The sequence below is a fragment of the Rhodococcus wratislaviensis genome, assembly GCF_041228765.1.
Classification (GTDB): Bacteria; Actinomycetota; Actinomycetes; order Mycobacteriales; family Mycobacteriaceae; genus Rhodococcus_F; species Rhodococcus_F wratislaviensis.
The window spans coordinates 4896275-5011617 of sequence record NZ_CP150488.1 but is presented as its reverse complement, the minus strand read 5'-3'; the positions used below and the strand labels follow the sequence as shown (position 1 = coordinate 5011617).

Genomic DNA, 115343 nt, shown 5'->3' with positions numbered 1-115343 from the left:
TGCGCTCCGCCACCCGGACGGCACCGTCGTACATTCCGATCGCGGCAGCCAGTTCCGTTCCGGAATCTTCGTAGAATTGCTGACCTGCAATGGTTTACAAGGATCAATGGGGAAGGTTGGGGCATGTGGTGACAATGCCGCGATGGAATCGTTCTTCGCGTTGCTGCAACGCAACGTCCTCGACCGGCGCCACTGGAGCAGCCGTGCGGAACTACGGTTGGCGATCGTCGAGTGGATTGAGAAGACCTACCACCGGCGTCGCCGGCAACGCGGTCTCGGTCGACTGACACCCGTCGAATATGAGACGCTCCATCAGACCGCACACGCGGCCTGAAACTGCACACCCCGTGTGTCAACCAGGGTGGGGGCAGTCCCGAACGCCTGGTCGGAGCAGGACATCGAACTGTTCGCCGAACGGCTGCGCGAACCGGCCCGCTCCGACGCGGCGTCCGCTCTCTACCGCTGCTTCATCGTGCGCGAGGCCGCGCGGATCATGACCGGCACGTACAGGCACTGCCGGCTCAGCACCCCCACCCGGTCGCTCATCGGCGCCGACGACCCCATCGTGCGCCCGGAGTTCCTCGGCGGATTCGAGGAGCACACCGACGACTTCGGTGTCGAGTTCATCGACGGCGCCGCACACTTCCTCGTCGACGAGACGCCGGATGTAGTACTCGGACGCGCCCTCGAATTCTTCGCGCCGCCGGGTCCGTGTCACGACGCGGCGACAGGCACCTGACGCACCGGATCGATGCTTCCCGGACGTTCGACCTCGCCGAGGGCGAATCCCACGCCGCGCACGGTGTGGACGACGTACGGCGATCCGACGGCCACCAGCTTCCGCCGCAGCGAGCAGACATAGGCATTGAGGACGTTCGTCTTCGATTCGACCGTCACACCCCACACCATGAGCATGAGGTCGCGGCGGGTGACGACTCGGCCGACATTCTGGGCGAGCACGGTGAAGAGAACGTATTCAGTCCTGGTCAGGGTGGTGCACAGCCCGTCGCGGTCGGGTTCGTGAGGCACCTCGCACAGGCAGACGTCCGGTGCGCCGGCGGGTGCCTGTGCGGGCCTCTCGGGTTTCACCCGACGGAGGATCGCGCGGAGCCGGGCGACGAGCTCGTCCGCCCCGACCGGCATCTCCATCACGTCGTCGGCGCCCGCCTCGAGGAGGTCGCTGCGACGGTTGCCGGAACGGAAGGTGCCGATCACCACGACGGCGAGCGCGAATCGCATCGCTTTCAACGCCCGCACCGTGGCGCCGGCGTCGAGGTGTGGCGATCGCGCGTCGACGATCACCACGTCGGGGGGTTCGATCCGCGACCGCACCGGTTCCGCATACGTCCTCGTGACGAAGAATCCCGCATCCCGGAGGCGATCGACGAGGGATCTCTCCACGTCGGCGTCGATCAGCAGGACACGCGGGCGAGCGATGGCCGGGCTCGACACAGAGTTCATGCGGGTTCCTCCTGTTTTCGAGCCTCGCGTTGGTGTGCCAGCTAGATCAACCGGGGGCTGAGATCAAGTTCCCACGCCGCAGTTGATGACGATATCGAGTGAAACTCCCCTATCGTTACCGAGGAGACCACAGCATCACCCGATCGGGAGGTCGTTGTATGTCCCAACTCCAGCACCTCGCACTGCACGGTGACGCAGTCGCATACCGGATGAGCGGTGAGGGAGAGGCACTGCTGCTCGTCCACGGGATGGCGGGAAGTTCCGCGACGTGGCGTGCGATTCTCCCGCAGTTGGCGCAGCGATACCGGGTCCTGGCACCGGATCTGCCCGGCCACGGTGATTCCGCAAAGCCTCGGGGCGACTACTCGCTGGGCGCGTTCGCCGCGTGGCTGCGCGACCTACTGCACGAACTGGGAATCGAACGTGTAACCGTGATCGGTCAGTCCCTCGGCGGCGGGGTGGCGATGCAGTTCAGCTATCAGCATCCCGAATTGTGCGACCGACTGGTGCTCATCGGCAGTGGCGGACTCGGACCGGACGTGAACTGGACCCTGCGGCTGCTGGCGGCGCCCGGATCCGAGTTCCTCCTGCCATTGGTGGCGCCCGCCGCGGTTCGTGACGCCGGCAACAAAGTCCGCGGCTGGCTGGCGGCGGTCGGGATCCGGTCGGTACGGGGCGACGAGATGTGGAACGCCTACGCGTCACTGTCGGATTCGGACACCCGGCAGGCGTTTCTGCGGACCCTCCGCGCGGTCGTCGACCATCGGGGGCAGGCGGTGAGCGCGCTGAGCCGGCTGTACCTGAACGAGGGGCTCCCGACGCAACTGATCTGGGGCGATTCCGACGGCATCATCCCGGTTGCGCACGGATATGCGGCGCACGAGGCGATTCCCGGGAGCCGACTCGCCGTCCTCGACGGTGTCGGGCACTATCCCCACCTCGAGGATCCCGCCGCGGTGGTCGACATCATCGACGACTTCGTCTCCACGACGCCGGCGCGAACCTGAGCGATCGGTTCTCGTCGGCGCTCGCGCGGCGTCCGGTGACGAGGATGTAGACGCTGATCAGGAGCACCCAGGCCGGGAACGCCAACGTCGACCACAGGCTGAAGTCGACGATCACCAGCAGAGCCAGGGCCAGCAGATACGTGGTCACGACGAGCCATCGCGGCATCAGGCCGGTCCGCAGCCAGATCGTCCCCAGCGAGATCATGAACACCGCGGCCATGCGCAGCGCGTACACGTGGTTGATCTGCAGCATGATCTCGCGGCCGAAGTAGACGATCTCGTCCGCCGAGCTGCCCGAGTGGCGGGCGATGGCGAGTACGCCGCCCGCCACCCCCATCGAGACGAAACCCATAGCGAGAAACAGCAATCCGCTGCCGAGGAACACTGTCGCGAAGAATCGGTCCTCGAGTTCGCCGAGACGGTCGCGGATGACGCCGATGAACCAGAGGAAAGCAATCCCCGCGAACGGAGCAAGCAGCAGGGCCGTCTTGATTCGCGTCTCTCCGCTCCCCACCCAGGGGGTTTCGTCGAACGGGTCCGCCGGCAGCGCGGTCCGCAGGAGAACGAGGCTCGTTGCGAACAGGACGGCGAAGACGATCCCTGCGACGGCCGCCGAGCGTGGCGTTCTCAGCCGGCGGAACTCCCTCGTGCGCTGCGTTTCGGCCATGTGTCGATCCTCGCTCGAGTAGCGATCGGGAGTTACCGATTCGCGTCAACCGGCGAACACCCGCCGGTCGGTTTCCCGCTGGGCGGAACGCCGCATGGCGTGCCGCATCCTCGAGAACTGTGATGTCAATTACACATTCACGAGACTTCGACCACCGAATGTGACCACCCACCCCTACCGCCCGGCTCGGGCCCGCCGCAGCGCCGCGGCACCGCCACGAGTTCCCGTGCAGGTATTCGAAAGGACCCGATGATGGTCACCCATGCGCCACACGGCGGATCGGCTCATTCGCGGCAGCAGGACGCGACTACCGAGCGATGGACACCCCGCCTGATCTTCTCGCTCGCCTCGATCGTGTTGCTGCTGGAGATGCTCGCGGTCAGCTACATGATGATCTCGATCGCGTTGCCGCAGATCGTCACCCACTACCAGACGACGCAGGGTGCGTGGTTGCTGACGTCGTTCCTGCTGGTGGGAGCGATCACCTGCCCGCTGATCGGCAAGCTCGCGGACACGCACGGCAAACGCAAGCTTCTGCTGACGGCCGTGGGCCTGTCGGCGCTCGGGTCGCTGATCTCGGCGATCGCACCGACGTACGCGGTGCTGATCGCCGGCCGCGCACTCACCGGACTGCTCGTGCCCTGCCTGTTCCTGAGCTACTCGCTCATCCGCGACGTCTTTCCCGCCCGGACGGTGGCGCTGGCGGTCAGTATCGCCACGAGCGGCATGGGACTCATCGCGATCCCCGCACCCTTCTTCACCGGCTGGCTGATCGACAATTTCGGCTTCCGGAGCATCTTCTGGTTCTTCCTCGCCGGTCTGGTGATCCTCAGTGTCCTGATCCGGGCGACCACCGGTGAATCGACCGTGCGTCTGCGTTCCCGCATCGACCTGATCGGCGCGGCGCTCCTCGGCGCCGGACTCGCGGGAATCCTCGTCGGGGTGAGCTTCGGGCCCTCGTGGGGCTGGACGTCGGGGTCGACGATCGGATTCATCGCCGGCGGTGTGGCCCTGCTGGTGGCGTGGATCGTGTCCGCCCGGCTGCTCGCGGACCCGCTGATCGACATCCGGTTCTTCGGTAAGCGGCCGGTGTTCCTGACGGCGCTCGGCGCAGGATTCTGCTACGGCACGTCCTCGGTGTTCACGATCATGCTCCCGATGATGTGCATGACCCCGGCGATACTGGGTCTCGGCTACGGATTCGGTATCAGCGCAGAGGGATTCGCGATCTTCCAGGCACCGTTGGGTGGCGCCGTGGTGATCGGCGGGCTGATCGTCGGAACACTGGTGCCCCGGAACGTCCGCCCGCGGGTCCTGATGGTCGTGGGCATGCTCGTGATGGCCGCCGCCTGCCTGCTCACGGCGATGATCCACGACGACAAGGCGCTCCTGATCGGCTTCGCCGCACTCCTCGGCGTGGGAATGGGCATGGGGTACGCCTCCATCCCCAACCTGCTCATCGCCGCGGTGCCGCCGCAATTGCAGGCGACGACGGCGAGCATGGTGGCGGTGTTCCAGAGCATCCTGCCCGCCATCCTCCCGGTGATCGCCTTCTCCGTGTTGAACTCGCACATCGCGACCGTCATGCAGGGTGCGGTCTTCTACACGGACACCGGCATCACGATCGCGTTCGTGATCGGCGCGGTCTCGGCACTGCTGGGCGCTGTCGTGGCCTTCGCGTTGCCCCGCCGGATGTCGCAGCTCAGCGCACCCGGTTCGGCGGTCGCGGCCGAACCGGACGGGGCCGTCGTCCTCGCCCACTGAGCCGCCGGTCACGCACCGTCGTCGCCGCGACTGCCCGAGGGTCGCGGCGGCGACGGTCCTCAGCGATTTCACAGCGCGCGTGTGTCACGATCGGCGGTCGTCCCGTCCCTGGGCTCGTCGTCGTGAGGAGGCGCTGATGCGGGTGATCCCGCTGACCGAGGCGCAACATGCCATCTGGTTCGCACAGCAGCTCACTCCCGAGATTCCTTACGTGATCGCCCAGTACGTGGACCTGCGTGGTCCGGTACGCCTGGACCTGCTGACCGAGGCGTCCGCACGAGCCGTCCACGAACTGGGATCGTTCACCGTCAGGGATGTGGACGGTCGGCCTCACCAGGTTTTCGGCGCCGGAACGCCGGAGCGGGTGCCGGTGGTCGATCTGCGCGACGAACACGATCCTGTCGACGCCGCCGAGCGGTGGATGCGGAAGGACTGCATCGCCCCCGTCGACATGTACGGCGAGTCACTTGTCCTGTCGACGATTCTTCAGGTGGGCGACGAGCGCGCCTACTGGTACTCGCGTGCCCATCACATCGCGATGGACGGTTATGCGGCGATGATGCTGATGCGCCGCACGGCCGAACTGTACGTGGCGGGAATCGACGGAGACCGACCCCCGCAGTTCCGGGCCGTCGATCCGGGACGGATCGCGGCGGACGACGCGGACTATCGGTCCTCGCCCCGCTTCGAACGCGACCGCGCCTACTGGCGGGAGCAGGTATGCGACCTGCCACCGACGGTCAGCCTCAGCGGACGCACCCCGAACGCCGGCGCCTCGGTGCTGGTGGCGCGCGGCCGCGCGGACCGCAACAGCGACCTCCTGCGTCCCACCGATGGCGGGAACGCGCACAGCCCGACCGTCGTGGTGGTTGCGGCGTTCGCCGCGTACCTCGCCCGCATGACCGGCACCGACGACGTGGTCCTGTCACTTCCGGTGTCCGCCAGGACGTCTGCGCGGCTGCGCGGCACCGGCGGTTCGGTGTCGAACGTCCTCCCCCTGCTTCTGCGCGGGGTCGGCACCGGCACGGTGCGGGAGGCGGTGCGGGCGGCCCGAACGGCCTTGACGGGGGCGCTGCGTCATCAGCGGTACCGCCGCGAGGACATCGGCAAGGACCTCGCCTCTGCCGGAACGGGTCTCACCCACTTCGGTCCGGTCCTCAACCTGATGCTGTTCAAGCGGGAGATCACTCTCGGCCCGGTCAGCGGGCGCGTGCAGGTGCTGACGACCGGTCCGACCGCCGATCTGGCGGTCAACATCTATCCGGGAGCACCCGGCTCGGTTCCGCGCATCGATGTCGAGGCGAATCCCGCGCTGTACGACGAAGCCGAGGTCGCCGGGCACCACCGACGGTTCACCCTGTTCCTCACGCGATTCCACGCCGCCACCGGCACGGAGCGGCTGGTCGCCGAACTCGACGTGTTCCACGACGCCGAACGGGAGGCGTTCGCCCCGGCCTCCGGACTGCCGGATTCGGAACCGGTGACGCTGGATCGGATTCTCGCGGCGAACGTCGTCTCCCGCCCCGACGGAGTCGCGGTCCGGGACAGAGGTCGGGTGGTGACCTACCGCGAACTCGACGAGGCCGCCGACCGGTGGGCGCGCGTACTGACCGGTCACGGCGTCGGACCCGAGGACCTGGTGGCGGTGTCGATTCCGCGGTCGTACGAATCGGTGCTGGCCTTGTGGGCGGTGGCCAGGACCGGCGCGGCGTATGTGCCCGTCGATCCGACCCACCCCACCGACCGGATCGCATACACCCTCGGCGATTCCGGTGCGGCGCTGGGTCTCACCGTCCGCTCGGCGCGCGATCATCTGCCCGCCGCCATCCGCTGGCTGAGCATCGACGACGGTGACGACCACCCGCCGACCGCGGAACACTGCCGTCCCGTGCATCTCGGGCACCCCGCCTACGTGATCTACACCTCCGGCTCCACCGGGGTCCCGAAAGGGGTCGTGGTCACACACGACGGTCTCGCCAACCTCGCCCAGGAGATTCGGGACAAGTACGCGGTCGCAGCGGATTCGCGCGTGCTGCATTTCGCGTCGCCCAGCTTCGACACCGCACTGGTCGAGGTGCTCGCGGCGTGCGTCGGCGGCGCCACCCTGGTGATCGCACCCACCGACGTGTACGGCGGGGCTGACCTGCACGAACTGCTGCGCGCCGAACGCATCACACATCTGCTGTCGACTCCGTCTGCGTTGGCGACCGTGGACCCCGACGGACTCGACTCCCTGGAACTGGTCCTCGTCGGAGGCGAGGTGTGCCCGCAGGACCTCGCGGATCGGTGGGCGGTCGGCCGGACTATGCGGAATGCGTACGGACCCACCGAAACCACGTGCAGCGTCACCCTCACCCACCCCCTCGACCCGGGCGGACGGGTGACGATCGGGTCGCTGATGCGCGGTGTGCGGGCGACGGTCTGCGATCCCCGGCTGGGCCCCCTCCCACCGGGAGCTGTCGGCGAGCTGTATCTCGCGACGCCGGCGCTCGCACGCGGCTACCACCGACGACCGGGACTGACCGCGACACGGTTCGTCGCGGACCCGTCCGGCAAGCCGGGCTCCCGCATGTTCCGTACCGGGGATCGGGTCCGCTGGACGAACTCCGCGACCCTCGACTTCGTCGAACGGGCCGACGATCAGGTGAAGGTCCGCGGATTCCGCATCGAGCTCGGCGAGATCGATGCCGCGCTGCGCAGGAACCCGGACATCGACTTCGCCACCACGATCGTGCACCGCACCCCGGCAGGCGACCCGGTTCTGGTCTCCTACATCGTGGTACGACCCGAGGCGCAGACCACACCGGAATCGGCGAGACGCGACCTCGCGCAGTTCCTGCCGGACTACATGGTTCCCGGGTCGATCACGGTGCTGGACGCGGTGCCCCTCACACCGACGAAGAAGCTGGACCGCGATGCGCTCCCCGCCCCCGACTTCGGGACGACGACCACCCCTCGGCGCGATCCGGGAACGAGGACCGAACGCACGGTCGCCGCCGTGTTCGGCCGACTGCTCGGTGTTCCCTCCGTCGCGGCGGGTGATTCTTTCTTCGATCTCGGCGGAGATTCGCTGTCCGCCACGAGGGTGGTCGCGACACTGAACGCGGAACTCGACACGACTGTCGGTGTGCGTGAGCTGTTCGAGACCCCGACGGTGTCCGGGCTGGCGGAGCGGATCGACGACCGGGACTTTCCCGGATCCGGCACGGTGCGCTCGGCGGGTATCGCCGCCACCGTCGTGCCCGGCCGGGTGCCGCTGTCACCGTCCCAGCAGTTCATCGACCGCGCAGCCACCACCCCGCCGCTCTACAGCATTCCGTTCACGGTGCGGGTGACGGGGGCGGTGGACGTCGACGCGCTGCGCTCGGCTGTCGCGGACGTCCTGGGTCGCCATGAAGCATTGCGCACCGTCTTCCCGGACTCGGCGTCGGGGCCGTATCAGCGTCTGTTGTCCGTCGACGAGGCACTGCCCGATCTCGCGCCGACCCCCGTCGGACCCGAGCAGGTCGGTCACCATGTGGACCGGGTGCTGACGACGCCCTTCGACGTCCGGTCGGAGCCGCCGCTGCGTGCCCGGCTCTTCGCGCTGGGTGCACGCGACCACCTTCTCGCGTGCGTCCTCCACCACATCGCCGCGGACGGCTGGTCGCTGGCGCTGGTGGCCCGCGATCTGGTCTCCGCCTATGTCAGCCGGTCCTCGGGTGCGTGCCCGGACTGGGAGTCGCCCCGGGTGACGTACCCGCAGTACAGCGTGTGGCACCGTCAGGTCCTGGGCGCGGAGGACGAGCCGGGAAGCGTCGCGATGCGGCAGCTCGCGTACTGGATCGAGGAACTGTCGGGGCTGCCCGGCGAGGTGGGGCTGCCCCTCGACCGCCGCCGGCCGGATCACTGGACGTACGGCGCCGGGCGCGCGACGTTCCGGATCGACGAGAACACCCACCACACGCTGGCGTCGCTCGCGCACCGCCATCACGCCACCGTGTTCACCGCACTGAGGTCGGCGGTGGCGATCCTGCTCGCGCGACTGAGCGGGGACATCGACATCGCCGTCGGAACTCCGGTCGCCGGTCGGAACGACCCGGAACTCGACGACGTCGTGGGAATGTTCGTCAACACCGTCGTCCTGCGGACCCGGGTCGACCCCGGATGCACCCTCGAGGACGTGATCCGCGGTTCCCACGACGTCGAGTTGCGTGCCTTCGCACACGCGGATGTGCAGTTCGAGCGAGTCGTCGAGGTGATCGACCCGCCCCGGTCCTCGTCCCTGCACCCGTTCTTCCAGGTCGCGCTGTCGTTGAACAACTTCACTCCGGCGACGCTGGACGTCGACGGACTGCGCTTCGACATCACCCCCCGGCCCCTCGACGTAGCGAAATGCGACCTCCACTTTCATTTCACCGAACGCCACGACTCCGCCGGGCGGCCGGCCGGAATCGACGGCGAACTCGTGTATGCCACCGACCTCTTCGACGGGTCCACCGCCACCTCCTTCGTCGACGCCCTACTGGCGGTCATCGGAGACGATCACGGTGCGTGAGCAACACTGAACCGTATGGACCGGAATCTGCTCGACCCGAGGTCGTGGAACGTGCGCGCCCGGTCCGCGGCGGCTGCCGCGCTGGTGGTCACGATCTGCCTCGTCCTCGCGGGCGCAGCACTGCTCCTGGTGCTGTACCGGACACTCGAACATTCGGCGCGCGACGCCGCGGACGCCCGCGCACGGCAGATCGTCGAGCAACTCCGGGCCGCGGCACCCGGGGATCTCGACAGCTCGCTGTTCGCGACCGACGGCCAGGTCGGCACCATCCAGGTCTTCGACTCGGTCGGTACCGTCGTGGCCGCCTCTCCCGGCGCCGACAGCCTCCTCGTTGCGTTCGAGCCGGTGCCGCCCGGCGAGTCGCGTTATCTGGGCAACATCGATCTGGGCGGCGAGCCCGACTACTGGATCGTCGAGCGGGGTGCGCAGTCACCGCCGGGTCCCGCGACCGTCGTCGTCGGGGCGGACCGCGAACCCATCGAGGGCATCCTCGGCACGGTGGCCCTTCTGATGGCGATCGGTGGTCCCGTCGTCGTCGCGATGGTGGCGGTGGCGAGCTATCGACTCGTCGGCGCGGCTCTACTGCCCGTCGAACGAATCCGGGCGCGGGTGGCCGCCATCTCCACGGACCGACTCGACGAACGCGTCCCGGTGCCGGACACCCAGGACGAAATCGCGCGGCTCGCCGAAACGATGAACAGCATGCTCGGCCGTCTCGAGTCCGGTCACCGCGCGCAGCAACGATTCGTCTCCGACGCGTCGCACGAACTGCGCAGCCCGCTCGCCACCATCACGGCCGCCCTGGAGTTGGCGCACACCCGGCCCGAACTGGTCGACACGTCGCTGGTCGACGAGTCGTTGCTGCCAGAGGCGCACCGCATGAACCACCTCCTCGCGGACCTACTGCTCCTCGCCCGGGCCGACGAGAACGGGCTCACCCACACGTCGGTGGACGTGGACGTCGACGACCTGATGTACGCGGAGAGTGCCCGAGTGCGCGACATCTCGCCGGAGTTGGTGGTGCAGAACACGATCGCGCCGGTCCGAGTGGTCGGCGACCCGCAGCAACTGGCGCGGATGGTGCGCAACCTCGTCGACAACGCGCGGCGTCACGCGCGCCGCGAAATCTGCCTGACCTGCCGGTCGTCGAACGACGGAGCGGTCCTCGAGGTCGCGGACGACGGGCCGGGGATCGCCCCACCCGACCGGCGGCGGATCTTCGAACGGTTCGTCCGCCTCGACACTCCCCGTACCCGCGACTCGGGTGGGGCGGGGCTGGGCCTGGCTATCGTAACCGAGATCGTGGCGACACATGGGGGCACGATCGACGTCACCGAAAGCAGCACGGGCGGAGCGCGATTCGTGATCACCCTCCCCGCGGACTGTGCCGGTCAGTCGTCTCCGGACTTCAGCCGGTAGCCGACCCCGCGGACGGTGTCGATGCTGTTCCTGCCGAACGGGGCATCCACCTTGCGACGCAGATAGCCGATGTACACCTCGACGATGTTGTCGTCGCCCTCGTAGTGGGTGTCCCACACCGACTGCAGGATCTCCTGCTTGGTGACGACCGACCCGGCGTTCCGCATCAGGAACTCCAGGACGCTGTATTCGCGGGGCGTCAGAGCGAGCGCGGTGCCGTCCCGGGCAACCCGATGCCGGGCGGGGTCCAGTTCCAGGCCGTCCGCCGTCAGGACAGGGGGACGCCGCGGTGCGCCGCGGCGGATCAGCGCCCGCAGCCGGGCCACCAGCACCACGAACGAGAACGGTTTGACCAGGTAGTCGTCGGCCCCGAGGTCGAACGCGTCCGCCAGGTCGTATTCGCCGTCCTTGGCCGACAACATGAGCACCGGAGTCCAGACTTCACGCCGCCGCAGGTCCCGCACGATGTCGTACCCGTGTTTCCCGGGCAGCATGATGTCGAGGACGACCACGTCGAAAGCGCCACCCAGCGCAGCCTCGAAACCCGATACACCGTCGTGCTGGACATCGACGACGAACCCTTCTGCCGTCAGCCCACGGCGCACCGTCTCGGCGAGACGCGTCTCGTCCTCGACCAGAAGAACTCGCATCAGCGTCTCCTCCCTGTGCCGCGCGACTTTCAGTACAACAGACCGTCGCAGGGTGAGCCACGCGCTCTCAGCGTTCCCACAGCGGGCCGTGACGACACTGGCCGGATGCCGCACACCTCTACCGCGCCCGCCGGGCTTCGTGTGGCCGTCCTGACGCTGATACTGGCCGTGCTCTGCGTGCAGGTCCACGACGGCGGCCCACTGACCGGTGCGGACGTGCCGGTGACGTCGTGGGTCGCCGGCCACCGCTCCGCCGCACTCGACCACGCGGCGCTCCTCGTCACCGACCTCGGCAGTCCCGTCGCCACCGTGGCCCTCGCCGTGATCTGCGGGATCGCGCTCGCGTGGCGTCGACGTTCCGGGATTCCTGCCGTCCTCGTCATCGGAACGGTCGGGGCCGCGCCCGCGCCGCGACCCTTGCTCGGCCGCCGGCACCGCCTCGTCCGGGTGTGTGGCGCGACCGTGATCGGCCGCGGGGTGGTGATCGTTGCCGCGACCCGGGTCTACCTCGGTGTCCACTGGCTCACCGACGTCGTCGCCGGCGCGATCCTCGGCGCCGTGTTCGTCACGGTCGGGGCCGCCGCGTACGAGCGTCTCCACACTCCGCTCGGCGCCCCCGCTCGATCGAAACCACTCCCGGCCGTCGGCCGAGTGGGAGGCTGAGGAGGGGGAACAGTTCTCTGGTTCGACCCGGACGACAGGAGACCACCATGCGACTGACCACACTCGGCGACCTTCCCGCACGCATCGCGACCGGGGGGTTCATCCTCCATACGGGGATTCAGAAATGGTCGGCGGACGAACAGACCGCCCAGGGCATTCACGGTATGGCGGCGGGAGCGTTCCCGTTCCTGAACGCGATTCCGCCGGAACGATTCATCAAGTTGCTCTCGGTCGCCGAGATAGGCACGGGCGCAGCGCTACTCGCTCCGTTCGTGCCGTCCGCCGTGGCCGGGGCGGCGCTCACCGGGTTCTCCGGGGGCCTCGTGGCCATGTACGCGCGGACGCCCGCTCTGCGTAACCCCGGCAGCATCTGGCCGAGCGAGAACGGCATCGCCGTCGCGAAGGACGTGTGGATGCTCGGCATCGGTCTGGGTTTCGTGCTCGACGGGTTGTCCCGTTCCCGTTCCCGCTGCCGCTGACTATCTGGCGGTGAATCCGGCGTCGACGGGAAGCGCGATGCCGGTGACGTACCGTGCCTGGTCGGACACCAGCCAGGCGATGGCGTTGCTGACGTCTTCCGCCTCGATCAGACCCACGTTCAGGAGGTTGCCCACGTCCGCGCCACTGGACGCGGGGGCGTCGGCGAACAGTGCGGCCACGGCGTCGTTCATCACCATCGGCGTGTTCGCACCCGCAGGATGCACCGAATTGACCCGGATGTCGTAGGGCGCCAGCCAGTGCGCCCACGTGCGGCGCCGGTGACGAATGCGACCTTGCCTTCGAGCGGAGCTTTCATGAGCGCGGACCTCTCAGTCGGTGATACGGCCGACGCCAGGGCGTCTCACAGATATCGACTCACGCGCGTCCGAGAACCCATCGCGGGCTACTGCTCGGGCACGACGCAGAAGTCGCTGTCGGAGAACCCCGAGGGCCGGACGCCGAGCGCCTGATTGAGACGTCCGCGGTGGTTCTCCCAGGCGATGGCCGCGGCGAGTTCGGTCAGTTGTGCCTCGGAGAACTCGGCGAGCAGCGAGCGCCGCAGTTCCTCGTCGATGTGGGCGGGTGTTCGGGTGATGGCCTCGGCGAACTCCAGCACCAGCTTCTCGGTGTCGTCGAATTCTGGGCTCTCACGGAATGTCGGGAGGGCGCGCAACTGCGCGTCACTCACACCGAGGGCGCGGCTGAACGCCGACCCGATGTCGAGGCAGTACTCGCAATTGGTCAGAGCGGCCGCCTTGATCTCGCCGAGCGCTTTGAGGCGGGGGTCGACCCTGGCGCTGGTCGCGAGCGCGAACTCGTGGAACCCGACGGCGGCGAGGAGCTGCGGTCGGCGGCGCAACCAGCGCAACAGGTCTGCCCGGTTGCGGCGGGCGGTGGGAAAGACGCGACGAAACGAGTCCATCTGACCGAGGACGCTCATGCTGTCGGTCTACACCCATCGCCGAGCCGGGACAACCCTGCGGCCATTCGCAATCGTGGTATCTCGGCGGCGGGAGTGTTCTACGTTCGGAGCAGAGGCCCACCGCACCCCGAGGAGCCGGCATGAAGGCTGTCATCTGCACCGAGACTCGCCTGGAGGTGGCTGACATCCCGGCTCCGATCCCGGCGAGGGGTCAGGTGCTGATCGATGTGTCCCGGTGCGGGATCTGCGGTTCGGACCTGCACGCCCGCGTGCACGCCGACGAGATGGCGGAATTGGCGGCCGAGACCGGCTACCGCGGCTTCATGCGTTCCCATCAGCGAGTCGTGCTCGGGCACGAGTTCAGTGGCACCGTTGCCGACTACGGGCCCGGCTGCCGGAAGCGGTGGCCGGTGGGTACCGCTGTGGTTGCGTTACCCATTGTCCGCACCGGGTCGGACATCCATCTGACGGGGCTGTCGGCCTCGGCGCCGGGCGGATACGCGGAGCAGGTGGTGGTGCAGGAGTCGATGACCCTGCCGGTGCCCAACGGGCTGTCGGCGGAGAGGGCCGCGCTGACCGAGCCGATGGCGGTGGCGTGGCACGCGGTGCGGAAGGGGGACGTAGGCAAGCGCCGGACCGCGATCGTCATCGGATGCGGCCCGATCGGTCTCGCGGTGATCAGCATGCTGAAGGCGTCCGGTGTCCGCACCGTGGTGGCCGCCGACTTCTCCACCCGCCGGCGGGAGCTCGCCCGGCATTGCGGTGCCGACGTCGTGGTCGACCCTGCCGCGGCGTCGCCCTGGACGTCGTATCCGCGACGACGGGAGACGACCTCGATCACGGAGGTACTCGCCCTCGGGCTGGACACCATGGAGAAGCTGCGTCGCATCCCGAGGCTCCCGTGGTGGCATGCCTTCGCCCTCGCCGACGCGGTGGGGGCGACACCGTCCGGGCCGGTCGTCTTCGAGTGTGTCGGCATGCCCGGAGTCATCGACGGCATACTGGCCGGGGCGCCGCTGCGGTCACGTGTCGTCGTGGTCGGGGTCTGCATGGAGACCGACGCCTTCCGGCCCGCACTGGCGATCAACAAGGAGATCGACCTGCGCTTCGCCGTCGCCTACGACCCCCGCGAGTTCCGCGACACGCTCCACATGCTCGCCGACGGAAAGGTCGATCCGTCGCCGCTGATCACCGGCACGGTCGGGCTGGCCGGTGTCGAATCGGCGTTCGCCGCGCTCGGTAGCCCCGAGCTGCACGCGAAGATCCTGATCGACCCCGAGAACACCACCGCCTCGCTGTGATTCGCCGACGACCATGACATCCCACCATCCGCGGCTCCAGTGGGCAGTGCCGGCGCTTCTCCTCGCGCTGATCTACGCCGCGTCGCTCACCGTGTACGGGTTGAGCAGTCGCACCGGCGACGACGGCGCACCGTTCGAGATCGGCCGCGACGAGGTGGTGGTCCTCGTGACGGCGAAATCGCTGCAGCCGACGACCGACCGGGTGCAGGCCGAGGTGACGATCACCGCCGGTGAGGATTTGCTCCACGCCAACGGTGACACGCTGAACCGGGACATCACTCTGCTGCTCATCCCGAGCACCAGTCACGAGGAGATCGTGTTCCGTGCGGGTGCCGCGGCCACGACGTTCGACACCGAGTTCATCGCCACCGGTAACGCGGCGTACTGGCCGTTCGACCGGTTCGAGGTGAACCCGATGGTGGTGGAGGCGTATCAGGGCCTCGGCGCCGATCGTGAACTGGTGCCCACGGCCCTGCTGCTGGACGGCCGGGTCGACGGGTGGAAGGCGCGCGCCGAAGAGGTGGCGGTCGACACGGACCTCTCCCGGAACGGCACCGGCGCCGCGCTGATGTTCGCGCGCACGGGCGGGAACCTGATCTACGCCGGAATCCTGCTGCTGATGATGACGATCCTGGCGGGGCTCGCCGCGTTCGTCGCGCTGCAGACGTTCCGGCGCAAGCGTGCCGTCAACACCGACATGCTGGGCTGGATGGCCGCGATGCTCTTCGCTGTGGTGCCGTTGCGCGGAATTCTGCCGGGAAGCCCGCCGATCGGGTCGTGGGTCGACATCGCGCTCACGGTGTGGGTGGTTTCCACACTCGTCGCGTCGCTGGCATTGTTCGTGTTCTGCTGGTGGCGGGACAGCGCAGCGCCCACCCGGCCCTGATTGCTATCAGTCGATGCTCTGCAGTTTCTTGCGGCGGCGGTAGTCTGCGGCTTTGATCCGGTTGCCGCACTCCGCCATTCCGCACCAGCGGCGCGAGAAGCCGCGGGAGAGATCGATGAACAGCCGGGTGCAGTCCGGGTTCGAGCACTCCTTCACCTTCGCCATCTCCGGGGAGCCGATCAGATCGATGGTGTCCCGGGCGAGGAGGCTCAGGGCGTTGCCGGGTGAGCCGGTGCTGGTGGTGTCGCCGTCGCGGGTGAGGGTGAGGGTGGGCAGCGGGCCTGCGGCGGTGGTGTTGAGGAGGCTGACCTCCGCTTCCGTCGCGAGGTGGCTGCTGCCGGTCAGCGCGGCACCGACGGCGCTGTAGATCGCCTCCCGGAGGTGCTGTGCGTCGTGGACGCTGTCGGCGGACGGCGGGTCCATCTCGTCGCAGAGGTTCGCCCCCGCCACCCACCGGCGCAGGTCGTCCGGATTCTCGAGTAGCTCGGTGCGCAGGGTGCGGCGCCACAGGATGGTGCCGGCGAAGTCCAGGCAATGCCGTCCACTCACATACACGAACTCGGTCACGTCACCATCTTGACAGGTGACGCGAACGAGTTCAAACTTCTTCCATGATTCCCGTCACCCCCTAGGGTGGTGACGACACCGCCGTCAGTTCGTCTCGGTGGCAGCGACGGGACTCATTCACACAGCGTTCTCACCAAAGGAGCCCGGATTCCATGTACGACGACGCGCGCGTCCCAGCGCCGACACGAGGGCCCGCCTCGCCGCCCCTGACCACCGCCACCATCGCCGGCCGGATGGAACGACTGCCCTGGTGTCGTGTCCAGCGAAACCTCTTCCTGGTGATTGCCACCGCCTGGTTCTTCGACTCGATCGACCTGGGCGCCATGACATTCCTACTGTCGCCGATCAGCCACCACTTCGCGCTCACCGCAGCACAGACAGGAGTGCTCGGCAGCGCAAGCTTCGCCGGAATGTTCTTCGGCGCCATCGGAGCCGGGGCCATCGCCGACCGATTCGGCCGTCAACGGGTCTTCAAATACAGCATCGTCGCCTGGGGCCTGGCAAGCATCGGACTCGCCCTGTCGTGGAACTTCGAGGCCCTGCTCACCTTCCGATTCCTGCTCGGCGTCGGTATGGGAGCGGAGTTCCCGGTGGCCGCGGCAATCCTCGCCGAATTCATGCCCTCGTCGAAGCGCGGGCGCTACGCCGCCCTGCTCGAAGGCGCCTGGCCGATCGGATTCATCACGGCCGGCGCCGTCTCCTACCTCCTGGTCGCGTCCACCTTCGGTTGGCGCGGATTCTTTCTCATGCAGGCGGCCCTGGCCGTGGTCGCACTGATCATTCGCCGCAACCTGCCGGAGTCACCCCGGTGGCAGGTCTCCCGGGGGCACACGGCCGCAGCGGAACGCACCCTGTCGTCCATCGAAAGCGCCGTCCGCGAGGCGACCGGCCGGCCGCTGCCCGAACCCGAGCCCGTGCGCGGCACGCACGGTGAGGACACCGAACGGGGCGGCTTCCGCGCACTCTTCCTTCCCGCGCACAAAGCGCGCACCCTGACGGTATGGGCGGTGTGGTTTTGCCTGATGACCGGCTACTACGGGCTGACGACCTGGATCGGCAAGCTCCTGACCGACAACGGCCTCGACGTCGCCAAGAGCATCGGGTTCGTCCTCGTCATGGCCCTGTGGGGAATCCCCGGATTCCTCTCGGCCGCATACCTGATCGAGCGGCTCGGACGGCGCTACTGCCTGGCCGGCTACACCATCGGCTCCGGTATCGCCGCCTTCTTCTACGGCCAGAGTTCGGGCACGTTCGAGCTGATCCTCGCCGGATCGTTCCTGCAGTTCTTCTTCTTCGGCATGTTCTCCTCGATCTTCGCCTACACCCCGGAACTGTTCCCCACCCGCAGTCGCGGCGCGGGGGTCGGCTCCGCCACCGCACTGGGCCGGCTGGGTTCGGTCTTCGGCCCCATCGCGGTCCCCTTCCTGCTCGGCTTCGGCGGCACCGGACTGGTCTTCTCCACCAGCGCGGTCCTGTTCGCGATCGGTGCGCTGATCGTGCTCACCCGCCTTCCCGAGACGAAAGACGCTGTCCTCGAACAGATCCACTGACCCGCACCGCATGTACACCACGACGAAAGCGAATCCCGTGAACACCGACGAATACCTGTACTTCCTCGACCGCGCCTTCGACGGCATGCTCGCCGTGCTCGGCGAACTCGGCGACGAGCGCGCCAATCAGGCAGCACCCTTCGACGGCGCGAACTCCCCCTGGGCCATCACCTACCACTGCACCGAGGTCGCCGACTACTGGATCGGACACCTGATCGGTGGCCGCGAGAGCAACCGTGACCGTGAGTCGGAGTTCACCGCCCGGGGAACCATCGCCGATCTCACCCGCACGGTCGCCGCACTGCGGTCGAGGCTGCAGAAGGACCTCGACGGATTCGACCCCGGTGCGCCGCTGACGAATACCCCACCGGCCGACTACGAGGGGCCGAGCCGCCAATTGACCCCGAACGGGGTTCTCCTCCACGTTCTCGAGGAGCTCGCCCAACATCACGGACAGGTCGAGGTTTCCCGCGACGCCCTGTCGACCATCCCGATGGAAGCAGCACTGTGACCACCTCGACGACACCCCACCCCCGGTACCCGGGATTCGACGACCTCGACCTCGGTGCGCTGTCCCGGCGCACCGGGGTGAAATGGGCGCGCGCCGTCGAGGCCGGGGCACTGCCGTCGTGGGTCGCCGACATGGACTTTCCCGTCGCCCCGGAGATCCGCGACGCGCTGAAGGACGTCATCGACCGCGGCGACCTCGGCTACCCGAACTGGTTGGGCGGCAGTCCCCTGCGTGCCGAGTTCGCCCGGCGGATGTCCGACCGCTACGGCTGGCAGGTCGACCCCGCCGACGTGCGGGAGCAGACCGATCTGATCCAGGCGCTCCAGCTGATCCTTCGCCTCGGCACCCGCCCCGGGGATGCGGTGGTCATTCAGACCCCGAACTACCCACCGTTCCTGGCGACGATCGAAACGATGGGGCGGCGCACCGTCGAATTCCCCTTCGTCGACACCGAGAACGGGTGGGTACTCGACTTCGACGAGTTCGAGCGGACCCTCGCGCAGAATCGTCCCAAGGTGCTCGTCCTCGTCAATCCGCACAACCCGACGGGTCGAGTGCACACGCGCGGCGAACTCGAGCGCATCGCCGAACTCGCCGAACGGTACGGCCTGCTGGTGATCAGCGACGAGATCCACGCCGAATTGATCTACGAACCGCACCGGCACATCCCGTTCGCGTCGATCAGCGACGACGCCGCATCCCGGACCGTGACGGTCACGTCCGCCGGGAAGGCCTTCAACCTTGCCGGTCTGCGCTGCGCGGTGCTGCACTACGGCCCCACGGACCTGTTGGCGGTCCGGGACAACGAACCCCCCGACCTCTACGGCGCGGTGTCGGTTCTCGGGGTCGTCGGCTCCCTCGCCGCATGGCAGCACGGGCAGGCGTGGCAGGACAGCCTCATCCGCGTCCTCGACCGCAATCGCACACGGGTCCACGACGTCCTGACCCGGGCGCTGCCCGAGGCCCGGCACCACCTGCCCGAGGCCACGTACCTCAGCTGGGTGAACGTCTCGGCCCTGCCGGTGGACGATCCGATCGACCGCATCCGCCGCGCCGGCCGCGTGCTCGTCGACGGCGGTACACCCTTCGGGAAGACCGGTGGCCGATTCATCCGAATCAACTTCGCCACCTCGGAGACCCTGCTCGACCGGGTCCTCTCCGGCATCACCGTCGCGCTCACCGGCGGGCACACGGACCCCGCCGCGCCGTTGACCGAACTCGACCCCTGCACTCTGACGTAAAGGACCGATGCACGTGACCACCGCCATTGCCACCACCCACGCGCCGTCCGCGGCGCATCTCTACAACCAGGGCATCCGGATCGGCGACCTGGTGTTCTGCAGCGGACAGCTGCCCCTGATCGCCGAATCGGGTGTGCTCGTCGGACCGAACGATCCCGGAGCCCAGACACGGCAGGTCTTCGCGAACGTGGCCGCGGTGCTCGCGGCGGCAGGCAGTTCCCTCGAGCACGTCGTCAAAGCGACGATCTTCCTCACGTCGATGGAGGATGTCGCCGCCGTCAATGCCGTCTACGCCGACACCTTCACCGGCACCAAACCCGCCCGCTCCTGCATCGCCGTGCGCGCACTCCCGCACCCGGATGCCCTCGTGGAGATCGAGGTGGTTGCCACGAGAGCGCCGAGTTCGGAATAGTCGAGGACATGGTGCGCCGGACCGGACGAGTGCTGCCGCCCTGGTATCTCGCCCACGTCAACAAGGTGATCGTGGGCCTGCATCGCCTGGGCGTTCCGATGCCGATGCCGGCGCTCACCGTCCCCGGCCGGAAGACGGGTGCGCTCCGGTCGACCCCCGTCTCACCGTACGAGGTGGACGGCCGGCGATACGTCGTCGCGGGATACGCCGAATCGGATTGGGCGAAGAACGCCCGGGCAGCCGGGCGTGGTGAGCTGGCTCGGGGGCGTCGTCGCGAGCGCGTCCGACTGGTCGCCCTGCCGGTGTCGGAGCGGGGCCGGATCCTCCGCGAGTTCCCGGCCCGGGTGCCGCACGGGGTCACCATGTTCCTCAAGGCCGGGACGGTCGCGAACTCCTCCCCGGAGGCGTTCGCGGCCGCCGCGGACCGGTGCGAGGTCTTCCGCATCGAACCGCTCGAGTGACGGGGTCACCGAACCTCGAGGGTGCCCACCATGTTCGGGTGATAGGTGCAGTGGAACGCGAAGGTGCCCGGTTGGCCGGGGACGGTGAACGTCGCGGTCGCACCCGGTTCGATCTCCACGTCGAACAGGTCGCCGGTGTCTGCGGTCACGGTGTGTTCGGCGGTGTCGTCGTTGCGGACGGTGACCTCTTCGCCCGGCGCGAACGTGCCGGGCAGGGTGTACTTGAAATCGGAGATCACGATCTCCTGCCCGCCCGGTTGACCCGCTCCCGCAGGCATGGACATCGGCATCGACATGGACATCGACGGCATGCCGGACATGGGATGGTCGCCGTGCTCCGATTCCGCCGAACCGGACGAGTCGTCACCGTCGCTTCCGCACGCGGCCAGCGCGAAGACGGCCAGCAGGATCGGCAGGACAAGTGTCAGAACGCGTTTCATGGTGGTCGCCTCCGGATGACGGTGGGAACGGATGCCCGACGCCCCGCTCCTCGCGGGAGTAGTACCCGTTTTCGCGGCAGACACCCCTCGCCGCGCCCGGCGACTCGTCAGCCGCCGTTCAGCGCTTCCTGCGACTCGAGGTTCGCCACCGGGGTGCGGAGAGAGGCGACGGCGTCCGCGTAGAGGGAGGACTTGATCTCACCGAGCGTGCGTCCGCGCGTCGCGACGAGTCCCTGCGCGTGTGCGACGGCCCTGGCGAGCACTTGCTGCTCGGGAGCGACCTCGTCGACGAACCCGAGTTCGCTCGCCGCGACGCCACCGTACCGGCGGCCGGTCACCAGGGCGGTGTGCACGGCCCGCGCGGGCAGGCGGGCCGCGAGCAGCGCGATGCTGCCCGGAGCGTAACTCGCCCCGATGGTGATGCCCGGCAGGCAGAAGTAGCCGCGGTCCTCGCGCATCACCCGGTGATCGTGGGCCGCCGCGAGGATGGCGCCGCCGCCGAAGGTGTGCCCGGTCAGCGCGGCCACGGTGGGCAGGGGAAAGGTGAGGATCCGTGCGAAGAGGGCCTGCACACGGTCGATGTAGGAGTTCAGCTTGTCGGTGTTGGCGACCACCCAGGCGGTGTCGAGGCCGGTGGAGTAGAACTTTCCCGGTCCCGTCGTCACCAGTGCGGCGGGGCCGTCGTGCCGCTCGATCTGATCGAGGAGGCCGTCGACGTTGTCGATCCAATCCGGGTGGAAGGCGTTCTCGCTGTCGGGTTCCCCCTCCTCGCCGAAGTACAGGACGAACACATCTCCCGAGCGTTCCACGTAAGGCATGCGGCGAGGCTACCCGGAGACGGGCATCTCGCGCCCCTCGAGCACACCCACGTCGGTGGGTGAAGTTTCAACTGTCGTGGGGCCGGGTATGTCGATCGTCAAACAGCTGAGGCGGTGGACGATGAAGAGTGGGACAGGCATTGCCGACACCCGCACCGTTCGGGACTACATCCACACGGTGGCCAGGAGCGTTCACGCCGATTCCATCGACTGGTGGGACACCGACGGCATCGAAGCCGTCCTCGTCCTGCCGCTCCGGTTGCACTATCTGCCAGGGCGCAACGCGGTGCTGGCGTGGAACCGGACCTTCGGCTGGTCGCTCGGCGTCGAAGGGCTGGGCCGCCGCAGTGTCATCGTCATCGACGGCCTCGGTGTCGGGCGGATGCCGTCGCCCGCCGTGTGCGCGGAACGTGCGGTGGAGCTGATCGACGACTATTGCCGTTCGACACCGGCGTTGCCGGGCGCGCAGGTCGCCGCGTCGACCACCGCGGATCGGTGCCCCCGCATCGGTCGGGACACCGCCGGCAGCGGGCGGCGGGACAGAGTCGTCAGGCGGCCGTGACCAGTGGCGCCGGGGGTCACGACGACAACGTGGCCCAACCGCATTCCCCCGCGGAGGAGCAGCCGATCATCGCCGCGGAGGAGGGCGCGGCGCGGATCAGCACGGCGGCGCATCCGCTCGGGAAGCCCGGACCGCGGTTCGATCGCCGGTCCCCGTTCTTCATCGGGATGGCCGGGGCCGCCGGTGTCGCCGTCACGTACGCCCTGATCGAGGTCGTTCTCGCGGCCCGCGGGGTGCTGGTCCTCATCGTCGTCGCCGCATTCCTCGCGATCGGCCTCGAACCCGCCGTGTCCTGGTTGGTACGGCACGGATTCCCCCGATGGGCTGCCGTCGCAACGGTTTTCGTTCTCGCGTTCGCCGTGCTGGCCGGGTTCCTGGCCGCGGCGATCCCACCGATGGTGACGCAGGGCGGCGCACTCGTGCACAACGCCCCGGACTACCTGGGACACCTCGAGCAGCGCTACCCGGTTCTCGGGGAACTCAGCACCCGCTTCCATCTGCAGGACGAACTGCGCCGGGCACTCGATGCGGGCAACGCGCCGATGGTCGTCGGCGGGCTCGTGGGTGCGGGCAAGATCGTGTTCAGCGCCATCAGCGGCACGGTGATCGTGGTCGTGCTCACCGCGTACTTCCTGGCCGACTTCGCGCACATCCGGTCGTCCCTGTATCGCCTGGCCCCGAACTCGCGGCGACCACGCACGATTCTGATCGGCGACGAAATCTTCGCGAAGGTCGGCGGATACGTGCTCGGGAACCTCCTGATCTCGCTGATCACCGCCGTCCTCACGTTCGTGTGGCTGGTGGCCTTCGACGTCCCCTACCCGCTGCTGCTGGCCGTCCTGGTCGCCGTGCTGGATCTGATTCCGGTGGTCGGATCCACCCTCGCCGGTGTCGTGGTGGCACTGGTCGCCCTCACCGTGTCCCTGCCCGTGTCACTGGCGACCATCGTCTTCTTCATCGCCCTCCGCCTGGTCGAGGACTATCTGCTCGTTCCCCGCATCATCGGCCGAACCGTCAAGGTGCCCCCGATGGTCACCGTCGTCGCCGTCCTCATCGGCGGCGCACTGCTGGGGATCGTCGGGGCGCTGCTCGCGATACCCGTCGCGGCCGCCGTTCTGCTCCTCGCCCGCGAGACGGTGTTTCCGCAGCTCGACCGCGGCTGAGCAGACGGGGCACGAAAACGGCCTTGCGGAAGAAGTTTCCGTGTTCTGCTTACCCTGGAGACGTGGGATGCGCCGGGGCATGCTCGGGGCCGTGTCCCGAGCATGAGAAAGAGGCGCTGGATGTCGGTGATGAGTCCCACCGAGGCGATGTTCGTGCTGTTCGAGACGCCGTCGCATCCTATGCACGTGGGTGCGCTCGAACTGTTCGAACCGCCGCGCGAGTCGGGGCCCGATCATGCCCGGGCCATGTTCGAGGCGCTGATCTCGCACGAGGGTGCGTCGGACACGTTCCGCCGGCGCGCCGTACGCCCGCTTCGCGGCGCCAGTTACCCCTGGTGGTCGTTCGACGACCGCATCGATCTCGGCTACCACGTCCGGCACACGGCGGTCCCGGGCCGGGGCCGCATGGAGGACCTGCTGTCGCTGGTGTCCCAGATGCACGGCATGCCGCTCGATCCGCAGCATCCGATGTGGGAGATGCACGTCATCGAGGGGCTCGCCGACGGACGGACGGCGGTGTTCTCGAAGATTCACCTGTCGCTGATGGACGGACCGGCCGGGCTGCGGCTCCTCCACCACGCCCTGTCCACCGACCCCGACGCCCGCGACTGCCCCGCACCGTGGACGCCCGGGGTCACCGGCACGTCGCGGCGGGAATCCGTGTTGCCCGTCGCCGTGGTCCGGGCCGGGGTGCGGGCCGCCACCAGCATCGTCGGGGTGTTGCCCGCGCTCGCGAAGGTCGCCTACGACGGCGTCCGCGAGCAGCACCTGACGCTTCCCCTGCAGTCACCGCCCACGATGCTCAACGTTCCGGTCGGCCGGGCCCGGAAACTGGCGGCACGGTCGTGGCCGATCCGGCGCCTGGTGTCGGTGGCCACCGCGGCCCGCACCACGATCAACGCGGTGGTGCTCGCGATGTGTTCGGGGGCCCTGCGCCGGTATCTCCTGGAGCAGTACGCGCTGCCCGAGGCGCCGTTGACGGCGATGCTGCCCGTGCCCCTCGACCTCGGCGGCACGATGATCGGACCGCGTGGCCGCGATCACGGCGTCGGCGCGATGGTCGTCGGCCTGGCCACCGACGAAGCGGATCCGGCGGCACGCCTCGCCCGCATCAGCGAATCGGTCGAGCACACCAACCGTGTGTTCGGCGCGTTGAGCCACACCCAGTTCCAGCTGATGAGCGCGCTGGCGATCAGCCCGATCCTGCTCGAGCCGGTCCGCCGGTTCGTCGACGACACTCCCCCGCCGTTCAACGTGATGATCTCGTACATGCCGGGCCCGTCGAGGCCGCGGTACTGGAACGGCGCCCGCCTCGACGCCGTGTATCCGGCGCCGACGGTCCTCGGCGGGCAGGCGCTCAGCATCACCCTCACCAGCCGATCCGGTCAGCTCGACGTCGGCGTGGTGGGCGATCGGCACGCCGTCCCGCATCTTCAGCGGATCATCACGCATCTGGAGACGTCGCTCAGCGATCTCGAGAACGCGGTCGCCGCGTCCGGCACCTGACCCTACCCGGCCGGCTGCCGCAGCGACGTGCGATTCTCCTCCCAGCATTGTGCGACGTGGTCGCCGACGAGGTCGTCGAACGCGAGGCAGGCCGCGGCCCCGAGCAAGATGTCGTCAGCCACTGCGGGCCGTGCCGCGACCAGTCCGCCGGCGAGGTCGCGGCAGACGATCTGTTCGTGCACGGAGTCGGCCTCCACGTGCTCGTCGAAGAATAGGGTGGCCGCCTTCCCGAATCCGAGTCGGCGCAGTCCGGCGGCGTATTTCTTGCTCGGCAACGCGGACGTGGTCTCCACCGCGCACAGGTGCCCCACCAGCGCGCCGACACGGCTGCGGTGCAGACCGAACAGGGACAGCGCGTTCAGGGACGCCAGCGTCACGGCGGGCACCGCGTCGATGTAGTGCGCGTAGTCGTCGGACAGCCCGAGTTCGCGCATCGTGGTGGCGAACAGCGCCGAATGCATCCGCTCGGGCCTGCCGCCGCCGTACTCGTCGGACTGCACCTCCACCAGCGCCGCTTTCGGAGCGCCCGCGAGCCGCGGAATGCCGAGCGTGTGCACGTCGGCCTCACGCAACTGGTTCAGGGAACGGTGGATCAGCAGTTCACGGAACTGGATGAGATCCGCATCGTGAGCCATGTGACCGGACAACCCCGGCGCCGTGCTGGGGGCGGTCATCGCCCACAGCGCCGCCACCACGTCGTCGGCGCCGGTCGGCGCGTCCGCCACGTCACGGATCGCGGCGTCGAACGGAACCTCGAGCGCCGACCGGGCGGCGATCAGGTCGCTGTTCCACTCCCACTCGTCGCCGACACCGGTGATCCCCTGCAGGTGCAGTTCGTAGAGAGCGGTCAGGCAGATCTGCGCGTCCTCGTCGAAGAGGAACGCCCGCGGACTGTCGCGCGCCGACGAGGCGAGCGAGCATGCCGCCGCCACGAACGGTTCGGCATCGGCGCCCTCTGCGCGCAGAATGGAGAACAGGAGATCGCTGACGGGACCGCGCGGCTGCGGAAAGGGCATGGACGTTCCCGATTGCGCCACCGTGTCCGACATCGACCGAGAGTGCAAGGTAGTCATATGAACTCCATTCCCAGTGCCGGGGCCGACGAATCCGACGTCACGATCACGGTCTGCCCCGATGGTCCACTCCTGGTGCGTGGTGCCGCGCGGATCCTCGACTCCGAAGGTAACTCGATCGGCAACGATCGGGCCACCGTGGCGCTGTGCCGGTGCGGTCGGACGAGCATCGCCCCCTTCTGCGACTCTTCGCACAAGAAGCGGCGGCGCCCGTAGGACCGTCCCCCATCAGTTCCACTTCCGATTCTGCGCACGGCGGCGCGCGATCACGAACGTCACGACGCCGACAAGGATCACGATGGCAATGATTTCCATGCCTACCGATTACCCAATCCGCGGAGAAGCTACGCCGGACCCCCGCTGTGCCGCCGGTTGCGACGGCGAGAAGCGCAGTGGGGCAACCGGAAACGCCGACAGTATGGTCTCGGCCGCGGTTTGCGGCGAGAAACCGCGCCACCGCCGTTGACACGATGGGGTAACGTCAGAGTCCTGCACGGTTGAGCCCCCAGCCGCAATGGACGGGCACGGTTCACGCGCCTTCTTTCGTGCCTGTCTCCTACGTCGCTCGACCGTGAGGAAACGACATGAAATCTGTTCTCAGTGCGCTGCCGACACGCTACGACCCAGCCGACAATTCGACGCTGTTCAGCTGGGCCGTCGAGCCCGAGCACGGGCGGCTCTCCGTCGTCAGTGCGCCCGGAGTCGGCGGGATCCTCGTCGTCCGGATCTCCGGTGACATCGACGTCACCACACTTCACACCTTCGGGAATCACCTCGACGAGGCGATCAACGAGCGGCTTCCGTTCGTGCTCGACCTGACGGACGTGCAGTTCTTCTGCGCGGCTGCCCTGCCGGTACTCGACACCATGGCCGCCCGCGCACGCAGGCTCACCGTGCCGTGGGCGGTGACCGGCAACAACGCTCTCCGCAGACCGTTGACGGCAATGAACATGGCTGCACAGATCCCCTTCCGTGCCGACCTCGAGGACGCCTTCCGGCTGGTCGCCGAAGGAATTCACCAGGGTGGGCGCTCGGCGTGAAGGACATTGTTCCGCACGGCACGTCCGACTTCGTGGTGGTCGCCAACCGGCTGCCCGTGGACATGGAGACACTCGACGACGGGACGACACGCTGGAAGCGCAGCCCCGGGGGCCTGGTCACAGCCCTGGAGCCGATCCTTCACGACCGGGAGCGCGGTTCCTGGGTGGGTTGGCCCGGTGTGCCCGACGCGAAGGTCGAACCGATCGTCTCCGGCGGCATCGACCTGTACCCGGTGGAGCTGAGCTCGGACGAGGTGTCGCGGTACTACGAAGGATTCTCGAACGCGACGCTGTGGCCGCTGTACCACGACGTGCTGGTGGCACCGGTCTTCGACCGGGACTGGTGGCACTCGTACCTGGACGTGAATCGCCACTTCGCCGAGGAGACGGCGCGCACCGCGGCCGAGGGCGCAACCGTGTGGGTGCAGGACTATCAGCTGCAGCTGGTGCCCCGTCTGCTGCGGGAGATGCGCCCCGACCTGACCATCGGGTTCTTCCTCCACATCCCCTTCCCGCCCGTGGAACTGTTCATGCAGTTGCCGTGGCGCAAGGAGATCGTGGAGGGGCTGCTCGGCGCCGACCTCATCGGCTTCCACCTGCCCGGCGGCGCCAACAATTTCCTGTTCCTGGCGCGCAGGCTGCTGGGACTCGACACCACCACCGCAGGCGTCGGCGTACGCAGCGCGCTCGGCAGGGTGACACTCGACGACCGGGTCGTGCGGGTCGGTGCGTTTCCGATTTCCGTCGACTCGCGGCAACTGGTCGAACAGGCCACCGATCCCGCCATCGTCGAACGGGCCGCCGAGATCCGCCGCGAGCTCGGGAACCCCCGGAAGATCCTCCTCGGAGTCGACCGACTCGACTACACGAAGGGCATCGACCTGCGGCTCTCGGCGCTCGGCGAACTCCTCGACGAGGGCCGCCTGGACCCGTCCGACACCGTGATGGTGCAGCTCGCCACCCCGAGCCGGGAACGCGTCGAGCACTACATGAAGATGCGCAGTTCCATCGAGGAGCAGGTCAGCCACATCAACGGTGATCACGGTCAGATCGGCCGGCCGGTCGTGCACTACCTCTATCAGCCGGTCGATCGCAGCGAGCTGATCGCGCTGTTCCTGGCCGCCGACGTCATGCTGGTCACCCCGATGCGGGACGGGATGAACCTCGTCGCGAAGGAATACGTCGCCTGCCGAGCGGATCTGGGTGGTGCGCTGGTGCTCAGCGAGTTCGCCGGTGCCGCCGCCGAACTCCGGGGCGCCTACCTGGTGAACCCGCACGACCTCGACGGAGTGAAGAACACGATCATGGCCGCGCTCGACCCGGAGCGGGAGCAGGGACGGCGACGCATGTCGCGGCTGCACCGTCAGGTGCTCGACCACGACGTGCACCGCTGGGCGCAGTCCTTCCTCGGCGCGCTGTCTCCGGTCGTGGACTGATCACACGGTCCCGGACCTGGGTTCACTCGGGATTCGTCGTCACCGATTCGACGATGCGGCGCGCCACCTCCGCCAACTTGATGTGCTCCTGCTGCGACTGCGCGACGAGGATCTCGAACGCCTGGTCCGCGGGCACGCCCCGCAGTGCCATCACGATCCCCTTGGCCTGTTCGATGACCGCACGGGACTTCATGGCCCGCGTGAGACCCGAGACCTCATTCCTGGCCAACTCCACGCTACGGGCGCTTCTCAGCAGACCCTCGATCGCGGTGGTGTAGACGAGCAGCACCACGGCGTCGAGTTCGCTGAAACCGTGATCCCCCTGCCCGTAGATGTTGAGGGTGCCGGCGAGGGCCTCGTCGACGGCGAGCGGCGCGGACAGGAAGCTGCGCATACCGGCCTGGTCGAGATTGTCCGCGACCGACGGCCAGCGGGCCGCGGCCTCCCCGAGCCGGGCCTTGACGACCTTCCGCGTTCCGGCGACACCGAAGTAGTCGCCGTCGATGGCCTGGAAGTTCTGAATGTCGATCTCACGGACCGCCTCGTCCGTGTACGCGACGGTCTCAACCTGCCCGTCGCGCAGCAGCGATATCCCGGCCATGTCGGCGTCGGCGATCGCGTCCACCACCTGATCGCAGACCCGCTGGAGCAGCAGGCTCATCTCCACCTGCGAACCGGAATTGCGGTTGAACTCGTCCAACGCGGTTGCCAAGGAGCCCAATTGGGCCGCGATCGTCGCGCTGTCGAGATCGGGGGACATCGACCCAGGGCGCTCACCCACAGTCTCGGCCATTCTCGGATACACCTCAAATTCCGGGTGTAACCGACAGGACACCCACTGAACGAACGCAGCAGTTGTCTCTACCGTCGAGAAGACTTTACTCGACCCCGGAACCGTCTTCGTCCACCGATCCCGTCCCGGACGGCGAGGCGGGAGATTCCCCGGTCAGCAAACTCAGCGCCGCCGCGGACGGCCGGAGGATGCTTCCGGCGCTCATCGACGAACCCCGGGTCAGACCGGTGTGGGAGGACACAGCATCCTCGAGGTTGCGGAGCCGTTCCTCCGCCCTCCGGCAGGCGGCGACATGAGCGTCGCGACTGTCGGCGAAGGCGAATTCGGCCCGGACCACGTCTGCCAGTGCCTCCACGAATGCGGCCGCACTCTCACGGATCTCCGGTTCGAGAGGGCCGAACGGAGGTTGCGGTGCCAGCGCCAGCGAGGTGGCGCGGACGATCTCCGTGCACTGGGGCCAGCCCTCGGACAGCGCCACGACCGCCCGTCCCCATGTCGTTCCGGCGGCGACCGGACCGGCGGCACGTCGCACGTTGGCGCGCGCGCTCTCTTCCGTCCAGGCCACGGCGTCCACGGCGTCGTCCAGTTGTACCCGCACGTCCGCCGACCGTTCGACCCAACGACCGGGCTGTCCACCGGTTCCCGGTTCTCGCAATTCCCGGGCGACGTCGCACAACAGCGCAGTGGCGGTCGACCCCAGCCCGGTCAGCGCGCGCTCCGACCGCCGCAGGTACAGCGGAGGCAACAGCAACGCATTCACGGCCACCCCGGTTCCGGCACCGAGGGCGATCGCCAGGATGCGGTCGCCGAGCATCGCCGGCTGATCGGAATCGCCGTACGTCACCATCAGCAGCGCGGTGACCGCCACCCACACCCCGCTGGAACCGAATCGGTGCCAACGGCCGAGTAGGAGACCTGTCAGCACCGCCACACCGACACCGACGGTGACCGAATCGAACAGGATTCCGACCACCGCGGCCAGCATCACCCCGAGCGAGACCGCCGCGAGTTGCTCACCGGCCACCCGCAGTGTTCGCGACACCGTGACCTCGATCATGAACACAGCCGCGTAGGGCGCGAGGAACGGTTGCGGCAGTCCGAGAAGGCGCTCGGCCAGAATCCACGCGAGTACGGCAGCTGTCGCAGCCTTCGCCGACTGCACCACCACCGTGTTTCGCTGACCGTCCCCCGCCCACGAGCACAGGCGTCGGAGCGCGGTGACGTGCAACAGTCCTCTCTCCCTTCGTGCGGCGACGAGTGCCGTGTGCCCGGCTCACCGCACCGTCAACCGATGCGGTTCGAACCCGGCACGTCCGGGTATGCCGGGCACTATGAACACCCACGTAACCGCAACCCACCTGCAGACACTCCTCGATTCGCCACTGCCGGACCCCGCCTTGATCCTGCAGAGCGGCACCCCCACCATCGTCGATTCGGGTGAACTGGGCGACGAGCATCAGTCCCTGGTCATCGTGACCCGGAACGAATTGCGCGAGCAGCTCCCGAAAGACCGCGACTGCTCGCAGAGCGATCTCGAGTTCCACGCCGCGTCGCTCGAATCGACCGTCTCCGGTTTGGGTGGCTGACCCGGGCGATCAGCCGCCGCCCAGCTGCTCCCGCAGTCCGGAGAGGGTGCGCGCCAGAATCCGCGAGACCTGCATCTGCGAGACGCCCACGCGCTGGGCGATTTCCGTCTGGGTCATCGATCCGAAGAACCGCAACATCAGCACGCGGCGTTCGAGCGGCGGAAGTTTCTCCAGCGCCGGCCGCACAGCAGCGTGACTTTCCACGTTCGCAAGCTCCGGATCCTCCTCGCCGAGAGTCTCGGCGAGTGGCAGGTCGTCGGGATCATCACCCATGGCCGCATCCATCGACAAGGTTTGGTAGGCGTTCTTCGCGAGCAGGCCCTCGGACACTTCCCGGACGTCGAGTTCGAGTTCTGCGGCGATCTCACTGGCCGAGGGCGACCGTCCCAGTTCCTGCGACAGCTCGTCGACGGCCTTGGTGATCAATGCGTGGAGTTCCTGCATGCGCCGCGGCACCCGCATCGACCAGCCGGTGTCGCGGAAATACCGACGAACCTCCCCCATGATCGTGGGCACCGCATACGACACGAAGTCGAAGCCGCGGTCCGGATCGAAGCGGTCGACGGCCTTGACCAGCCCGAGCCGGGCGACCTGCAGCAGATCCTCGTGCGCCTCGCCGCGCCCACCGAATCGGCGGGCGATGTGGTCGGCGAGCGGAAGGCAACGTGTGATGACTTCGTCGCGCAGCGCGGACGCCTCCCCCGACGACTCGTCCAAGGCTCGCAGGCGCGCAACCGTGGGCGCTACGTCCTTGTAGTCGTCTCTGCCGGGACGGTGCCGTTCGCTGCGTTCCGAAACCGGTGACACTAGATGGTGCCCCGGTATTTGACCAGTTCCACCGCCACGGTCCGTTCGACGGACCCGTTGCCGACGGGTCCCTCCGATACCGAAACCCCATTCATCAACGTCTCGAGCACGTGCCAGCCGAAGCTCTCCCGGTTGGGCACTCCGCCTCGGGTGAGGGGGGCACTGATCGTCACGTGCAACCCCGTCTCCGTGACGGCGAACGAACACGTCAGTTCGGCACTTCCCGGCGTCGCCGCGATCAGTTCCGAACACACCTCGTCCACGGCAAGTTTGATATCGGCCACGTCGTCGAGCGTGAAGTCTCCCAGAACGGCGAGAGTTTCCGCGACGGCGCGCACCACAGGCAACTGTTCGAACTCCGCCGCCACACGAAGCTCCACGGGCACACCGGATCTCGTTTTCATTCGTCTAACCTCGTCGACCTCGGCCATCTGCACTCCACGTCTGTGTCGTCGGTTTCTGCGACTCTCGGCAGCGTACCCAGCTGCCGCGACCCTCAACCCGGCGGCGAACGAAAGGCGTGCGTGCGCCCGAATGCGTCCCGACTTGCGGGTTCGACGATCTCGATTCGGTGGGCTCAGACGACCCGGACGTCGCGCGCCTGGTTGCCGGTCTCGGTGCGGCAGACGGCGAAGCTGACGCGCTGCCCTTCCTCGAGAATGCGGTGACCGTCTCCGGCGATTTCGGAGACGTGCACGAAGATGTCGTCGGATCCGTCCGCCGGGGCGAGGAAACCGAAACCCTGCTCGGCGTTGAACCATCGCACCGTGCCCGTGCCCGTGCGCAGTGCCGTCGACTGCCGGGCCGGCAGCGTGTGCCCGGCGCTCATCGTGCCGCCCTTCGATCGGCCAGGCTGTGGAGGGCTGCGCCGCCCCACAGGCTCGCGACGAGCAGAATCACAAGTAGAGCCACGTTGAGCATTGCTCCTCCTCCGCGTGCGCACGGTCGACCCCCTGGTCGAATCAGACCGAAACTAGTGCCTCTCGTTCGGGCGCGGGGCGATTCGGGCGGAGCGTTTGCACAATCGAGATCTGCCCACCCCAGCGCATCCGCGTCAGAGACCGCAGAAGATCTGATTTGCTCGCCATAGATTTTGTAGTACGGTCGAGTTGTCGGAACTTCAGCAATCAAGTCAAGAACGTTGTTCGACACGAACGCAGGTTGCGGCGAGGCAGGGTCCGGTGATTCGGGACTTCTCACCACGGGTACGCGGTGAGTTCATCCGGCGCCCAGTCTCCGCCCGGCAACCGAGGCGGGCACCTACCGCCTCGAAGTCCGTCGGCAGGTAGTAGCGAAAGAGAGGACCAGAATGTCGAAGTTCACCGTGCCAGGTCTTTCCGACGATCAGGGAGCGCGAGTCGCCGACATACTTCAGAAGCGGCTCAGCGCATACAACGATCTGCATCTGACGCTCAAGCACATTCACTGGAATGTGGTGGGTCCGAATTTCATCGGCGTGCACGAGATGATCGACCCGCAGGTCGAGCTGGTGCGTGGCTACGCGGACGCCGTCGCCGAACGCATCGCCGCGCTGGGGAAGTCGCCCGACGGCACCCCGGCCGCGATCGCCCGCGACCGCACCTGGGACGACTACTCGGTGAAGCGCGACACGGCGCAGGCGCACCTCGGCGCCCTCGACCTCGTCTACAGCGGTGTCGTCGAGGACAACCGCAAGGCGATCTCCGAGACGGGCGACCTGGACCCGATCACCGAGGACCTTCTCATCGGCCAGACCGGCGAACTCGAGAAGTTCCAGTGGTTCGTCCGCGCCCACCTCGAGAACTCCGGCGGCAGCCTCTCCAACGACGGCGCGCACTCCGAGAAGCAGGCCGCCGCGCAAGCGCGGTGAGCACTGTCCGATCTCCCGTCCACAACCGAAAGGTGACGAACATGGCTGAGAACAACAGCGGTCCGGCAGAGGCCGTCAAGGGCGTCGTCGAAGACGTCAAGGGTAAAGCGAAGGAAGCCGCGGGTGCGGTGTCCGGTCAGGACGATCTCACCCGCGAGGGCAAGGCGCAGCAGGACAAAGCCGCCGCTCAACGCGAGGCCGCCGCAAAGGAAGCCGAAGCGGAGAAGGCCCGAGGCAAGGCCGAAGCGCAGGAAGCCCGCCAGCGCGCCGAACAGTGAGACGGTGCGGGCCGGATCACGACCGGCCCGCACCGAGCGTCTCTTCTCCGAGTGGAATCGGCCATCGCCGGCAACCACTCTCCCTCGAAAGGACTGATACGTGCTAGGACTGGGAATTCTGGGCTGGATCATCATCGGCGGCCTCGCCGGATGGATCGGCAGCAAGATCATGAAGACCGACGCTCAGATGGGAATCATTCTCAACATCGTCGTCGGAATCGTCGGCGGCCTTCTCGGCGGCTTCATCCTCAGCCTCTTCGGCACCGACGTCGAAGGCGGCGGTCTCTGGTTCAGCTTCTTCACCTGCCTCCTCGGCGCGGTGATACTCCTGTTCCTGGTCAAGCTCGTGACCGGGCGAAGCACGGCCGGTCGACGCTAACCCCTGCACCACGGAGCCGGGCCTGTCCATCCCACGATGGGCAGGCCCGGTTCCGTCGCTCTCCCCGTATTCCACGCGAAATGGTGCCCTCGGGCCGGCAATGGGGTACTCGTGAGGGATGGACACTCGAGGACCGGCTCGGGACGATGCGAACTGGAACTTCCGCGCCCGGCACGAGACCGAGACTCAACGGCTCGACCGGAACTGGAACGGCCTTCTCCAGGAACTGCGTGTCGTACAGACGGGCGTGCAGTTACTCACCGGCTTCCTGTTGACATTGCCGTTCCAACAACGATTCGAGGACCTCACGGACAGCGAGGTTGCCATCTACCTGGCGACCGTCGCGCTGTCGGTGACGTCGACCATGCTCCTGGTGGCCCCCGCCGGCCTGCACCGCATGCTCTTCCGCCGGCACGCGCTGCCGGATCTCGTCTCCGCGTCGCATCGACTCGCGATATGCGGCATCGCCACCCTCGCGCTGGCGCTGATCGGTGTGGTGGCGTTGATCTTCAGCTTCGTCATCTCGCCCACTGCCGGAGCTGTCGCCGCCGCGGTGGCCCTGGCGATGTTCTGTGGACTCTGGGGCTTCGCTGCGATCCTGCAATCGCGACATCGCTCGACCCACAACAAAGGGGACGCCGCCAGCGAATCCGCCGATCGATGAGCCGGACGGCAGAGCATCCTGTTTCGCCCGGAACGCTCCCGGGTAGGCGGAGCGCAGACGAGGAAGGAGCACGGACATGACCGATATCCATCGCGCCGATGCCCCGCCGGCCCAACGGCCCGGCGCAGCACACGATCTCGACGAGCTGTCGACTGTCCAACTCGTCGAACGACTCACCGATCAGGTATCGGGACTCGTACGGACCGAGGTGACCCACGCCCTCACCGAAGTGAAAGACAGGGGAACGCGCTTCGGGATCGGAGCAGGCGTCTCCGGAGCGGGCGTGCTGCTCATGCTGTACGGATTCGGGGCCCTCGTCGCCACCGCAATTCTGGGACTGGCGACGGCACTAAATCCGTGGCTGGCCGCACTGATCGTGGCCGCCGTGCTGCTCGCCGTGGGCAGTGTCGTGGCGGCGGTCGGAGCCCGCCGCGCCAAGAACGCTCTGCCCCCCGTACCCGAGCGGACGGCGAACAGTGTTCGCGCCGACGTCGACACCGTCAAGGAAGGGCTTCGATGACCGAGCCACAGCCACAGCCACAGCCGGAACCTTCCGTCGCCGAACAGCGTGCCGCACTCGCATCCACAGTGGATGCGCTGCAGCGCAAAGTCGACGTACCCGCACGCGCGAAAGCCGGCGCGCGCCACGAACTCGACAAGGTCCGGCAGCAACCCCGCGGTGCCGTGGCCGCCGGACTCGTCTCCGCATTCGTCGCCGCCTACTTCGTCGTGCGACAACGTCGTCGGCGCAGCCACTGAAGGAGAGACCGATCATGACCAAAGACACTCACGGAGACGCCGACGAGCCCAAAGGTGGCCGTCCCGGTCCCACCGATCACGGCAAGGACGGCGGCATGGCCACGAGAGAGAACGCACCCGAGTTGGCGGAGGACTCCGCCGAGACCGAGACCGAGACCGACTGATGACACTCGGATCACCGCTCGAGCACAGGAGTATGCAGTGACGTATCAGCCGGACAATGGCCCCAGCCGCGAGTTGGACTCCGAGCACCACCCGCAGGACGACGCCCACACCATGCGCAATCACGCCGGTGAGGCGATCACCGACAGCCGGAACTGGCCGGGATACATCCTGATCGCCGCCGGAATCGCCGTGCTCGGATTGACGCTGGTCGCGGCCGGCTACGGATTCGAAGGCTGGGCGCTGATCGGTGGTATCGCCTGCGTCCTGTGCCTCGCCCTCGGCACAGCTCTCGTGCTCCTCGAACGGCGGCGCGTCAAGGCCCTCGAAGGCAAGGAACTGACCGATCAGGAAGGGCATTGACGGATCCGAAGGTGGACCTCCACCACTACCTCCAAACCGCCCGCGACGCTCTGCTGTGGAAGCTTGACGGGCTGTCCGAATACGACATCCGTCGACCGGTGACACCGACGGGTACGAACCTGCTGGGGCTGGTCAAACATCTGACGGGCGTCGAGATCGGCTATTTCGGTGCTACCTTCGGCCGATCCGTCGAATTCCCGCCGTGGGTGACCGACGACGCCGAAGACAACGTGGACATGTGGGCGACCGCCGACGAGTCACGCGAGTACATCGTCGGGCAGTACCGCACAGCGTGGGCGCACGCGGACGACACCATCCGGGCGCTGCCGCTCGACGCGCCCGGCCGGGTACCGCACTGGCCCGGTGACCGCCGCGACGTCACCCTGCACCGGATTCTCGTGCACGTGCTCGCCGAAACCCATCGGCACGCGGGGCACGCGGACATCGTCCGCGAACTCGTGGACGGGGCCGTCGGACTGCGGGCCGACAACACCAACTTGCCCGCAGAAGACCGGACGTGGTGGGAGAGCTACCGGACCCGCCTCGAGCGTGCGGCACGCGAAGCCGACCAGGGCTGATCGGGCGTCACCCGGCCGCGGGCTGAGGCGTCGTCGTGGTGACGACCGGCGTGGTGGTCGTCGGCGACTCCGATTCCGTGGTTGCAGAGGGTTCCGCCGCGGTGGTGGTCACCACCGATGCTTCCGAGACGGCCTGCGGCGCCGACGGCAGGGTCGTGGGTTCCGCCGCCACCTCCACAGCTGTCGTGGGCTCCGGTGAAGAGGTAGTCGTCGCGACCGTCGTCGTGGGTGCCGGCGAACTTGTCGTGGTCGCACTGACCGTGTTGCCCGCCAGTTGAGCCTTCTTCGCGCTGTCCGTGGTGGTGGGAGCGACCTGAGTCGCTTCCGTTTCCGTCGTCGAGGCGGCGGCGAGCTTCGCGGTCGACGGTTCCGCTGCGGCCGCGCGCGCCTCGCCCTTCTCCGCTTCCTGCGCCAGGTGCGTCAACCAGGCCGCAGCGTACTGGGCGGAGGTCAGCGGTTTTCCGCTGCCGGCGTTCGCATCACGCCAGTAGTCGAAGTGATGGCCGGTCCCCTCCCCCAGCGTCTGCTGATACGGGTCGCTCATCGCCACCTGGATCGTGTTCTGGTTGTCCGCGATGAACCCGATGATCTCGTTCCGCACCTTCGCGGGCAGATAGACCAGGTCGACCGCCTGATTCGACGAGATCGGACCAGCTGACGTGTCAGACTGCGCCGCAACGGCATCGGGCTTGTACGCCGGATCCGACACCTTGACCAGAACGTCGAGGAACGTCTCATCGGACTGCATCCAATTGTCTTGCGACTGGATGTCCGCGAATGCGGCGAGGGCGATCTGCCCGAGCACCACCGCGAGATCCTGTCCCGTCGCAGGGGTCAGTCCATCCTTCTGCAGCGAGTCGACGTTCAACTGCCGTCCCACGTTGATCGCGAGCTGCAGTAGCGCAATGTTCTCGGGTGCGGAGCAGGTCAGGTCGCCTTCCGAGCAGAACGAGGCCACCTTCCCGTCCAGTGCGCCGAAGCTGCCCGACGTGCCGGGCAATGCTCCCCGCCCGGACGTGCCCGACTGCGCCGACTGGTAGGCAAGGTCGAAGCCGTCGGGATTGCGGAATTCGTTCTCGGCGCCCGGAAATGGTCCTCCCCCGAGGTTGCGGCCGGCATCCGCCAGGATGACGACGCCGACCACGGACGCGGGATCGAGAATCTCGTACGCGCCGTCCTGGCCGTCCTGGTTTCCGACCTCCATCGCAACCCGCCGCGCCACGTCGGCGCCCTCGCTGTAGCCGACGATCGAGAACTTCGTGTCCGGGCACGACGCGTGAATCGAACGCATGACGGTTTCGGTGTTGTCGACTCCGGCATTCACGGCGTCCTCGTACGAATTCATGTTGGCCGGATACTCGATGTAGACCGCAGCATAGGACCCTCCGCCGACGGATTGCTGCGGCGCATTCACCACCTCGTCGATCCAGGGACTGCTGTAGTCGCTGGAGTACGACGCGGGAAGCCTCGTGCCATCGGGCGCCACGAGCATCCGGGTTCCCTCGCGTGGGGTGTCACCGCGGCCTGCGACGGCGATGCTGACCATGTCGTAGCACGCATCCGAGGCGGCCGCCGTCAACGCTGTCGCCGTCGTGGCCGGTGAACCCGGGTTAGACCACGGTGTAGCCAGTAGCGCCGCCAGTCCCAGCGCGCCGGGCGCGACCAGACTGCCTACGATCCTTCGTCGATGCGCGACCTTGCGTGCTGAAACGCGACGTTCCATGGTCTACCCCATCCGCTCGTAGCCCGTGTCGAACACCCGAGTAGGTGTCAACGCGTTAACAGACAAGTCGCACATTGCAGCAACGGTGTTACACCTCCGCCTCGGCAGACGCCGTCAGGAGGCACGCAATTGTGCGATCAGAACGCACTCGACCTCCGACTCCCGTGCCGGGGCCGGCAGCGGTGGCGCCGCCGAGCGGTAATGGTGGCCCGTCGGGGTGCCGAGATCGAGGAGATGGGTGCCGCCGGGGTTGTGTACCGGGCGGGCGGTCCAGCCGTCGCCTTCCTTCGCGTAGTTGCAGGCCTCGCACAGCCCGGACCCGCTGTGTACACTGGTTGTCCCCCGCTTCCGGCGTGAGCGGATGTGGTCATGATGGCGGATCGGCGCATCGCACCACGGAGATCTACACGTCTGATCCCGCAGATCGATCAGTGTCGCGAGACTTTTCGGGAATGTGCGCGACTGCGATTCCATCGCAGTCAGGGCTCCCGACCGAGGGCAGGCGTAAACCCTTCGTAGGGTGGCCTCGGCATCCGACCCCACCGCGTCCGCTACCAGTCGCCGCACGATCCCCGCCGACACCGGTCCGAACCCCTGCAACTGCGCGGCCTCGTGCCCACCGGCCAGGAGTGTCTCGTCCGAGAGCACGAGGTTCACCGCCACCGGCACACCCGACGCCACTGATGCTCCGGTGCCGCGGTCGAACAACAGGTCCACCATCAACTGATTGCGGGTGCGACCTCCACTGTTCCCGGTGGCGATCAGGCTGTCCGCATCCCCGCCGAGCGTGTCCTGCAAACACACCGCCTGCTCGACCGGCATCAGCACACTCAGACAGGCCATCGAATCCGGCGCCGGACGCGTCGTCACCCGACGCTCCGACACTGCCTTACGATGCCGCCGCACCACGGACGCGGCGTCGAGTTCCACCGCCAACGCTTTCGCTTGCGCGAGACCGAGATGCCGCCCGCCGCGGTTCGGGGATTCCCTGCGCGCTAACGCAATCTGCGACGCAATCCCGCGGCCCCAGTCCGCCCGCGGCAACCCCCGAGCCCTCCGATCCGCACGAATACTCGCTGTATCCCCGTCGGCGGAAACCTCTCGCAGCCGTGCCGCGAACACACGCAACTCGGCCAGATCCGCCGCAACTCCCCCAAGGTCATTCGAATATACGTTCGAGCAATAGCCATTGCCGCAACCGTGGCAATACCCGAACAGAAGACCCACATTCGATGCCGGCGACCCTCGGCTCACCAGCGGTCGTTACCGTTCTGGCAGAATTGGTCGGACGTCGCGAGACTTGCGACGCCGGTTCACGCCGCGTTGGTGCACCTCGGGAGGCGAATGATGCCGAATGATCCTTCGGAGACGACGCGTACCGGAGGCGACGGACCCAGTGCCGTCTTCGCGAAGCTGGCCGAGATGGTCTACAACGGCGACGACTTCGCTCAGGTCTACCAGGCCATCTGTGATGCTGCCGCCACACTGGTCCCCGGGTGTGCCCACGCCAGCCTCATGCTCAAGGAAAACGATCGGCACGTCACCGTGGCCGCGAGCGACGACATCGCAGCCCAGGTCGACTCGCTCGAACGAGCCGAGCAGGAAGGGCCCTGCCTCGATGCGATCGAGAACGACGCACCGCAGGTCGAGGCCGAGCTCGCCCATTCGACACAGTGGCCACGCCTTGCCCGTCGGGCTATTGCCGAAACCCCGGTCCGGGGCGCTGCCGGCTTCCGGCTCATGATCCGCGGACGCAAGGTCGGCGCACTCAATCTGTTCTCGGACAACCCCGGAGAATTCACCGACAAATCGATCGATCAGGCAATTCTGATCACGGCGTTCGCGGCGGTGACGCTGACAGCGCTCCACGAACATCAGGAAGCCCAGACGCTGCGCGAGGGCTTGGCCAGCAACCGCGAGATCGGAAAAGCGATCGGACTGTTGATGGCGTTCCACGACATCTCCGAAGGTAGGGCCTTCGATCTGCTGCGCAAGACGTCGCAGGACATGAACATCAAACTCACTGGTGTCGCACGCGAAGTCATCGCGCATCACAATTCGAAATTCGACTGACGCGACACGGCGCACGGGCAGGACCTCATCCGCGCCTGACTACGTTCGATCGGCGGTGGCAATCGGTTGATGCCCATCTGGTGTAGACGTAATGTTGATCGCGCGTGGTTGAGAACACAGCCGCAGATTGTCCGAAGGCCGCAGCAGTGCGCGGTGGGCAAATATTGTGTGCACTCCCACTGCGGCCTTGGTGCCGCTGCGTTCCTTTCCACCCGCAGCGCGCGGACACTCACAGATTGCACGCGATCGGAGGGTCATGAAACCATCACGCACGTCGTTCCACGTCACTCCCCTCACCGCACGGCCGACCGGGCACCGCACGCAGGACACGCTCGACCGTGGACTGCGGGTGGCCGTCGAATTCGCGCCGGACGCCGACGCCACTGTGGGACGAATCTCCGGAGACATCGATGTGCTCGCCGCCCCTTCCTTCGCGCTGGCCCTCGCGCACCTGACCGACGGGGGCTCCTCCTCACGCATCATCGTCGACATGACTGCTGTCGACTTCGTGGGAACCTCTGGATTGTCGATACTGTCCGAGTTTGCGGAATCTGCTAGGCGGCAACACATTACATGGGTTCTGGCGGGTAATCGAGCGGTGCTCCGGCCTGTCGAGGCTATCGGACTCGACGCGGTGATCCCCACGTGCCTCACGGTTCGCGACGCCTTCGACAGGGTGGGGAAAATCGCGCACAGCTGATCGGCATCGGCATGACCGGGAAGCGGCCGAATCGGGGGCATCCGAAGCAGACGTCGGGGACACCGCGCGTGCGCTTCTCGCCAAGGCCGGTCCAACATACGCGGCCGAGTCGCACGTGACCTTGAAGGACACCCCCGACGCGCCTTTTCCAACTGCTGATGATGTCACTGCTGCTGAGCGCGCGGATCGAGTCCACGACGAGTACGGCGGTGACCTGCGCCGACTTGCCCGCCTGCGAGTTCGACGGGATCGGCCCGGTGGGCGCCGACATCTTTCGCCGGAAACTACTCCGCTCGGACTGCCTTCGACTCGCGCTCGTCGTCCTCGCGGAACATTGCTTCGATGCGATTCTTGATCTCGACCGTGCTCATTGCGCCACGGGAAGGGGCGAAGCCGCGAGTGCGAGCAGAGGTGGACGTGGTGAAGGTGTTCATTGGAGTGCTTTCTGTCTTCTTCGCCGGCTCGTGCCGCGTGGTGGTCGAAGGGTGCGTCCGCGATGCGGACGGTCAGATCAGGAGCGCGGCGAGTGCTACGGCGGCGAGCACTGACACGGATGTGGCCACCGCGACGAGGACGGATCCCGTCACGACGACGGCAGGTGCGGTCGCGGTTGCAGCCGAGACAGAGGCGATGTACACGGTCGGACGCAAAGTGTGGCGACGCGGCTCCTCGGCGGAGGGCGGCGACATCGTGCACTGATCGTCCTGGTGCACCGTGGTGCGGGTCATGTGTTGGCGTTCCCCGTGGTCGAAGCCGAGTGACCTGAGTCACAAACTTACGAGTATGTTGTACATCACAACGCGCCCTCGCGCCAGTTGGTGCCATCCCCCACGTGCAGGCGCTCTCTGCGACGGTCGTCCGTTCGCCATACCGTGACCGCAGCACGGCTCGACACTCCGTTGCGCAGTCGAGAGGCGAGCGCCAGACATCATCGGCTCCCCGACGGGTGTCTATATGCGGAATTTCGAGGTGAGCAGTCGTGATGGTGAACGTCGTATGGAGGTGATTCCCCATTGGTGGGTGCATGCGTACGGACTAATAGTCGGTAAATACACGTGTTCCGTCACGGGCTGATTCATATAGTCGAGAACGACGAAATCCGGGGCGCGTGATCGGCTGCTGGGGCAATTCTTGATCGTTCGCGATCGGCCACCTACCCGCCCGGTTGAATCTCGGGCGAATGCTCCACTCCCCTTCGGCCGTTTGGCCGGCCCAGCGGCGCCCTCTCCCCCACTACCCCGACGCCTGACTGAGGCTCGGCGTCCGGGCTACTCGGACCGTGTGGAATGCGGTCGAGAGGTGCTGCCGAGTGGCCCCACTCCCCCGGGCCGGCGCGGTGACCCACCGCGGATTCGGATAATTACGGCATTCCGTCCGGGTCCGAGTCAACTCCACCAGATCGGTCATCCGGGGGCTGATGCGGCGTTGCCGCATCAGCATGTAGAAAGTGCACACGGTGGGGACACCACGAACTGCTCACCGCGTCCTCCCCCGACAAGCGCGCCCTGCCTCCGAACCCACCACTCCCCCGAGGAACGCAACTACACGCCGCTTCAGAACCAGCCTTTGCGCTTAGCCCAGACGAGCAGTGCCCCGGACATGGCGAGCATCACGAGCACGATCGCGGCGACCGAGAGCCATTGTGTCCGTTCGTTCACGATCACATTCATGCCGATAATCGAAGACAAGGCCGTGATCGGCAACGTGACGGCCGCGATCACGGCGAGTCGCTCGGCAGCGATGGTCATCTTGGTGTTCGTCCGTGCCTGGTAGAACTCGATTGTGCCCTGGAGGTAGTCCTTCTGGCCCTTGGCCATCACGGTCAGATGCTGGAACTGATCGACCGCGTCGAGCAGGAGATCCTGCCCCTTCCCGGTGCCGAACGCCTCAATGGTGACCATCCGGCCGTAGACCTCTCGGCTCAACGCGGCCATCGTGCCGACCGTGAGCAGACCGTGTCGGACCCGGAACATCTCGTCGAGAAAGGTTTCCGGGTTACCGAGATGCCCGCCGGTGACCTGTTGTTCGAGCTTCCACACGTCCTTGGTCAGTTCGGCGGTGTACGCCCGCATCCGCGCCGTCAACGCGGCGAGAACCGCAAACGACAACTCGAACGCGGTGGCAGGATGCAACCTCCCCGACTCCAGCCGGCCCAGCACCGCATTCACCTCGACCATTGCAGTCGAGGGATCGATCGCCGGATTCACCGGGCCGTGCACCGTCACCAGGTACCGAGCGCCGATGAACTGGTCGAGTTCGACGTAGTGCACGTGCCCGTGCGCTCCCGACTGCGGCGCGTGCAGAACCACGAAGAAGTGGTCCACATATCTGTGCACCTTCGGCACCTGATTGCGGTTCATCGAATCCCGCACGGCGAGAGGATGAAAGCCGAAAACCGTGGCCAATGCGTCGTTCGACTCGTCGTCCCAGGTCGGTACATCCACCCAGACCAATCCGTCGGGCCGGTCCAGCAACTCCCTCAGTTCCGTCACCGCACACGAACGCACACCATCACCGGAGATGAAGCGGACGTCCATATCGGCCTCCTCGCCACGACGGACCGTCACCTCTGTCATAGCACCCACACCCGGATGCGAGGAGAGGAGACTGAGTGCGTGGCTGACGACAGGACTGCGCTGGTTGTGGTGGATGCTGCGAACGTCGTGGGGTCGCGACCCGACGGTTGGTGGCGTGATCGCGCCGGCGCGGCGCGACGATTGCTCGCCGAGCTCAGCGCCCTCGCACAGCAACGGGACGAGGCCGCCGAGGTGGTGGTCGTACTCGAGGGCGCGGCGAAAGCCGCGGTCACCGGTGAGGCGAACCCTGAATTCCGAGGCCTGCACGTCGTATCGGCGAAGGGTTCGGGCGACGACGCGATCGTCGAGGTGGTGGCCGCAGCCGCCGAGGAGGACGGCGACCGGCCGATCACCGTCGTCACCGCGGACCGGGGACTGCGCGACCGAGTCGAGGCACTCGGGGCGCACACCATAGGTCCGCGCCGGCTCCTTGACGGCATCGACTCCTAGCGGTGGTGCGAAGACCGCTTACCGTCGGGGGTGACCACGAGGTCGAGAATGCGGCCACGGACCTTCCTCCGTACCAACCCCCACCGCCCGTGGTCGGCCAAGGCGGCACGGGCCGCGTTGTATCCACACATACCGTGGACACCGCCGCCCGGATGGGTGGCCGAGCTAGCCAGATACAGCCGGTCGATCGACGTGTCGGGCCCGGACGAACCCGGGGTCGGGCGGAAGACGAGTTGCTGGTACAGCTGGGCGGTGCCGCCGTTGACGGCGCCGCCGTGCAGGTTCGCGTTGCTCGCCTCGAGGTCGCCCGGACGCTGCACGTTGCGTCCCACCACCCGCTCGGCGAATCCCGGCGCGTGCGATTCGAGCATCGCGTCCACGCGGTGCGCCAGCAATTCCGCCGACTCGTCGTCCGTGATTCCCCGCGGAAGATGTGTGTAGGCCCAAGCGCTTTCGGTTCCCTCGGGCGAACGGCTGGGGTCCGACGTCGTCATCTGACCGAACAGCAGGAACGGGTGCGTCGGGATCACGCCTGTCGTCAGGTCGGCCATCCACCGGACGAGTCCATTGTCGTCGGCGCCCAGATGCACGGTTCCGGCGGATGCGAGGCTTCGCGACCGCCATGGAATCTTGCGGTCGAGCGCGTAGTTCACCTTGACGACAGGGGTATCCCATTCGAACTTCTCCAAGTCCGCTCGAACGCCCGCCGGGACCGCGGAGGCATCCAGCAACCGTCCGTACAGTGCGGGCGCGGAGACATCCGCCAGCACCGCGCGTCTGGTCAGATAGCGGTCGCCGCCCGCGGTCCGCACCTCTGTCGCCACTCCCCCGGTTACCTCGATCGACGTCACCTCTTCGCCGCAACGAATTTCTGCGCCGTTCCGTCTCCCTCGTTCCGCCATCGCGGCGGAGAGGGCGCCGGCCCCGCCGACCGGGACGACGTACCCGTCGTCCTGCGCGAGCATGGTCAGGAGGTAACCCATGACTCCACTGCCCGGTGCATCGACGGGTGTGTCGGCGTGCATTGCGTTGCCCAGCAACAACACTCGGGCGGATTCCCCGTCGAATAACTCGTGCGTCATCCGGCGTGCGGGCAGCATGAGGAAACGCACGAGCCGGAGGGCTTCCGCGGTGCCGAGCTGCGACAACAGTCGCCGCGGTCCGCGGACCGGGGGAAACGGGCTGAACAGGGTATCGAGGAACGGTTCCTTGACGTCCTTCCACTGCTCGAAGAGGCGAAGCCACGCCTGTCCGTCCCCCGGTTGCCTGCGCTCGAGGTCGGCGGCCGTGTCGGCCGGATCCCGGTGGATCAGCGGGGCATCGTCGTCGTCCGGGTGCCTGGGATGCCCGACCGCTGCGGGCGCCTGACTCCATCGCAGACCCACACCCTCCAAGTCGAGGTGCCGGATCACCGGCGACACCGCCGCCAGAGGATAGAACGCACTGAACAGGTCGGTGCGGAAACCCGGGAAGAGTTCGGCCGACCTGACGGCACCACCCGGTTCCGGTTGCTGCTCGAGGAGGACGACGTCCCACCCGGCCGCCGCCAGGGTGGCCGTCGCGGCGAGACCGTTGGGCCCGGCCCCGATGACGACGGCGTCGACTGTGCGCACTGTCACGGCGTCAGGGTTTCGTTCTTCGCTCGGCGAGGAATGAGAGCCGGCGTAGGCACTCCAAATTTCGTGGGAGGACCGCGAGGTCTTGCGCCGTCCGCGGAACCCACTTCAACGGGACGGACGCCGCGGCCTCGGACATTCGGAGGTGGCAGCCGGATTCACGCGGCTCCAGTCGCAGACGAACAACTGCCTTCGTAGGCGTCACCTGGGCCAGCAGCCGCAGTTCGCGGTTCTCCTCGGCCAAGAGGACCTCGGTGGAGTCGTCGATCAACGCGGGCCAGGCACCGACCGAATGGTGCAAACGGCTCCCGACGGCGGGCCAGTCGGCGGAGACGGCACGCATGCGTGACGCCCCGACCACCCACGACGGGTACAGCCACCCGTTGGCGAGAACGGACCACACGTCCGAAGCTGAAGCCGACGTGTCGTGATGTGCCTCGATGACGACCACTCCCTCGAACAAGTACCTGCGGACACTCCGCGCTTACCCACGTTCACCACATCGAAAACGTGAGCCGCGCAATGGTCGCCGCGGACCGGGCCCTGTGGTTTGCTCGAGCGTATGCCTTCGGAATCTCCGTCCGCCGTACGAGCGGCACTGTTCGACGTCGACGGCACACTCGTCGATTCCAACTACCTGCACGTGCGGGCGTGGCAGCGAGCGTTCCGGGAGGTCGGGCACGACGTGGACGCCTGGCGGGTGCACCGCGCGATCGGACTGGATTCGTCGCTTCTCCTGCAGTCGCTCCTCGGCGACGACGCGGACACGCTCGGGGACCGCGCCAAGGATCTCCACAAGACCTATTACCTCGGTGCGCGCGACAGCATGCGGCCGCTCGCCGGGGCACGCGAGCTGATCCGGGAACTGCACGGGCGCGGTGTGCAGGTCGTCCTCGCCACCTCCGCCCCCGAGGAAGAGCTGGACGTGCTGCGGGAGGTCCTGTCGGTCGACTCGTACATCGCGCACACCACGTCGTCCGAGGACGTCGATCACGCCAAGCCGGATCCCGGAGTGGTTCGCGCAGCGATGGACCGCTCGTCCACGTCCTCGGACACTGCGGTGATGGTGGGCGACGCGGTGTGGGACGGCAAAGCGGCGTCCCGGGCCGGGGTCACCTTTGTCGGTCTCCTCAGCGGCGGAATTTCCCGCGCCGAATTGACAGAGGCCGGCGCGGAGGCGGTATTCGAGGACGCACAGGACCTACTGGACCACCTCGAGTCCAGTCCGCTCGCGAGGCTGCTGGACTCCTAGGCGCCGGCAGGCGCGTCCGCCTCACATTCGTGGATCACTCCGTCGAGGCGAAGTGCGACGAATTCCTTCTTGCTCTCCGCCATCATCGATTCCTTTCGTTGCGGTCGCAGACCGAGACGAATGGTTTCAGTGCTGTGCTCGTACGCCCTCGCTTGCCGCGAATCGCGACTCAGAATCGGTGACCAGCCCGATCGACACGAGGGGCCGGGGGAACAGCAGATCGGTGAGGTAGGCGAGAGCGACCGCCCAGCGATTGGCCGCGTTCGGCATGGCATACAGGTGATAGGCGCGCGTGACCACCTTCGCGAGGAAACCCGACAGCTGGATACCGAGGGGGTTCGCGACGGCGAATCCCGGGCCGAGATCGACGACGAGTCCCCTGTCGCGATGGCTGTACGGTTTCGGGTCGCCGACGCCCAGGCTTGCCGCCACGTTGCGGGCCAGCGCCTGCCCTTGCCGGACGGCATGCTGGGCGGTGGGCGGGGTGATCGATCCCCTGTTCTTCGGATCCGGAACAGCCGCGGCGTCGCCACCCGCGAAGACGTCGGGATGCCCGTCCACCGAGAGGTCGGGGCGCACCGTCAACCGTCCCTTCTCGGTGGGTAACCCGAGCGTGTCGATGAGGGGGCTGGCGGTCACTCCCGTCACCCAGGCGACGGTCCGGGTGGGGACGACGGTGCCGTCGTCGAGCGTGACGTGTTCGGGTCCGAGTTCTGTGAGGGTGGTTTCCAGTCGCACGTCGACGCCGCGGGCGCGCAGTACGTCCAGCACCTTGCTGCCCAGCTTCTCCCCCACCTCCGGCATCACCTTGTCGGCCGCGTCGAGCAGCAGGAACCGGATCTCGGAAGGGTCGAGGTTTCGCCGCGCGGCCGCTTCGTCGGCGAGGGCGCGCAGTTGGGCGGTGAGTTCCGTGCCCGCGTACGACGCACCCACCACGACGATGGTCCGGCGGGCGTCGGCGACCCGGGGATCGGTGTCGCGCTCGGAGAGTTCGATCTGGGTGAGGAGCTGGTCGCGAAAGTACAGCGCTTCGGCCGGCGTCTCGAGCCCTCGGGCGTGCTCGGCGAGACCGGGAATGTCGAACAGACGGGTCACCGATCCGGGGGTGAGCACCACCCGATCCCAGGCCACGACCTCGACGCCCTGCTCGCAGTCGGTCACGTGCACGGTGCGGGCTCCGAAGTCGACAGAATCGACGCTGCCCTTCACCAGTTCGACGTTCGGCAGGGCCTCGGACAGAGGAACGGTGACGAACCGTGCGTCCAGGATTCCGCCCGCCACCTCGGGCAGGAGCGGTGTGTACAGCATGTAGTCGTGCGGCGAGATCATGGTGATGCGGGCATCGGACCCCCGGAGGCGCCGCACCAGAGCACGCGCGCATTCGAATCCGGCGAAGCCGCTTCCCACCACGACGATGCGAGTTGGCTCTCCAGCTGATTCGTTGGTCATACAGAACACTGCCCCCACCCCGGCCTCGAACGAAACAATCCGGCATCGCGGCATCGCCGTGTGAGGGTGGAGAATACGGGTACTCGCCGTACCGAGAGCGATCGACGGGATCGAATGCGAAGGGCGGGAACATGAGTGCCGTATCGAAGGCAATGTACAAACCTTTGGCGCTGGCCGCGAGTGTCGGCGGCGGAATCGCGGCCAGTGCGGTTTTCGGTCAGGTGTGGAAGCGTGTCGCGGGCGAATCCGAGGCTCCCGACCCCAAGGATCTCTCACGCAGCACCCGCGAGGTGCTGATCGCGGCGGCCGTGCAGGGCACCGTATTCGGCCTGGTCAAGGCGGCGGTGGATCGCGCGGGCGCGCAGGGGTACCGGAAGCTGGCCCACGCCGACCCCCGGTAGATCGAGGCAGTTGTCACAGAACACCCCTAGGCTGAGCCGATGCGTACTCGATTCGCGGAAAATCTCGACAGCCTGTCCGGCGACCTCGCCTCGATGTGCCGGCTGTCCGTTACCGCGATGTCGGAGGCGAGCGCCGCACTGCTGCAGGCAGACCTCGAGCTCGCCGAGCACGTCATGGACGTGAGCGGCGAGCTCGACGACGCCGCGGCGCACTGGGAGAAGCGTGCCTTCGCCCTGCTGGCGCTGCAGGCGCCGGTCGCGCACGATCTCCGATTCATGGTCGGCGGCCTCCACATCTCCGCGGATCTGCACCGCATGGGCGGTCTCGCGGTGCACATCGCGAAGATCGCCCGCCGGCGGCATCCCGACCACGTCGTCCCCGACGAGGTCCTGGACGTGTTCACCGAGATGGGCGCCGTCGCCGTGGCGCAGGCGAAGGAAACCGAGCAGGTGCTGCAACACCGCGATCCCGAGCGCGCGCGCGGATTGCTGACGGCGGACGAGGCCATGGACGATCTCCATCGGAGCCTGTTCACGATCACCCAGGCCGAGGACTGGCCGCACGGTGTCCAGTCGGCAGTCGACATCACCCTGCTCGGCCGCTTCTACGAGCGGTTCTGCGACCACACGGTGGAGATCGGCAGGCGCGTCATCTTCCTCGAGACGGGCAGCCTGCCCGAACAGTGAGGGCGACGCCCGGTCAGCTCAACCCTTCCGCCGCGGCCACCGAGGGCACCGGACCCCGGGTGTAGACGTCGAGGTGGAAGTCCGCGTCCTGATACGACCCGGCACGGTGGAAGCCGACGGTCGCGGCGACCGTGTCGTGCACCGCGCGGCCGGTCTGCGGATATTCCGGCACCGGATGCTGCCAGTGAACCACCACGAGAGTGCCGCCCTCTTCCAGTGCGTCGACGGCACGTCCCAGCGTCGTGGTGACGTCGGTGGGCGTCAGGTAGTACAGCACCTCACTGAGCACGACGAGGTCGAAGGTGCCGGGTGGCCACGGATCTAGCAGCGATGCCCGGCCGAGTTCCACCCGGTCGGCCACTCCTTCGCGGCGCAGACGATCCCGTGCGCTCTCCAGCGCGCGGGGAACCACGTCCGTTGCGACGACCCGGTCGCAGCGCCGCGCCAAGTGCGCGGTGAGCACGCCGATCGAGCACCCCGGTTCGAACGCCCGCCGATAGTGCCGACGGGGCAGGGCGGCGAGAGTGAGCGCGTACTTGCGGCGTTCGTACCACCGTTCGTCGAAACCCCACGGGTCCGCCGATTCCGCGTACATCGTCTCGAAGTAGCCGGGATCCATCGCGCTCACCACAGCACCCATTCCGTCGTCCGCATCAGTCTCGCGAGCACCCACGGTGGGACGATCGCGGCGTCCCGCGGGTCCTCGGACAGCGGGAGGATCTGGGTGCGGAATTCGTCGACGGCACGGCGTTTGCGTGCCAGGATCTCCGCGGCCGGGGTCAGGACGCGCATCCGGTCCCAGGGCACCGCCGGATCGGCCGGCCGTGCCCAGTGCCACATCCAGACCGGGTACTCCACCAGACGGTGACCGGTCATCGAACATGCTTCTGCCGCAGCTCTTCCGGTCGCTTCGTGATCGGGATGGCCGTCGCCTCGCCACGTCGCGAGCACCCACACCCTCTTCCCTTCACCGGAGGTCGCAGTGAGCACGTCGACGAGGCGGGTGGTGAGTTCGTGCTCGTGCGCGCGCACCCCGCCGTCCGGTAATCCGAGTCGCAGTGGTTCGCCGACGCCCAACAGTGCTGTCGACCGGTTCGATTCCGCGATCCGGGCGGCGGCCAGCGCGTCGGGCGACAGCGTCGGCGAGCCCGGGTGGGACGCCGCACCGTCCGTCACCGCCACCACGACGACGGGTGTGCCGCCGGCCGCGGCGGTGGCCATCAGTGCGCCCACGCCGAGCACCTCGTCGTCGGGATGGGGTGCGACGACGACCAACCGGTCGCATTCCGTGAGTGGTACCGGCAGGAAGGGGGTCGACGCCAGCCACGGCTGCCATTCGTCCTCGGGTGTGCCGCGCGTGGAGATGGGTTTCTCCCGGAACCTGGTGCGGTTGTCCACTGTCAGTCCTCCCCCGCGACGAGTGCGCCGAGTGTCGCCAGATCCCGCTCGGCGTGAGATTGCCGGATGTAGACGAGGAGGTCCGCGACGTTGCGGGCATGGCAGGCGTCCGTCGCGAGCGGCGCGGCACCCAGCGCGCGGCCGACGCGGTCGATCACGTCGCTCGCGGTCCGTTCGATCAGTCCCCGGACCCGGAACGCGCGCACCTGGGCGGACCTCCGATCGAGGGGACTCGTATCCACCTCCCCGGCCGCGGACCCGAGTGCCCATCGTGCCGCGCTGACGGCGATGTCGATCGCACCGAGGTGCGCGAGCTGGTGACTGTCCGCGCGGTCGCTCCGGGCTCGCACCCGCAGCGGTTCCGCGACGGCGAGCGCGCCCCCGAACCAGCACGCCGCAACCCCGATGCCGCCGTGCCAGAACCCGGGACGGTCGAGGTACTCGGCCGCCGCGCCGACCGGTCGCGCGGGAACGCTGTCGAACGTCACCGACTCGGTGTCGGTCGCTGCCATGCCTGCATTCCGCCAGCCTCCGTGTCCCGCCGTGACCCCCGGTTCCCGCAGATCGACGGCGAACAGCCGGGGTTGCCCGTCAAGTCGTGCCGTGACCAGGGCATGCGTGCACATCGACGCCCCGGAGCACCACGCCTTCGTCCCCCGCAGGCGCCACCCGGAGGAGTCGTGGAACGCGTCCACCACGGGGTGCGGTGGCTCGCTGGCCCACACGCCCCAGAACTCGTCCCGGCCGGCGCGGGTCCCGTCGAGTTCGGCGAGGATCGCGTCCGCGTCCGCATGTGCCTCGAGGAGCCGGCCGACCGAGAGATCGCGGCGGCACCACTCCGTCAGCCGCGCCCATCTGGCAACGGTCGACCCGCCGCCGGGCAGCGGCAGTTCCGCGTCCCCCGAACGGATGATCGCCCACACTGCGGCGTCGGTGGGACTGCTGTCGTGGGTCACGTCGGCGCTCATCGGTCCTGCAGTCCCTCGAGGTACGTGGCGAAACCCTGCGGGGCGCGGGCCTCGACGCGCGCCGACGTCTCCACCGGGGAGTCGATACTCCACACCACGTTCGCTCCCCGCTCGATCATCCGCTGCACCAGATCCACGTCCTCGTGCGCGGGTAGTGCGGCGAAACCTCCCACCTCCCGATACAGATCCGCGGAGAATCCGAGGGACGCGCCGTGCACGTGCCCATGGGCGGCGCCGGACCGGTAGGCGCTGCCGTACCGTGACCGGACGTGGTCGGGCCACCCCGACCAGTCGGTCACCGCCACCGTGCCCGCCACCAACTGCGCCCCACGACTCGCGTGCTGCAGGTGCGATGACAGCCAGTGCGCGGGGACGCGCGAGTCCGCGTCCGTCGTGGCGAACCATTCGTGTGGTCGCGGCGCGACCGACTCGAAACCCGCGCGCCGGGCCGCGCCGACGTTCCGCGCACCCAGGACCACGACGTCGACGTCCTCTCTGCGGACGACGTCCTCGCTGCCATCGGTGCACCCGTCGAGTACCACCACCGTCGTGACCGGCACGGATACCGCCCGCGCGGCGGTGCGCAACCCCTCCAGGCACTTCGGCAGCAGCGCTTCCTCGTCGTGGGCGGGCACGACCACCGTGATGTGCTCGACGCGCATGACGTCCCTTCCTGATCACTCACTGTTTCCGGGTTCAGCAAGTACCCAGTCCGTCGTGAGGGGAACCAATTCCCGCGGCCGCCGACACTGATTCGGGATCTGTCACCGCGGGTAACCCGTCTACATGAATGTCGCGGACAGCCCCCGCTACCGGAAGGTCGTCCTCACCGTGGACGGTGAGGAACGGACCCTCGAAGTCGACACCCGCACGACGCTGCTCGACGCGCTCCGCGACCACCTCGGCGTGACCGCACCGAAGAAGGGCTGCGACCACGGCCAGTGCGGCTCGTGCACCGTCCTCCTCGACGGCAGACGCGCCACGTCCTGCCTCACGTTCGCTGTCGCCCACGACGGTGAACGCGTCGTCACCGCACACGGGCTCGCCGACGGGGAGGTGCTGCATTCCGTTCAGCAGGCGTTCGTCGAGCAGGACGGGCTGCAATGCGGGTACTGCACGCCCGGTCAGATCTGCTCGGCGATCGGGATGTTCGACGAGTTCCTGGCCCTGCACCCGAGCGCCGTCACCGAGAACCTGACCGCTCCGCCCGAACTCACCGACGACGAGATACGGGAGCGGATGAGCGGCAACCTCTGCCGGTGCGGGGCGTACCCGAACATCCTCGCGGCGATCCGGCAGGCGGCGGAGGCGTGATTCCCTTCGACTACGAGCGGGCCACCGACGTCGACAGTGCCGTCGCCACGGTCACGGGTGATCCTCGGGCGTCGTTCCTTGCCGGCGGCACCAACCTCGTCGACCACATGAAGCTCGGGGTGGCGCAACCGCATCTCCTCGTCGATGTGCGCCGCCTCCCCCTCGATGACGTCGTCGAACTTCCGGACGGCGGGCTCCGGGTCGGGGCCGCGGTCCGCAACAGCGACCTCGCCGCGCACGACGTCGTCCGCGCCCGGTACCCGATGTTGTCGCGTGCGCTCCTCTCCGGTGCGTCGGGACAGCTGCGCACCCTCGCGACCACGGCGGGAAATCTGCTTCAGCGGACGCGCTGCGTGTACTTCCAGGACGTCACGACGCCCTGCAACAAGCGGGAGCCCGGCACCGGGTGTTCCGCGATCGGCGGTTACGTTCGCTACCACGCCATTCTCGGTGCCTCCGAACACTGCATCGCGGTGCACCCGTCCGACATGGCTGTCGCGATGACGGCGCTCGACGGTGTCGTGGTGGTCCGCGGTGCCGACGGTGAGCGGCGAATCCCGCTGAACGAGTTCTACCGGCTTCCCGGGGACCGGCCCGATCGCGACACCGTCCTCGCACACGGCGACCTCGTGACCGCCGTGGAGCTGCCCCCGCCGCCTGCCGGGAACCGGTCCGCGTACCGGAAGGTGCGCGACCGTGCCTCCTTCGCGTTCGCGCTGGTGTCGGTGGCCGCGGAACTGACGATCGGGGATGGGTCGATCACGTCGGCCCGGGTCGCGCTGGGCGGGGTCGCGCACCGGCCCTGGCGCGCCACGCTCGCCGAGGAGGTCCTCGTCGGGGCGACGCCCACGGAGGACACGTTCGCCGAGGCTGCTGACACGGAACTCAGTGCAGCACAACCGCTTCCAGGAAACGAGTTCAAGGTCGCACTGACCCGCCGGGTGCTCGCGTCGGTACTCCGTTCACTCGCCGAGGAGACGCGCCGATGACTCTCGTCGAACCGAAGGTGATCGGAACCTCCGCCGAACGCGTGGACGCCCACGACAAAGTGACCGGTACGGCGGTGTACGCGTTCGAGCACTCGGTGGACGACCCGACGTACCTGTTTCCGATCCTGTCGACGATCGGACGTGGCCGGGTCACGGCGATGCACACGGCGGACGCCGAGGCGCTGAACGGGGTGCTCGCGGTCCTGACGGTGTTCGATGCGCCCCGCCTCGCGGACACCTCGGACGGGGAACTCGCGATCTTGCAGGACCCCGAGGTCCACTTCCGCGGCCAATTCGTGGGTGCGGTGGTGGCGGAGTCACCGGAGGTCGCCCGGCACGGCGCGAGCCTGGTGCGCGTCGCGTACGACGCGGAAGCCCACGACACCGACTTCCGTTCCGGCCGAGACGACCTGTACGCCCCCGAGGAGGTCAACGCGGGGTTCCCGACCGACACCGAGGACGGGGACGTCGACGCGGCACTCGCCGCCGCCGCGGTCACGGTCGATGAGGTGTACTCCACGGCGATGGAACACAACAATCCGATGGAACCGCACGCCGCCATCGCCCGGTGGGCTCCGGGTGGCACCGGACCGGTTCTGACGCTGCACGATTCGACGCAGGGCGTCCATTCCGTGCGGAAGACGCTGGCACCGCTGTTCGGACTCGAAGTCGAGCAGATGCGGGTGATCGCACCGTATGTCGGCGGCGGCTTCGGTTCCAAGGGACTGCCTCACGCGCACGACGTGCTCGTGGTGATGGCGGCGCAGCGGGTGGAAGGCAGGCCGGTGAAGTTCGCGCTCACGCGGCAGCAGATGTTCGCGCTGTCGGCGTATCGCACGCCGACGGTGCAGCACATCCGGCTCGGGGCGGACGCGGACGGACGGCTGACCGCGCTCTCCCACGAGGTGATCGTGCAGTCCGCGAAGATCAAGGAGTTCGCCGAACAGGCGGCGGTCCCGTCGCGGATGATGTACTCCACACCCACCCGGTACACCACCCACCGTCTCGCGTCCCTCGACGTCCCCGCACCCTCCTGGATGCGTGCGCCCGGCGAGACCCCGGGTATGTTCGCGGCCGAGGTGGCGATGGACGAACTGGCCGAGGCCTGCGGGCTCGACCCGATCGAACTGCGGATCCGTAACGAACCCGAGGTCGACCCGAGTACGGGCCGGCCGTGGTCGGGGCGGCGCCTCACCGACTGCCTACGGGAGGGCGCCCGGCGTTTCGGGTGGGCGGACCGCGACGCGGCGGCGCGGGCTCGGTCGGACTCGGAGTGGCAGGTGGGGATGGGCGTGGCGTCCGCGACGTATCCCGCCAACACGTCACCGGGGTCGGTTGCCCGGATCGTGTACGAATCCGACGGCACCTACACCGTGCAGATCGGGTCGGTCGACATCGGAACCGGGGCGTGGACCGCGCTCACCCAGATCGCCGCCGACGCGCTGGGCTGTCCCCTGGACGCGATCGCCTTGCAGATCGGCGACACGAATCTTCCGTCGGCGACCGTCGCGGGCGGCTCCACCGGAACCAGTTCCTGGGGCAGTGCGATCGTCGCGGCGGCGCGCGCGTTCCGGGGCGAGCACGGCACGTCCCCCGCCCCGGGGGCGGAGGCGAGTGCGGGGACGCCCGGCAACCCGGACGCCGACAGGGTCGCGCTCCATTCGTTCGGTGCTCACTTCGTGGAGGCGCATGTCCACCGCGATTCCTGCGAGATCCGCGTCGAACGCATGCTCGGGGTGTTCGCGATCGGCCGGGTGATCAACACCCGCACGGTCCGGTCGCAGCTCCTCGGCGGGATGACGATGGGGATCTCCATGGCATTGCACGAGAGCAGTGTGAACGACCCCCGGTTCGGTCACGTCGTGACCCAGGACCTTGCCTCCTACCACGTCAGCACGCACGCCGACATCAGGTACCTCGACGCGGTGTGCCTCGACGACGTCGACGAGCACGCCAATCCGATGGGATCGAAGGGTGTCGGTGAGATCGGCATCGTCGGCGCCGCGGCCGCGGTGGCGAATGCCGTTCGTCACGCCACCGGGGTCCGGGTCCGGAAGGTGCCGATCCACCTGGACGATCTCCTGCCCGGGTGATCGCGCGGGGCTACTGCACGTTCCACGCCTGCACGAGGGACGTGCGCAGGTGACTCTTCATGGCGCGGATCTTCTGGACGTCGGTGGACTTCGGCGCGAGTCCCTCGAGCACGAGTTCCATGAAGCGTCTGCGGCTGACGCCGAAACGCTCCAGCAGTTCCGCCGCGCTCGCACCACCGAACGGTGCCCACTGGATCGCGAAGCTGATCATCCACCGGGCATCCGAGCTCACCGAGTGCATCTGCGCGAGCAGCTCGCACCGGCGAAGTGCCAGGCGCAGCCAGTCGGTGCCGAATGCCTCCTCCGGCTCGTCCGCGGTCTGTGTCGTCACGCCGATCACCGCTGACCGGCGGAGCGGACCGCGAACACAGGCAACTGTTCCGCCCTCGACGCGGGACGGAACTCGACGCGAACCGGACAGTCGGACGGTGCCGGGACGTCGCCGTCGATCCAGGTGTACACCCACGGTCCCTCGTCGAGTTCGACGATCGCGATCGTGCACGGGACGAGACCGCGGTCCGCCTCGTTCACCTCACGGTGGACCACCTTCGAGGACACGATCGATCCGACGCCGCACGACGGGACCCGCTCGAGGTTCGAGCCTTGACACGCGGAGCAGGTGGCCATCAACGGCGCGAGCAGGGTCGTGCAGTTGAGGCAGCGCTGGATCATCAGTTCGCATTTCTGGGCGAGTCCCTGCCAGCGGGTCATGCCGTCCGTGGTCACGCGGTCACCCCCGTGAGTTCCTGCCCCACCACGTCGTCTGCCATTCGGTTTCCCCCGATCCACACAAGACACCGGTCGGTGTGCGCCCGACGGAGAATCGGGGGCCGTGGAAGTTGGGGGTCGGGCTTTCGGTGTGTTCGGGGATCAGTGGACATCGGGGGCCTCGGTCTGGAGCCGGATTGGGGGGACGCGTATGAGCATCCCGTCCGCGGCGGCGAAGTACAGCGGCTGAACGACCCGGGGACATACCTATTTCGTCCCGCGCGGGTGCCCGGTCAGGGGTGCGGGTCCTGTGCGTGTTCGACGATCCACGCCGCGATCTGGGTGCGAGAATTGAAACCCAGTTTCGCGAGAATGTGCTCGACATGCCCCTGCGCGGTGCGCTGCGAGATCACCAACCGGGCCGCGATCGCCTTGTTGGTGAGCCCGTCGGCGACCAGTTCGGCGACCTGCCATTCGCGTCGGGTCAGGTGCGTCGCCCCGTTCGACGCCGACACCGCCTCCGGTCGCTGCTCGTCCAGCGCGTAGGCGACGGCATCGTCGAACGACGTGTGCATGCCGTGGTCGAACGCGGCGTCGAACGCGCGGTCCCCGATCACGGCACGTGCCTGCTGTTCGCATTCGGCGTGGTGGACGAGCAGATTGGGGTAGACGGTGCTCGGGTTTCCGACGGTCTGCGCGACGGCCTCCGCGGCGCCCATCAGTTCGGCGGCCTGCTGGGCCCGGCCGGAGCCGACCGCGACCCAGGCGAGCACCTCGAGGGCCCCGCAGGCGCTGATCCGGTCGTCGACCAGGTGTGACAGCCGCAGCCCCTGCTTCACGTGGTCGTCGGCGAGGGTGAGGTGCCCGCGTTGCCACGCCGCCATCCCCGCGGCCCACAGCGACCAGCCCCGGTAGACGGACTCGCCGTGGGCCTCGGTGAGCGCGAAGATCTCGGATCCGCACATCTTCGCCACCGCCCCGTCGCCCTGCATGCCGCTGACCAGGGCCAACCCGAGCAGTCCCCACGTCAATTGGAGCAGGCTGCCCTTGTCGCGGAACTCGGCGAGCGCCTCCTCGAAGCACACCCGCGCGCGCGGGAGGTCCCCGGCGAACATGGCGCAGCACCCGGCGGCGTGGACCACCAGGGCACGCATCAGCGTGTCCCCGTTCCTCTCGGCGAGGAGGGCGCCCTCGTCGACCAGTGCTTTCGCGGCCTCGCGGTCGCCGTGCATGCCCGCGAGCACGCTGTCGACGTACAGCGCCTCGATCCGTTCCCGGCTCGCGCCGCCCGGGTGCCGTCCCAGCAGCTGCCCGAGCCAGCGGCGACCCTCGCGGAGCAGTCCGCGGGCGCGCCAGTACGGGTACAAGGCGGCGGCAATCCGCAGGCCCGTCTCGGCCTCCGCCGGCTCGGTCAGGCAGAAGTGGAGGGCAGCCCGCACGTTCAGCGTCTCCGCGTCGAGCCGGCTGATCCACATCACCTGCCGGGGTCCGATCCACTCGGATTCGCACCGCACCACCAACTGCTCGTACCAGTCGCGGTGCCGGCGGCGCAGCGACACGTACTCCCCCGCCTCCTGCAATTTCTCCCGACCGTAGTCGCGCACCGTCTCGAGCAGGTGGTACCGCACCGCCGGCCCCGACTCCTCACGGATCAGGATCGACTTGTCGATCAACGACGCGACCACGTCGAGGACGTTCTCCACCGGCAGGTCGCCGGCGCAGATTCCCTCCACCGCGTCCAGTTCGAAGCCGCCGGCGAACACCGACAGCCTCGCCCACAGCTCACGTTCCTCCTCGGTGCACAGCTCGTGACTCCAGTCGACGCACAGCCGCAGGGTCTGCTGCCGGCTCGGCGCGCCCCGCGATCCGACCGTCAGCAACCGATAGCGGTCGGTCAGCCGCTGCAGGATCTGTTCCGCCGACATCACCCGCAGCCGCACCGCCGCCAGCTCGATCGCCAACGGCAACCCGTCCAGCTGGCGGCAGATCCGGGCGACCGCCACGTGGTTGTCCTCGGTGAGTTCGAACTCCGGCACCGCCGTGGCCGCTCGCTCGACGAACAGTGTCACCGCCTCGTACTGCGGCAGGCCCTGCAGGGACGAGCGTTCGGGTTCCGGCACCGTCAACGGCGGCACCCGCAGCACCGCCTCGCCGCCGATGGCCAGCGGTTCGCGGCTGGTCGCGAGGATCCGTAACTCCGGGCAGCTCCGCAACAACGTCTCCGACAACGCGGCGGCCGCGGCGACCACGTGCTCGCAATTGTCGAGCACCAGCAGCAGTTGCCGGGTGGCGAGGTACTCGGTCAGCAGCACCTCCGGGTTCCCGGAGCGCTGCTCGCGCAGTCGCAGTGCCGCCGACACGGCGTCGACGAGTGTCGTGTCGTCGTCGAGTTCCCCCAGCTCGACCAGCCACACGCCGTCCTCGAATGCGCGACTCGCATCGGCGGCCACCCGTAACGCCAGCCGGGTCTTCCCGACACCACCGATTCCGGCGAGTGTCACCAGCCGTGACACGGACAGCAGACGTCGCGCCTCGGTCACCTCACGGCGACGGCCGACGAAGCTCGTCAGTTCGTGGGGCAGATTTCCCACTGTGCCCTTCACTGCCGCCGGCATCACACCGTCACTCTCGACTCGCAGCCCCCCTGCGCACACGGTACTCCCGGTGCGCGGCGGCAACGACGCTTTCGGCTGCGGGTCCGCGAGTTTCAGGGCACCGCGAACCGGATCACCGCGTCCAGCGGGTGGGCGCCCAGCGGCCGGTGTAGGACCGGATGCGGTTGGCGCGGCGGGCCGGCCGCCGCGTGCCTGCCTCGGTGAGGCTGTGCGGGATCATGGCGATCCGGGTGCCGTCGACCACGTAGGCGGCCCCGGTGACGAACATTGCGGCAGGCGCGGTCAGATACGACGCGACGGCGGCGACTTCCCGGTCGTCGGGGCCGGGCGATGCGAAGTCCGGTTCGGCCACGGGCACCACGACGGAATTGACGGTGATCGAGTATCGCGCCAGTTCGGCGGCGAGCAGACCGGTGAGTCCGCCGAGCCCGGACGACGAGGGGGTGATGTTGACGATCCGGCCGCCCCCACCGCTCGCGATCATGTACCGGACGGCGCGCTGGATGCATTCGACGGCGGTACTGCCGGGGCAGCTGACGAGAACGCCGATTCCGCCCAGCTCCCGGGCGAACTCGTCGACGGCGGCCGCGGAGTCGGGCAGGTCGGCCAGATCCATGCGCTGTACGGCCGCGTTCACCGATCTGGACCGGACGGCGGCGGCGGTGGATTCGGCACCGTCCCGGTCCGCGGCGTAGGCGAGGCCGATGTGGAACCCGTCGTCCGCGAGTGCCAGTGCGACCGCTCGGCCCATCGGCGAGTCCGATCCCGTCACGACTGCGGTGCGTGTGCTGGGGTGCATGGATTCCGAATACCCCCTGGTAGATCTGCTCAAACGCTCAACTTTCGGACTGTGCACGGGCAGAACACAATCCGGCGAGAGCCGCACACGCGGCCCGTCGCGGATCGGCGCCGCACCGATCAGCAGTTGGACGGCGCCGGGTCGCCGCGGAACCGGGCGTCGAGGTAATCCAGGGCGGTCGGCAGGCCCAGCACGGCGGTGGTGAGGTGGTCGGGACTCGGGAACAGATCGGACTGCACCTTGGCGCCGGCGGCGCAGTAACGCGCGACGGTCGCCTCGATCGAGTCGACCGGGATGAGTACGTCTGTCGGGCTGTGCCATTCGAAGATCGGTGCGGTCGGAACACCCGGATACAGCTCGACACTGTTCTCGTTCAGCACCTCCCAGGCCTGCGGACTGCTCATGAGGTCGGTGGTCTTGGCGACCTCCGTCGCGCTGCGGCCTGCGCCGGCCGCGAGAATGCCGTTGGTGCACGCGTTGACCATCTCGTCGCGCATCGCCAGACCGCGATCGTTGAGTTGCTCGCTGATCGGAAGGCGGTCCGGGTACTCACGCTCGAGTCCGAGTGCCGCCGCCATCGCGAGGCCGAACGCCGGATGCGGTTGCATGCCGAGTCCGTTGGCCATCTTGCCGATGTTCATGGGCACACCGCCCTCGGCGACACCGACGATGTCCAGTTCCGGCGCGTACGTGGGTGCGAGCGCCGCGGCCCACGCCGACGCCATGCCGCCGCCGGAGTACCCGGCCAGCGCGACCGGGCTCTCCGCCACGGCGAGTTCGGGCACCCGCTGCACCGCGCGGATGCCGTCCAGGGTGATGGTTCCGCCGAGTCTCGCGGCACCGTAGGCACTGTTCGGACCCAGGTGGTCGGGCAGCGCGACCGTCCAGCCGCGCTGCAGTGCGAGGTTCAGTGCCGGCGCCTCCTTGATCTGGAGGTCGGGGTCGTTCGAGTACAGGGTCCGCGACGGCGCGCACCGCGGTCCGAGCGCGTTGATGATGTGCTGATAGGACAGCAACGGCCCGTTCACCGGCCGATTGCGGGGTACCAGCACGGTGGTGACCGACGAGATCGGGTGGTCCTCCGAGTTGGTGGTGCGGTACTTCACCTGCCACACATCGGTGTCGGGGAAGGCGAGCAGAGGCGGCATCGGACGGACCGCGAGCGGCTCGCCGACCGCCGTAGCCGCCAGACCCTGCGACTGCAGGTAGAACGGATCGGGGTCGGAAGCGGGATAGATCGGCACGGCGGCCGCGACCCCGATGTTCGCGACCGTGGCGCAGGCGACGAATGCGGCACACAGTGCACCCGCGGTGAGGCTCGTGATACGTGAGCGCGTCATGCCGCCTCCTAGTTTGCGTAGAGCTCGATTGTTACCGAGTTCGCAGGAGATATCGGTATTCGGGCCCGCCCGTTACGGCAATGCAATGGACGGCGGGCCCTCCGCAACGAAAACGGGTCAGTGCGTGCTCAGATAATCCTCGAGGACCGGCCCCACCACGGCCAGGACCTCGGGTTCGATCATCTGGTTGTGCTCGCACTCGATCTTCACTTCCCGGATGCCTCCGGTGACGGAACTCCGCCACTCCTCCGGTGAATGCTGGTCCGTCGACGCCGATCCGGCGGCGGTGAAGAACAGCAGATCCCCGTCGAACACCTGCGGGCGGAAGTTGTTCATGATCCGCGAGGAGTTCGTGAATCCGGCGCTGATCCGCTCGAGGTGCTGCGGTGTCAGTCCCGTCTTCTGCCCGAATGCGTCGTCCAGCAACTCGACCGCCCGCTCGTAGGTGAGTTCCTCCCCGGCAACGGACTCGAGGTCCAGTCCGAGCCCGTGGAGCAACTCGGACACGGTGAGGCTCTCCGGACCCTGGTCGGTCCCGTTCGTCACGTAGCTGTCCATGACGGCCAGCGTGTCGACCGCCTCGCCTTCCCGCCGCAGTTCGACGGCCATCGCGTGGGCGATGACGCCGCCGAGCGACCAGCCCAGCAGGTGGTAGGGACCGTGCGCCTGAACCTTGCGCATCTCCAGCACGTACCGGTGCGCCAGCTGCTCGATCGACTCGAAGCTCGGGCCGCCGCTGATGATCGGCAACTGCAGGCCGAAGGCCGGCCGGTCCTGCGAGAGGTGCTGCAGGAGTCCCGCGTAACCCCACGACAGGCCGATCCCGGGATGGATGCAGAACAGTGGCGGCTTCTCCCCCGTCGGTCGCAGCGGGATGACCACGCCGAGCGCCTCGTCCACCGGCGACCCGGCCGCGTTCTCGGTGTCGACCCGCAGTGCCAGGCCGGCGGGCGTCGGGTCAAGGAACATCGACTGCAACGGGATCTGCCTCCCGAGGCGTTCCTGCAGCACCGTGATCACCCGGGTGGCGACGATCGAGTTGCCGCCGAGGTCGAAGAAGCTGTCGGCGGTACCGACGCGGTCCACGCCCAGCACCTCGGCGAAGGCCTCGACGATGATCCGCTCGGTCGCCGTCGTCGGCGCCCGGAAGGCCGCACCGGTGGTGCCGAACTCGGGCGCGGGCAGCGCCTTGCGGTCGAGTTTGCCGACCGGGGTCATCGGAATCTGATCGAGGACGACCACCGCGGACGGGACCATGTGTGCGGGCAGGCGGTCGGCCGCGTGGGTACGCAACTCCGCCGGCTCGAGGTCGTGGCCCTCGGCCGCCCGCACGTACGACGCGAGGAGCGTGTCGCCGGACGGCCCGGTGTGACCGATGGTGGCCGCGAACGCGACCGCGGGGTGGCGGGCGAGGACGGCGTCGATCTCACCGAGTTCGATGCGGAAGCCGCGGACCTTCACCTGGAAGTCGGTGCGGCCGATGTACTCGATGGTGTGGTCGCCGCGCCAGCGCACCACGTCTCCGGTGCGGTACATCCGGCGGCCGGGCTCCCCGAACGGGCAGGCGACGAACCGTTCCGACGTCAGAGCCGACCGGTTGTGGTACCCGCGTGCCAGTCCGGGTCCGGTGATGTACAGCTCGCCGGGCACACCGACCGGGACGGGCTGCAGACGCTCGTCGAGGACCAGCGAACCGAACCCCAGCGCGGGTGCGCCGATGTTCACGACCCCACCCGGACGCATCGGCGCGCTGACGCTCGCCTGGATGGTCGTCTCCGTGGGCCCGTACCCGTTGTGCATGTTGCGGTGCTTGCCCCAGATCTCCACCAGCTCCGGCGGGCAGGCCTCGCCGGCCACCGCGAGGACCCGGAGCGATTCGAGTCCCACGTCCTCGATGGACGACAGCGCGGTGGGCGTGATGAACGCGTGCGTCACCGCGTTGCGCCGGAACAGGTCCGCCAGCTCCGTGCCACCGAAGACGGTGGGCGGCACGATCACGACCCGGGCCGACGCGCCGAACGCCATCATCAGCTCGAAGATCGACGCGTCGAAGCTCGGGGACGCCAGATGCGAGACCCGGGAGTCGTGCGTGACCTGGAACCGTTCGTGTTCCTCCGCGGTCAGGTTGGCCATGCCGCGGTGAGTGACGATGACCCCCTTCGGCTTACCGGTCGAACCCGACGTGTAGATCAGGTACGCCGGGTGGGCCAGATGGAGCGGGCGCGTGCGGTCGGCGTCGGTGACCGGCGCCGAGGAGACGGCCGCGACCTGTTCGGCGAACGACTCGTCGTCGAGCACCAGCCACGGCACGGTGTCCGGCAGATTGTCGCGACGATCGGCGACGGTCAGGCCGACGGACGCCCGGCAGTCGGTGAGCATGTAGTCGATGCGGTCCCGCGGGTAGGTCGGGTCGACGGGCACGAACGCCGCACCCGACTTCGCGACCGACCAGATCGACACCACTTCCTCGATCGACCGCGGCATACCGATGGCCACGAACGTTTCCGGTCCGACTCCCTGGGCGCACAGCACCCGCGCCAGCCGGTTGGACCATTCGTCGAGTTCGCGGTAGGTGACCTGCCGGTCCTCGAAGGACAACGCCACCGAGTCGGGGTGGAGTGCCGCGGCGGCCGTCAGCAGGTCGGGCCACACCTCGGGGCGCACGTCGGGCTTGCCGCGGGCCGGGACCATTTCCTCGATCTCCGCCTCGTCGAGCAGCGGGAGGGTGCCGATCGGCCGGTCCGGGTCGGCGGTGACGGCCGCGAGGATCCGGACGAACCGGTCCGCGATCGAGCGTGCGGTCCCGCGGTCGAACAGGGAGACGGCGAAGTCGAGTCCGCCGGAAACACCCGCGGGCGCGCCGTCCCTGTCGAACTGCTCGGCCAGGATCACCTCGAGGTCTTCCTTGACCACCCGGGTCTCGAGGTCCACGTTCTCGACCCGCAGGTCCGGCAGTTCCAGTGTCGGGTTCTCGTTGTTCTGGAACTCGAGGGCCACCTGGAACAGGGGCGAGTACGAGGTGGATCGGGTCGGGTTGAGTTCCTCGACGAGGCGCTCGAACGGCAGATCCGAGTGCTGGAACGCGGCCAGGTCGGTTTCCCGGATCCGCTGCACCAGTTCGGTGAACGTCGACGCCGGGTCGATCCGGTTCCGCAGGACCAGGGTGTTGACGAACATGCCGACCATGTCGTCGAGGGCGGCTTCACCGCGCCCGGCGACGGGGGTGCCGATGACGACGTCGTCGGTGCTGCCGAGCCTCGACAGCAGAACGGCCAGCGCGGCGTGGACGGCCATGAACATGGTGGCGTTGTTGGCCCGGGCCAGTGCCGTCAGCCGCTGATGGAGGTCGGCGTCGATCGCGAACTCGACCCGATCACCCTCGAACGTCTGCTGGATCGGGCGCGGCCGGTCGGTCGGCAACTGGATGACGTCCGGCACCCCGGCCAGCGTGTCCGACCAGAACCGCAACTGCTGGTTGATCATCGATTCGGGGTCGTTCTCCGAGCCGAGTCCGGCATGCTGCCACAGCGTGTAGTCGGCGTACTGGACGTGCAGCGGATCCCACTGCGGGCCGTCGCCGCCGAGCCGTGACGTGTACGCCACCATGACGTCGCGGGCGAGCGGCGCCAGGGAGAATCCGTCCGCGCTGATGTGGTGCACCACGATCGTCAGCACGTGATGGTCGGGTGCAATCCGGAACAGGGCCGCCCGGACCGGCACGTCGGTGCTGACGTCGAACCCACGGGACACCAGATCCATGATGTGCCGCGGCAGGTCCTCCGCCGCGACCGAGACGGTGTCGACGTCCGGTTGCGCATCGGCGGCGGGCAGAATCCGCTGGGTCGGTTCGTTGTCCACCGTCGGGAAGACGGTGCGCAGCGTCTCGTGCCGTTCGAGGACGTCGGCCATCGCCAGCCGCAGGGCGTCCTCGTCCAGGGTTCCGGTCAGCCGGACGGCCAACGGAATGTTGTAGGCCGGTGAGGACGTGTCGAACTGGTTGAGGAACCACATCCGCTTCTGCGCCAGCGACAGCGGAATCCGGTCGGGACGTTCGACCGGTGCGAGAGCGGGGCGGGCGCCGCCGCTCACGCTGTCGGCGACGCGTTCGGCCAGCGACCGGACGTCGGGGGCCTCGAACAGGGCGCGCACACCGATGTCGGTGTCGAGGGCGTCCCGCAACCGTGCCGTGACACGGGTGGCGACCAGCGAGTTTCCACCGAGATCGAAGAAGTTGTCGTCGATGCCGATCCGTTCGATACCGAGGACTTCGGCGAAGATGTCCACGATCTTGCGTTCGAGATCGTTGGTCGGCGGCTGGAACTCGGTCGTGGTGACGTGGAACTCGGGCGCGGGCAGCGCCGACCGGTCCAGTTTGCCCACCGGGGTCAACGGGATCTCGTCCAGGAACATGACGCTCGTCGGCACCATGTGCGCGGGGAGCCGGGTCGACAGGTGTGCGGTCAGCTCGGCCGGGTCGACGCCGCCGGCGGTGTTGGGCAGCAGGTAGGTCACCAGGACGGTGTCACCGGACGGGCCGGGAACACCGAGGGTCGCGGCGAAGCTGACCCCGGGGAACGTGGCGATCTCGTTGTCGATCTCGCCGAGTTCGATGCGGAAACCGCGGATCTTCACCTGGAAGTCGCTGCGGCCCACGTACTCGACGGTGTGGTCGGCGCGCCACCGGACGATGTCGCCGGTGCGGTACATCCGCTCCCCTGCCTCCCCGAACGGGTTGGCGACGAATCGCTGGCTGCTCAGTTCCGGGCGCCGGTGGTAGCCGCGGGCGAGCCCCGCACCGGTGATGTACAGCTCGCCGGGAACTCCGACGGGCACCGGCTGGAGGCGTGAATCCAGCACGAGCTCACCGACTCCGCGGATCGGCCCGCCGAGAGTGATGGGGTCGCCCACCGTCATCGGGTCGCTGATGTTGGCCATCACCGTGGTCTCGGTGGGGCCGTAGGCGTTGGACAGCTGCCGGCCGGGCGCCCAGCGGGTCACCAGTTCCGGCGGGCACGCCTCGCCGCCGAACACGACGTGCTGGAACTCGTCGAGCCCCGTCGGGTCGACGGTGGACAGCGCCGCGGTGGTGACGAAGGCGTGGGTGACGTGTTCGGACCTGATCAGTTCGGCCAGTTCCGCTCCGCCGTACACCGTCGGCGGTGCGATCACCATCGTGGCGCCGACCCCGAACGCCTGCAGGTACTCGAACACCGATCCGTCGAAGCTGGGCGTCGAGAAGTGCAGTGTGCGGGACGTCTGTGCGGCGGCGAAACGCTGCCGCTGGTCCTCGGCGAAGTTGTCGAGGCCCTCGTGCGTGACCACGACGCCCTTCGGCTTGCCCGTCGAACCGGAGGTGTAGACGATGTAGGCGGCGTTGTCGAGGCTTATCGGCGACCGTCGATCCGAATCAGCCACCGGCAGCGCAGGTTTCGACTGGCAGGCCTTCTCGAACTTGGGTGAGTCGAGCTGCAGCCACGGCACCGAGTCGGGCAGCGCCTTCTCGTACGCGGCCATGGTCAGTCCGATGGTGGCACCCGAATCGGTGAGCATGTGCTCGATGCGGTCCATCGGATAGTTCGGGTCGACGGGGACGAACGCGGCGCCCGTCTTGGCCACCGCCCACACGGCGAGGACCGACTCGATCGACCGGGGAATGCCGAGCGCCACGAACGTCTCCGGGCCTGCGCCGCGGGAGATGAGAACCCGGGCGAGCTGGTTGGAGCGTTCGTTGAGTTCCCGGTAGGAGACGTTGCGGCCCTCGAACGTCAGCGCCGTGCGGTTCGGATCCAGTGCGGCGGCGTCCTCGAAGATCTGCGGCAGCGTCCGGACGGAGAACCCGGGGCGGCCGCGCACCGGCGCGAACTCGGCGAGTTCGGCCTCGGTGAGCAGTTGCATGTGGGCGAGCGGGATCTCGGGCCGGTCGGCGAGGGCGTCGAGCACCCGCTGCAGCCGGTCCGCGATCTCGTCGACCGCGCTCTCCTCGAAGACCTCGGGGAGGTACTCGAACTTGAAGTTCAGCCGAGCGTCCCCGGAGGCGACGACGGCGAGCGGGTAGTGCGCGGAGTCCTTGCCGTCGATGCCGGTGACGAACATCCCGGCGATGTCGGTCTGTTCCGTCAGCCCCGCCTCGTCCACCGGATACGACTCGAACACGGTCAGTGTGTCGAAGGCACCGCCGCCGCCGACCGCCGACTGGACGTCGGTCAGCCCCACGTAGTGGTGATCGAGCAGTGCGGCCTGTTCGCTCTGCACTCGTTCGAGCAACTCGCCCAGCGACTCCCAGGGGTCGAGGGTCACTCGTACCGGCAGGGTGTTGATGAACAGACCCACCATCGATTCGATGCCGGCGATCTGCGGCGGCCGGCCCGACACCGTCCCGCCGAACACCACGTCGGAGCGGCCGACCAAGCCGCCCAGCACGATTCCCCACGCCGTCTGGACGACGGTGTTGAGGGTGAGCCCGCGTTCGCGACTCAGGTCCCGCAGCCGGGTGGTCTGCTCCTCCGACAGTGTGAACGCGGTCTCCTCCGCGACGGCGGAGTGCGCCTCACCCCGCTCCAGCGGGGCGAGAAGCGTCGGCTCCTCGACACCGTCGAGCGCGGTGCGCCAGGCGTCGAGGGAGTCCGTGGTGTCGTGCCGCTTCATCCACGACAGGTAGTCGCGGTACGAGTGGACCCGGGGCAGCAGGCTGCCGTCGGCGTCCAGCGCGTACAGCGTCAGCAGGTCACGGATGACCAGCGGAGTCGACCAGCCGTCGAGCAGGATGTGGTGGTTGGTCAGGATCAGCCGGTAGTCGTCCGCGGTGAGCCGGACGAGGGCGAGGCGCAGCAACGGCGCGTTCGCCATGTCGAACTTCACCGACCGGTCCCGTGCCACGATCCGGTCGTATTCGCGGGTGGTCTCGTCGGGGTCGAGTGCCGAGAGGTCGAACTCCGACCACGGCAGTTCGACGTGCTGCTGGATGATCTGCGCGGAGGCGCCCGCGCTGTCGTGGACGAACGCGGCCCGCAGGTTGGGGTGCCGGTCCAACAGGGCCTGCCCGGCCCGGCGGAACCGGTCCGGGTCGACCTCGCCGCGCAGTTTCAGCGCCAGCTGCACCAGGTACGGGTCGACCGTGGCGTCCGAGAACTGGGCGTGGAACAGTAATCCCGATTGCAGCGGCGACAGCGACCAGATGTCCGACAGCGCCGGGAACCTGGCCTCGAGCCGGTCGATCGCGTCCTGGTCGAGGGTGACCAGGTCCAGATCGGACGGGGTCACGCCGCCGGCGTCGGGCCGCGCGACGTGGGTGGTCAGCGCGGTCAGCGCCTGCACCCACAGCTCGGCGAGCGCGCGGACCTCGCACGGGGTGAGGACCCCGGTCGGGAACGCCCAGGTGGCCCGCAGCCGGTTGCCGTCGGCCCCGGTGCCGGTGACGGCGTTGATGTCGAGCGCCGACGCCACCGGGATGTCGGAGGCGGGGATGTCGTCGAGCTTCGTGTCCGTCACCGGAACCCAGGCGTGACCGTGGATGTCGGTGGACGTCGCGCCGCCCAGCCGGCCCAGGTAGTTGAACGTGACCTGCGGCTTCGCCAGCGCCCGCAGCTGATCCGCGGTCTCCGGGTCCAGATAGCGGAGCATGCCGTAGCCGATGCCGTGGTCCGGGATGGCCAGCAGCTGTTCCTTGATCGCCTTGACCGCGGACCCGGCGGCCTTGCCACCGGCGAAGGCGTCGTCGAGGTCGATCCCCGACAGGTCCAGGCGCACCGGGAACATCGCCGTGAACCAGCCGACGGTGCGGCCCAGATCGGCGCCCGGCAGCACCTGGTCCTCGCGGCCGTGGCCTTCCAGGCTGACCAGCGACTCCCGCGTGAAGTCGCCGTGCGTGCGACGCCACTGGGCCAGTGCCAGCGCCAGCGCGGTCAGGAGTCCGTCGTTGACGCCGCCGTGGAATGCCTCCGGGACACGGGTCAGCAGTGCGTCCGTGACATCGGCGGGCACCTCCACGGTGACCTTCTCGACGGTCCCCGCCACGTCGATCGCCCCGTCGAGCGGCCGCGATCCGATCAGCGGGTCGTCGGCCTCGAGCACCCGGCGCCACAGTTCGATCTCGTCGGCGCGTTCGCGTGTCGCCTCGACGAGTCCGTGCGACCAGCGCCGCATCGACGTGCCGACCGGCTCGAGGACCGGTTCCTGACCCGCGGAGACCTGCGCCCACGCGGTCGCCAGGTCGGGGACGAGGATCCGCCACGACACACCGTCGACCACCAGGTGGTGGGCCACGACCAGCAGCCGCCCGCCCCCGTCGCCGGCGTCGAACCACACCATCTGCAGCATCACCCCGGCCTCGGGGTCCAGTCGTCCTGCCGCGGCATCGAGTTCACGGGTCGCGATTTCCGCGAACCCGGAACCGACCACCGACGGGACCTCGACACGGTGCAGCACGTCGTCCACGTCGACCGCGCCCACGGCCTGCACCTCGATCCGCCACTGCGGCTCGGCACCGAGGAGACGGGCCCGCAGCATGTCGTGGTGATCCACGACGGCGGCGATCGTGCGCTTCAGCAGAGTCTCGTCGGCCGCGGCGGGCAGGGAGAGCAGCGCGGTCTGGGTGTAGCGGCGGAAGTCGCCGCCGCGTTCGAGCAGCCATGCGGTGATCGGGGTGACCGGCAACTCGCCGATCCCGCCGCCGGGCAGTTCGTCGAGTACCACCACGTCGGCGGCGCCCGCCCAGGAGGCGGCCTCGGCGAGCGCGGCAACGGTCTTGGCCTCGAACACGTCGCGCGGCGTGAGCACCACACCGGCGGCCTTCGCGCGGGCCACCAACTGGATCGACATGATGCTGTCGCCGCCGAGGGCGAAGAACGAATCGTCCACACCCACCGATTCCAGACCGAGCACCTCGGCGAACAGACCGGCGAGGATGGTTTCCATCTCCGTGGCCGGGGCGCGGCCCGCCGACACCCGGGCACCGAAGTCGGGTTCCGGCAGCGCGCGGCGGTCGAGTTTGCCGTTGCTCGTCAACGGCAGCGCGTCGAGCACCACGAGGGTGGCGGGCACCATGTACGAGGTGAGCTGGGTGCCGACGAATTCGAGCGCCGACGACACCTCGACGGTGGCGCCGGATTCCGGAACCACGTAGCCGATCAGCCGGTGACCGCCGTGCCCGTCGTCGCGGGTGAGGACGACGGCCTGGGCGATGCCGCGGTACCGGAGCAGCGCGGATTCGATCTCGCCGAGTTCGATGCGGAAACCGCGGATCTTCACCTGGAAGTCGCTGCGGCCCAGGTACTCGAGTTGGCCGTCGGTGTTCCAGCGCGCCAGGTCACCCGTGCGGTACATCCGCGCCCCGGGACGGAGCGGGTCGGCCACGAACCGGGTCGAACTGAGCCCGGCCCGGCCGAGGTAGCCGCGGGTCACCTGGTCACCCGAGACGTACATCTCCCCGATGGTGCCCGGGGGAACCGGGTGCAGGCGCCGGTCGAGGACGTGGACGTGCAGCCCGGCGATTCCGCGCCCGATCACGCTGGCCGACGCGGACTCGGCGAACTCGCGGTCGAGCGCCAGGTAGCTGACGTGGACCGTCGTCTCGGTGATGCCGTACATGTTCACCAGGGTCGGGGCGGAGTCGTCGTGCCGCGAGTACCAGCGGCCGAGCTGACCGAGGTCGAGAGCCTCGCCACCGAAGATCACGTACCGCAGCGCCAGTGCCGCCGCGTTCACGTCGATCTCGGAGACGATGCGGTCGGTCTCGGCGAGCTGATAGAACGCGGTCGGGGTCTGATTGAGCACGGTGACCTGCTCGTTCCGCAGGAGTTCGTGGAACATTTCCGGGGACCGCGCGGTGTAGTAGTCGACGACGACGAGTCGGCCGCCGTAGAGCAGCGGACCCCACAGCTCCCACACGGAGAAGTCGAACGCGTACGAGTGGAACATCGTCCACACGTCGTTCTCGTCGAACCCGTAGAGCGGCTGCGTGTTCGCGAACAGCGTCAGCACGTTGCGGTGCGAGACGACGACGCCCTTGGGGCGGCCCGTCGACCCGGAGGTGTAGATGACGTACGCCACCGATGCGGAGTCGAGCGGTGCCACCCGGTCGGCGTCGGTGATCGTCGCCGGCGACTGCTGCGCGAGGTCCGTGGTGGTCTCGGGGTCGTCGAGCAGGATCGCCGGGGTCTCCGAGTCGGGCAGGGCGGAGACGTCCCCCGTCGTGGTGATGACACAGTTCGGTGCGGCATCCTCGAACACGAACGCCAACCGGTCCGCCGGGTAGGTGATGTCGACGGGCAGATAGCCGCCGCCGGTCTTGATCACGGCCAGCAGGGCGATGATCAGATCGCAGGTGCGTGGGAGTGCCACGGCCACCAGCGTTTCCGGCCCCACTCCCTGGGAGATCAGCAGGCGGGCCAGCCGATTCGACCGGGCGTCGAGCTCCGAGTAGGTCAGTGCGACGTCCTCGGACGTCACGGCCGTGGCGTCGGGGAACCGGGCCACACTCTGCGCGAAGCGGTCCGCGAGGGTGGCGGTGCCCGCGTCCACTCCGGCGGTGTTCCATTCGGTCGCCATCGCCGACCGCTCGGCGGCGTCGGTGATCACGATGTCACCGACCGGGGCCTGCGGGTCGGAGGTGACGGCGCCGAGGATGCGCAGGAACCGTTCGGCGAACGTGCGGACGGTGCCGGCGTCGAACAGATCGGTGGCGAAGATGAACGACGCGGCGATGCCCGATGCCACCCCGTCCACGTCGAATCCTTCCTCGACGCTGAGCTGCAGGTCGAACTTGGCGACCTCCAGATCGAAATCGACGGCGGCCGCGGTCAGTTCCGGGAGCTCGAGCCGCGGTGTCTCGTTGTTCCGGAACTCGAGCAGCGCCTGGAACAGCGGCGAGTGCGCGGTGGAGCGCTCCGGCGCGAGGACGTCGACGAGCCGCTCGAACGGCAGATCGGAGTGGTGGAACGCGGCGAGGTCGGTGGACCGCACCTGATCCATCAGGGTGCCGAAACCCTCCGCCGGGTCGACGGCGCTCCGCAGCACCAGGGTGTTGACGAACATGCCGACCATGTCGTCGAGCGCCGCGTCACCTCGGCCCGCGATGGGTGTGCCGACCGCGATGTCCTCGGTGGACGACAGCGCCGACAGCAGCACCGACAGGGCCGCGTGGACGGCCATGAACATGGTGGAGTTGTGCTTGCGCGCCAACGCCGCCAGCGCCCGGTGCACGTCCGCCGGGATCGTGAAGTCGACCTGCGCACCGCGGAACGACTGCTGGACCGGTCGCGCCCGGTCGGTCGGCAGCTGCAGGAGTTCGGGCAGGTCGGCCAGCTGATCCGTCCAGTACCGGAGTTGCTGGGAGATCAGCGATTCGGCGTCGCCCTCGTCGCCGAGGAGTTGGAGCTGCCACAGCGTGTAATCGGCGTACTGCACCGACAGCGGGTTCCACTGCGGTGCGCTGCCCGCGATGCGGGCGGCGTACGCGGTCATGACGTCCCGCGCGAGCGGGGTCAGTGAGAATCCGTCGGCGCAGATGTGGTGCACCACGATGACGAGCACGTGATCGTCGGGGGCGAGTGCGAACAGCGCCGACCGCATCGGCACGTCGGCCGTCACGTCGAAGCCGGCGGTCGCGAGACCGGCGATGTGCTCGCGGAGTTCGTCCTCGGACACCTCGAGGATCTCGAGGTTCGGCGTCCACTGCCCCGGGGAGAGCACCACCTGCGTCGGTTCGCCGTCGTGGGACGGGAACACGGTCCGCAACGATTCGTGGCGGACGAAGACGTCCGTCACCGCCGCGCGCAGCGACTCCACGTCCAGGTGACCGGTCAGCCGCACGGCCAGGGGGATGTTGTAGGCCGCCGACGATGTGTCGAACTGGTTGAGGAACCACATCCGCTTCTGCGCCAGCGACACCGGAACGTGCGCGGGCCGCGGCATCGGGCCGAGCGGGATCCGGACGTGGGCACCGTCCTGCGCGGGTGCGAAGGCCGTCGACTCGATGAGGCGGGCCAGCTGATGGATCGTCGGCGCCTCGAACAGGGTGCGGACGCCGATGTCGGTGTCCAGTTCCGCGGTCAGGCGCGCGGCGACACGGGTCGCGATCAGCGAGTTTCCGCCGATGTCGAAGAAGTTGTCGTCGATGCCGACTCGTTCGATTCCCAGGACCGTGGTGATGACGTCGGCGATCGTGTGTTCGAGGACCGTCGACGGCGGCCGGAAGTCGTCCGACGTGGGCAGGAACTGCGGTTCGGGCAACGCCGCCCGATCGAGCTTGCCGACCGGGGTGAGCGGGATCTCGTCGAGGATCATGATGCTCGACGGCACCATGTGTGCGGGCAGCAGGTTCGCTGTCCACTCCTTCAGTTCCGGCGGTTCGAGCACCGACTCGGCCTCGGGCAGCACGTACGACACGAGCACCGTGTCGCCGGCGGGACCGGGGCGCCCCAGGGTGACGGCGAACGCGACGGACGGGTGCCCGGCGAGTGCGCTGTCGATGTCGCCGAGCTCGATGCGGAAGCCGCGGATCTTCACCTGGAAGTCGGTGCGGCCCAGGTATTCGACCGTGTGATCGGACCGCCACCGCGCGAGGTCGCCGGTGCGGTACATCCGGTCACCCTGCTCGCCGTAGGGGTTGGCGACGAACCGCTCACTGGTCAGCCCGGCGCGAGCATGATAGCCGCGGGCCAGACCCTCACCGGAGATGTAGAGCTCGCCGGCGACGCCGACGGAGACCGGTTGCAGCCGCGAGTCGAGAATCACCTCGGAGACGCCGCGGACGGGGGCACCGATGGTGACCGTCTCCCCCACCTGCAGGTGGTCGCTGAGGTTGCTCATGATGGTGGTCTCGGTGGGGCCGTAGCCGTTGTACATGGTGCGGCCCGGTGCCCACCGGGTCACCAGCTCCGGAGGGACGGCCTCGCCACCGGCGACCACGTTCTGGAACACCTCGAGACCCTCGGGGTCCACGGAGGCCAGCGCCGCGGGGGTGACGAACCCGTGGGTGACGCCCTCGGTCCGGATCAGTTCCGCGAGTTCCTCGCCGCCGTACACGGACGGCGGCACGATCACCATGGTCGCGCCGACCGCGAACGACAGCAGGTATTCGAGGACCGACGCGTCGAAACTCGGCGAGGAGAAGTGCAACGTCCGCGACGTCGAATCCGTCGCGTAGCGGGTCCGCTGTTCCTCGGCGAAGTTGTCGAGGCCGCGGTGGCTGACCACCACGCCCTTCGGCTTGCCGGTGGAGCCGGACGTGTAGATGACGTACGCCGGGTGTGCGAAACGCAGGGGCACCACGCGGTCGTCGTCGGTCACGGTGTCGGAGGACATCGCCCGAATGGCGGCGTCGGTGTCGGGGTCGTCGAGGGTCAGCCAGCTGACCGTGTCCGGGAGCCGGCCGTGGTCGGCCTCCAGGCGGAGTCCGAACGTGCACCCGGAATCCGTGACCATGTGCTCGACCCGCTCGCGCGGGTAGGTCGGATCGACGGGAACGAACGCCGCGCCGGTCTTGGTGATCGACCACACCGCGAGGACCGATTCGATGGACCGTGAGATACCCAGGGCCACGATGTCTTCCGGGCCGACGCCGCGGTCGATGAGCAGGCGCGCGAGCTGGTTGGACCGTTCGTCGAGTTCCCGGTAGGACATCCGGCGGTCCCCGAACACGAGCGCGGTCGCGTCACCCGCCGCAGCGGCCGTGTCGGTGAACATCTGCGGCAGTGTGCGCACGGACCGGCCGGGCCTGCCGCGGGCCGGAACCAGTTCGGCTTCCTCGACGTCGGTGAGCAGGCGCAGTTGCGCGAGTTTCATCCCGGGGTGCTCGGCGAGCGCGATCAGCGCCCGGACTATCCGGTCGCCGATCCGCTCGACGTCTGCCCGGTCGAACAGGTCCTCGACGTATTCGAGCTTCAGCTGCAGATTCTCGTGCGCCGAGGCGATCAGCGCGAGCGGGTAGTGGGCGGCGTTCGCGCTGTCGTGGACGTCGAGGACGTGCATGCCGGCGATGTCGGTCTGCTCGGTCAGCCCCTCCCGATCGACGGGATACGACTCGAACACGGTCAGCGTGTCGAAACCGGCGCCGGGCCCGGCCACCGACTGGATGTCCGTCAATCCGACGTAGTGGTGATCGAGCAGAGCGGCCTGCTCACCCTGGATGCGTTCGAGCAACTCCCCCAGCGTTTCTCGCGGATCGAGAACCACCCGGACCGGCAGGGTGTTGATGAACAGGCCTACCATCGACTCGATCCCCGCGATCTGCGGTGGCCGACCGGAGACCGTCCCACCGAAGACCACATCGGAGCGGCCGACCAAGCCGCCCAGCACGATTCCCCACGCGGTGCGGATCAGGGTGCTGAGGGTCAGCCCGTGCTCGCGTGCGAGCACACTCAGCTGATCGGTGCGGTCGACGTCGAGTTCGACGAGCAGTTCACTGGACTGCGTCTCGCTCTGCACCGGCGCGTCGGCAGGGGCAAGCAGCGTCGGCTCCTCCACCCCGGCGAGGGCACGCCGCCACACACCGAGGGAGTCCTCGGTGCTGCGATGCGACATCCAGGTGAGGTAGTCACGGTACGGGTGCACCCGCGGCAGCGCCGCGGCGTCACCCTCCGTGGCGTACAGGGTCAGGAGGTCGCGGATCAGCAGCGGCATCGACCAGCCGTCGAGCAGGATGTGGTGGTTGGTGACGATCAGGCGCTGCTCGTCCCCACCGACCTGGATCAGCATGAACCGCAACAGCGGCGGGGTGGCCATGTCGAACCCACGGCGCCGGTCGGCGTCGAGGAGTCGCACGATCTCGGCTTCGCGGCTCTCCGCGTCGAGACCGGACAGGTCGATCTCCGTCCAGGGCAGTTCCGCGTACCCGTGGATCGCCTGGACGGGGGTGCCGCCCTCGTCGTAGACGAACGACGCCCGCAGGTTCGCGTGCCGGTCGAGCAGGGCCTGCCCGGCCACCCGCATCCGGGACGGCACGGCGCCGCGCAGTTCGAGTGTCACCTGCACGGTGTACGAATCGATCGTCTGGTCGGCCAGCAGTGCGTGGAAGAGCAGTCCGGACTGCAGCGGCGACAGCGACCAGATGTCGGAGAGCGCCGGGAAGCGCGATTCGATGCGGTCGATGGCGTCCTGGTCGAGGCTGACCAGTTCGAGGTCGGACGGGGTCACGCCACCCGCGTCGGGGCGGGCCGCGTACGTCGTGAGCGCGGTGAGCGCCCGGACCCACAGTTCGGCGAGTTCCCGGACCTCGGCGACGGTCAGGACACCGGCCGCGTACGCCCAGGTGGCGCGCAGCTGAGGCCGGTCCTCCACCTCGGTGGTGACCGCGTTGACGTCGATGGCCGAAGTGACCGGGGTGTCGAGGTCCTGTGCACGGTCCATGTCGACTTCACCGGTCGGCGTCCAGCCGGCGCGGGTGGCCGCCTCGGACAGGTCGGCGGCGAAGCGTCCCAGGTAGTTGAAGCTGATCTGCGGCAGCGAGCGGGCCGCGAGCAGCGGTGCGGTGTCGGCGTTGAGGTACCGCAGCATGCCGTAACCCATGCCGTGGTCCGGGATCGCGAGCAGTTGTTCCTTGATCGCCTTGATCGCGGAGCCGGCAGCCTTGCCGCCGTCGAACGCGTTGTCGAGGTCGATTCCCGACAGGTCGAGACGCACCGGGAACATGGCCGTGAACCAGCCGACGGTGCGGCCCAGATCGGCGCCCGGCACGACCTGGTCTTCGCGGCCGTGGCCCTCGAGGCTCACCAGTGTCCCCTCGACAGACCGGCCGTGCAGGGTGTGGCCGCGAGTGCGCCGCCATTGGGTGACCGCCATCGCCAGCGCGGTGAGCAGGCCGTCGTTGACGCTGCCGTGGATCGCCTCCGGCAGAGCCGTGAGGACCGCTTCGCTGACCTCGGCGGGCAGTTGCACCGTGACGCGGCCGACGGTCGCGTTGACGTCGATGTCGGGGTCGAGTGGACGGCTGCCGACGAGCGGGTCCTCGCAGTCGAGGATGCGCTGCCACAGGTCCAGTTCGGCTGCCCGGTTCGCCGCCTCGTCGACCAGTCCGTGCGCCCACCGGCGCATGGACGTGCCGACCTGTTCGAGGACCGGTTCCTGGCCTGCCGAGATCTGCGCCCACGCGGTCGCGAGGTCGGGGACGAGGATGCGCCACGAGACACCGTCGACGACGAGGTGATGCGCGACCACGAGCAGGCGGCCGCCGGACTCCCCGGCGTCGAACCACACCACCTGCACCATGACGCCGGCCGCGGGATCGAGCCGGTCCAGCGCGGCGTCGAGTTCCGCGATCACCGTCGCCGCGAACGCCCGGGTTCCCGGGGCCGTGGACACGGCGACCCGCCGGATCAGGTCCTGCGCGTCGACCGCACCGACCGGGCGGACGGCGAGGTGCGAGTCCTCGGCGGAGACGATCAGCTGCGCGCGCAGCATGTCGTGCCGGTCGAGGACGGCCTGGAACGTGGCGGCCAGGGGTTCGAGTTCGCGGAGGTTCGGCGGTGCCGTCAGCAGCGCGGACTGCGACATCCGGTTGAACTCGCCGCCCCGTTCGAGGAGCCACTTCGTGATCGGGGTGGTCGGCATGTCGCCGACTCCGCCACCGGGCAGTTCGTCGAGTACCACTACGTCGGCGGCGCCCACCCACGACGCCACCGCGGCGAGACCGGAAACGGTCTTGGCCTCGAACACGTCGCGCGGTGTCAGCACCACACCCGCCGCCTTCGCGCGGGCCACCAACTGGATCGACATGATGCTGTCCCCGCCGAGGGCGAAGAACGAGTCCTCGACACCGGCGGAGTCGAGACCGAGGACCTCGGCGAACAGTCCGGCGAGCACCTCCTCCATCTCCGACACCGGCGCGCGGCCGGTCGACACCCGGGCCCCGAAGTCCGGCTCGGGCAGCGCGCGGCGATCCAGCTTGCCTGCGGGAGTGAGCGGCAACTCGTCGAGGACGATCAGCGCGGACGGCACCATGTACGGGGCGAGGAATCCGCCGACGAAGTCGAGGACCGCCTCCGGGTCGAGTTCCGCGCCTGCCGTGGGGACGAGGTACCCGACGAGCCGGTTGGCGCCGGTGCTGCCCTTGTGCGCGGAAACCACCGAGCGGGCGACCCCCGGGTAGCGCGTGAGGGCGGTCTCGATCTCGCCGAGTTCGATGCGGAACCCGCGGATCTTCACCTGGAAGTCGCTGCGGCCCAGGTACTCGAGCTGGCCGGCACCGTTCCAGCGCGCCAGGTCACCGGTCCGGTACATGCGGGCCCCGAGGCCCCCGTACGGGTTGGCGACGAATCGCTCCGCCGTCGTGCCCGCCCGGTCCTTGTAGCCGCGGGCCAGACCGGAACCGGTGACGTACAGTTCGCCGGTCACCCCGTTGGGCACCGGGTGCAGGCGTGAATCGAGCACCATCTCGCCGGTTCCCATCGGCGGACGGCCGATGGTGACGCCCTCACCGGGGATCATCGGTCCCGTCACGCTCGACACGACCGTCGCCTCGGTGGGGCCGTAGGCGTTGAACATCCGCCTGCCCCCGGTCACCCACTGCGCCACCAGCTCCGGCGGGCACACGTCGCCACCGGTGGCAACACATTCGAGCTGGTCGAGGCCCGCGGGGTCCACGGACGCCATGGCGGCCGGGGTGATGAAGGCGTGCGTCACCCGGCCCTCGCGGAGCACGTCGGCGAGTTCGGTGCCGCCGATGACGGACGCCGGCACGATCACCATGGTCGCACCGGAGCCGACCGCCAGCAGCAGTTCCAGGATCGACGCGTCGAAACTCGGCGACGAGAAGTGCAGTGTGCGCGACCGCGGGGTGACCCCGAAGCGGATGCGTTCGTCGGTGGCGAAGTTCGCCAGGCCGCGATGGGTGACGACGACACCCTTCGGGGTGCCGGTGGACCCGGACGTGTAGATCAGGTAGGCCGGGTTCTCCAGCGCGAGCGGGTGGGTCCGGTCGGCGTCGGTGACGACCGCGGCGGAGTGCGCACTCACCTCGTCGTCGAATCCGGGTGCGTCGACCACGACGTAGGACGTGCAATCCGGCAGCGTGGGACGGAACTCGGCGACGGTGAGCGCGAGCGCCGCGCCGGAGTCGCTGAGCATGTGAACGATCCGGTCGGTCGGGTAGTTCGGGTCGACCGGAACGAATGCGGCACCGGTCTTGGCGACCGCCCACAGTGACAGCACCGACTCCGGCGACCGCGCCAGCGCCAGCGCGACCACCGATTCCGGACCGATTCCGCGCCCGATCAGCAAGCGGGCGAGACGGTTCGACCGCTCGTCGAGTTCGCGGTACGTCACTTCACGGCCCTCGTAGGACAGCGCGGCCGCCTTGGGATCGACGGAGGCCGCGGCCGCGAGCAGTTCGGGCAGCGTCCGCGGTTCGGCGTCGGGCCCGTCCATCACCGGGGTGAGCGCCGCACGTTCGGACGCCACCATCAGGTCGATGTCACCGACGGCCATGCCCGGCTCGGACGTCACCGCGTCGAAGATCCGCTGCAGGTAGTCGGCGAAGCCGGCGATCGTAGACGCGTCGAACAGGCTCGACGCGTAGGTGAAGGCCGCGGAGATCCCGGCGGGCTCCCCCGACACCCCGAATTCCTCCGTGAGAGTGAGTTGCAGGTCGAAGTTGGAGATGTCGGTGGCCAGGTCGAGGCCGGTGACGGTCAACCCGGGCAACTCCAACCGCGGCCGCTCGTTGTTGCGGAACTCGAGCACCACCTGAAACAGCGGCGAGTGCGACGTCGCGCGTTCGGGCGAGATCGCATCGACCAGCCGCTCGAACGGCAGATCCGCGTGGTGGAAGGCGTTCAGGTCGGTGTCGCGGACCGTCGACAGCAGGTCGGTGAACGTGCCGGCCGGTTCGACCGGGGTCCGCAGCACCAGGGTGTTGACGAACATGCCGACCATGTCGTCCAGGGCGGCGTCGCCACGACCGGCGATGGGGGTGCCCACCGACACGTCGTCCGTGTCTCCCAACCGGGCGAGCAGCACGGCCAGCGCCGCGTGCACGGCCATGAACACACTCGAATTGTGTTCGCGGGCAGTCGTGATCAACCGGCTGTGCACCTGCGGATCGATGCTGAACGAGTGGATGCCGCCGCGCATCGACTGTTGCGTCGGCCGGGGGTGGTCCGTCGGCAGCGCGAGCAGTTCCGGAAGCCCGGCGAGCGTGTGCGTCCAGTAGTCGAGCTGGGCGGCCAGCAGGCTGTCGGGGTCCTCGGCGTTGCCGAGCACCCGATGCTGCCAGAGCGCGAAGTCGGCGTACTGCACCGGCAGCGGCGTCCAGTCCGGTGCCTGCCCCCCGGTGCGGGCCGCGTAGGCGGTCATCACGTCCCGGGCGAGCGGGGCCATGGAGAAGCCGTCGGCGCTGATGTGGTGGACGACGATGACGAGGACGTGCTCGCCGGGATCGGTGCGGAACAGGGCGGCGCGCACCGGCACCGCCACCGTGACGTCGAAGCCGGCGCCCGCCAGTCGCGAGATGTGCTCGGGAAGTTCCGCTTCCGTCGTGGCGATCGGCGACAGATCCGGCACCACGTCCTCGGTCGGCAGGATCACCTGGAGGGGTTCGCCCTCCACCATCGGGAACCGGGTGCGCAGCGACTCGTGCCGGTCCATCACGTCGGCGACGGCGTCCTGCATCGCGTCCTCGTCGAGGTCGCCCGTCAACCGGACCGCGAGCGCGATGTTGTAGGCCGGGGAGTCGAGGTCGAACTGGTTGATGAACCACATGCGCTTCTGCGCCAGTGAGACCGGCAGTCGGTCGGGGCGCACCCCGGCCACCAGCGGCGGCCGTTCGGCGCCCTGCACGGCCTCGGACTCGATCCGGGTGGCCAGTGTCGCGACGGTCGGGGCGTCGAAGATCTCCCGGACCCCGATCCGGCTGCCCAGCGCGGCGTTGACCCGCGCCACCAGCCGGGTGGCCACCAGTGAGTTGCCGCCGAGGTCGAAGAAGCTGTCGTACACACCGATACGGGGCGCGTCGAGCAGATCCGCGAAGATCGAGGCGAGGATCTCCTCGATCGGGTTGCGCGGAGTGACGAATTCGGCGGACGGGCTGAGGAATTCCGGCTCGGGCAGTGCGCCCCGGTCCAACTTGCCGGTGGCCCCGAGCGGGAACCGGTCGAGCACGATGATCCGGGTCGGCACCATGTAGGCGGGCAGCGCCTCCGCCGCCGCGTCGCGCACGACGGCGGTGTCGATGTCGGCGCCGGCCACGGGGATCACATAGCCGACGAGGCTTTCGCCGGTGGCCTCGCTGCGGTGCACGGTGACGACCGCCTGCGCCACCGACGGGTGCGCCAGCACGGCCGCCTCGACCTCGCCGAGTTCGATGCGCTGACCGCGGAGCTTGACCTGGAAGTCGCGACGGCCGATGTACTCGATGTTGCCGTCGGCACGCCAGCGGACGACGTCGCCGGTGCGGTACATCCGCTGCCCCGGCGCGCCGAACGGGTTCGCCACGAACCGGTCCGACGTCAGATCGCTGCGACCGACGTAACCGCGGGCCAGCTGGATACCGGCCAGGTACAGCTCGCCGTGCACCCCGACCGGCACCGGGTGCAGCCGCGAGTCGAGGACGTACAGTTGCGTGTTCCACACGGGCGCGCCGATCGGGACCGAGGCCCGGTCGCCTTCCGTGCACTCCCAGTAGGTGACGTCGACCGCGGCCTCCGTCGGGCCGTACAGGTTGTGGAGCGCCGCGGATCCGAAGTCCCGGAACGCGTCGGCGGTCGCGGGCGGGAGCGCCTCACCACTGCAGAACACCTGGCGCAGCGAACCACAGAGTTCCGGTTCGGCGCCTGCCGTGAACACCGCCAGCATCGACGGCACGAAGTGCATCGTGGTGACCTGATGGTCGGCGATGACGTGGGACAGGTACGTCGGGTCGCGGTGACCGTCCGGCGCGGCGAGGACGAGTCGGGCACCGACCTCGAGGGGCCAGAACAGTTCCCACACGGACACGTCGAACGTGACGGGGGTCTTCTGCAGCACCACGTCCGTGTGATCCATCCGGTAGGTGTCCTGCATCCACAGCAACCGGTTCACGATCGCGCGGTGGCTGACGGCGACCCCCTTGGGCCTGCCCGTCGATCCGGACGTGTAGATCACGTAGGCGGTCGAATCGGGGTGGATCGGACCGCCCCGCTCGGCGTCGGTGATCGGGGTGCTCGGCCGCCGGGACAGGTTCAGGGTGTCGATCTCGATCACCGAGGCACCGGCCGCGCTGTCGACGCCCTCGCACCGGTCGCGGGAGGCGGTGAGAACACATGCGGGTTCGGCACTCTCGATCACGTACGCGATCCGCGAGGCCGGATGGTCGGGGTCGAGCGGAACGTACGCTGCCCCGGTCTTCTCCACCGCGTAGATCGCGATCATCAGCTCGAGTGAACGGCGCAGGGCGACGGCGACCCGGGATTCGGGTCCGACGCCGCGGGCGAGGAGTTCGCGTGCCAGCCGGTTGGCGCGGGCATCGAACTCCGCGTACAGCAATTCCTCCTCGGCGAACACCACGGCCACGGCGTCCGGGGTCCGTGCCACCTGAGCCTCGAACAGGCTGACCAGGGTGGCCGAGCCCGGTACTGCGACGTCGGTGTCGATCCACTGCTCGAGCATCCGCTGGGTCTCGTCCGCGCCGATCAGGTCGATGTCGCCGACCTTTGCGTCCGAGCCGGCGGTGATGGTTTCGAGCAGGGTGACGAAACGTTCGGCCAGCGCCGTCATCGTCGGCGGGTCGAACAGTTCCGACGCGTACGAGAATTGGACGTCGATCGCACCGGGGGCGCCGGAATCCTCGGTGTGCTCGGTGAGGATGACCTGGAGATCGAACTTGGCGGCGCCGGTCTCGAGCGCCTCGACCTCCACGTCGAGTCCGGGCAGCTCGAGCCGTGTGTTCGCGAATCCCTGCAGCACCAGCATCACCTGGAACAGCGGTGAATGTGCCTCGGAACGGGTCGGCTTCAGTTCGTCGACGAGCCGCTCGTACGGCAGATCGGTGTTGCTGAACGCCTCCAGATCCACGGAGCGGGTGTGCGAAAGGATCTCGGGGAAGCTGCGATCGGGGTCGACGGTGGTGCGCAGGACGACGGTGTTGACGAACATGCCGACGACGTCGTCGAGTTGCCGTTCCCCACGACCGGAGACCGGGGATCCGATCGACACGTCGGACGAGCCGCTCGACCGGGACAGCAGCACCGCGAGGGCGGCGTGCACCACCATGAACAGGCTGGCGTCGTTGGCGCCTGCGATCTCGAGCAGCGCGGCGTGGATGCGTGCCGGGATGGAGAAGTCTGCGGTGGCGCCGATCATCGACTGCCGGGCCGGGCGCGGGCGATCGGTCGGCAGATCCATGACCTCGGGGGCACCGTCGAGGGTGCGGGCCCAGAACGCCAGCTGCCGGGCGAGGAGGCTCGTCGGATCGTCGGGGGAACCGAGCAGCTCGCGCTGCCACACCGCGAAATCGGCGTACTGCACCTCGAGCGGCGCCCACTGCGGCGTGTCGCCGGCGGCGCGGGCGTGGTAGGCCACCATCACGTCCCGGGTCAGCGGTGTCATCGACAGGCCGTCGGCGGCGATGTGGTGCACCACGAACACCAGCACGTGATCGTCGGTCGCGGTGCGGTAGAGCTCCGCCCGGATCGGCGGTTCGACGGTGACGTCGAAACCGGTTGCGGCGTCGGCGATCAGGCGGGATTCGAGCTCGTTCTCCGCCACCTCGACCGCGTCGAGGTGCGGGCTCACCTCCGCGACCGGCAGAACCACCTGGATGGGTCCGTTGGGAGTGTTCGGGAACACCGTCCGCAGCGACTCGTGCCGGGTGAGGACGTCACTCACCGCGGTCCGCAGTGCCTCCACGTCGAGCGTGCCGCGCAGCCGGATACCGACGGGAATGTTGTAAGCGGGCGAGGCGGTGTCCAGCTGATTGATGAACCACATCCGCTGCTGCGCCAGCGACACCTGCACCGGGCCGGAACCGGCCCGCGGGGCGAGCACGGGGCGGGCGGAGGTGCGGGGCCCGAGCGCGTCCACACGGGCACTGAGCATCGCGACGCTGGGCGCCTCGAACAGATCGAGCACCCCGATCTCGGTGCTCAGGGCCACGTTGACCCGGGACACCACGCGGGTCGCGACGAGGGAGTCGCCGCCCAGGTCGAAGAAGCTGTCGTCGACGCCGATGCGCTCGACGCCCAGGAGCGCCGCGAACACCTCCGCGATCTGCATCTCGGTCGGGGTCACCGGTGCCCGGTAGACGGTGGACGTGGCCTCGAACTGCGGTTCCGGCAACGCCTTCCGGTCGAGTTTGCCCGCCGGGGTCAGCGGGACCTCGAGAAGCACCATCACCCGGGCGGGCACCATGTGCGCGGGCAGTGCGGCGGCGGCGTGCTCGAGGATGTCGCCGACGACGATGTCCGTCCCGTCCTCGGGGAGCACGTACGTCACCAGCACCGTGTCGCCGGACGGGGCGGTCCGTCCGACCGTGGTCGCGAACGCCACACTCGGGTGCGAGCGGACGACGGCGTCGATCTCGCCGAGTTCGATGCGGAACCCGCGGATCTTCACCTGGAAGTCGGTGCGGCCCAAGTATTCCAGCTGTCCGGCGGCGTTCCAGCGCGCCAGGTCGCCGGTGCGGTACATCCGCTCGCCCGGCGTCCCGTGGGGGTCGGCGACAAACCGTTCGGCCGTCGGGATCGACCGATTGTGGTACCCACGTGCCACACCGTCGCCGGTGATGTACAGCTCGCCGGGGACCCCGGCCGGGACGGGGTGCAACCGCGAATCGAGCACCAGCAGACCGCAACCGCGGGACGGACGGCCGATCGACACCGGTTCACCGACCGTCAACGGTCCTGCCACGCTCGCGACGACGGTGGCCTCGGTGGGTCCGTACGCGTTGAACATGACGCGCCCCGGCGCCCACTGCGCCACCAGCGCAGGAGGACAGCTCTCACCGCCGGTGACGACGCACCGGATGTGGTCGAGCCCGCTGGGATCGACGGAGGCGAGCGCGGCCGGGGTCACGAACGCGTGCGTCACCCGTTCACGGCGCAGCAGGTCCGCGAGTTCGGTGCCGCCGTACACCGTCGACGGTGCCACCACCATCGTGGCGCCGGCCCCCACCGCGAGAAGCAGTTCCAGGATGGAAGCGTCGAAACTCGGTGAGGAGAAGTGCAGGGTGCGGGACCCCGCGGTGACGTCGAACCGCTGCCGCTCGTCCTCGGCGAAGTTGGCCAGGCCGACGTGGGTGACGACGACGCCCTTGGGTGTGCCGGTGGAGCCGGACGTGTAGATGAGGTAGGCCGGGTCCGCGGTCCGCAGAGGGCGGAGACGGTCGGCGTCGGTGAGCGTGCCTGCCGCGTGCTTCGCCAGGTCGCGGCCGAACGACGCGTCGTCCATCACGAGCCACGGCGTGGTCGCGGGCAGCGACGACCGGTGCGCTGCCACGGTGAGACCGACGACCGCACCGGAATCGGTGAGCATGTGCTCGATGCGATCGGCCGGATAGTTGGGGTCGACCGGGACGAACGCGGCCCCGGACTTCGCGACCGCCCAGGTGGCCAGCACCGACTCGATCGACCGCGCGATCGCCAGCGCCACAACCGAACCCGGCCCCACCCCGTGGCCGATCAGCATGCGGGCGAGACGGTCCGACTGCTCGTCGAGTTCGGGGTAGGTCAGGGTGCGGCCCTGGTAGACGACGGCGTCCCCGGCTCCGCCCGCCTCCACGGCGCGCGCGAGCAACGCGGGCAGCGTGCGGGGCTCCACCGAGGGTTCGTCGCGAACCGGCACGAGTTCCGCGTATTCGACCTGTTCGAGGAGGTCGACGTCCCCGATCGGCGCGGTGGGGTCCGCCGTCACCGCCTGCAGGATGCGGACGAAGCGCGCGGCGAGGGCTTCCGCGCTGTCGCGGTCCCACACGTCGGTCGCGAACCGCAGCCGGCCGTTGATGCCGCCCGTCTCCGATTCGGTGAGGGCGAGCACGAGATCCAGCCCCAGCGCGCGGTGTTCGCGCTGGATCGGGCTGACCGTCACGTTCCCCGACGTGTCGTGCGGGTGCCCGCCGTCGGTGAATTCGAGCATCACCTGGAACAGCGGCGTGTGCGAGGGATCGGATTCGGCCCCGAGGGCGGCGACGAGATCGTCGAAGGGCAGCGCCGCATGCGCGAACGCGGCGCGGTCGGCGTCCCGGACCCGGCTCAGGTGGTCGACGAACGACGATGCGGTGTCCACCTGCGACCGCAGGACGGTCTTGTTGAAGAATGCTCCGGCTTCCGGGTCGTCGGAGTCGTCCGCTTCGCGCCCGACGATCGGCGTTCCGATCACGACGTCGTCGGTGTCGCCCAGCCGGCCCAGGAGAACGGCCAGCGCGGCGTGCAGCGTGGTGAAGATCCCGGTGCCCGCCTCCTCGGCCAGTCGTGCCGCGCGGAGCTGCACGTCCGCGTCGACGGCGAACCCGACGACCTCGCCCGCCCCGGCCCGCTCGGCGGGACGCGGACGGTCCAGCGGCAGGGCCGTCACCTCCGGCAGACCCGCCAACTCCCGCTTCCAGAACGCGAGCTGGGCCTCCCGCTCGAGGAGCCGCGCGCCGAGGCGTGCGCTCTCAGCGTGAATGTCGGCGGTCCGTGTCAGCGGCTCGGCGGTGACGAACTCCTCGACCAACTCCACGAACCTACGGTGGTGGGCGCGCAACTCCTCCGAGCCGTATCGGTTGGGGTTGCCGCGGAAATCGAGGAGCGTCTGGCCGTCACCGCTCTGGTAGATGTTGACCAGCAGGTCGTCCACCGGGCCCGACGTCACGATGTGGTACTCGCCCGTGACCGTGCCCAGCGTGAACGCCTGGTGGAACAGCATGACGTTCACCATCGGACCGGCGAGACCCTCCGCCGTCCCGGCGAGTCCGGCATCGCGGCGGATGTCCTCGAGACTGCACCGCTGATGGCGCAGCGCACCCATCAGTTCGAGTTGCGTCCGCTGCACGAGCTCGGCCACCGTGTCCTCCGGCCGGACGGAGATCCGCAGCGGGGCGACGTTGACGAGCATGCCACCGGACCGCTGCAACGGCGCCGTGGTGCGCGCCGACACCGGAAGGTTGATGAGCACGTCCCGCTTCCCCGTCATGCGGGACAGATAGCAGGCGAACCCGGCGAGGAGCACGGCCGCCGAGGTGGCGCCGACCCGCTGATCCGACTCCCCGAGGAAACCCAGTGCGGTTTCGGAGATCTTCGCGCTCTCGAGCCGGCTCTTCGCCGCCGCGGGTGCGTCGTGGGTGGCGAGCGTCGAACCGTGCTCGATGCCGACAATGCGTTCGGCCCAGTACAACCGGTCGTTCTCGAAGCGGCTCGACGCCCGGTACTTCTGGTCCAGCTCGTAGAGTTCGCGCAGATCCAGCGCACGGTTCGGTTCCGGTTCGGTGCCCTCGACCGCCGCGGTGTACAGCGCCGCGATCCGGTTCACCATCGTCATGCCGCTGTACCCGTCGAGCGCGACGTGGTGAATCCTGGTGTACCACAAGTAGTGCCGCTCACCGACCTGGAGGACCGTCATCTCGACGAGCCGGTCCCGGGTCAGCCGGAGCGGTGTCGCGTAATCCTCGTCGATCCACGCCTGCGCGGCCGCCATCGGGTCGGACTCGCCCCGGAAGTCGAGGAAGCCGATCGACGGGTCGATGCTGAAATCGACCTCCTGGTAGGGCTCCCCGTCGACGTCCAGCAGTCGCAGGAACGGCGACTGGAACTCCTGACCGGCCCGGACCGCCGCGTCGCTCAACAGGTCCAGGTCGATTTCGCCCCGCAACTCGATGTACTGCGCGATGAACTTGGGAACCGTGGGGCTCAGCTGTTGGGCAAACCACATGCTCCGTTGCACCGAGGAGAGCGGGAAGGCCCCTTCGGGAACGTTCACATCTTCGGCGCCGTTATTCGGCTGCGGCGAATTCACACTCGTCATCTCGTTCCCCCAGCGGGTAGAAGACCTTGGATGCGCAAGTCCTGCGCGTGAGACGGACCAACCGACGCCGGTCTCCCACGCTGTACTGATCGTGCTGTACGCGTGGGCCCGGTGTGCGTCGATTCGTGATGTTCGTTTCGGAATCGCCATCGACGGGCGACGGTCGGACCGGTCGAGCAGAGTGCGTCCTACGCTCCCCCGCCTCTGTCCGAGGCTCAGCGGAAGCGTTCGGCCTCACGTGCGAGTTGCACGAGGTCGGCGCACAGGGACTCCACCTCATGGGCCGCCGCACCTTCGGCAACGGCTGTCGCCACGTCCTCGGCGGCACATCGAACCTGGAAAATTCGGTCGACCATAGCGGAGGCTTCCTCCGAGGTGAGCACCACCGCATCGGCGGGGATGCTCGTGCCCTTGACCTGGTTGCGCTGCTCGTACGCGCGCTGCCGGCAGGATTGGCGGCAGTACCGGCGGCGGCGCCCCATCCCCGTCTCGGCCACTTCCCGGCCGCACCACACGCAGGAATCGGGTCTGCGGGAGGCGCCGGTCATGGTCAACCACCTTACTGCGCGGCGCCCCACGGCCCGCCCGGTAAGATGTCGAGGTTGCATCTGCGCGGCGTGCGGGAACCAATCGGGAGGCCGTGGCGTTGTAGATGAGTGTGAACGCTTGGTTCTGGTCCAGGCGTACTCGCGCGGAGACGATCGAGGAGAGGACACAACCATGGCAGATCGCGTACTTCGAGGGAGTCGACTCGGAGCGGTGAGCTACGAGACCGACCGTGACCACGACCTCGCACCCCGTCGGATGGCAAAGTACCGGTGCGACAACGGTGAGGTCTTCGACATTCCCTTCGCCGACGATGCCGAGATTCCCGGCACGTGGCTGTGCCGCAACGGCCTCGAGGGAACCCTGGTCGAGGGGACTGCACCCGAGGCCAAGAAGGTCAAGCCGCCGCGTACCCACTGGGACATGCTGCTCGAACGCCGTTCCAAGGAGGAACTGGAGGAGCTGCTGAAGGAGCGCCTCGACCTGCTGAAGGCGAAGCGCCGCGGAGCCTGACACAGGCAACCGAACCGTACGAACGCCGTCTCGGCTCTGCCGGGGCGGCGTTCGCCGCGTCCGGGGAGGCTGCGACCCCGGCTTCGGCGCGGACGGGGTGTTCGACACGGACAAGCTTCTGTTGGTCACTGGGCTGGTCACCGTCTCGACAGGACTCATCCAAGTACTCCGATCTGCTGAACGCGGGCGCGTTACATTCCGAGCACACAAAGCACCGAGCGTCACGCCCCGAACACGCAGTCGAAGAAACCACGTATGACCGACCTCTCGGGCTTCCATACCGTTTGAGAGGTAGGTCACATGACCGCTCTCAATCTACTATTCGGTACCGCGGAGTCAAGGGTTTGGTCTTCTCTTCGGGTAGATCTCACACCTGGGGTATGAAATCGGCACCCCGAAACCACGGCCGGTCGGGCGTCCACGACATTTCGGGTGGTCAACCGCTCGTTTCCAGTACAACCGCTCACATTTCGTGGTATTCCCCCACCACCGCCCAAACCAAACCTTCCGGTCTGTCGGGCGGTGGTGGTGCGGTCAGCGCACCGAGTGCGGTCGGTTCGCGCTGTCGTCGGGATCGCTGTCCTTGCCGGTGTCGGGTGCGGCATGCCGCGGCCGGCGGCGCGAACGCTCGAGGTGCGGTGCGATCGCGGCGAGAGCGTCCGGCGTCGTCATCGTCCAGTGCGTCGCGTCCACCGGATGCTCGTCGATGTTCCCGTTCACGAACCGGCCCCAGCAGGTCACCGGGTCCACGTGGAAGCCGTCGTCGAGGGCGGCGGTGAAGAACACCAGATCGCCGTCGAACACCCTCGGACGGTGTGCGTCGATCAGTTCGGGGGCCCGCAGCGCATTGCCGTAGATCCGCTCCAGCTCCGCAGCGGTCAGCGCCGCCAGCGGCCCTCCGACGACCCGCAGCAGAGCCGCGGCCCGCTCGGCGTCGAACTGCCCGTCCGGCGCGAGTTCGTCGAGCACACTGTCGTCCGGGAGGTCCAGGCCGACACCGCCGAGAAGATCGGCGGTGGTCGCGGAGTTCTCCACACTGCGGTCGATCCCGACGTAGCTGTCAAGGAGCCCCAGCAGACGCACCTCTTCACCGGCGTCCTGCAACTGCACTGCCATCTCGTGAGCGATGACCCCGCCCAGCGACCACCCCACCAGGTGGTACGGGCCGTGCGGCTGGATCGACCGGATCTCCCGGACGTAGCGGCCGGCGAAATCGGTGATCGTCTCCGGATGCGGCTCGTCCTCGGTCAGCGCCGGCGACTGCAGCCCGTAGATCGGCCGGTCCTGGGTCAGCTCGCGGCCGAGTCCCGCGTAGCTCCACGCGAGCCCGATGAACGGGTGCACACAGAACAGCGGCTCCGCCGTCCCTCTCGTGCGGATCGGCAGAAGCACGTCGAGTGACGCGCCGGCACCGTCGACCCCGTCGTTCGTCCACTTCTGGATGCGCTGTCCCAGCGACTGCGGCGTGGGATCGCTGAACATCCATTGCAGCGGAAAGTCGATTCCCAGCTCGGACCCGAGCGCGGACGCGACCCGGGTGGCGATCAGCGAGTTGCCGCCGAGGTCGAAGAAGCTGTCCGTGACTCCCACACGGTCGATCCCGAGCACGTCGGCGAACACCGTGGCGACAGCGCGCTCGGCCGCCGTTCGCGGCGCCTGGTACTCGTCGGCCGCCGACCGGGCGGCCGGTGCGGGCAGGGCCTTGCGGTCGAGTTTGCCGTTCACCGACAGCGGCAGGGCGTCGAGGTGCACGACGTGCGCCGGGATCATGTACGACGGGACGCGGGCGGACAGGTGTGCGCGCACGTCGGACCAGTCGGCCGCCCGCCGCCCCACCAGGTACGCCACCAGGGCGTCCTCACCGCGGTCGTCGCCGTGCACCACCACCACCGCCTGCACCACATCCGGATGCGTCTCCAGCGCCGCCTCGATCTCCCCCAACTCGATCCGCTGCCCCCGCAACTTCACCTGGAAATCGGTACGCCCCACATACTCCACAACCCCATCCGCGCGGCGACGCACCAGATCCCCCGTGCGATACATCCGCCCACCCGCAACAAACGGGTTCGCCACGAACCGATCCGCCGACAGATCCGGACGATTCAGATACCCCCGCGCCAGCTGATCACCCGCCAGATACAACTCCCCCGCCACCCCGCTCGGCACCGGATGCAACCGCGCATCGAGCACATACAACTGCGTGTTCCACACCGGACGCCCGACCGGCACCGTCACCGTATCCGCAGCACCGGTCTCCCAATACGTCACGTCGACCGCGGCCTCCGTCGGCCCGTACAAATTATGCAGCTCAGCAGCACTGACCGCCCGGAACCGCAACACCTGCTCCGGCGTCAACGCCTCACCCGAACAGAACACCAACCGCAACGAATCACATTCCGCCACAGCCGGTTCCGCAGTGAACACCGACAGCATCGACGGCACGAAGTGGGTGGTCGTCACGTGACGTTCCTGGATCAGCCCCGTCAGGTACCGCGGATCGCGGTGTCCGTCGGGCGCGGCGATCACCAGCGTGGCACCGACCTGCAGCGGCCAGTACAGCTCCCACACCGACACATCGAACGTCACCGGAGTCTTCTGCAGGACGACGTCCGCGCCGGTCAGGGTGTATTCGTGCTGCATCCACAGCAGGCGGTTCACGATCGCACCATGGGTGACCGCGACACCCTTCGGCCGGCCCGTCGAGCCGGACGTGAAGATCACGTACGCCGTGTTCGCCGGGGTCAGCGGCCACAGCCGGTCCGCGTCGGTGACGGGCGAGCTGTCGAAGCCGGAGACGTCCTCGGACGCGACGTCGATGACGGGGACCGATCCGCCGCCGGGGAGTCCGGCACCGCTGACCAGCACACATGCCGGCTGTGCGGTGTCGAGTACATGCGCGGTGCGCTCGGCCGGATGGTCCGGATCCACCGGCAGGTAGGCGCCGCCGGCCTTCACGACGGCGTAGATCGCGACGAGCAGATCGATCGAACGGCGCATCGCAACCGCCACCACCGACTCGGGGCCGACGCCCTGCTCGATCAGTCGGCGCGCCAGCCTGTTCCCGCGGGCGTCGAAGTCGGCGTACGTCAACTCGTCCCGGTCGAAGATCAGCGCGATCCGGTCGGGGCCCGCCGCGACCCTCGTGTCGAACAGCGACGCCAGGGTGCCGGCGGGCACATCGTGCGATGTCGCGTTGGTGGCGGCGATCTGCTTCCGTTCGCCGCTGCCGAGGACGTCGATGTCGCCGACCGCGGTGTCCGGACCGTCGGCGGCCGCCCGCAGAACCTGCAGGAACCGCTGTCCGAACACGTGCATGGACGGCTCGTCGAACAGGTCGGAGGCGTACGTGAGGCGGGCTGCGATCCCGTCCGGACTTCCCTCGGAGTCGAATTGCTCCATCAGGGTGAGCTGCAGGTCGAACTTGGCGATGTCGACATCGAAGTCGACGCCGCTCACCGACAGGTCACCCAGTTGAAGGGTCGCCTGGTCGAGATTCTGGAACGTGAGCATCACCTGGAACAGGGGATGCCGCCCGGTGGACCGCGACGGATTGACGACCTCCACGAGGCGCTCGAACGGAACGTCCGCGTGGGAGAAGGCGGCGAGATCGGTCTCGCGCACGTCGGCGACCACTTCGGCGAAGGTCCGGCCTCCGTCGACCTGCTGGCGCAGGACCAGCGTGTTGACGAACATGCCGATCAAGTCGTCGAGTTCGCGTTCGCCACGACCCGCGACGGGGGTGCCGATCGCGATGTCCCCGGTGCCGGAGAGTCGGCTCAGCAACACCGCGAGCGCCGAGTGCACGAGCATGAACAGGGACGCGTTCGCGTCCCGCGCCACACCCAGGAGCGTGCCGTGCAGGTCGGCCGGCACGGCGAAGTCGACGGTGCCGCCCCGGTACGACGCGACCGCGGGACGCGGGCGGTCGGTGGGCAGGTCCAGCTGATCCGGTGCGCCCGCCAGGGTCTGCGTCCAGAACGCGAGTTGCCGCGACGAGACCGATTCGGGATCGGTCTCGTCGCCGAGAAGCGCCCGCTGCCACAGTGCGTAGTCGGCGTACTGCACCGGCAACGGCGCCCAGTCGGGCGTCGTGTCCGCCGACCGCGCCGCGTACGCCGTCATCACGTCCCGCACCATCGGCGCCATCGACCAGCCGTCGCCGGAGATGTGATGGACCACCAAGGCGAGAACGTGCTCCGTCGCGGACATGCGGAAGACCCGCACCCGCACCGGAACCTCCGTGGTGACGTCGAATCCGGTGGTCGCCAGGCCGGCGATCAGCGCGGGCAGCGCAGCCTCGTCCGCCGTGACGACGGACAGTGCGCCCCCCACCCGGTCGGTGGGCAGGATCACCTGGTGCGGGCCGTCGGCGGAGTCCGGGTACACCGTCCGCAGCGACTCGTGCCTGCCGACGACGTCGGCGACCGCATGCTGCAGTGCGTCGACGTCCAGCGCGCCCGACAGCCGGACCGCCACGGGAATGTTGTGCACCGCGGAGTTCGGGTCGAACCTGTTGAGGAACCACATCCGGTGTTGCGCCGACGACAGCGGAATCCGTTCGGGGCGCACCGCCGGTGTCAGCGCCGGGCGGGCGGGTGCGGTCGCCTCGATCGAATCCAGCAGTGCCGCAAGGGCGGCGACGGTGGGCGCCTCGAACAGGGTTCGAATCTCCACACGGCGCCCGAGTCGCTCGGACAGCCGGGCGATCACCCGGGTGGCGACGAGGGAGTTGCCACCGAGGTCGAAGAAGTTCGCGGCGGTACCGACCTGTTCTACGCCGAGCACGTCGGCGAACACAGCCGCAACCGCTTCCTCCGTGGGTGTCGCGGGAGCGCGGTATTCGACCGTCGCCGAGGCGAAGTCGGGTGCGGGGAGGGCCTTGCGGTCGAGTTTGCCGTTCGAGGTCAGGGGCAGTTGCGCGAGCACGACGAGGGCAGCGGGCACCATGTAGCTCGGCACCGCGCCGCCGACCTCGGCCAGCACCACGGCGGAGTCGACGGTGGCGCCGTCCTCGGGGACCACGTACGCGACCAGGGCGGTCCCGGTGTGCGGGTGCTGGTGGGCGACGACGACGGCCTGCCCCACCCCCGCGCTCGCGACCAGTGCGGACTCGATCTCGCCGAGTTCGATGCGGAACCCGCGGACCTTCACCTGGAAGTCGGAGCGCTCGAGGTACTCGAGGACGCCCGTGCTGTCCCGGACGCGCCAGCGGACCACGTCGCCGGTGCGGTAGAGCCGCGAACCGGATCCGCCGAAGGGGTTGGCCACGAAACGTTCGGCCGTCAGGTCGGCGCGAGCGACGTAGCCGCGGGCCAGCTGCTCACCGGCCAGGTACAGCTCACCCGCCACCCCGACGGGGACCGGGTTGAGCCGGGCATCCAGCACGAACACCTGCGTGTTCCACTCGGGTCCGCCGATGGGAACGGTGTCGACGTCGGTCTCGGTGTGTGTCCAGGCGGTCACGGACACGGCGGCCTCGGTGGGCCCGTACAGGTTGTGCAGCGCGACGGTCCCGAACCGGCGGCGGAAGCGGGCGGCGGTGTCGACGGGCAGCGCCTCGCCGATGCACAGCACCCGCCGCAGGGCGGGCTGCTCCCCCGCACCCGGGGTCGCCACGAAGGCCTCCAACAGGGACGGCACGAAATGTGCTGTCGTGACGCGCTGCTGACGCATCAGGTCCGCCAGGTAGGCCGGGTCGCGGTGACCGTCCGGGCGGGCGATGACGAGTCGAGCGCCCGAGGTCAGCGGCCAGAACAGTTCCCACACCGACAGGTCGAACGTGACGGGTGTCTTCTGGACGACGGCGTCGGTGGTGTCCAGCGGGTATTCGTGCTGCTTCCAGCGGAGTTGGTTCGCGATGGCGGCGTGGGTAACGGCGACACCTTTGGGTCTGCCGGTGGACCCGGACGTGAAGATCAGGTACGCCGTGTTCTCCGGCCGCAGCGGGGCTAGGCGTTGCGCATCGGTCACCGATCCGCGTGGTGAGGCGGTGAGGTCGAGGGTGTCGATCTCGAGGACCGGGACGGTCTCGGCGGCGAACCCGTCCGCGGACGTGCTGAGGATGCACACCGGGCGTGCGGTCTCGAGCACGTAGGCGAGTCGGTCGGCCGGATGGGTGAGATCGATCGGCAGATACGCGCCGCCGGCTCGCAGCACCGCGTACATCCCGACCAGCAGTTCGATCGACCGGTTCATTGCGAGTCCCACCACGGATTCCGGCCCCACCCCGCGATCGATCAGGCGGTGGGCGAGCGCGTCGACGCGGCGGTCGAACTCTGCATACGTCAGTTCGGTGCCCTCGAAGAACACCGCGGCCTTCTCGGGTGTGCGCGCCACCTGGGCGGAGAACAGTTCGTCGAGTGTCGTCGGCGGCAGATCGACGCCGGTGTCGTTGAATTCGGCGAGGACCGAACGGCGTTCGGGGCCGTCGAGCAGGTCGATGGCCCCGACGGCCATGTCCGGATCCTGTACGACCGACGCGAGGACGCGGGTGAAGCGTTCCGCGAATGCCCGCACGGTGGATTCGTCGAAGAGGTCGGTGGCGTAGGTGAACTGCGCCTCGATCACGTCCGGGGACCCGTCGGCGTCGTGCTTCTCCGACAACGTCAGGTGCAGATCGAAGTTGGAGATCGTGTTCGGCACGTCGAGTCCCTCGACGTGCAGTCCGGGAAGCTCGAGTGTGGTGGTGGAGAGGTTCTGGAACGAGAACGCAACCTGGAACAGCGGGTGGTGCGCGCGGGACCGGGCCGGGTTCAGCACGTCGACGAGGCGCTCGAACGGAATGTCGGAGTGCGCGAACGCATTCAGATCGGCAGAGCGTGCGTCGGCGAGGCTGTCCGCGAACGAACTCGCGAGGTCCACCTGGGTGCGCAGTACCAGGGTGTTCACGAACATGCCGACGAGTTCGTCGAGGGATTCCTCGCCGCGGCCGGCGATGGGTGCGCCGACGGCGATGTCGGACTCGTTGCTCAGTCGCGCGAGCAGTACCGCGAGCGCGGTGTGCATCACCATGAACAGGGAGGTGTTCCGGCCGCGTGCGAGCGCCAGCAGGGCGCGGTGGGTGCCGGCGTCGATGGTGAACGGCACGTGCGCGCCCCGGTGCGACGCGACCGCGGGGCGGGGACGGTCGGTCGGCAGGGACAGCCGGTCGGGCAGGCCCTCCAGTGTGCGGGTCCAGTACGCGATCTGAGCGGCGGCGACCGATTCGGGATCGGCCTCGTCGCCGAGGAGTTCCCGCTGCCACAGGCTGTAGTCGGCGTACTGCACCGGGAGCGGCGTCCAGCGGGGAACGTGCCCCTCGGCGCGGGCGGTGTAGGCGAGCATCACGTCGCGGGCCAGCGGGGCGAGCGACCAGCCGTCCCCCGAGATGTGGTGGGCGACCATCACGAGCACGTAGTCGTCGGCGCCGACCCGGTACATCCGCGCCCGAAGGGGCACGTCCGCGGTCACGTCGAAGCCTGTCGTCACGAGTGCGAGCGCCCGCTCGAGGACGTCGTCGGGGTGCGCCGCCACCGGTGTCAGGTCGGGCACCGCGTCTCCGGCGGGCACGATCACCTGGTGCGGGCCGTCGGCGGAGTCGGGATAGACGGTGCGCAACGCCTCGTGCCGCCCGACGAGATCGGCGATCGCGACCTGCATGGCACGCAGGTCCACCTCGCCCGACAACCGGAGCGCGACCGGCAGGTTGTAGGCGGGCGATGCGGTGTCGAACTGGTTGATGAACCACATCCGCTGCTGGGCGAGCGACAGCGGAATGTGTTCGGGACGGGGCTTCGCCGTCAGCGCGGGGCGTCGCACACCGTGGGTGGTGGTCTCGGTGATGTGTGCCGCGAGCGCGGCGACGGTCGGCGACTCGAACACTTCACGGACCCCGACGTGGACGTCGAGTGCGGCGTTGATCCGCGACACCACCTGGGTGGCGAGCAGCGAGTTGCCGCCGAGATCGAAGAAGCTGTCGTGGATGCCGATCTCGGGCAACGCGAGGATGTCCGCGAAGATGCCGGCGACGATCACCTCCATCGGGTTCCGCGGTGCCTCGAATGTCGTGGCCGCGGCAGCGAAGATCGGCTCGGGCAGCGCGGCCCGGTCGAGCTTGCCCGCCGGGGTGAGCGGCAGGGCGTCGAGGAGAGTGACGGAGGCGGGAACCATGTAGGCGGGCAGGGTGCGCCCGACGAAATTCGCGACCTCGACCCGGTCCACGTCCTCACCGGTGAACGGCAGCACGTAGGCGACGAGGGAGGTCTCCCCGTTCGGGTGCTCGTATCCGATCGTGGTGGCGTACTCGATCTGCGGGTGTGCGGTGAGCGCGGCATCGATCTCACCGAGTTCGATCCGGAACCCGCGGATCTTCACCTGGTGGTCGGTGCGGCCGACGAAATCGAGGACGCGGTTCTCCCGCCACCGGACGAGGTCGCCGGTGCGGTACATCAGGTCGCCGGGCTCGCCGTACGGGTCGGCGACGAAGCGTTCGGCGGTCAGTCCCGGCCGTCCGAGATAGCCGCGGGCGAGGCTCGGGCCTGCGACGTACAGTTCGCCCGGCACGCCCACCGGCACGGGACGCAGCCGGCCGTCCAGCACGAGTGCCCGCACTCCGCGGCTCGGTCCGCCGATGGTGACCGGTTCGCCGGCGCGGAGGGGTTCGGTGATGGACGACATGATCGTCGCCTCGCTGGGGCCGTACGCGTTGACCATGCGACGCCCGGGCGCCCATCGGGCCACCAGTTCCGGTGGGCACACGTCACCGGCGACCACGACGACGGCAAGGTCGTCGAGCCCGTGATGGTCTACCGACGCCAGCGCCGCAGGAGTGGAGAACGCATGGGTGACGTGCTCGGCGGCGAGCAGTTCGGCGAGTTCCGATCCGCCGTAGATCGTGGGCGGGGCGATGACCATCGTGGCTCCCGCGCCGAGTGCCATCAGCATCTCGAACACCGAGGCGTCGAAGCTCGGGGACGCGAAATGCAGTGTCCGCGAATGGGAGGTGAGCCCGAGGAGCTCACGCTCGTCGGTCACCAGGTTCATCAGACCGCGATGCGTGACCGCGACCCCCTTGGGCCGGCCGGTGGACCCCGATGTGTAGATGACGTACGCCACCTGGTCGGACAGGATCGGCCGCATGCGGTCGCGGTTGGTGAGCGGCAACCGGGATTCCTGGGTGCAGCGCACCTCGAGTGCCGGGTCGTCGAGGAGCATCCACCGGATCGAGTCCGGGAGGAGATCCTGTTTGGCGGACACGGTGATCCCGACCATCGCCCCGGAGTCCTGCACCATGTGCAGGATGCGGTCCGCGGGATAGCCGGGGTCGACGGGCACGAAGGCGGCACCCGTCTTGGCCACTGCCCACACGGCCACCACGGATTCGAAGGACCGCGGAAGCGCCAGCGCGACCCGGGTTTCGGGTCCCACTCCCCTGTCGACGAGCAACCGGGCCAGCTGGTTCGACTGTTCGTCGAGGTCCCGGTACGTGAGGCTCTCACCCTCGAAGACGACGGCGGGTCCGTCGGGCGCCGCGGCGACGGCGTCAGCGAGGATCTCGGGCAGCATCTGCACCGGTCGCGCGTCGGCGCCGCGCACCGGGGTGAGCGCCGCGTATTCCTCGTCGCCGAGGACCGGGATGTCGCCGATCGGCCGCTGCGGGTCGGCGACGACCGCCTCGAAGATCCGCCGCAGCCGGGTCGCGTACCCGGCGGCGGTGCTCTCGTCGAAAATATCTGTCGCGTAGACCAGTTCGGCGTCGATGCCGGCCGCCTCGGCCGTGTCGTCGAGCCGTTCGGTGAGCGTGAAGTGCAGGTCGAACTTCGCGATGCTCGCGTCGAGTGCGAGCGGTTCCACCGACAGTCCGTCCAGTTCGAGTCGGTCGGCGGAGACCGCCTGCACGCCGAGCGCCACCTGGAACAGCGGGTGGTGCGAGGTGGAGCGGACCGGGCTGAGAACCTCCACCAGCCGCTCGAACGGCAGGTCCGCGTGGGCGAACGCCTCGAGGTCGACGTCCCGGGCCTGTTCGAGCAGCGACACGAACGACGCCCCCGGGTCCAGCGTCGTGCGCAACACGAGGGTGTTGACGAACATGCCGATGATGTCGTCGAGTTCCACCCGGCCGCGGCCGGCGACAGCCGTGCCGACGGTGATGTCGGAGGTGGTGCTGAGCCGGCCCAGCAGGACGCTGAGCGCGGCGTGGGCGACCATGAAGATGCTGGCGCCGTGCGCGCGTGCCAGCTCGGCCAGGGCCCGGTGCGTGTCGGCGTCCAGGGTGAAACGGGTCGCCGCGCCCCGATGCGACGGAACGGCCGGCCTGCCCCGGTCGCCCGGCAGATACAACTGGTCCGGGACACCGGCGAGTGTCCGGGTCCAATACTCGAGCTGGGCGACGGCGAGGCTGCCCGGGTCGGATTCGGCACCGAGCACGTCCCGCTGCCACAGCGCGTAGTCGGCGTACTGCACCGGCAGCGGCACCCAGGTGGGCGCCTGGCCTGCCGCGCGGCTCGAGTACGCGATCATCACGTCCCGGATCAGCGGTTCCATCGACACGCCGTCGGCGGAGATGTGATGGACGACGAGGGCGAGCACGTGCTCGGTGTCGCCGAGCGAGTACACCTTCACCCGCAGTGGCACGGCCTGGGAGACGTCGAAGCCGGTCAGCAGGAACTGCTGGAGATCCGCGCGCAGCCCGGCCTCGCTCACGCGGACCGGTGCGACGTCGGGGGTGAACTCTCCGGGTTCGAGGATCACCTGGTGCGGTCCGCCCCGGGAATCGGGGAAGACGGTCCGCAGCGATTCGTGCCGGGTGATCAGATCGTCGATCGCCGCGGCCAGCGCCGCCGTGTCCAACGGTCCGGTGAGCCGGACCGCGGCGGGAAGGTTGTATGCGGGCGAGGACGTGTCGAACTGGTTGAGGAACCACATCCGCTGCTGCGCGAGTGACAGCGGGATCCGGTCGGGGCGGACCGCCGCTGTCAGGGGTGCGATCGCGGCGGACGGACCGTGCCCGTCGAGTCGCCGGGCCAGGGCCGCGACGGTGGGGGCGTCGAACACGTCGCGGATGGCGACGCGTATCTCCGCCGCCACGCCGATGCGGGTGCTGAGCTTGGTGGCGGACAGGGAGTTGCCGCCGAGTTCGAAGAAGTTGTCGTCGACGCCGACCCGGGGGACGCCGAGGAGTTCGGCGAAGATCCCGGCGACGAGGCGTTCGGTCTCGGTGCGGGGCGCCGTGTAGTCCGCCTTCACGGTGAACACCGGTGCGGGCAAGGCTCTCTGGTCGACCTTGCCGTTCGGTGTCAGCGGCAGTTCCGCCAGCGTGATCAGCAGCGACGGAATCATGTAGGAGGGCAGGCTGCCCGCCGCCTCGGCGAGCACGGCGTCCGGGTCCGGTGTGATTCCGCGCCTCGGCACGACGTACCCGACCAGGTGATCGCCGGTGTGCGGGTCCGAATGCGGGACGACGATCGCCTGCTCCACGTCTTCGTGCCGAAGCAGTGCCGACACGATTTCGCCGAGTTCGATGCGGAAACCGCGGACCTTCACCTGGAAGTCGGTGCGCCCGAGGTACTCGAGCCGGCCCGCCGCGTTCCAGCGGACGAGGTCGCCAGTGCGGTACAGCCGCGCGCCCGATGTGGAGAAGGGGTCGGCGACGAAGCGTTCGGCGGTGAGGTCGGGGCGGGACAGGTATCCGCGGGCGAGCTGGACGCCACCGAGGTACAGCTCTCCCGCCACACCGACCGGCACCGGGCGCAGTCGGCCGTCCAGAACGAGGGTGCTGGTGTTCCAGACAGGCAAACCGACCGGGACGGTGTCGGAGTTGTCGGACCGGGCCGCGAAGAATGTGGTGGTCACCGCCGCCTCGGTGGGTCCGTACGTGTTGTCGATCTCCGCGGGATGGGACGCCCGGAACTCGTCGATCGTCTCCGGGGACACCGCTTCGCCGCCGACCAGCACCTGCCGCAGCGCCGGCAGGTCCTCGAGGCCGGGGCCGGACGTCAGGGCCGCCAGCATCGCCGGCACGAAGTGCACGACGGTGACGCCGTGTGCGCGAAGGACGCCCACGAGGTACTCGGGGTCGCGGTGCCCGTCGGGTTCGGCAACGACGAGCCGGCCGCCGGAGACGAGCGGCGCGAAGCACTCCCACACCGAGACGTCGAACGTCACCGGGGTCTTGAGCAGCATCGTGTCGGCGGTGCCGAGCGCGTACTGCTCACGCAGCCATGCGAGTTGCGCCGCGATCGCCGCATGGGAGACGGCGACCCCCTTGGGCCGCCCCGTGGAACCGGAGGTGAAGAGGACGTACGCCGTGTTGTCCGGGCGCAGCGGCGCGACCCGTTCGTCGGCGCGGATCGGCTCCCCGCCGAACTCTGCCGGGTCCGGGTCTGCGGGGACGATCGCCCGCACCCCGTACCGTGTCGTCGCGGTCGGTGTGAGCAGCGCGCTGCTCGTGAGCACCAGGGATGCGGCGGACTGCTCGACGATGTCGCTGTTGCGCTGCGCCGGTTGACCGGGATCGAGTGGGGTGTAGGCGCCGCCTGCCCTCACCACGGCGTGGACCGCGACGAGCAGGTCGAGCGACCGCGGGATCTCGATCGCCACGACGACGTCGGGGCCGACACCGTCGCCGATGAGCCTGCGCGCGAGGCGGTTCACCCGGGCATCGAACTCCGCGTACGTCAGCGTCGTGTCGCGCCAGAGCACCGCATCGGCATCCGGCGTCGTCCGTGCCTGTTCGTCGAGGAGACCGGCGAGGGTGGGCTGCGCCGTCTCCCGTGTCGCGCCGTGTGACAGTGCGAGCAGACGCAGCCGGGCATCGTCGCCGAGCAGGTCGAGGTCGCCGACCGTGGTTCGAGGATCGCGGGTCAGTCCTGTCAGGACCCGGAGGAAGGACTCGCCGATCCGCAGCGCGGTGTCCTCGTCGAAAAGGTCCTTGGCGTAGCCGAGTTCGAGATCGAGCCCTGCCGGGTTCATCTCGTCGTCGTGGCGTTCGCCGAGCACGAAGTTGAGGTCGAACTTGGCGATCGGCGATGTGATCTCGAGCGCGGATACCTCCAGTCCCGGCAGTTCGAGTGTCGGGGTCCGCAGGTTCTGCAGTGCGAGCGCCACCTGGAACAGCGGGTGGAACGCGGTGGAACGGGTCGGGTTGATCGCGTCGACCAGCTGCTCGAACGGCACGTCGACATGGGAGAACGCCTCGAGGTCGACGCGCCGGACCTGCTCGAGCAGTTCGGCGCCCGTCGATTCGGGTTGCACGTCGGTGCGCAGCACCAAGGTGTTGACGAACATGCCGACGAGTCCGTCGAGGGACTGCTCGCCGCGGCCCGCGACGGATGTTCCGATCGCGACGTCGGGGCCGGCCCCGATCCGGGACAGGAGCGCGGCGAGTGCGGTGTGGACGACCATGAACAGGCTGGCGTGGTGGGTGCGCGCCACGTCCAGCAGACGCCGATGGTCGTCGCCGTCCAGGGCCAGTCGTACCGTGCCGCCGCGGTTCGACGGAGCCGGCGGACGGGGGCGGTCGGTGGGCAGTTCGACCTGGTCCGGCAGATCCGCGAGTGTTCGCTTCCAGTAGGCGATCTGGCCGGCGGCCAGCGACTGCGGATCGTGCTCGTCGCCCAGCAGTTGACGTTGCCACACCGCGTAGTCGGCGTACTGCACCGGCAACGCGTCCCAGGCCGGCGTGTCACCGGCGGTCCGGGCCGCGTAGGACGTCATGACATCGGAGGCGAGGGGCATGAACGACCAGCCGTCCGCGGAGATGTGATGGACGACGAACAGCAGGATGTGCTCCGAGCGGCTCTCACGGAACAGGTGGACCCGCAGCGGGAGGTCGGTGGTGACGTCGAACCCGGCGGCCGCGTGGCGCAGGATCGCACCGGTCAGGTCTTCACCGGACAGACGTGACGGTGTCAGATCGAGGGGGACCGACTCCACCGGGACGATCACCTGATGCGCCCCGTTCTCGGTCGCCGGGTAGACGGTGCGCAGCGCCTCGTGCCGCTCCAGCACGTCGCCGAGCGCCGCACGCAGGGTTGCGACATCGATCCTGCCGGACATGCGCAGCGCGAGCGGAATGTTGTACGCGGCCGAGGCGGTGTCGAACTGGTTCAGGAACCACATCCGCTGCTGCGCCGGAGACAGCGGGATCAGCGCGGGCCGCTCACCGGCGACGAGGGCGGGCCGCTCGACCGTTGTCTCGGACAGCGCGGCGATCGCGAGTTCGCGCACGGTGGGGTGGTCGAACAGGGTGCGGACGGAGATGCGTGTTCCCAGCACCGCACCGACCCGGGAGACGACCTGGGTTGCCGTCAGCGAATTGCCGCCGAGGTCGAAGAAGTTGTCGTCCAGCCCGATCGACGGCTCGCCAACCACGTCGGCGAAGACGGCGGCGATCGCCTCCTCGGCCGGGGTCTGGGGCGCCGTGAATTCGCTGCGGCGCGCGAACACCGGTGTGGGGAGGGCGTTGCGGTCGAGCTTGCCCGCCGCCGTCAGCGGCAACGACCCCAACACCATGATCGACGACGGCACCATATACCCCGGCAACCGCTCCCCCACGAACCCCGCGAGTGCACCGGTATCGACCACCACATTCGGCGCCGGCAACACATACGACACCAGACGACTGCTCCCGGAACCGTCGTCATACCCGACCGTGTGCGCGAACTCCACCACCTCATGCGCCGCCAACACCACATCGATCTCACCCAGCTCGATCCGGAAACCCCGGATCTTCACCTGAAAATCACTACGCCCCACAAACTCCAGAACCGGAGGCCCGTCCGGGGCGACCACCCACCGCACCACATCACCCGTGCGATACATCCGCCCACCCACACCGAACGGACACGCCACGAACCGCCCCGCCGTCAACCCCGCCCGGTGCACATACCCACGCGCCACACTCGGACCCATCACGTACAACTCGCCGCTAACCCCCACCGGAACCGGACGCAACCAGTGGTCGAGGACGACGAGGTCGACACCCACGGTCGGTGACCCGATGCTCACCCGCTGCCCCGGCATCATCGGACCGGTCGCCGACGACATGATCGTCGCCTCACTCGGACCGTACGCATTGACCATCACCCGGCCCGGCGCCCACCTCGCCACCAACTCCGGCGGACACACATCACCCGCCACCACCACCGTCCGCAGGTGCTCGAGACCGCGGTGATCGAGCGACGCCAATGCCGCCGGCGTGCAAAACGCATGCGACACCCGCTGCCCGGCAAGGAACTCCGCCAACTCGGAGCCACCGAAAATACTGGTCGGCGCAACCACCAGCGTCGCCCCCGCGCACACCGCCATCACCAACTCGAACACCGACGCATCGAAACTCGGCGACGCGAAATGCAACACCCGCGACCCCGCCGACACCCCCAACCGGTCCCGCTCGTCCGCAGCCAGATTCACCAGCCCCCGATGCGTGACCGCCACACCCTTCGGCCGACCCGTCGACCCCGACGTGTAAATCACATACGCCGGATGATCCACCGACAACACACCGGTGCGGTCGGCGTCGGTGACCGCATCCGCCGGATACGAGGCGAGCGCCGACACGAACTCGGCGTCGTCGAGGACGATCCAGTGCGTGCAGTCCGGCAAACCCTCGCGCAGCGCGGCCGTGGTCACACCGATCGGCGCCCCACAATCCGCCAACATGAACGCAATACGATCAGACGGATAACCCGGATCCACCGGAACGAACGCCGCCCCCGTCTTCGCCACCGCCCACACACTCGACACGGACTCGAGCGACCGTGGCAACGCCAACGCCACGGAAACCTCCGGACCGACCTGCATGGCGGCGAGCAGTCGCGCCAGGCGGTTCGATTCGGCGTCCAATTCCCGGTACGTGAGCGTGCTGGTGGCGTCCACGGACGCACCGAGCACTGTCGGGGCGACGAGGGCATCGCCGTCCGGGTTGCTGCGCACGGCACGGGCGAGCAGATCCGGCAGCGTGGCGGGTGCGAGTCCGGGCCCGCCCGTTGCCGGGACGAGGACTTCCCGTTCGGTGTCCTGAAGTATGTCGAGATCACCGACGGCGGTGCCCGGGTCGGAGATCACGGCCGCGAGAATCCGCTGCAATCGCCACCCGAGGTCGCGGACCGTGGACTCGTCGAACAGGTCGGTGGCGTAGGTGAATTCGGCACGCATCCCGGACGGTGCTCCGGTGTCGTCGACATTCTCACCCAACGTCAGCTGGAGGTCGATCTTGGCGACCCCCGGATCCACGTCCTCGACGCAGATCCGCAATCCCGGCAGTTCGTACTCGTCCGCCTGCACCGGGTTCATCGACAGCGCAACCTGATAGATCGGGTGATGCGCCGGGGTGCGCGCCGGGGCGAGCACGTCGACCAGCCGCTCGAACGGGACGTCCGCGTGGGCGAACGCTGCGAGGTCGGTGTCGCGCACCGTGCGCAGCAACTCGGCGAAGCTGTCTCCGCTCCGAACGGCTGTGCGCAGAACGAGGGTGTTGACGAACATGCCGACCAGGTCGTCGAGTGCGCGTTCGCCGCGTCCGGCGATCGGGGTGCCGATCGCGACGTCGTCGGTGGCCGACAGGCGCCCCAGTAGAAGCGCGAACGCGGCGTGGGCCACCATGAACGTGGTGGCCCCGTGTTCCCGGGCCAGACGCTGAATGCCCCGATGGGTGCCGGGGTCGATGCTGAAGCCCACCGACCGCCCGGCGAACGTCGGCTGAGCCGTACGTGGCCGGTCGAAGGGCAGCCGCAGTTCGTCGGGCGCGCCGGCGAGTGTGCGCGTCCAGTATCCGAGTTGGGTGGCCATGACGGATTCGGCGTCGTCCCCGCTGCCGAGAACCTCCCGCTGCCACACGCTGAAGTCGGCGTACTGGACCTCGAGCGGCGCCCACTGTGGGGTCTGCCCGTGCGCGCGGGCCGCGTAGGCAACCATGACGTCGCGGCCGAGTGGTCCGAACGACCAGCCGTCGGCCGCGATGTGGTGCAGCGAGACCGCCAGGACGTGCTCGGTGGGGGCCGTGCGGAAGAGCATCGCCCGTACCGGTGTCTCCGCGGTGACGTCGAATCCGCGGGACGCGAACGCCACCATTCGGCCGAGGAGGTCGATCTCGGTCACGTCGACCGGCTCCAGTGTCACCGAGACGTCGGATGCGGGCACCACGATCTGCTCGGGGCCGTCCCCGCCGTCCGGGAACACCGTGCGCAGCGACTCGTGACGTTCGACGACGTCGTCGAACGCCGCCGCCAACGCCGCCGTGTCGATCGCGCCGGACAACCGCACCGCGAACGGCAGGTTGTAGGCCGGTGAGTCGGCGTCGAACTGGTTGAGGAACCACATGCGCTGCTGCGCGAGCGACAGCGGGATGCGGGCGGGCCGGGTCACTGCGGTCAGGGCCGGGCGCGCATCACTGCTGGTGGAGTCGATGCGCAACGCCAGTGCGGCCACGGTGGGCGCATCGAACACGTCGCGAACCGACAGGCGGGTTCCGGTCGCCTCGGTGATGCGCGCCGTCACCCGGGTGACGGACAGCGAGTTGCCGCCGAGATCGAAGAAACTGTCGTGTACACCGATCCGGCCGGCATCCAGCACGTCGGCGAACACGTTCGCGAGCGTCTGCTCCACCTCGTTGCGAGGTGCCACGTATTCGGTTGCATTCGAGACGAACTCGGGCGCCGGGAGGGCCTTGCGGTCCAGCTTGCCGCTCGTGTTCAGCGGAAACTCGTCGAGCAGCACCACGGCCGACGGCAGCATGTACGACGGAAGTGAACCCGCTGCGTGGCGGCGCAGGTCCGCGACATCCAACTGACTGCCGGGCACTGCCACCACGTAGGCAGCCAGGTGGTCGCCGGTCGTGGCATCCGAGTAGACGACAACGGCAGCACCCGTCAGATCCGGATGCGACCGCAGCACCGTCTCGATCTCACCCAGCTCGATCCGCTGACCACGGAACTTCACCTGGAAATCGGTACGCCCGATGTACTCGAGCACCCCGTCCGTCCGGCGTCGCACCAGATCGCCCGTCCGGTACATCCGCGCCCCGGCACCCCCGAACGGATTCGCCACGAACCGATCCGACGTCAGATCCACCCGGCCGAGATACCCCCGCGCGAGCTGGATTCCACCGAGGTAGAGCTCCCCCGGCACCCCGACCGGCACCGGGTGCAACCGCGAATCCAGCACGTACGCCTGGGTGTTCCACTCCGGCACACCGATCGGCACCGTGGTGTCGTCGGCGTCGGAAGTCTCCCAGTACGTCACCGAGACCGCGGCCTCCGTCGGCCCGTACAGATTGTGCAGGCCGGCAGTCGACATGTCCCCGAACCGCACCACCGTCTCCGGCGGCAACGCCTCACCGATCACGAACACGTGCCGCAGACTCGAACACGAGCCGGCGGGTACCGACGCAACGAACACATCCAGCATCGACGGCACGAAATCGGTGACCGTCACTCCCTGTTCGTCGATCACCTCCGCCAGATACACCGGATCCCGGTGCCCGTCCGGACTCGCCAACACCATCGCCGCACCGGCCTGCAACGGCCAGAAGAACCCCCACACCGACACGTCGAACGTTGTCGCCGTCTTCTGCAACAACACGTCGCGGTCGGTCAGCCCGTACTCGGACTGCATCCACACCAATTGGTTGACGATCGCCGCATGCGGGACCGCCACCCCCTTCGGCTTCCCCGTCGACCCCGACGTGTACATCACGTACGCGGTATTGGACGGGCGCAGCGGAGCGATCCGGTCGGCATCGGTGATCGGATTCGACTCGAACTCGGACAGATCCAGCCCGTCGATCTCGAGCACCGAGAACGTACCGGGAAGGTCGCCGCGGTCAGCGGCGGTGCTCAGAACACACACCGGCCTCGCCGAGGCGAGCACGTAGCCGATGCGATCGACCGGGTGATCCGGATCGACCGGCACATACGCACCACCGGCCTTCACCACCGCATACATGCCCACCACCAGGTCCGGCGAGCGTCGCATCGCCAGCACCACCCGCGACTCCGGCCCCACACCACACGAGACCAGGTACCGCGCCAACCGGTTCACCCGAGCATCGAACTCCGCGTATGTGAGTGCAGCGCCCTCGAACACCACCGCCGTCGCGCCCGGGGTGCGCGCCACCTGCGTATCGAACAGATCCGGCAGCGTGGCGACAGGAACGTCGTGGTCGGTCGAGTTCCAGCGCCTCAGGGCGGCGCTCTCGTCGGTGTCGAGCAACGGGATGTCGCCGACACGCGTCCCGGCGTCCGTGGTGACCGCACCGAGGATCGCGGTGAATCGCGCGGCGATGGAGGCAGCCGTGTCCTCGTCGAACAGATCCGAGGCGTACGTCAGTTGCGCGGTGATCCCGTCGGGATCGCCGTCGGCGGCGAACCGCTCGACGAGGGTGAAGTGCAGATCGAATTTCGCGACGTCGATGTCGGTGTCGAGTCCGCGCAGGGTGAGTCCGTCGAGTTCGAGTGTGATCTGCTCCAGGTTTTGGAAGGTGAGCATCACCTGGAACAACGGGTGCCGGGCAGCGTGCCGGGTGGGGCTGAGCACCTCCACCAGCCGTTCGAACGGCACGTCGGCGTGGGAGAACGCCGCGAGATCCGCGTCCCGGACGTGGTCGAGCAGGTCGGTGAATGCCGAACCCGGATCGACGGGGGTCCGCAGGGTCACCGTGTTGACGAACATGCCGATCAGATCGTCGAGTTCGCGTTCGCCGCGGCCCGCGACGGGCGTGCCGATGGTGACGTCCGAGGAGGCGCTGAGACGCCCGAGCAGGACGGCGAGCGCGGTGTGCACGACCATGAACAGCGTGGCCCGCCGGGACTGTGCGAGCGCAGCCAGCGCGCGGTGCGTGGACGCGCCGACGGCGAAGTCGACGTGCCGACCGCGGTAGGACTGCTCCGCGGGTCGCAGCCGGTCCGCCGGGAGATCGAGCTCGTCGGGAACACCCGCGAGGGTGTTCGTCCAGAAGTCGAGTTGCCGGGCCGCGAGAGAGTCGGGGTCGGATTCTTCGCCGAGCAGGTCACGGTGCCAGAGGGCGTAATCGGCGTACTGCACGGGAAGCGCCGTCCACGTGGGTCGCTCGCCCCGTGTGCGGGCCGCGTACGCGATCATCACGTCGCGCACCATCGGTGCCATAGACCAGCCGTCGCCGGAGATGTGATGGACCACCAGTGCCAGTACATGGTCGTCGGCGCCCACCCGGATCAGCGTGACGCGGACCGGCAGGTCGATCGTGACGTCGAAACCGGTGGCGAAGAAACGTCCGAGGACGGTCTCCAGTTCGTCCTCACCGACGGCCGCGACAGACAGGGTCGGGCGTGCGTCGACGGTGTCGCGCACGACCTGGTGCGGGCCGGTCGCCGAATCCGGGAACACCGTGCGCAGCGTTTCGTGGCGGTCGATCAGGTCGGCGATGGCCGCCTCGAGGGCCGCCCGGTCGAGTGTCCCGGTGAACCGCACCGCGAACGGCAGGTTGTAGGCAGGGGACGACGGGTCGAACTGGTTGAGGAACCACATGCGCTGCTGGGCCGGCGACAACGGAACCTGTTCCGGCCGCTCCCGCCGGGTCAGCGCCGGCCGGGTGTCCGCACTGCCGCACTGCGACAGTCGGGCGGCGAGTTCCGCGACGGTCGGCGACTCGAACAGGTCCCGCACCGCGAGCGGCACATCGAGTTCATTGCGGATCCGGGACACCAGCTGGGTAGCGATCAGTGAGTTGCCGCCGAGGTCGAAGAAACTGTCGTGGACACTCACCCGGTCGAGTCCGAGTACCGTGCCGAACACCGCAGCGACGGAGTGTTCGACGGTCGTGGACGGTGCGATGTATTCACCCGCAGCCGAGGAGAATTCCGGCGCGGGGAGCGCCTTGCGGTCCAGCTTGCCGCTCGTGTTCAGCGGGAACTCGTCGAGCAGCATCGTCGCCGACGGCAACATGTACGAGGGCAGTGCTTCGGACGCGTACGCGCGCAATGCCGCGGCGTCGACAGCGCGATCGGGCGCGGGAACCACATACGCCACGAGATGATCGCCCGTCGTGGCATCCGAGTAGACGACAACGGCAGCACCGGTCACATCCGGATGCGACCGCAGCACCGTCTCGATCTCACCCAGCTCGATCCGCTGACCACGGAACTTCACCTGGAAATCGGTACGCCCGATGTACTCGAGCACCCCGTCCGTCCGGCGTCGCACCAGATCGCCCGTCCGGTACATCCGCGCCCCGGCACCCCCGAACGGGTTCGCGACGAACCGATCCGACGTCAGATCCACCCGGCCGAGATACCCCCGCGCGAGCTGGATTCCACCGAGGTAGAGCTCCCCCGACACTCCCGCAGGAACCGGGTGCAACCGCGAATCCAGCACGTACGCCTGGGTGTTCCACTCCGGCACACCGATCGGCACCGTGGTGTCGTCGGCGTCGGAAGTCTCCCAGTACGTCACCGACACCGCGGCCTCGGTGGGCCCGTACAGATTGTGGAGTCCGGCGGACGACAAGGCCCGGAACCGACTCGAGGTTTCGGGGGGAAGCGCCTCGCCGATCACGAAGACGTGCCGCAGGGTGACGCAGGAGGCTGCCGAGGCCGCGGCGATGAAGACGTCGAGCATCGACGGCACGAAGTCGGTGACCGTCACCCCGTGCTCGTCGATCGTGCGTGCGAGATAGGCCGGATCCCGGTGTCCGTCCGGGGCGGCCAGCACCATGGTGGCGCCGACCTGCAACGGCCAGAAGAACCCCCACACGGAGACGTCGAAGGTGGTTGCCGTCTTCTGCAACAACACATCCCGCTCGGTGAGCGCATATTCCGACTGCATCCACAGCAACTGGTTGACGATGCCCGCGTGCGGCACCGCCACCCCCTTCGGTTTACCGGTGGACCCGGACGTGTAGATGACGTAGGCGGTGTTGCCCGCGCGCAGGGGAAGCAACCGATCGGTGTCGGTGACGCGCGTGGCGGAGAAGTCGGTCAGGTCCAGGTCGTCGATGGTGACCACCTCGACGCCGGACGGAATTGCGGTGCGATCCGCACTCGTGGTGAGGACGCGTACCGGCCCGGCAGACTGCAGCACGTATCCGATGCGGTCGGCGGGATGATCCGGGTCGACGGGCACGTAGGCGCCGCCCGCCTTGACGACGGCGTACATTCCCACCACGAGGTCCAGCGAGCGCCGCATCGCCAGCGCGACCCGCGACTCGGGACCCACACCGCACGACACGAGATACCGGGCGAGTCGGTTCGCCCGCTCGTCGAGCTCGGCGTAGGTCAGGGAGTCGGTGCCGAAGACCAGGGCCGTCGCGCCGGGAGTGCGCGCCACCTGTGCGTCGAACAGATCTGGCAGGGTGGCGACGGGAACGTCGTGGTCTGTGGCGTTCCACTCGGACAGTTCACGGAGGCGTGCGGCGGGGTCGGCGATCGCGATGTCGCCGACCGGCGTCTGCGGTGCGGCGGTGACGGCTTCGAGGATCCGGACGAACTGCGCGCCGAACGAGCGGATCGTGCTCTCGTCGAACAGTTCGGTGGCGTAGTTGAATTCGGCGGCGATGGGGCCGGGCCTGCCGTCGGCGCCGTGGGTGTCGGTGAGGACGAGTTGCAGGTCGAATGCGGCGACGTCGGGGAGGACCGGTTCGCTCGACACCGACAGGCCGGGGAGTTCGAGGTGCGCGGGTGCGTGGTTCTGGAAGAACAGGGCGACCTGGAACAGCGGGTGGTGGGCAGCGGTGCGGGTGGGGTTCAGGTGCTCCACGAGACGTTCGAACGGCACATCCGTGTGGGCGAACGCGGTGAGGTCCACGTCTCGGACCTGCTGCACCAGTTCGGTGAACGGAGACGCCGGGTCCACCTGCGCGCGGAGCACGAGGGTGTTGACGAACATGCCGACCAGGTCGTCGAGGTCGCGGTCGCCTCGGCCGGCGACGGGCGTGCCGATCGCGATGTCGGTGGTCGCGCTGAGCCGGCCGAGCAGCACCGCCAGGGCGGAGTGCGCGACCATGAACAGGGTGGCGTTCTGTGTGCGGGCCAGGGTCGACAGGCGGTGGTGCAATTCCGCGGAGATCTCCCAGGACAGGGTCGCGCCGTGTTTCGACGCGACCGCAGGTCGGGCTCGGTCGGTGGGCAGGGCGATGCTGTCCGGCAGCCCGGACAGTGCGGTTCCCCAATAGTCGAGTTGACGGGCGGCCCGGGAGTTCGGGTCGTCCTCCTCGCCGAGGAGTTCTCGTTGCCAGAGTGTGTAGTCGGCGTATTGCGCCGGCAGCGGCGTCCACTGCAGGTCGTGGCCGCCGCTGTGCGCGGCGTACGCGAGCATCAGGTCGCGGGACAGCGGCGCGAAAGACCATCCGTCGGCGGCGATGTGGTGCACCACCAAGGTCAGCACGTGTTCGTCGTCCCGTACGCGCAGCAGTCGTGCGCGCACGGGGATCTCGGTGGTGACGTCGAAGCCGGTGAGGGCGAACGCCCGGATCGAGTTGTCGAGGTCGGCCTCCCGGGCCTCGACGACGGTGACGCCGAGGTCGACGTCCTGGGCGTCGAGGATGCGCTGCCAGGGTCCCGTGTCCGAACCGGGGAACACGGTGCGCAGCGATTCGTGCCGGTTCAGCACGTCACGGAGCGCGCGACTCAGTGCCGTGACGTCGAGGTCACCCGAGAACCGCACGGCGAGAGGCAGGTTGTAGACGGGGCTCGAGGTATCGAACTGGTTGAGGAACCACACCCGCTGCTGGGCGGGCGACAACGGCACTCGCTCGGGCCGCACCTGCGGGGCCAGAGCCGGACTCGAGGGGTGTGCGTCGCGGTCGACGCCCTCGTACCGTTGCGCGAGCCCGCCGACGGTCGGCGCATCGAAGACGTCGCGCAGCGACACCGGAACGCCGAGCGCCGTGCGCAGTCGCGACACCAGTCGGGTGGCGACGAGGGAGTTGCCGCCGAGGTCGAAGAAGTGGTCGTGGATGCCGACCCGCTCGACCCCCAGGATTTCGGCGAACACACCGGCGACGACCTCCTCGGCGGGGGTCCGCGGCGCCACGTATTCGGTGGTCGCAGCGTCGAGGTCCGGTGCGGGCAGGGCCTTGCGGTCGAGTTTGCCGTTCACCGACAGCGGCAGGGCGTCGAGGTGCACGACGTGCGCCGGGATCATGTACGACGGCAAAATCTCGGCAAGGTGGGCGCGGAGATCGGTGGCCGCGACGTCCACGGCACCGACTGCGTACGCCACCAGCGCGTCCTCACCGCGGTCGTCGCCGTGCACCACCACCACCGCCTGCACCACATCCGGATGCGTCTCCAGCGCCGCCTCGATCTCCCCCAACTCGATCCGCTGCCCCCGCAACTTCACCTGGAAATCGGTACGCCCCACATACTCCACAACCCCATCCGCGCGGCGACGCACCAGATCCCCCGTGCGATACATCCGCCCACCCGCAACAAACGGGTTCGCCACGAACCGATCCGCCGACAGATCCGGACGATTCAGATACCCCCGCGCCAGCTGATCACCCGCCAGATACAACTCCCCCGCCACCCCGCTCGGCACCGGATGCAACCGCGCATCGAGCACATACAACTGCGTGTTCCACACCGGACGCCCGACCGGCACCGTCACCGTATCCGCAGCACCGGTCTCCCAATACGTCACGTCGACCGCGGCCTCCGTCGGCCCGTACAAATTGTGCAGCTCAGCAGCACTGACCGCCCGGAACCGCGACACCTGCTCCGGCGTCAACGCCTCACCCGAACAGAACACCAACCGCAACGAATCACATTCCACCACAGCCGGTTCCGCAGTGAACACCGACAGCATCGACGGCACGAAGTGCATCGTGGTGATGCGGTGCCGACGGATGAGGGTGGCGAGGTAGTCGGGGTCGCGGTGTCCGTCCGGCGCGGCGATCACCAGCGTGGCACCGACCTGCAGCGGCCAGAACAGCTCCCACACCGACACATCGAACGTCACCGGAGTCTTCTGCAGGACGACGTCCGCGCTGGTCAGGGTGTATTCGTGCTGCATCCACAGCAGGCGGTTCACGATCGCACCATGGGTGACCGCGACACCCTTCGGCCGGCCCGTCGACCCGGACGTGAAGATCACATACGCTGCGTTGCCCGCGGTGAGCGCGGTGGAGATCGGGGCCGGGTCCTCGTCGGGAAGGTCGAGGGTGTCGATGTTCACCACCGGTGCCGCGGTAGTGAAGGTGGTGTCGTCGGCGGCGCGCGTCAGCACGCACACCGGCTGAGCGGTGTCGAGCACATACGCGGTGCGCTCGGCGGGGTGATCGGGATCGATCGGCAGGTAGGCGCCGCCTGCCTTCACGATCGCATAGACGGCGACGAGCAGATCGATCGATCGGCGCATCCCGACCGCGACGACGGACTCCGGTCCCACACCACTTCTGATCAGGTAGCGGGCGAGGAGGTCGGTGTGCTCGTCGAATTCGGCGTACGTCAGCCACCGGTCCTCGAATACCAGCGCCACCGCGTCGGGAGTGGCAGTGGCCTGGGCCGCGAACAACGACACGAGA

General features: G+C 68.5%; 73 protein-coding genes and 1 pseudogene (2 of these 74 running past the window's edge). 41 read left to right on the top strand and 33 right to left on the bottom strand.

Annotation, left to right across the window (positions count from 1 at the left end):
* Window positions 1-334 (top strand): annotated as a pseudogene (locus tag WKC72_RS23105) (IS3 family transposase) (it extends 842 nt beyond the left edge of the window).
* Window positions 335-349: 15 nt separating this feature from the next.
* Window positions 350-739 (top strand): alpha/beta fold hydrolase, encoded by a 390-nt coding sequence (locus WKC72_RS23100; protein ID WP_370179432.1) that lies wholly within the window; start codon window positions 350-352, stop codon window positions 737-739.
* Here the strand turns inward: WKC72_RS23100 and WKC72_RS23095 are convergent.
* Complete coding sequence (locus WKC72_RS23095; protein WP_370179430.1) at window positions 715-1461, bottom strand: response regulator transcription factor; 747 nt, start codon at window positions 1459-1461, stop codon at window positions 715-717. The genes WKC72_RS23100 and WKC72_RS23095 overlap by 25 nt on opposite strands.
* Window positions 1462-1619: 158 nt before the next feature.
* On the opposite strand from WKC72_RS23095, the gene WKC72_RS23090 reads away from it, so the two are divergent.
* Entirely contained in the window at window positions 1620-2468 is an 849-nt protein-coding gene (locus tag WKC72_RS23090; protein ID WP_370179428.1) for an alpha/beta fold hydrolase, read from the top strand.
* Here the strand turns inward: WKC72_RS23090 and WKC72_RS23085 are convergent.
* Window positions 2428-3135: a hypothetical protein gene (locus WKC72_RS23085; RefSeq protein WP_370179425.1), complete on the bottom strand. Its 708-nt coding sequence runs from the start codon at window positions 3133-3135 to the stop codon at window positions 2428-2430. The two genes, WKC72_RS23090 and WKC72_RS23085, sit on opposite strands and share 41 nt — an antisense overlap.
* 252 nt (window positions 3136-3387) lie before the next feature.
* Here WKC72_RS23085 and WKC72_RS23080 point away from each other — a divergent pair, with 252 nt between their 5' ends.
* The 3 genes from WKC72_RS23080 to WKC72_RS23070 all read left to right on the top strand — a co-directional run bounded on the left by WKC72_RS23080 (window position 3388) and on the right by WKC72_RS23070 (window position 10855).
* Complete coding sequence (locus WKC72_RS23080) at window positions 3388-4899, top strand: MFS transporter (protein WP_370184463.1); 1512 nt, start codon at window positions 3388-3390, stop codon at window positions 4897-4899.
* A 136-nt stretch (window positions 4900-5035) separates the two neighbouring features.
* Complete coding sequence (locus WKC72_RS23075; RefSeq protein WP_370179423.1) at window positions 5036-9436, top strand: amino acid adenylation domain-containing protein; 4401 nt, start codon at window positions 5036-5038, stop codon at window positions 9434-9436.
* Window positions 9437-9451: 15 nt separating this feature from the next.
* Window positions 9452-10855: a sensor histidine kinase gene (locus tag WKC72_RS23070; protein WP_370179421.1), complete on the top strand. Its 1404-nt coding sequence runs from the start codon at window positions 9452-9454 to the stop codon at window positions 10853-10855.
* On the opposite strand, the gene WKC72_RS23065 is transcribed toward WKC72_RS23070, so the two are convergent.
* Entirely contained in the window at window positions 10828-11505 is a 678-nt protein-coding gene (locus WKC72_RS23065; RefSeq protein WP_370179419.1) for a response regulator transcription factor, read from the bottom strand. The genes WKC72_RS23070 and WKC72_RS23065 overlap by 28 nt on opposite strands.
* 105 nt (window positions 11506-11610) lie before the next feature.
* Between WKC72_RS23065 and WKC72_RS23060 the strand changes: the two genes are divergently transcribed.
* Window positions 11611-12168, top strand: a complete 558-nt coding sequence (locus tag WKC72_RS23060; protein WP_370179417.1) for a phosphatase PAP2 family protein — start codon at window positions 11611-11613, stop codon at window positions 12166-12168.
* A gap of 47 nt (window positions 12169-12215) precedes the next feature.
* Window positions 12216-12647, top strand: a complete 432-nt coding sequence (locus WKC72_RS23055; protein ID WP_370179415.1) for a hypothetical protein — start codon at window positions 12216-12218, stop codon at window positions 12645-12647.
* On the opposite strand, the gene WKC72_RS23050 is transcribed toward WKC72_RS23055, so the two are convergent.
* Together WKC72_RS23050 and WKC72_RS23045 are read right to left on the bottom strand one after the other, a co-directional pair.
* On the bottom strand, window positions 12648-12935 hold the full coding sequence (locus WKC72_RS23050) for an SDR family oxidoreductase (protein ID WP_255309417.1): 288 nt from the start codon (window positions 12933-12935) through the stop codon (window positions 12648-12650). It abuts the gene before it with no gap.
* Window positions 12936-13051: 116 nt separating this feature from the next.
* A complete protein-coding gene (locus tag WKC72_RS23045; protein WP_037232248.1) occupies window positions 13052-13588 on the bottom strand; it encodes a carboxymuconolactone decarboxylase family protein in 537 nt (178 codons plus the stop codon).
* A 122-nt stretch (window positions 13589-13710) separates the two neighbouring features.
* Between WKC72_RS23045 and WKC72_RS23040 the strand changes: the two genes are divergently transcribed.
* Entirely contained in the window at window positions 13711-14871 is a 1161-nt protein-coding gene (locus tag WKC72_RS23040; RefSeq protein ID WP_370179412.1) for a zinc-binding dehydrogenase, read from the top strand.
* Window positions 14872-14884: 13 nt separating this feature from the next.
* A complete protein-coding gene (locus WKC72_RS23035; RefSeq protein ID WP_112298167.1) occupies window positions 14885-15757 on the top strand; it encodes a DUF4436 family protein in 873 nt (290 codons plus the stop codon).
* Between the two features lie 6 nt (window positions 15758-15763).
* On the opposite strand, the gene WKC72_RS23030 is transcribed toward WKC72_RS23035, so the two are convergent.
* A complete protein-coding gene (locus WKC72_RS23030; RefSeq protein WP_370179410.1) occupies window positions 15764-16324 on the bottom strand; it encodes an ABATE domain-containing protein in 561 nt (186 codons plus the stop codon).
* Between the two features lie 152 nt (window positions 16325-16476).
* On the opposite strand from WKC72_RS23030, the gene WKC72_RS23025 reads away from it, so the two are divergent.
* Genes WKC72_RS23025 through WKC72_RS23005 form a run of 5 tightly spaced genes read left to right on the top strand, consistent with a single transcriptional unit; the run spans window position 16477 to window position 20499 of the window.
* Window positions 16477-17874, top strand: a complete 1398-nt coding sequence (locus WKC72_RS23025) for an MFS transporter (protein ID WP_112298168.1) — start codon at window positions 16477-16479, stop codon at window positions 17872-17874.
* Window positions 17875-17884: 10 nt separating this feature from the next.
* Window positions 17885-18385, top strand: coding sequence for a DinB family protein (locus WKC72_RS23020; protein WP_370179407.1), 501 nt, complete (start codon window positions 17885-17887; stop codon window positions 18383-18385).
* Window positions 18382-19626: a MalY/PatB family protein gene (locus WKC72_RS23015; RefSeq protein WP_370179405.1), complete on the top strand. Its 1245-nt coding sequence runs from the start codon at window positions 18382-18384 to the stop codon at window positions 19624-19626. Before WKC72_RS23020 ends, WKC72_RS23015 begins: the two co-directional genes overlap by 4 nt.
* 7 nt (window positions 19627-19633) lie before the next feature.
* Window positions 19634-20038 (top strand): Rid family detoxifying hydrolase, encoded by a 405-nt coding sequence (locus tag WKC72_RS23010; RefSeq protein WP_370179403.1) that lies wholly within the window; start codon window positions 19634-19636, stop codon window positions 20036-20038.
* Window positions 20039-20046: 8 nt separating this feature from the next.
* Entirely contained in the window at window positions 20047-20499 is a 453-nt protein-coding gene (locus WKC72_RS23005; protein ID WP_037232241.1) for a nitroreductase/quinone reductase family protein, read from the top strand.
* Window positions 20500-20504: 5 nt separating this feature from the next.
* Here WKC72_RS23005 and WKC72_RS23000 read toward each other — a convergent pair whose 3' ends face one another.
* Both WKC72_RS23000 and WKC72_RS22995 read right to left on the bottom strand, forming a co-directional pair.
* On the bottom strand, window positions 20505-20939 hold the full coding sequence (locus WKC72_RS23000) for a cupredoxin domain-containing protein (RefSeq protein WP_128638592.1): 435 nt from the start codon (window positions 20937-20939) through the stop codon (window positions 20505-20507).
* Between the two features lie 107 nt (window positions 20940-21046).
* The gene (locus WKC72_RS22995) at window positions 21047-21757 is read right to left on the bottom strand and encodes an enoyl-CoA hydratase/isomerase family protein (protein WP_037232239.1); all 711 of its coding nucleotides are present in this window, start codon (window positions 21755-21757) and stop codon (window positions 21047-21049) included.
* Between the two features lie 121 nt (window positions 21758-21878).
* Between WKC72_RS22995 and WKC72_RS22990 the strand changes: the two genes are divergently transcribed.
* From WKC72_RS22990 to WKC72_RS22980, 3 genes are all read left to right on the top strand, one after another.
* The gene (locus tag WKC72_RS22990; RefSeq protein WP_128642103.1) at window positions 21879-22319 is read left to right on the top strand and encodes a DUF6292 family protein; all 441 of its coding nucleotides are present in this window, start codon (window positions 21879-21881) and stop codon (window positions 22317-22319) included.
* Entirely contained in the window at window positions 22316-23482 is a 1167-nt protein-coding gene (locus WKC72_RS22985; RefSeq protein ID WP_112298174.1) for an AI-2E family transporter, read from the top strand. The genes WKC72_RS22990 and WKC72_RS22985 overlap by 4 nt, the downstream gene beginning before the upstream one ends.
* A gap of 120 nt (window positions 23483-23602) precedes the next feature.
* Window positions 23603-24988 carry a wax ester/triacylglycerol synthase family O-acyltransferase gene (locus tag WKC72_RS22980; RefSeq protein ID WP_370179398.1) on the top strand — a complete coding sequence of 462 codons (1386 nt, stop codon included), beginning with the start codon at window positions 23603-23605 and terminating at the stop codon, window positions 24986-24988.
* Window positions 24989-24990: 2 nt separating this feature from the next.
* On the opposite strand, the gene WKC72_RS22975 is transcribed toward WKC72_RS22980, so the two are convergent.
* On the bottom strand, window positions 24991-26037 hold the full coding sequence (locus tag WKC72_RS22975; RefSeq protein ID WP_370184461.1) for an iron-containing redox enzyme family protein: 1047 nt from the start codon (window positions 26035-26037) through the stop codon (window positions 24991-24993).
* A 24-nt stretch (window positions 26038-26061) separates the two neighbouring features.
* Here WKC72_RS22975 and WKC72_RS22970 point away from each other — a divergent pair, with 24 nt between their 5' ends.
* From WKC72_RS22970 to WKC72_RS22960, 3 genes are all read left to right on the top strand, one after another.
* Window positions 26062-26277, top strand: coding sequence for a CDGSH iron-sulfur domain-containing protein (locus tag WKC72_RS22970; protein WP_037232236.1), 216 nt, complete (start codon window positions 26062-26064; stop codon window positions 26275-26277).
* A 368-nt stretch (window positions 26278-26645) separates the two neighbouring features.
* Window positions 26646-27101, top strand: coding sequence for an STAS domain-containing protein (locus WKC72_RS22965; RefSeq protein ID WP_112298177.1), 456 nt, complete (start codon window positions 26646-26648; stop codon window positions 27099-27101).
* Window positions 27098-28537: a trehalose-6-phosphate synthase gene (locus WKC72_RS22960; RefSeq protein WP_112298178.1), complete on the top strand. Its 1440-nt coding sequence runs from the start codon at window positions 27098-27100 to the stop codon at window positions 28535-28537. Before WKC72_RS22965 ends, WKC72_RS22960 begins: the two co-directional genes overlap by 4 nt.
* 22 nt (window positions 28538-28559) lie before the next feature.
* On the opposite strand, the gene WKC72_RS22955 is transcribed toward WKC72_RS22960, so the two are convergent.
* Window positions 28560-29330, bottom strand: a complete 771-nt coding sequence (locus tag WKC72_RS22955; protein WP_112298179.1) for a GAF and ANTAR domain-containing protein — start codon at window positions 29328-29330, stop codon at window positions 28560-28562.
* Between the two features lie 85 nt (window positions 29331-29415).
* Window positions 29416-30558, bottom strand: coding sequence for an aromatic acid exporter family protein (locus WKC72_RS22950; RefSeq protein WP_370179395.1), 1143 nt, complete (start codon window positions 30556-30558; stop codon window positions 29416-29418).
* Window positions 30559-30661: 103 nt separating this feature from the next.
* Here WKC72_RS22950 and WKC72_RS22945 point away from each other — a divergent pair, with 103 nt between their 5' ends.
* The gene (locus WKC72_RS22945; RefSeq protein WP_370179393.1) at window positions 30662-30916 is read left to right on the top strand and encodes a hypothetical protein; all 255 of its coding nucleotides are present in this window, start codon (window positions 30662-30664) and stop codon (window positions 30914-30916) included.
* Between the two features lie 9 nt (window positions 30917-30925).
* Here WKC72_RS22945 and WKC72_RS22940 read toward each other — a convergent pair whose 3' ends face one another.
* The 3 genes from WKC72_RS22940 to WKC72_RS22930 all read right to left on the bottom strand — a co-directional run bounded on the left by WKC72_RS22940 (window position 30926) and on the right by WKC72_RS22930 (window position 32552).
* Window positions 30926-31723 carry a SigB/SigF/SigG family RNA polymerase sigma factor gene (locus WKC72_RS22940; protein ID WP_112298181.1) on the bottom strand — a complete coding sequence of 266 codons (798 nt, stop codon included), beginning with the start codon at window positions 31721-31723 and terminating at the stop codon, window positions 30926-30928.
* The gene (locus WKC72_RS22935) at window positions 31723-32154 is read right to left on the bottom strand and encodes an ATP-binding protein (RefSeq protein WP_037232229.1); all 432 of its coding nucleotides are present in this window, start codon (window positions 32152-32154) and stop codon (window positions 31723-31725) included. Before WKC72_RS22935 ends, WKC72_RS22940 begins: the two co-directional genes overlap by 1 nt.
* 146 nt (window positions 32155-32300) lie before the next feature.
* Window positions 32301-32552: a cold-shock protein gene (locus WKC72_RS22930; RefSeq protein ID WP_370179390.1), complete on the bottom strand. Its 252-nt coding sequence runs from the start codon at window positions 32550-32552 to the stop codon at window positions 32301-32303.
* A 480-nt stretch (window positions 32553-33032) separates the two neighbouring features.
* Between WKC72_RS22930 and WKC72_RS22925 the strand changes: the two genes are divergently transcribed.
* The 9 genes from WKC72_RS22925 (at window position 33033) to WKC72_RS22885 (ending at window position 36755) form a co-directional block, all read left to right on the top strand.
* The gene (locus WKC72_RS22925; RefSeq protein ID WP_037232228.1) at window positions 33033-33572 is read left to right on the top strand and encodes a Dps family protein; all 540 of its coding nucleotides are present in this window, start codon (window positions 33033-33035) and stop codon (window positions 33570-33572) included.
* A gap of 41 nt (window positions 33573-33613) precedes the next feature.
* A complete protein-coding gene (locus WKC72_RS22920) occupies window positions 33614-33850 on the top strand; it encodes a hypothetical protein (RefSeq protein ID WP_005570747.1) in 237 nt (78 codons plus the stop codon).
* A 100-nt stretch (window positions 33851-33950) separates the two neighbouring features.
* The gene (locus tag WKC72_RS22915; protein ID WP_037232227.1) at window positions 33951-34229 is read left to right on the top strand and encodes a GlsB/YeaQ/YmgE family stress response membrane protein; all 279 of its coding nucleotides are present in this window, start codon (window positions 33951-33953) and stop codon (window positions 34227-34229) included.
* Window positions 34230-34347: 118 nt separating this feature from the next.
* Window positions 34348-34893 (top strand): DUF6328 family protein, encoded by a 546-nt coding sequence (locus WKC72_RS22910; protein ID WP_128638586.1) that lies wholly within the window; start codon window positions 34348-34350, stop codon window positions 34891-34893.
* Between the two features lie 76 nt (window positions 34894-34969).
* On the top strand, window positions 34970-35413 hold the full coding sequence (locus WKC72_RS22905) for a phage holin family protein (protein WP_370179386.1): 444 nt from the start codon (window positions 34970-34972) through the stop codon (window positions 35411-35413).
* Entirely contained in the window at window positions 35410-35652 is a 243-nt protein-coding gene (locus WKC72_RS22900; protein ID WP_037232224.1) for a DUF3618 domain-containing protein, read from the top strand. The genes WKC72_RS22905 and WKC72_RS22900 overlap by 4 nt, the downstream gene beginning before the upstream one ends.
* 14 nt (window positions 35653-35666) lie before the next feature.
* A complete protein-coding gene (locus WKC72_RS22895) occupies window positions 35667-35816 on the top strand; it encodes a hypothetical protein (protein ID WP_200887689.1) in 150 nt (49 codons plus the stop codon).
* A 37-nt stretch (window positions 35817-35853) separates the two neighbouring features.
* Complete coding sequence (locus tag WKC72_RS22890) at window positions 35854-36177, top strand: hypothetical protein (RefSeq protein WP_037232223.1); 324 nt, start codon at window positions 35854-35856, stop codon at window positions 36175-36177.
* A complete protein-coding gene (locus WKC72_RS22885; RefSeq protein ID WP_128638584.1) occupies window positions 36174-36755 on the top strand; it encodes a DinB family protein in 582 nt (193 codons plus the stop codon). Before WKC72_RS22890 ends, WKC72_RS22885 begins: the two co-directional genes overlap by 4 nt.
* A 7-nt stretch (window positions 36756-36762) precedes the next feature.
* On the opposite strand, the gene WKC72_RS22880 is transcribed toward WKC72_RS22885, so the two are convergent.
* Both WKC72_RS22880 and WKC72_RS22875 read right to left on the bottom strand, forming a co-directional pair.
* The gene (locus WKC72_RS22880) at window positions 36763-38478 is read right to left on the bottom strand and encodes a cutinase family protein (protein ID WP_370179381.1); all 1716 of its coding nucleotides are present in this window, start codon (window positions 38476-38478) and stop codon (window positions 36763-36765) included.
* Between the two features lie 114 nt (window positions 38479-38592).
* Window positions 38593-39615 (bottom strand): HNH endonuclease, encoded by a 1023-nt coding sequence (locus WKC72_RS22875; RefSeq protein ID WP_370184458.1) that lies wholly within the window; start codon window positions 39613-39615, stop codon window positions 38593-38595.
* Between the two features lie 210 nt (window positions 39616-39825).
* Between WKC72_RS22875 and WKC72_RS22870 the strand changes: the two genes are divergently transcribed.
* Together WKC72_RS22870 and WKC72_RS22865 are read left to right on the top strand one after the other, a co-directional pair.
* Window positions 39826-40551: a GAF and ANTAR domain-containing protein gene (locus tag WKC72_RS22870; RefSeq protein ID WP_370179379.1), complete on the top strand. Its 726-nt coding sequence runs from the start codon at window positions 39826-39828 to the stop codon at window positions 40549-40551.
* Window positions 40552-40807: 256 nt separating this feature from the next.
* Window positions 40808-41251: an STAS domain-containing protein gene (locus tag WKC72_RS22865; protein ID WP_245973263.1), complete on the top strand. Its 444-nt coding sequence runs from the start codon at window positions 40808-40810 to the stop codon at window positions 41249-41251.
* Between the two features lie 506 nt (window positions 41252-41757).
* On the opposite strand, the gene WKC72_RS22860 is transcribed toward WKC72_RS22865, so the two are convergent.
* Window positions 41758-41979: a hypothetical protein gene (locus WKC72_RS22860; protein ID WP_037232219.1), complete on the bottom strand. Its 222-nt coding sequence runs from the start codon at window positions 41977-41979 to the stop codon at window positions 41758-41760.
* 825 nt (window positions 41980-42804) lie between these two features.
* Window positions 42805-43788 (bottom strand): magnesium transporter CorA family protein, encoded by a 984-nt coding sequence (locus WKC72_RS22855; RefSeq protein WP_370179376.1) that lies wholly within the window; start codon window positions 43786-43788, stop codon window positions 42805-42807.
* 78 nt (window positions 43789-43866) lie between these two features.
* Here WKC72_RS22855 and WKC72_RS22850 point away from each other — a divergent pair, with 78 nt between their 5' ends.
* Window positions 43867-44277: an NYN domain-containing protein gene (locus WKC72_RS22850; RefSeq protein ID WP_370179374.1), complete on the top strand. Its 411-nt coding sequence runs from the start codon at window positions 43867-43869 to the stop codon at window positions 44275-44277.
* On the opposite strand, the gene WKC72_RS22845 is transcribed toward WKC72_RS22850, so the two are convergent.
* Window positions 44274-45896 carry a phytoene desaturase family protein gene (locus WKC72_RS22845; RefSeq protein ID WP_370179372.1) on the bottom strand — a complete coding sequence of 541 codons (1623 nt, stop codon included), beginning with the start codon at window positions 45894-45896 and terminating at the stop codon, window positions 44274-44276. The genes WKC72_RS22850 and WKC72_RS22845 overlap by 4 nt on opposite strands.
* A gap of 4 nt (window positions 45897-45900) precedes the next feature.
* Complete coding sequence (locus tag WKC72_RS22840) at window positions 45901-46344, bottom strand: SRPBCC family protein (RefSeq protein WP_037232215.1); 444 nt, start codon at window positions 46342-46344, stop codon at window positions 45901-45903.
* A gap of 111 nt (window positions 46345-46455) precedes the next feature.
* Here WKC72_RS22840 and WKC72_RS22835 point away from each other — a divergent pair, with 111 nt between their 5' ends.
* Window positions 46456-47145, top strand: a complete 690-nt coding sequence (locus WKC72_RS22835) for an HAD family hydrolase (protein ID WP_370179370.1) — start codon at window positions 46456-46458, stop codon at window positions 47143-47145.
* Window positions 47146-47271: 126 nt separating this feature from the next.
* Here WKC72_RS22835 and WKC72_RS22830 read toward each other — a convergent pair whose 3' ends face one another.
* Window positions 47272-48594 carry an NAD(P)/FAD-dependent oxidoreductase gene (locus WKC72_RS22830; RefSeq protein WP_370179368.1) on the bottom strand — a complete coding sequence of 441 codons (1323 nt, stop codon included), beginning with the start codon at window positions 48592-48594 and terminating at the stop codon, window positions 47272-47274.
* A gap of 131 nt (window positions 48595-48725) precedes the next feature.
* Between WKC72_RS22830 and WKC72_RS22825 the strand changes: the two genes are divergently transcribed.
* Together WKC72_RS22825 and phoU are read left to right on the top strand one after the other, a co-directional pair.
* Window positions 48726-48995 (top strand): DUF4235 domain-containing protein, encoded by a 270-nt coding sequence (locus tag WKC72_RS22825; protein ID WP_037232213.1) that lies wholly within the window; start codon window positions 48726-48728, stop codon window positions 48993-48995.
* Window positions 48996-49034: 39 nt separating this feature from the next.
* The gene (gene phoU, locus WKC72_RS22820) at window positions 49035-49682 is read left to right on the top strand and encodes a phosphate signaling complex protein PhoU (protein ID WP_037232212.1); all 648 of its coding nucleotides are present in this window, start codon (window positions 49035-49037) and stop codon (window positions 49680-49682) included.
* A gap of 13 nt (window positions 49683-49695) precedes the next feature.
* Here the strand turns inward: phoU and WKC72_RS22815 are convergent, their stop codons facing one another.
* The 4 genes from WKC72_RS22815 to WKC72_RS22800 are packed head-to-tail and all read right to left on the bottom strand — an operon-like array spanning window position 49696 to window position 52710.
* Window positions 49696-50322: a class I SAM-dependent methyltransferase gene (locus WKC72_RS22815; protein WP_370179365.1), complete on the bottom strand. Its 627-nt coding sequence runs from the start codon at window positions 50320-50322 to the stop codon at window positions 49696-49698.
* Window positions 50307-51080, bottom strand: coding sequence for a PIG-L deacetylase family protein (locus WKC72_RS22810; RefSeq protein ID WP_370179363.1), 774 nt, complete (start codon window positions 51078-51080; stop codon window positions 50307-50309). Before WKC72_RS22810 ends, WKC72_RS22815 begins: the two co-directional genes overlap by 16 nt.
* A 2-nt stretch (window positions 51081-51082) precedes the next feature.
* On the bottom strand, window positions 51083-52048 hold the full coding sequence (locus WKC72_RS22805) for an acyl-CoA dehydrogenase family protein (protein WP_370179361.1): 966 nt from the start codon (window positions 52046-52048) through the stop codon (window positions 51083-51085).
* Window positions 52045-52710 carry a glycosyltransferase family 2 protein gene (locus tag WKC72_RS22800; RefSeq protein ID WP_370179359.1) on the bottom strand — a complete coding sequence of 222 codons (666 nt, stop codon included), beginning with the start codon at window positions 52708-52710 and terminating at the stop codon, window positions 52045-52047. The genes WKC72_RS22805 and WKC72_RS22800 overlap by 4 nt, the downstream gene beginning before the upstream one ends.
* Window positions 52711-52834: 124 nt before the next feature.
* Between WKC72_RS22800 and WKC72_RS22795 the strand changes: the two genes are divergently transcribed.
* The 3 genes from WKC72_RS22795 to WKC72_RS22785 are packed head-to-tail and all read left to right on the top strand — an operon-like array spanning window position 52835 to window position 56444.
* On the top strand, window positions 52835-53362 hold the full coding sequence (locus WKC72_RS22795) for a 2Fe-2S iron-sulfur cluster-binding protein (protein WP_370179357.1): 528 nt from the start codon (window positions 52835-52837) through the stop codon (window positions 53360-53362).
* A complete protein-coding gene (locus WKC72_RS22790) occupies window positions 53359-54351 on the top strand; it encodes a xanthine dehydrogenase family protein subunit M (RefSeq protein ID WP_370179355.1) in 993 nt (330 codons plus the stop codon). The genes WKC72_RS22795 and WKC72_RS22790 overlap by 4 nt, the downstream gene beginning before the upstream one ends.
* Window positions 54348-56444 carry a xanthine dehydrogenase family protein molybdopterin-binding subunit gene (locus tag WKC72_RS22785; RefSeq protein ID WP_370179353.1) on the top strand — a complete coding sequence of 699 codons (2097 nt, stop codon included), beginning with the start codon at window positions 54348-54350 and terminating at the stop codon, window positions 56442-56444. Before WKC72_RS22790 ends, WKC72_RS22785 begins: the two co-directional genes overlap by 4 nt.
* A 10-nt stretch (window positions 56445-56454) precedes the next feature.
* Here WKC72_RS22785 and WKC72_RS22780 read toward each other — a convergent pair whose 3' ends face one another.
* The 7 genes from WKC72_RS22780 to WKC72_RS22750 form a co-directional block, all read right to left on the bottom strand.
* Window positions 56455-56775, bottom strand: coding sequence for a hypothetical protein (locus tag WKC72_RS22780; RefSeq protein WP_235214404.1), 321 nt, complete (start codon window positions 56773-56775; stop codon window positions 56455-56457).
* A gap of 5 nt (window positions 56776-56780) precedes the next feature.
* On the bottom strand, window positions 56781-57170 hold the full coding sequence (locus WKC72_RS22775; protein ID WP_005570623.1) for a Zn-ribbon domain-containing OB-fold protein: 390 nt from the start codon (window positions 57168-57170) through the stop codon (window positions 56781-56783).
* 275 nt (window positions 57171-57445) lie between these two features.
* Complete coding sequence (locus WKC72_RS22770) at window positions 57446-59767, bottom strand: LuxR C-terminal-related transcriptional regulator (protein ID WP_370179350.1); 2322 nt, start codon at window positions 59765-59767, stop codon at window positions 57446-57448.
* A gap of 112 nt (window positions 59768-59879) precedes the next feature.
* Entirely contained in the window at window positions 59880-60566 is a 687-nt protein-coding gene (locus WKC72_RS22765) for an SDR family NAD(P)-dependent oxidoreductase (protein ID WP_370179348.1), read from the bottom strand.
* A 119-nt stretch (window positions 60567-60685) separates the two neighbouring features.
* Window positions 60686-61906, bottom strand: a complete 1221-nt coding sequence (locus tag WKC72_RS22760) for a lipase family protein (RefSeq protein ID WP_037232201.1) — start codon at window positions 61904-61906, stop codon at window positions 60686-60688.
* A 117-nt stretch (window positions 61907-62023) separates the two neighbouring features.
* Window positions 62024-88810 (bottom strand): non-ribosomal peptide synthase/polyketide synthase, encoded by a 26787-nt coding sequence (locus WKC72_RS22755; RefSeq protein ID WP_370179344.1) that lies wholly within the window; start codon window positions 88808-88810, stop codon window positions 62024-62026.
* A gap of 215 nt (window positions 88811-89025) precedes the next feature.
* Window positions 89026-89358, bottom strand: coding sequence for a hypothetical protein (locus tag WKC72_RS22750; protein ID WP_037232199.1), 333 nt, complete (start codon window positions 89356-89358; stop codon window positions 89026-89028).
* Window positions 89359-89530: 172 nt separating this feature from the next.
* Here WKC72_RS22750 and WKC72_RS22745 point away from each other — a divergent pair, with 172 nt between their 5' ends.
* Complete coding sequence (locus tag WKC72_RS22745) at window positions 89531-89869, top strand: RNA polymerase-binding protein RbpA (RefSeq protein ID WP_005255751.1); 339 nt, start codon at window positions 89531-89533, stop codon at window positions 89867-89869.
* 534 nt (window positions 89870-90403) lie between these two features.
* Here the strand turns inward: WKC72_RS22745 and WKC72_RS22740 are convergent.
* Window positions 90404-115343 carry the 3' portion of a non-ribosomal peptide synthase/polyketide synthase gene (locus WKC72_RS22740; protein WP_370179340.1) on the bottom strand. The gene runs 4607 nt beyond the window's last position, so 24940 of the gene's 29547 nt are visible here — the last part of the coding sequence; its start codon lies beyond the right edge, outside the window; the stop codon is at window positions 90404-90406.

Excerpts from the sequence above, each read along its gene's own strand:
- WKC72_RS23095 (WP_370179430.1), bottom strand. The coding sequence starts at position 1,461 with ATGAACTCTGTGTCGAGCCCGGCCATCGCTCGCCCGCGTGTCCTGCTG.
- WKC72_RS23090 (WP_370179428.1), top strand. The coding sequence starts at position 1,620 with ATGTCCCAACTCCAGCACCTCGCACTGCACGGTGACGCAGTCGCATAC.
- WKC72_RS23085 (WP_370179425.1), bottom strand. The coding sequence starts at position 3,135 with ATGGCCGAAACGCAGCGCACGAGGGAGTTCCGCCGGCTGAGAACGCCA.
- WKC72_RS23080 (WP_370184463.1), top strand. The coding sequence starts at position 3,388 with ATGGTCACCCATGCGCCACACGGCGGATCGGCTCATTCGCGGCAGCAG.
- WKC72_RS23075 (WP_370179423.1), top strand. The coding sequence starts at position 5,036 with ATGCGGGTGATCCCGCTGACCGAGGCGCAACATGCCATCTGGTTCGCA.
- WKC72_RS23070 (WP_370179421.1), top strand. The coding sequence starts at position 9,452 with ATGGACCGGAATCTGCTCGACCCGAGGTCGTGGAACGTGCGCGCCCGG.
- WKC72_RS23065 (WP_370179419.1), bottom strand. The coding sequence starts at position 11,505 with ATGCGAGTTCTTCTGGTCGAGGACGAGACGCGTCTCGCCGAGACGGTG.
- WKC72_RS23060 (WP_370179417.1), top strand. The coding sequence starts at position 11,611 with ATGCCGCACACCTCTACCGCGCCCGCCGGGCTTCGTGTGGCCGTCCTG.
- WKC72_RS23055 (WP_370179415.1), top strand. The coding sequence starts at position 12,216 with ATGCGACTGACCACACTCGGCGACCTTCCCGCACGCATCGCGACCGGG.
- WKC72_RS23045 (WP_037232248.1), bottom strand. The coding sequence starts at position 13,588 with ATGAGCGTCCTCGGTCAGATGGACTCGTTTCGTCGCGTCTTTCCCACC.
- WKC72_RS23040 (WP_370179412.1), top strand. The coding sequence starts at position 13,711 with ATGAAGGCTGTCATCTGCACCGAGACTCGCCTGGAGGTGGCTGACATC.
- WKC72_RS23035 (WP_112298167.1), top strand. The coding sequence starts at position 14,885 with ATGACATCCCACCATCCGCGGCTCCAGTGGGCAGTGCCGGCGCTTCTC.
- WKC72_RS23025 (WP_112298168.1), top strand. The coding sequence starts at position 16,477 with ATGTACGACGACGCGCGCGTCCCAGCGCCGACACGAGGGCCCGCCTCG.
- WKC72_RS23020 (WP_370179407.1), top strand. The coding sequence starts at position 17,885 with ATGTACACCACGACGAAAGCGAATCCCGTGAACACCGACGAATACCTG.
- WKC72_RS23010 (WP_370179403.1), top strand. The coding sequence starts at position 19,634 with ATGCACGTGACCACCGCCATTGCCACCACCCACGCGCCGTCCGCGGCG.
- WKC72_RS23005 (WP_037232241.1), top strand. The coding sequence starts at position 20,047 with ATGGTGCGCCGGACCGGACGAGTGCTGCCGCCCTGGTATCTCGCCCAC.
- WKC72_RS23000 (WP_128638592.1), bottom strand. The coding sequence starts at position 20,939 with ATGAAACGCGTTCTGACACTTGTCCTGCCGATCCTGCTGGCCGTCTTC.
- WKC72_RS22995 (WP_037232239.1), bottom strand. The coding sequence starts at position 21,757 with ATGCCTTACGTGGAACGCTCGGGAGATGTGTTCGTCCTGTACTTCGGC.
- WKC72_RS22990 (WP_128642103.1), top strand. The coding sequence starts at position 21,879 with ATGAAGAGTGGGACAGGCATTGCCGACACCCGCACCGTTCGGGACTAC.
- WKC72_RS22980 (WP_370179398.1), top strand. The coding sequence starts at position 23,603 with ATGTCGGTGATGAGTCCCACCGAGGCGATGTTCGTGCTGTTCGAGACG.
- WKC72_RS22975 (WP_370184461.1), bottom strand. The coding sequence starts at position 26,037 with ATGTCGGACACGGTGGCGCAATCGGGAACGTCCATGCCCTTTCCGCAG.
- WKC72_RS22970 (WP_037232236.1), top strand. The coding sequence starts at position 26,062 with ATGAACTCCATTCCCAGTGCCGGGGCCGACGAATCCGACGTCACGATC.
- WKC72_RS22965 (WP_112298177.1), top strand. The coding sequence starts at position 26,646 with ATGAAATCTGTTCTCAGTGCGCTGCCGACACGCTACGACCCAGCCGAC.
- WKC72_RS22955 (WP_112298179.1), bottom strand. The coding sequence starts at position 29,330 with ATGGCCGAGACTGTGGGTGAGCGCCCTGGGTCGATGTCCCCCGATCTC.
- WKC72_RS22945 (WP_370179393.1), top strand. The coding sequence starts at position 30,662 with ATGAACACCCACGTAACCGCAACCCACCTGCAGACACTCCTCGATTCG.
- WKC72_RS22935 (WP_037232229.1), bottom strand. The coding sequence starts at position 32,154 with ATGGCCGAGGTCGACGAGGTTAGACGAATGAAAACGAGATCCGGTGTG.
- WKC72_RS22930 (WP_370179390.1), bottom strand. The coding sequence starts at position 32,552 with ATGAGCGCCGGGCACACGCTGCCGGCCCGGCAGTCGACGGCACTGCGC.
- WKC72_RS22925 (WP_037232228.1), top strand. The coding sequence starts at position 33,033 with ATGTCGAAGTTCACCGTGCCAGGTCTTTCCGACGATCAGGGAGCGCGA.
- WKC72_RS22920 (WP_005570747.1), top strand. The coding sequence starts at position 33,614 with ATGGCTGAGAACAACAGCGGTCCGGCAGAGGCCGTCAAGGGCGTCGTC.
- WKC72_RS22910 (WP_128638586.1), top strand. The coding sequence starts at position 34,348 with ATGGACACTCGAGGACCGGCTCGGGACGATGCGAACTGGAACTTCCGC.
- WKC72_RS22905 (WP_370179386.1), top strand. The coding sequence starts at position 34,970 with ATGACCGATATCCATCGCGCCGATGCCCCGCCGGCCCAACGGCCCGGC.
- WKC72_RS22900 (WP_037232224.1), top strand. The coding sequence starts at position 35,410 with ATGACCGAGCCACAGCCACAGCCACAGCCGGAACCTTCCGTCGCCGAA.
- WKC72_RS22895 (WP_200887689.1), top strand. The coding sequence starts at position 35,667 with ATGACCAAAGACACTCACGGAGACGCCGACGAGCCCAAAGGTGGCCGT.
- WKC72_RS22880 (WP_370179381.1), bottom strand. The coding sequence starts at position 38,478 with ATGGAACGTCGCGTTTCAGCACGCAAGGTCGCGCATCGACGAAGGATC.
- WKC72_RS22870 (WP_370179379.1), top strand. The coding sequence starts at position 39,826 with ATGCCGAATGATCCTTCGGAGACGACGCGTACCGGAGGCGACGGACCC.
- WKC72_RS22865 (WP_245973263.1), top strand. The coding sequence starts at position 40,808 with ATGAAACCATCACGCACGTCGTTCCACGTCACTCCCCTCACCGCACGG.
- WKC72_RS22860 (WP_037232219.1), bottom strand. The coding sequence starts at position 41,979 with ATGACCCGCACCACGGTGCACCAGGACGATCAGTGCACGATGTCGCCG.
- WKC72_RS22855 (WP_370179376.1), bottom strand. The coding sequence starts at position 43,788 with ATGGACGTCCGCTTCATCTCCGGTGATGGTGTGCGTTCGTGTGCGGTG.
- WKC72_RS22835 (WP_370179370.1), top strand. The coding sequence starts at position 46,456 with ATGCCTTCGGAATCTCCGTCCGCCGTACGAGCGGCACTGTTCGACGTC.
- WKC72_RS22830 (WP_370179368.1), bottom strand. The coding sequence starts at position 48,594 with ATGACCAACGAATCAGCTGGAGAGCCAACTCGCATCGTCGTGGTGGGA.
- WKC72_RS22825 (WP_037232213.1), top strand. The coding sequence starts at position 48,726 with ATGAGTGCCGTATCGAAGGCAATGTACAAACCTTTGGCGCTGGCCGCG.
- phoU (WP_037232212.1), top strand. The coding sequence starts at position 49,035 with ATGCGTACTCGATTCGCGGAAAATCTCGACAGCCTGTCCGGCGACCTC.
- WKC72_RS22815 (WP_370179365.1), bottom strand. The coding sequence starts at position 50,322 with ATGGGTGCTGTGGTGAGCGCGATGGATCCCGGCTACTTCGAGACGATG.
- WKC72_RS22805 (WP_370179361.1), bottom strand. The coding sequence starts at position 52,048 with ATGAGCGCCGACGTGACCCACGACAGCAGTCCCACCGACGCCGCAGTG.
- WKC72_RS22800 (WP_370179359.1), bottom strand. The coding sequence starts at position 52,710 with ATGCGCGTCGAGCACATCACGGTGGTCGTGCCCGCCCACGACGAGGAA.
- WKC72_RS22795 (WP_370179357.1), top strand. The coding sequence starts at position 52,835 with ATGAATGTCGCGGACAGCCCCCGCTACCGGAAGGTCGTCCTCACCGTG.
- WKC72_RS22785 (WP_370179353.1), top strand. The coding sequence starts at position 54,348 with ATGACTCTCGTCGAACCGAAGGTGATCGGAACCTCCGCCGAACGCGTG.
- WKC72_RS22770 (WP_370179350.1), bottom strand. The coding sequence starts at position 59,767 with ATGCCGGCGGCAGTGAAGGGCACAGTGGGAAATCTGCCCCACGAACTG.
- WKC72_RS22765 (WP_370179348.1), bottom strand. The coding sequence starts at position 60,566 with ATGCACCCCAGCACACGCACCGCAGTCGTGACGGGATCGGACTCGCCG.
- WKC72_RS22760 (WP_037232201.1), bottom strand. The coding sequence starts at position 61,906 with ATGACGCGCTCACGTATCACGAGCCTCACCGCGGGTGCACTGTGTGCC.
- WKC72_RS22755 (WP_370179344.1), bottom strand. The coding sequence starts at position 88,810 with ATGACGAGTGTGAATTCGCCGCAGCCGAATAACGGCGCCGAAGATGTG.
- WKC72_RS22750 (WP_037232199.1), bottom strand. The coding sequence starts at position 89,358 with ATGACCGGCGCCTCCCGCAGACCCGATTCCTGCGTGTGGTGCGGCCGG.
- WKC72_RS22745 (WP_005255751.1), top strand. The coding sequence starts at position 89,531 with ATGGCAGATCGCGTACTTCGAGGGAGTCGACTCGGAGCGGTGAGCTAC.